The sequence below is a fragment of the Nocardiopsis eucommiae genome, assembly GCF_965344335.1.
Taxonomy (GTDB): Bacteria; Actinomycetota; Actinomycetes; order Streptosporangiales; family Streptosporangiaceae; genus Nocardiopsis; species Nocardiopsis eucommiae.
Genome location: NZ_CBDRIY010000008.1, coordinates 57,250 through 172,592, shown reverse-complemented (window position 1 = coordinate 172,592; position 115,343 = coordinate 57,250). Strand labels below are relative to the sequence as shown.

The 115,343-nt window shown below is 71.8% G+C and carries 100 protein-coding genes and 1 pseudogene (2 of these 101 only partly in view); 61 read left to right on the top strand and 40 right to left on the bottom strand.

The genetic code is table 11. The features are described from left to right. Nucleotides 1–392 carry part of the coding region annotated (locus tag ACRWK8_RS07315; RefSeq protein WP_431869107.1) for a hypothetical protein on the bottom strand (this coding region is incomplete at its 3' end). The annotated region extends 120 nt beyond the left edge of the window, so 392 of the 512 annotated nt are shown. A 300-nt stretch (nt 393–692) separates the two neighbouring features. Between ACRWK8_RS07315 and ACRWK8_RS07310 the strand changes: the two genes are divergently transcribed. Beyond that, nucleotides 693–2,069, top strand: a complete 1,377-nt coding sequence (locus ACRWK8_RS07310; protein WP_378742766.1) for an NAD(P)/FAD-dependent oxidoreductase — start codon at nt 693–695, stop codon at nt 2,067–2,069. Between the two features lie 60 nt (nt 2,070–2,129). Here the strand turns inward: ACRWK8_RS07310 and ACRWK8_RS07305 are convergent, their stop codons facing one another. Beyond that, nucleotides 2,130–2,420 carry a metal-sensitive transcriptional regulator gene (locus tag ACRWK8_RS07305; protein WP_378742764.1) on the bottom strand — a complete coding sequence of 97 codons (291 nt, stop codon included), beginning with the start codon at nt 2,418–2,420 and terminating at the stop codon, nt 2,130–2,132. A 313-nt stretch (nt 2,421–2,733) separates the two neighbouring features. Between ACRWK8_RS07305 and ACRWK8_RS07300 the strand changes: the two genes are divergently transcribed. From ACRWK8_RS07300 to ACRWK8_RS07275, 6 genes and pseudogenes are all read left to right on the top strand, one after another. Further along, the gene (locus tag ACRWK8_RS07300; protein WP_378742762.1) at nt 2,734–4,239 is read left to right on the top strand and encodes a hypothetical protein; all 1,506 of its coding nucleotides are present in this window, start codon (nt 2,734–2,736) and stop codon (nt 4,237–4,239) included. 61 nt (nt 4,240–4,300) lie between these two features. After that, on the top strand, nt 4,301–4,546 hold the full coding sequence (locus tag ACRWK8_RS07295) for a DUF2630 family protein (RefSeq protein WP_431869104.1): 246 nt from the start codon (nt 4,301–4,303) through the stop codon (nt 4,544–4,546). A gap of 115 nt (nt 4,547–4,661) precedes the next feature. Continuing rightward, nucleotides 4,662–5,327: pseudogene (locus ACRWK8_RS07290) on the top strand (DUF4126 domain-containing protein); the annotation flags it as partial. A gap of 264 nt (nt 5,328–5,591) precedes the next feature. Next, nucleotides 5,592–6,269 carry an HAD family hydrolase gene (locus ACRWK8_RS07285; protein ID WP_378742758.1) on the top strand — a complete coding sequence of 226 codons (678 nt, stop codon included), beginning with the start codon at nt 5,592–5,594 and terminating at the stop codon, nt 6,267–6,269. Between the two features lie 218 nt (nt 6,270–6,487). Next, nucleotides 6,488–8,521, top strand: a complete 2,034-nt coding sequence (locus ACRWK8_RS07280) for an acetoacetate--CoA ligase (protein WP_431869101.1) — start codon at nt 6,488–6,490, stop codon at nt 8,519–8,521. Between the two features lie 129 nt (nt 8,522–8,650). After that, nucleotides 8,651–9,925, top strand: coding sequence for a heparan-alpha-glucosaminide N-acetyltransferase domain-containing protein (locus tag ACRWK8_RS07275; protein WP_378742754.1), 1,275 nt, complete (start codon nt 8,651–8,653; stop codon nt 9,923–9,925). 32 nt (nt 9,926–9,957) lie between these two features. Here ACRWK8_RS07275 and ACRWK8_RS07270 read toward each other — a convergent pair whose 3' ends face one another. Continuing rightward, entirely contained in the window at nt 9,958–10,647 is a 690-nt protein-coding gene (locus ACRWK8_RS07270; RefSeq protein WP_378742752.1) for a hypothetical protein, read from the bottom strand. Between the two features lie 368 nt (nt 10,648–11,015). On the opposite strand from ACRWK8_RS07270, the gene deoC reads away from it, so the two are divergent. From deoC to ACRWK8_RS07235, 7 genes are all read left to right on the top strand, one after another. After that, nucleotides 11,016–11,963, top strand: coding sequence for a deoxyribose-phosphate aldolase (deoC, locus tag ACRWK8_RS07265; protein WP_378742750.1), 948 nt, complete (start codon nt 11,016–11,018; stop codon nt 11,961–11,963). Between the two features lie 3 nt (nt 11,964–11,966). Continuing rightward, nucleotides 11,967–13,397, top strand: a complete 1,431-nt coding sequence (locus tag ACRWK8_RS07260) for an aldehyde dehydrogenase family protein (protein WP_378742748.1) — start codon at nt 11,967–11,969, stop codon at nt 13,395–13,397. Further along, complete coding sequence (locus ACRWK8_RS07255) at nt 13,390–14,325, top strand: aldehyde dehydrogenase family protein (RefSeq protein WP_378742746.1); 936 nt, start codon at nt 13,390–13,392, stop codon at nt 14,323–14,325. The genes ACRWK8_RS07260 and ACRWK8_RS07255 overlap by 8 nt, the downstream gene beginning before the upstream one ends. A 67-nt stretch (nt 14,326–14,392) precedes the next feature. Further along, a complete protein-coding gene (locus tag ACRWK8_RS07250; protein WP_378742744.1) occupies nt 14,393–15,043 on the top strand; it encodes a GNAT family N-acetyltransferase in 651 nt (216 codons plus the stop codon). Further along, nucleotides 15,040–15,678, top strand: a complete 639-nt coding sequence (locus ACRWK8_RS07245; protein WP_378742742.1) for a GNAT family N-acetyltransferase — start codon at nt 15,040–15,042, stop codon at nt 15,676–15,678. Before ACRWK8_RS07250 ends, ACRWK8_RS07245 begins: the two co-directional genes overlap by 4 nt. Then, entirely contained in the window at nt 15,675–16,472 is a 798-nt protein-coding gene (locus ACRWK8_RS07240) for a purine-nucleoside phosphorylase (RefSeq protein ID WP_378742740.1), read from the top strand. Before ACRWK8_RS07245 ends, ACRWK8_RS07240 begins: the two co-directional genes overlap by 4 nt. 60 nt (nt 16,473–16,532) lie before the next feature. Further along, nucleotides 16,533–18,203: a phospho-sugar mutase gene (locus ACRWK8_RS07235; RefSeq protein WP_378742738.1), complete on the top strand. Its 1,671-nt coding sequence runs from the start codon at nt 16,533–16,535 to the stop codon at nt 18,201–18,203. Nucleotides 18,204–18,221: 18 nt separating this feature from the next. On the opposite strand, the gene ACRWK8_RS07230 is transcribed toward ACRWK8_RS07235, so the two are convergent. Continuing rightward, nucleotides 18,222–18,716, bottom strand: coding sequence for an Lrp/AsnC family transcriptional regulator (locus ACRWK8_RS07230; RefSeq protein WP_378742736.1), 495 nt, complete (start codon nt 18,714–18,716; stop codon nt 18,222–18,224). Between the two features lie 626 nt (nt 18,717–19,342). On the opposite strand from ACRWK8_RS07230, the gene ACRWK8_RS07225 reads away from it, so the two are divergent. The 10 genes from ACRWK8_RS07225 (at nt 19,343) to ACRWK8_RS07180 (ending at nt 30,405) form a co-directional block, all read left to right on the top strand. Beyond that, nucleotides 19,343–20,380 (top strand): thiamine pyrophosphate-dependent dehydrogenase E1 component subunit alpha, encoded by a 1,038-nt coding sequence (locus ACRWK8_RS07225; RefSeq protein WP_378742734.1) that lies wholly within the window; start codon nt 19,343–19,345, stop codon nt 20,378–20,380. Further along, nucleotides 20,377–21,396, top strand: a complete 1,020-nt coding sequence (locus ACRWK8_RS07220) for an alpha-ketoacid dehydrogenase subunit beta (RefSeq protein ID WP_378742732.1) — start codon at nt 20,377–20,379, stop codon at nt 21,394–21,396. Before ACRWK8_RS07225 ends, ACRWK8_RS07220 begins: the two co-directional genes overlap by 4 nt. Nucleotides 21,397–21,401: 5 nt before the next feature. After that, on the top strand, nt 21,402–21,746 hold the full coding sequence (locus tag ACRWK8_RS07215; RefSeq protein WP_378742730.1) for a biotin/lipoyl-containing protein: 345 nt from the start codon (nt 21,402–21,404) through the stop codon (nt 21,744–21,746). A 138-nt stretch (nt 21,747–21,884) separates the two neighbouring features. After that, the gene (locus tag ACRWK8_RS07210; RefSeq protein ID WP_431869095.1) at nt 21,885–22,616 is read left to right on the top strand and encodes an alpha/beta fold hydrolase; all 732 of its coding nucleotides are present in this window, start codon (nt 21,885–21,887) and stop codon (nt 22,614–22,616) included. A gap of 348 nt (nt 22,617–22,964) precedes the next feature. Then, a complete protein-coding gene (locus tag ACRWK8_RS07205; protein ID WP_378742726.1) occupies nt 22,965–24,020 on the top strand; it encodes a BMP family lipoprotein in 1,056 nt (351 codons plus the stop codon). Nucleotides 24,021–24,201: 181 nt separating this feature from the next. Then, a complete protein-coding gene (locus tag ACRWK8_RS07200; RefSeq protein ID WP_378742724.1) occupies nt 24,202–25,809 on the top strand; it encodes an ABC transporter ATP-binding protein in 1,608 nt (535 codons plus the stop codon). Then, nucleotides 25,806–27,368 (top strand): ABC transporter permease, encoded by a 1,563-nt coding sequence (locus ACRWK8_RS07195; RefSeq protein WP_431869092.1) that lies wholly within the window; start codon nt 25,806–25,808, stop codon nt 27,366–27,368. Before ACRWK8_RS07200 ends, ACRWK8_RS07195 begins: the two co-directional genes overlap by 4 nt. After that, nucleotides 27,365–28,624, top strand: coding sequence for an ABC transporter permease (locus tag ACRWK8_RS07190; protein ID WP_378742720.1), 1,260 nt, complete (start codon nt 27,365–27,367; stop codon nt 28,622–28,624). Before ACRWK8_RS07195 ends, ACRWK8_RS07190 begins: the two co-directional genes overlap by 4 nt. After that, nucleotides 28,603–29,016 (top strand): cytidine deaminase, encoded by a 414-nt coding sequence (locus tag ACRWK8_RS07185; RefSeq protein WP_378742718.1) that lies wholly within the window; start codon nt 28,603–28,605, stop codon nt 29,014–29,016. The genes ACRWK8_RS07190 and ACRWK8_RS07185 overlap by 22 nt, the downstream gene beginning before the upstream one ends. 99 nt (nt 29,017–29,115) lie before the next feature. Beyond that, on the top strand, nt 29,116–30,405 hold the full coding sequence (locus ACRWK8_RS07180) for a thymidine phosphorylase (RefSeq protein WP_378742716.1): 1,290 nt from the start codon (nt 29,116–29,118) through the stop codon (nt 30,403–30,405). Between the two features lie 3 nt (nt 30,406–30,408). On the opposite strand, the gene ACRWK8_RS07175 is transcribed toward ACRWK8_RS07180, so the two are convergent. Further along, the gene (locus ACRWK8_RS07175; RefSeq protein WP_378742714.1) at nt 30,409–30,984 is read right to left on the bottom strand and encodes a hypothetical protein; all 576 of its coding nucleotides are present in this window, start codon (nt 30,982–30,984) and stop codon (nt 30,409–30,411) included. Nucleotides 30,985–31,063: 79 nt separating this feature from the next. Continuing rightward, the gene (locus tag ACRWK8_RS07170; protein ID WP_378742712.1) at nt 31,064–31,552 is read right to left on the bottom strand and encodes a hypothetical protein; all 489 of its coding nucleotides are present in this window, start codon (nt 31,550–31,552) and stop codon (nt 31,064–31,066) included. A 152-nt stretch (nt 31,553–31,704) separates the two neighbouring features. Between ACRWK8_RS07170 and ACRWK8_RS07165 the strand changes: the two genes are divergently transcribed. The 6 genes from ACRWK8_RS07165 (at nt 31,705) to ACRWK8_RS07140 (ending at nt 39,603) form a co-directional block, all read left to right on the top strand. After that, on the top strand, nt 31,705–33,468 hold the full coding sequence (locus ACRWK8_RS07165; protein WP_378742710.1) for an acyclic terpene utilization AtuA family protein: 1,764 nt from the start codon (nt 31,705–31,707) through the stop codon (nt 33,466–33,468). Beyond that, the gene (locus tag ACRWK8_RS07160; RefSeq protein WP_378742708.1) at nt 33,465–35,063 is read left to right on the top strand and encodes an acyl-CoA carboxylase subunit beta; all 1,599 of its coding nucleotides are present in this window, start codon (nt 33,465–33,467) and stop codon (nt 35,061–35,063) included. The genes ACRWK8_RS07165 and ACRWK8_RS07160 overlap by 4 nt, the downstream gene beginning before the upstream one ends. A gap of 14 nt (nt 35,064–35,077) precedes the next feature. Next, on the top strand, nt 35,078–37,114 hold the full coding sequence (locus ACRWK8_RS07155; protein WP_431869087.1) for an acetyl/propionyl/methylcrotonyl-CoA carboxylase subunit alpha: 2,037 nt from the start codon (nt 35,078–35,080) through the stop codon (nt 37,112–37,114). Between the two features lie 8 nt (nt 37,115–37,122). Next, on the top strand, nt 37,123–38,283 hold the full coding sequence (locus tag ACRWK8_RS07150) for an acyl-CoA dehydrogenase family protein (protein ID WP_378742704.1): 1,161 nt from the start codon (nt 37,123–37,125) through the stop codon (nt 38,281–38,283). Nucleotides 38,284–38,304: 21 nt separating this feature from the next. Continuing rightward, on the top strand, nt 38,305–38,916 hold the full coding sequence (locus ACRWK8_RS07145; RefSeq protein WP_378742702.1) for a TetR/AcrR family transcriptional regulator: 612 nt from the start codon (nt 38,305–38,307) through the stop codon (nt 38,914–38,916). A gap of 165 nt (nt 38,917–39,081) precedes the next feature. After that, nucleotides 39,082–39,603: a hypothetical protein gene (locus tag ACRWK8_RS07140; protein ID WP_431869116.1), complete on the top strand. Its 522-nt coding sequence runs from the start codon at nt 39,082–39,084 to the stop codon at nt 39,601–39,603. Here the strand turns inward: ACRWK8_RS07140 and ACRWK8_RS07135 are convergent. Together ACRWK8_RS07135 and ACRWK8_RS07130 are read right to left on the bottom strand one after the other, a co-directional pair. Continuing rightward, complete coding sequence (locus ACRWK8_RS07135; protein WP_378742700.1) at nt 39,593–40,003, bottom strand: hypothetical protein; 411 nt, start codon at nt 40,001–40,003, stop codon at nt 39,593–39,595. The genes ACRWK8_RS07140 and ACRWK8_RS07135 overlap by 11 nt on opposite strands. 55 nt (nt 40,004–40,058) lie before the next feature. After that, nucleotides 40,059–41,324, bottom strand: coding sequence for an MFS transporter (locus tag ACRWK8_RS07130; RefSeq protein WP_378742698.1), 1,266 nt, complete (start codon nt 41,322–41,324; stop codon nt 40,059–40,061). A 114-nt stretch (nt 41,325–41,438) separates the two neighbouring features. Between ACRWK8_RS07130 and ACRWK8_RS07125 the strand changes: the two genes are divergently transcribed. Continuing rightward, complete coding sequence (locus ACRWK8_RS07125) at nt 41,439–42,191, top strand: DUF8817 family protein (RefSeq protein ID WP_431869083.1); 753 nt, start codon at nt 41,439–41,441, stop codon at nt 42,189–42,191. A 9-nt stretch (nt 42,192–42,200) separates the two neighbouring features. Here the strand turns inward: ACRWK8_RS07125 and ACRWK8_RS07120 are convergent, their stop codons facing one another. The 3 genes from ACRWK8_RS07120 to ACRWK8_RS07110 form a co-directional block, all read right to left on the bottom strand. Continuing rightward, a complete protein-coding gene (locus tag ACRWK8_RS07120; protein ID WP_431869081.1) occupies nt 42,201–42,806 on the bottom strand; it encodes a PadR family transcriptional regulator in 606 nt (201 codons plus the stop codon). 65 nt (nt 42,807–42,871) lie between these two features. Continuing rightward, nucleotides 42,872–44,863, bottom strand: coding sequence for an acyl-CoA dehydrogenase family protein (locus ACRWK8_RS07115; RefSeq protein ID WP_378742692.1), 1,992 nt, complete (start codon nt 44,861–44,863; stop codon nt 42,872–42,874). Nucleotides 44,864–44,999: 136 nt separating this feature from the next. Further along, on the bottom strand, nt 45,000–45,284 hold the full coding sequence (locus ACRWK8_RS07110; protein ID WP_378742690.1) for a helix-turn-helix domain-containing protein: 285 nt from the start codon (nt 45,282–45,284) through the stop codon (nt 45,000–45,002). An 80-nt stretch (nt 45,285–45,364) separates the two neighbouring features. Between ACRWK8_RS07110 and map (ACRWK8_RS07105) the strand changes: the two genes are divergently transcribed. Beyond that, nucleotides 45,365–46,132 (top strand): type I methionyl aminopeptidase, encoded by a 768-nt coding sequence (gene map / locus ACRWK8_RS07105; protein WP_378742688.1) that lies wholly within the window; start codon nt 45,365–45,367, stop codon nt 46,130–46,132. Nucleotides 46,133–46,202: 70 nt separating this feature from the next. Here the strand turns inward: map (ACRWK8_RS07105) and ACRWK8_RS07100 are convergent, their stop codons facing one another. From ACRWK8_RS07100 to map (ACRWK8_RS07080), 5 genes are all read right to left on the bottom strand, one after another. Then, entirely contained in the window at nt 46,203–47,201 is a 999-nt protein-coding gene (locus ACRWK8_RS07100; RefSeq protein WP_431869078.1) for a S66 peptidase family protein, read from the bottom strand. A 22-nt stretch (nt 47,202–47,223) separates the two neighbouring features. After that, on the bottom strand, nt 47,224–48,615 hold the full coding sequence (locus ACRWK8_RS07095) for a M20/M25/M40 family metallo-hydrolase (RefSeq protein ID WP_431869076.1): 1,392 nt from the start codon (nt 48,613–48,615) through the stop codon (nt 47,224–47,226). A 151-nt stretch (nt 48,616–48,766) separates the two neighbouring features. Next, complete coding sequence (locus ACRWK8_RS07090; protein ID WP_378742682.1) at nt 48,767–49,600, bottom strand: M55 family metallopeptidase; 834 nt, start codon at nt 49,598–49,600, stop codon at nt 48,767–48,769. A gap of 87 nt (nt 49,601–49,687) precedes the next feature. After that, entirely contained in the window at nt 49,688–50,479 is a 792-nt protein-coding gene (locus ACRWK8_RS07085; protein ID WP_431869074.1) for a HEAT repeat domain-containing protein, read from the bottom strand. 426 nt (nt 50,480–50,905) lie between these two features. Further along, nucleotides 50,906–51,757, bottom strand: a complete 852-nt coding sequence (map, locus tag ACRWK8_RS07080) for a type I methionyl aminopeptidase (protein ID WP_378742678.1) — start codon at nt 51,755–51,757, stop codon at nt 50,906–50,908. A 92-nt stretch (nt 51,758–51,849) separates the two neighbouring features. On the opposite strand from map (ACRWK8_RS07080), the gene ACRWK8_RS07075 reads away from it, so the two are divergent. Together ACRWK8_RS07075 and npdG are read left to right on the top strand one after the other, a co-directional pair. Next, a complete protein-coding gene (locus ACRWK8_RS07075; protein WP_378742676.1) occupies nt 51,850–52,041 on the top strand; it encodes a hypothetical protein in 192 nt (63 codons plus the stop codon). Between the two features lie 76 nt (nt 52,042–52,117). After that, on the top strand, nt 52,118–52,813 hold the full coding sequence (gene npdG / locus ACRWK8_RS07070) for an NADPH-dependent F420 reductase (RefSeq protein WP_431869071.1): 696 nt from the start codon (nt 52,118–52,120) through the stop codon (nt 52,811–52,813). An 11-nt stretch (nt 52,814–52,824) separates the two neighbouring features. Here the strand turns inward: npdG and ACRWK8_RS07065 are convergent, their stop codons facing one another. Further along, complete coding sequence (locus ACRWK8_RS07065; protein WP_431869069.1) at nt 52,825–53,865, bottom strand: LLM class F420-dependent oxidoreductase; 1,041 nt, start codon at nt 53,863–53,865, stop codon at nt 52,825–52,827. 166 nt (nt 53,866–54,031) lie between these two features. Here ACRWK8_RS07065 and ACRWK8_RS07060 point away from each other — a divergent pair, with 166 nt between their 5' ends. Continuing rightward, nucleotides 54,032–54,673 (top strand): helix-turn-helix domain-containing protein, encoded by a 642-nt coding sequence (locus ACRWK8_RS07060; RefSeq protein ID WP_431869067.1) that lies wholly within the window; start codon nt 54,032–54,034, stop codon nt 54,671–54,673. Between the two features lie 78 nt (nt 54,674–54,751). Beyond that, a complete protein-coding gene (locus tag ACRWK8_RS07055; protein WP_431869065.1) occupies nt 54,752–56,008 on the top strand; it encodes an MFS transporter in 1,257 nt (418 codons plus the stop codon). On the opposite strand, the gene panB is transcribed toward ACRWK8_RS07055, so the two are convergent. Further along, a complete protein-coding gene (panB, locus tag ACRWK8_RS07050; protein WP_378742669.1) occupies nt 55,996–56,850 on the bottom strand; it encodes a 3-methyl-2-oxobutanoate hydroxymethyltransferase in 855 nt (284 codons plus the stop codon). The two genes, ACRWK8_RS07055 and panB, sit on opposite strands and share 13 nt — an antisense overlap. A 374-nt stretch (nt 56,851–57,224) precedes the next feature. Between panB and ACRWK8_RS07045 the strand changes: the two genes are divergently transcribed. From ACRWK8_RS07045 to ACRWK8_RS07035, 3 genes are read left to right on the top strand one after another with little or no spacing between them, the layout of a single operon-like run. Further along, entirely contained in the window at nt 57,225–58,793 is a 1,569-nt protein-coding gene (locus tag ACRWK8_RS07045; RefSeq protein WP_378742667.1) for an MFS transporter, read from the top strand. A gap of 50 nt (nt 58,794–58,843) precedes the next feature. After that, nucleotides 58,844–61,810, top strand: a complete 2,967-nt coding sequence (locus tag ACRWK8_RS07040) for a helix-turn-helix transcriptional regulator (RefSeq protein ID WP_431869062.1) — start codon at nt 58,844–58,846, stop codon at nt 61,808–61,810. Between the two features lie 40 nt (nt 61,811–61,850). Beyond that, nucleotides 61,851–64,691: a helix-turn-helix transcriptional regulator gene (locus ACRWK8_RS07035; protein ID WP_431869060.1), complete on the top strand. Its 2,841-nt coding sequence runs from the start codon at nt 61,851–61,853 to the stop codon at nt 64,689–64,691. A gap of 63 nt (nt 64,692–64,754) precedes the next feature. On the opposite strand, the gene ACRWK8_RS07030 is transcribed toward ACRWK8_RS07035, so the two are convergent. Next, nucleotides 64,755–65,324: a Chromate resistance protein ChrB gene (locus ACRWK8_RS07030; protein WP_431869058.1), complete on the bottom strand. Its 570-nt coding sequence runs from the start codon at nt 65,322–65,324 to the stop codon at nt 64,755–64,757. 70 nt (nt 65,325–65,394) lie between these two features. Here ACRWK8_RS07030 and ACRWK8_RS07025 point away from each other — a divergent pair, with 70 nt between their 5' ends. Beyond that, a complete protein-coding gene (locus ACRWK8_RS07025) occupies nt 65,395–66,585 on the top strand; it encodes an MFS transporter (RefSeq protein WP_431869056.1) in 1,191 nt (396 codons plus the stop codon). Here the strand turns inward: ACRWK8_RS07025 and ACRWK8_RS07020 are convergent. The 4 genes from ACRWK8_RS07020 to ACRWK8_RS07005 all read right to left on the bottom strand — a co-directional run bounded on the left by ACRWK8_RS07020 (nt 66,560) and on the right by ACRWK8_RS07005 (nt 72,196). Beyond that, entirely contained in the window at nt 66,560–67,138 is a 579-nt protein-coding gene (locus tag ACRWK8_RS07020; protein ID WP_431869054.1) for a rhodanese-like domain-containing protein, read from the bottom strand. The genes ACRWK8_RS07025 and ACRWK8_RS07020 overlap by 26 nt on opposite strands. A 124-nt stretch (nt 67,139–67,262) precedes the next feature. Next, the gene (locus ACRWK8_RS07015; RefSeq protein ID WP_184365415.1) at nt 67,263–68,624 is read right to left on the bottom strand and encodes a glutamine synthetase family protein; all 1,362 of its coding nucleotides are present in this window, start codon (nt 68,622–68,624) and stop codon (nt 67,263–67,265) included. Between the two features lie 151 nt (nt 68,625–68,775). Then, a complete protein-coding gene (locus ACRWK8_RS07010) occupies nt 68,776–71,823 on the bottom strand; it encodes a helix-turn-helix transcriptional regulator (protein WP_431869051.1) in 3,048 nt (1,015 codons plus the stop codon). Between the two features lie 217 nt (nt 71,824–72,040). Beyond that, entirely contained in the window at nt 72,041–72,196 is a 156-nt protein-coding gene (locus ACRWK8_RS07005) for a hypothetical protein (protein WP_378742653.1), read from the bottom strand. A gap of 298 nt (nt 72,197–72,494) precedes the next feature. Between ACRWK8_RS07005 and ACRWK8_RS07000 the strand changes: the two genes are divergently transcribed. From ACRWK8_RS07000 to ACRWK8_RS06990, 3 genes are all read left to right on the top strand, one after another. Beyond that, entirely contained in the window at nt 72,495–73,103 is a 609-nt protein-coding gene (locus tag ACRWK8_RS07000; RefSeq protein WP_431869049.1) for a COG1361 family protein, read from the top strand. Between the two features lie 79 nt (nt 73,104–73,182). Further along, entirely contained in the window at nt 73,183–73,521 is a 339-nt protein-coding gene (locus ACRWK8_RS06995) for a hypothetical protein (RefSeq protein WP_378742649.1), read from the top strand. Between the two features lie 245 nt (nt 73,522–73,766). Further along, nucleotides 73,767–75,560, top strand: coding sequence for a carbohydrate-binding module family 20 domain-containing protein (locus tag ACRWK8_RS06990; RefSeq protein WP_431869047.1), 1,794 nt, complete (start codon nt 73,767–73,769; stop codon nt 75,558–75,560). 37 nt (nt 75,561–75,597) lie between these two features. Here ACRWK8_RS06990 and ACRWK8_RS06985 read toward each other — a convergent pair whose 3' ends face one another. Beyond that, complete coding sequence (locus ACRWK8_RS06985; RefSeq protein WP_378742645.1) at nt 75,598–76,170, bottom strand: M15 family metallopeptidase; 573 nt, start codon at nt 76,168–76,170, stop codon at nt 75,598–75,600. A 156-nt stretch (nt 76,171–76,326) separates the two neighbouring features. Here ACRWK8_RS06985 and ACRWK8_RS06980 point away from each other — a divergent pair, with 156 nt between their 5' ends. Further along, a complete protein-coding gene (locus ACRWK8_RS06980) occupies nt 76,327–77,001 on the top strand; it encodes a response regulator transcription factor (protein ID WP_431869045.1) in 675 nt (224 codons plus the stop codon). After that, nucleotides 76,998–78,125 carry a sensor histidine kinase gene (locus ACRWK8_RS06975; RefSeq protein ID WP_431869043.1) on the top strand — a complete coding sequence of 376 codons (1,128 nt, stop codon included), beginning with the start codon at nt 76,998–77,000 and terminating at the stop codon, nt 78,123–78,125. The genes ACRWK8_RS06980 and ACRWK8_RS06975 overlap by 4 nt, the downstream gene beginning before the upstream one ends. On the opposite strand, the gene ACRWK8_RS06970 is transcribed toward ACRWK8_RS06975, so the two are convergent. Beyond that, nucleotides 78,113–81,214: a bifunctional [glutamine synthetase] adenylyltransferase/[glutamine synthetase]-adenylyl-L-tyrosine phosphorylase gene (locus ACRWK8_RS06970; RefSeq protein ID WP_431869041.1), complete on the bottom strand. Its 3,102-nt coding sequence runs from the start codon at nt 81,212–81,214 to the stop codon at nt 78,113–78,115. The genes ACRWK8_RS06975 and ACRWK8_RS06970 overlap by 13 nt on opposite strands. Nucleotides 81,215–81,327: 113 nt before the next feature. After that, the gene (gene glnA, locus ACRWK8_RS06965) at nt 81,328–82,752 is read right to left on the bottom strand and encodes a type I glutamate--ammonia ligase (RefSeq protein ID WP_378742637.1); all 1,425 of its coding nucleotides are present in this window, start codon (nt 82,750–82,752) and stop codon (nt 81,328–81,330) included. Nucleotides 82,753–83,081: 329 nt separating this feature from the next. On the opposite strand from glnA, the gene ACRWK8_RS06960 reads away from it, so the two are divergent. The 3 genes from ACRWK8_RS06960 to ACRWK8_RS06950 all read left to right on the top strand — a co-directional run bounded on the left by ACRWK8_RS06960 (nt 83,082) and on the right by ACRWK8_RS06950 (nt 87,068). Beyond that, entirely contained in the window at nt 83,082–83,588 is a 507-nt protein-coding gene (locus tag ACRWK8_RS06960; protein ID WP_378742635.1) for an RDD family protein, read from the top strand. 229 nt (nt 83,589–83,817) lie between these two features. After that, nucleotides 83,818–85,239, top strand: a complete 1,422-nt coding sequence (locus ACRWK8_RS06955) for an LCP family protein (protein ID WP_431869038.1) — start codon at nt 83,818–83,820, stop codon at nt 85,237–85,239. A gap of 458 nt (nt 85,240–85,697) precedes the next feature. Beyond that, a complete protein-coding gene (locus ACRWK8_RS06950; RefSeq protein WP_431869114.1) occupies nt 85,698–87,068 on the top strand; it encodes an LCP family protein in 1,371 nt (456 codons plus the stop codon). 72 nt (nt 87,069–87,140) lie between these two features. On the opposite strand, the gene ACRWK8_RS06945 is transcribed toward ACRWK8_RS06950, so the two are convergent. The 7 genes from ACRWK8_RS06945 to ACRWK8_RS06915 form a co-directional block, all read right to left on the bottom strand. Next, nucleotides 87,141–87,857 (bottom strand): DUF4191 domain-containing protein, encoded by a 717-nt coding sequence (locus ACRWK8_RS06945; protein WP_378742632.1) that lies wholly within the window; start codon nt 87,855–87,857, stop codon nt 87,141–87,143. A gap of 215 nt (nt 87,858–88,072) precedes the next feature. After that, complete coding sequence (gene lipA / locus ACRWK8_RS06940; RefSeq protein ID WP_378742630.1) at nt 88,073–89,026, bottom strand: lipoyl synthase; 954 nt, start codon at nt 89,024–89,026, stop codon at nt 88,073–88,075. Nucleotides 89,027–89,093: 67 nt separating this feature from the next. Beyond that, a complete protein-coding gene (lipB, locus tag ACRWK8_RS06935; protein WP_378742628.1) occupies nt 89,094–89,798 on the bottom strand; it encodes a lipoyl(octanoyl) transferase LipB in 705 nt (234 codons plus the stop codon). A gap of 362 nt (nt 89,799–90,160) precedes the next feature. After that, on the bottom strand, nt 90,161–90,724 hold the full coding sequence (locus tag ACRWK8_RS06930) for an NADPH-dependent FMN reductase (RefSeq protein ID WP_431869035.1): 564 nt from the start codon (nt 90,722–90,724) through the stop codon (nt 90,161–90,163). Nucleotides 90,725–90,886: 162 nt separating this feature from the next. Next, nucleotides 90,887–92,587, bottom strand: a complete 1,701-nt coding sequence (gene sucB, locus ACRWK8_RS06925) for a 2-oxoglutarate dehydrogenase, E2 component, dihydrolipoamide succinyltransferase (protein ID WP_431869112.1) — start codon at nt 92,585–92,587, stop codon at nt 90,887–90,889. Nucleotides 92,588–92,710: 123 nt separating this feature from the next. Further along, nucleotides 92,711–94,087: a dihydrolipoyl dehydrogenase gene (gene lpdA / locus ACRWK8_RS06920; RefSeq protein WP_378742622.1), complete on the bottom strand. Its 1,377-nt coding sequence runs from the start codon at nt 94,085–94,087 to the stop codon at nt 92,711–92,713. Nucleotides 94,088–94,234: 147 nt separating this feature from the next. Continuing rightward, on the bottom strand, nt 94,235–95,755 hold the full coding sequence (locus ACRWK8_RS06915; RefSeq protein ID WP_378742620.1) for a leucyl aminopeptidase: 1,521 nt from the start codon (nt 95,753–95,755) through the stop codon (nt 94,235–94,237). A 437-nt stretch (nt 95,756–96,192) separates the two neighbouring features. Here ACRWK8_RS06915 and ACRWK8_RS06910 point away from each other — a divergent pair, with 437 nt between their 5' ends. Further along, nucleotides 96,193–97,935 (top strand): hypothetical protein, encoded by a 1,743-nt coding sequence (locus ACRWK8_RS06910; protein ID WP_431869033.1) that lies wholly within the window; start codon nt 96,193–96,195, stop codon nt 97,933–97,935. A gap of 9 nt (nt 97,936–97,944) precedes the next feature. Here the strand turns inward: ACRWK8_RS06910 and ACRWK8_RS06905 are convergent, their stop codons facing one another. Both ACRWK8_RS06905 and ACRWK8_RS06900 read right to left on the bottom strand, forming a co-directional pair. Next, a complete protein-coding gene (locus ACRWK8_RS06905) occupies nt 97,945–98,727 on the bottom strand; it encodes an adenosylcobinamide-GDP ribazoletransferase (protein WP_431869031.1) in 783 nt (260 codons plus the stop codon). Beyond that, nucleotides 98,724–99,713 (bottom strand): bifunctional adenosylcobinamide kinase/adenosylcobinamide-phosphate guanylyltransferase, encoded by a 990-nt coding sequence (locus tag ACRWK8_RS06900; RefSeq protein ID WP_431869029.1) that lies wholly within the window; start codon nt 99,711–99,713, stop codon nt 98,724–98,726. Before ACRWK8_RS06900 ends, ACRWK8_RS06905 begins: the two co-directional genes overlap by 4 nt. 206 nt (nt 99,714–99,919) lie before the next feature. Between ACRWK8_RS06900 and ACRWK8_RS06895 the strand changes: the two genes are divergently transcribed. After that, nucleotides 99,920–100,123, top strand: coding sequence for a hypothetical protein (locus ACRWK8_RS06895; RefSeq protein WP_378742612.1), 204 nt, complete (start codon nt 99,920–99,922; stop codon nt 100,121–100,123). 68 nt (nt 100,124–100,191) lie between these two features. Here ACRWK8_RS06895 and ACRWK8_RS06890 read toward each other — a convergent pair whose 3' ends face one another. Continuing rightward, on the bottom strand, nt 100,192–101,196 hold the full coding sequence (locus ACRWK8_RS06890) for an aldo/keto reductase family protein (protein ID WP_378742610.1): 1,005 nt from the start codon (nt 101,194–101,196) through the stop codon (nt 100,192–100,194). A 122-nt stretch (nt 101,197–101,318) separates the two neighbouring features. Beyond that, nucleotides 101,319–101,981 (bottom strand): DUF3043 domain-containing protein, encoded by a 663-nt coding sequence (locus ACRWK8_RS06885; RefSeq protein WP_431869026.1) that lies wholly within the window; start codon nt 101,979–101,981, stop codon nt 101,319–101,321. 96 nt (nt 101,982–102,077) lie between these two features. Here ACRWK8_RS06885 and ACRWK8_RS06880 point away from each other — a divergent pair, with 96 nt between their 5' ends. The 7 genes from ACRWK8_RS06880 to rpsD all read left to right on the top strand — a co-directional run bounded on the left by ACRWK8_RS06880 (nt 102,078) and on the right by rpsD (nt 107,545). Continuing rightward, nucleotides 102,078–102,848 carry a PspA/IM30 family protein gene (locus tag ACRWK8_RS06880; protein ID WP_378742606.1) on the top strand — a complete coding sequence of 257 codons (771 nt, stop codon included), beginning with the start codon at nt 102,078–102,080 and terminating at the stop codon, nt 102,846–102,848. Next, nucleotides 102,845–103,123, top strand: coding sequence for a PspA-associated protein PspAA (pspAA, locus tag ACRWK8_RS06875; protein WP_378742604.1), 279 nt, complete (start codon nt 102,845–102,847; stop codon nt 103,121–103,123). Before ACRWK8_RS06880 ends, pspAA begins: the two co-directional genes overlap by 4 nt. A gap of 176 nt (nt 103,124–103,299) precedes the next feature. Continuing rightward, nucleotides 103,300–104,223, top strand: a complete 924-nt coding sequence (gene htpX / locus ACRWK8_RS06870) for a zinc metalloprotease HtpX (RefSeq protein WP_378742602.1) — start codon at nt 103,300–103,302, stop codon at nt 104,221–104,223. A gap of 29 nt (nt 104,224–104,252) precedes the next feature. After that, nucleotides 104,253–104,873, top strand: coding sequence for a PspA-associated protein PspAB (gene pspAB / locus ACRWK8_RS06865; RefSeq protein ID WP_431869023.1), 621 nt, complete (start codon nt 104,253–104,255; stop codon nt 104,871–104,873). 261 nt (nt 104,874–105,134) lie between these two features. Beyond that, nucleotides 105,135–105,485, top strand: a complete 351-nt coding sequence (locus ACRWK8_RS06860) for a HesB/IscA family protein (RefSeq protein ID WP_378742598.1) — start codon at nt 105,135–105,137, stop codon at nt 105,483–105,485. A 190-nt stretch (nt 105,486–105,675) separates the two neighbouring features. Further along, nucleotides 105,676–106,647: a carbohydrate kinase family protein gene (locus ACRWK8_RS06855; RefSeq protein WP_378742596.1), complete on the top strand. Its 972-nt coding sequence runs from the start codon at nt 105,676–105,678 to the stop codon at nt 106,645–106,647. A gap of 286 nt (nt 106,648–106,933) precedes the next feature. Then, nucleotides 106,934–107,545, top strand: a complete 612-nt coding sequence (gene rpsD / locus ACRWK8_RS06850; protein WP_378742594.1) for a 30S ribosomal protein S4 — start codon at nt 106,934–106,936, stop codon at nt 107,543–107,545. Nucleotides 107,546–107,784: 239 nt separating this feature from the next. On the opposite strand, the gene ACRWK8_RS06845 is transcribed toward rpsD, so the two are convergent. Next, entirely contained in the window at nt 107,785–108,048 is a 264-nt protein-coding gene (locus tag ACRWK8_RS06845) for a sulfurtransferase TusA family protein (RefSeq protein ID WP_378742592.1), read from the bottom strand. A gap of 356 nt (nt 108,049–108,404) precedes the next feature. On the opposite strand from ACRWK8_RS06845, the gene ctaC reads away from it, so the two are divergent. The 4 genes from ctaC (at nt 108,405) to ACRWK8_RS06825 (ending at nt 113,090) form a co-directional block, all read left to right on the top strand. Further along, a complete protein-coding gene (gene ctaC, locus ACRWK8_RS06840) occupies nt 108,405–109,406 on the top strand; it encodes an aa3-type cytochrome oxidase subunit II (RefSeq protein ID WP_431869019.1) in 1,002 nt (333 codons plus the stop codon). After that, on the top strand, nt 109,407–111,080 hold the full coding sequence (gene ctaD / locus ACRWK8_RS06835) for an aa3-type cytochrome oxidase subunit I (RefSeq protein ID WP_378742588.1): 1,674 nt from the start codon (nt 109,407–109,409) through the stop codon (nt 111,078–111,080). A gap of 12 nt (nt 111,081–111,092) precedes the next feature. Then, complete coding sequence (locus tag ACRWK8_RS06830) at nt 111,093–111,518, top strand: cytochrome c oxidase subunit 4 (RefSeq protein ID WP_357768088.1); 426 nt, start codon at nt 111,093–111,095, stop codon at nt 111,516–111,518. 252 nt (nt 111,519–111,770) lie between these two features. Then, on the top strand, nt 111,771–113,090 hold the full coding sequence (locus ACRWK8_RS06825) for a L,D-transpeptidase (protein WP_378742585.1): 1,320 nt from the start codon (nt 111,771–111,773) through the stop codon (nt 113,088–113,090). 42 nt (nt 113,091–113,132) lie between these two features. Here the strand turns inward: ACRWK8_RS06825 and ACRWK8_RS06820 are convergent, their stop codons facing one another. Beyond that, nucleotides 113,133–114,281, bottom strand: coding sequence for a glycosyltransferase family 4 protein (locus ACRWK8_RS06820; RefSeq protein ID WP_431869016.1), 1,149 nt, complete (start codon nt 114,279–114,281; stop codon nt 113,133–113,135). A 95-nt stretch (nt 114,282–114,376) separates the two neighbouring features. After that, on the bottom strand, nt 114,377–115,343 hold the 3' portion of the coding sequence (locus ACRWK8_RS06815) for a C40 family peptidase (protein WP_431869014.1). Its footprint extends 77 nt past the window's final position; only the last 967 of its 1,044 coding nucleotides appear in the window; the start codon falls outside the window, past its right edge; its stop codon occupies nt 114,377–114,379.

Below are 115,343 nucleotides of genomic sequence, written 5' to 3'. Positions count from 1 at the left end.
CTGACGGGGAGGTCGTCGGTGGCGACCGGGAGGTCCAGCGCCTGCAGGGCCGCCGCCGGGTCCTCCAGCTCCATGAGCGCCTGGATCGTCTTCAGGGAGTCCTCGTCGCTGAGCAGCGCGACGGCCTGCTCGTTGGCCAGGAGCTGCTGGACCGCGGGGTCCGCGAGCAGCGCCTCGGCCTCGGGCGAGAGGGCCTTGACGCTGTCGGCGGTCTCCTCCACAGGCTGCGCGACCCCCTCCGCGGGCTGGGTGACCTCCGCGGGCTGGGCGGCGGCGCCCTCCGTGGTCTGGGCGGCCTCGTCCGCCGGGTCGGCCTGGGCCGCTCCGACGCCGACGACGGTGAGTCCCCCGGCCAGTACCGCGGCGGTGGTGATCCTGGTGAAGGCACGCATATGCGTCCTTGCCCCTCTCTGTGACACGGGTCAGCACGTTCCGTATGTGCATGACCACACATAGTCACCTAGTCTCGGGTCTGGAACGCCAAAGGTGGGTCTTGCCCCCGTGAAGTCACCGTATGCCTTTCTGGGGGAGTGCCAACGGCGGACCAAGACCCCGGAACGACTCGTGTGGGAGCGGGGGAATCGATCGCCGCGCCCGTACATTCGGCAGCGGTGAAGTGGGTACGCCCGCGATCGACGGCCCACAGACGCGCAGGCGTCCCGCCCCCGACCCGAAGAAGGAGCGGTGTACCTATGTCTCGGCCTCGAATCGTGGTGGTCGGATCGGGTTTCGGTGGTTTCCACACCATCCGTCACCTGGAGCGACGCATCCCCACGGGAGCGGCGGACATCGCCCTCGTGGCTCCGCACGACTACATGCTCTACAGCCCGCTGCTGCCGCAGGTGGCCTCCGGTCTGCTCACCCCGCAGTCGGTCGTCATGTCGGTGCACCGGCTCACCAAGCAGACCCGGCTCGTCCCCGGCCACGCCGTCGGGGTGGACACCCGCGACCGCACGGTGGTCGTGCGGCGGCCCACCGGCGAACTCGCCCCCTGCCGCTACGACCGGCTCGTGCTCGCCCCGGGGTCCATGACCAGGGAGTTCGACATTCCCGGCCTCACCGAGCACGCCTACGGCGCCAAGACCCTGGCCGAGGCGGTCCTGCTGCGCGACCACGTCCTCTCCCAGCTGGAGCTGGCCAACGACTCGCGCGACCCCGTCGAGCGGGAGGAGCGCTGCCGGTTCGTCGTGGTCGGCGGCGGTTACACCGGCGTGGAGACCGCCGCGTCGCTCATGCGGCTCTGCCAGGAGGCCGCCCAGCGCTACCCCGAGCTCCGCTCGGTGATCCGCTGGCACCTGGTCGACATCGCCCCGAAGGTGCTGCCCCAGCTGGGCGACCGGCTCGGCCGCAAGGCCGTCGACCTGCTCCGAGGCCTCGGTATCGAGGTGAAGATGAAGGTCAGCGTCCGGGAGGTGACCGCCGACAAGGTGGTGCTCACCGACGGCCGCGCCCTGCCGTGCCGCACCCTCATCTGGACGGCGGGGATCACCCCCAGCCCGCTGATGGAGACGCTCGGCAAACCGACCCAGGCCGGGCGGCTGGAGGTCGGAACCGACCTGGCCGTGCCCGGGCTGCCCGACGTGTTCGCGATCGGCGACGCCGCCGCGGTGCCCAACCTCTCGCACACGGACAGCGCCTACTGCCCGCCCACCGCCCAGTACGCGAGCAGGCAGGCCACCACGGTGGCCGAGAACGTGGTCAACTCGGTACTCGGCAGGCCACTGAAGGAGTTCCGCCATCGGGACATGGGCCTGGTCGTGGACCTGAGCGGGCGCGACGCGCTGGCCAGGATCATGCAGTTCGACCTGAGCGGGCTGCCCGCGCTGGCCGCCACGCGCGGGTACCACGTGGCCTCGGTCCCGTCCGGGACCGCGCGGGCCCGCATCGTCGCCAACTGGGGCATCCGCGCCTTCCTCGGCAGCGAGGTGTCCCGGATGGGGTTCGCGGACGACGGACGCCCGTCGTCGTTCGTGGCCAACGAGTCCGTCGACTACCTGGACGAGGGTTCCTCGCGTTCCGAGGGGGCCCGCCTGCTCGACAACGAGCGGGAGCGCTACGGCGAGGACTGATCGGCGCCGCCCCGGTCGGCGCGCAGGGTCGGCCGGGGCCGGGCGCGGTGGGGGCCCCGGTCAGGAACGCACCAGGCGGGCGATGGCCTCGGAGGCCTCGCGCACCTTCTCCTCGGCCTCGTCGCCGCCGTTGGCCACGGCGTGTGCCACGCAGTGCTTCAGGTGCTCGTCCAGCATGGACAGCGCGAAGGAGCGCAGGGCCTTGTTGACCGCGGAGGTCTGGGTGAGGATGTCGATGCAGTACTGGTCGTCCTCGACCATCCGCTGGAGGCCGCGGATCTGACCCTCGATGCGGCGGAGCCGGTTGATGTGGCTCTGCTTGTCGTTGCTGTAACCGTGGTTCGCCGCCATGCCACCGTCTCCGTGTCGTTCCTGCTCAGCTGCCATAACAATACCCCCTCAAGGTATTCAAGCGGGGAGCTTCGCGGGCTATTCCGCCCTTCCGGCCGTCGACCGGCGAGCCCATTTGTCACCAACCAGGCCGTACGAGAAGTTTCCCAGACCGCCGGGGTCGGTCGCCCCGACGGCGACGGCTCGGGGTGGTTTTGTCCTGGTTGACGCGACCTTGCCGCGAGTGGGAACGCAGCCTGCCGTCGGAGTCGAACCGCAAGCTCTATTGTCACAATGAGTAATAGGATGACGTCGAAGAGTTGCGGAGTCACAGGTGGTCACACAGACAGCGGCGACACGGGCCTCAGCCCTACGGCGGACCGGCGTGGCCATGGTCGCCTCGGTCCTGCTCGCCTCAGGGGTGGTCGCCGCCGGCGCGACCTTCAGCGCCCGGGACGCCGCCGCCCAGCCCGCCACGCCCTACGCGTCCACCGTCTGGGGACGGCTCACCCTGGACCCCGGCGTCTACGGCGGCGGGGCGGTCTCGGGGACCCTCAACGAACTGGAGGTGAGTGTCGACGGCAACCAGCAGTGGGACATCAACACCGGCCCCGGCTCCGCCATCTCCGACCACCTGACCTCCGCCACCGGCACGGCGTCGGTGAACGTGCGCAGCGAGCCCGAGACGGGCATGGCGAACACCAACGGGGCCTTCACCAACCTGGACGTCCCCCCGCCCACCACCGGCGGGGTGGCCTCGCTGGTCAACCAGGGGCCGCTCCAGCCCAGTGGCAACCACCGCCTCTTCTCCGTCTCCACCTGGAACAACCGGGTCCAGTGCGCGCCGCCCGCCGGGATCATCATCCAGGACTCGACCACCGCGCCCATGTTCCTGGGGCGGCTCGTCGACGCCCCCGCGCCCAACGCCTCCGGCACGGCCGTGACCGAACTCGACTTCCCCGGCTCCTACGGGGACGGGATCACCAACGCCCACGTCACCGTCACCATCACGCACGTGTACGAGATCGAGGACCCCTACATCGGACACGCCCGTACCGACTACACGGCGGTCGTCCAGGGGCAGGACGCCGACGGCAACCCGGTGGGCGACCAGGTGACGCTCTTCGACATGACCCTGGGTGACGTCCGGGCCGACTGCAACGCGATCGCGCCCCAGACCCCGACCGAGGAGCCCACCCCGACTCCGACGCCCACCCCCACCGAGTCCCCGAGCCCCACTCCGAGTCCGACGGAGGAGCCCAGCCCCTCACCGTCGCCGACCGAGGAGCCCAGTCCGTCTCCCACGCCGAGCCCGACCGGACCCCCGATCCCGCGCCCGACGCCCAGCCCCACGCCCAGCCCCACCGAGTCCCCGAGCCCCTCGCCGAGCCCGACGGATTTCCCGGGCCCGTTCCCCACGCCGAGCCCGACCGAGGAGCCCAGTCCGTCTCCGTCTCCGACCGGGGAGCCCACGCCGGGTCCGACGGAGGAGCCGTCTCCCACCGAGTCGCCCACTCCCACGCCCGGTCCGACCGAGGAGCCCAGTCCCTCGCCGTCGCCCGGTCCGTCCCCGTCTCCGTCTCCGATGGAGACACCGTCGCCCACGCCGACCCCCGGACCGACGGGGTCCCCGAGTCCGTCACCCTCGGAGACGCCGAGCCCGAGCGAGTCGCCCACCGATCCCGGCTACCCCGGCTACCCGGACCCGGAGCCGCCGTCGTACGAACGGCCCACGCTGCCGGTGACCGGTGCGAGCCTCGCGGCGCTCCCCCTCGGTGGCCTGGCGGCGATCGGGGCCGGGATCACCGCCCTGGTGGCCTCGCGTAAACGTTCGGTCTGACCTGCGCAATCACGGGACCGGGGCCCTTGCCCCGGTCCCGTGGTCGCGCCGACCATGAGGTATGAGCGAGAGCGCCGAGCAGGACATCATGACCACCATCCGAGGCCTGATGGACGAGGAGCACACCCTCCGCTCCGCCGAGGGCGGGCTCGAACAACAGGAGCGCCGCCGGATGAAGGAGGTCGAGGAGGCGCTCGACCAGTGCTGGGACCTCCTCCGCCAGCGCCGTGCCCGCAGCGAGCACGGCCAGGACCCGGACGAGGCCCGCGTGCGCCCGGTGTCCGAGGTCGAAAACTACCGACAGTAGTCGGGCCTGAGCGAAAACCAACCACCCCCCGAGCGCGTCTGTACAAGTGATCGGAGCCGGACCCCCTGTCCGGCCCGCCTTTCTCCCTGCCCGGCACGCGCGAAGGAACGCCCCCATGTTCGCTTCACTGACCGGCCTCGGCCTCGCCTCCGCGGCGGGTCTGAACGCCTACGTTCCCCTCCTGGTCCTCGGGTTACTGGCCCGGTACACCGAGTTCATCCCGCTGACCCCAGCCTGGGCCTGGCTGGCGCACCCCGTCACCCTGGTCATCCTCGGTGTGCTGCTCGCCGTCGAGTTCGTGGCCGACAAGGTGCCCGCCCTGGACACTGTCAACGACGTGCTCCAGACGGCGGTCCGCCCCACCTCGGGCGGGATCACCTTCGGCGCCGGGGCCTCGGCGGTGCGGCTCTCCGAGATCACCGAGATCTCCGGTGAGGCCTCGGGCATGTCCGTCGTCGCTGGCGGCGTGGGCTGGGGAGCGGTGATCGTCGGCGTGCTCGTGGCGCTGTTCTTCCACGTGGCCAAGGCCCTGGCCCGCGTGGTGGTCAACACCCTCACGTTCGGCATCGGCGCCCCGGTCGTCTCCGTCCTGGAGGACGTCACCAGCTTCCTCGCCGCGGTGCTGGCGATCCTGCTGCCCGTGCTCATCGTCGTCGTCTTCCCGCTGATGCTGGTGCTCGGCGTCTGGGCCGTACGCAAGGGCCGCCGGGTGCGGGCGGAGCGCAGGGCCGAGCGCGAGACCCGACACGGTGGCCCGGGTGCGGGGGGTCCCCCTCCCGGCTTCCACCCCGGCCCCCACGGTCCTCCTCCCGGCCCCCACCCGGGTCCCCGGCCCGGGCCCCAGCCAGGCTTCCACGGTCCGCCTCCCGCCCCCCGGCCGGGACCCCCTCCGGGCCTTCCGCCGGGTCCCTACCCCGGCCCCCAGCAGTGGACCGGACACGGCGGCCCGCCCCGGCGGTGACACCCGCCCCCGCCAGCGCGGACGGCGGCGAGGTGGCACAGAACTCCTACCGGGATCGGGTCGCGGGGTCGTACAGTGCTCCCAATGGCTGAGACGAATTCCCCGAACCCGAACACCCACCACATCGTCTGGGACTGGAACGGCACCCTCCTGGACGACAACCACGCCAACCTCGCCGCCGTGAACGCGGTGTGCGCCCAGTTCGGCCGTGAGCCGGTCGAGATGGAGCACTGGCGCACGGTCTTCCGCCGCCCCCTCATCCCCTGCTACGAGGAACTCCTCGGCCGGAGCCTCTCCGCGAGCGAGTGGGAGCGCGTCGAGAAGACCTACGACAGCAGCTACCAGGAGTACCTGCACACCTGTGAGCTGGCCGCGGGCGTCCCCGACGTCCTCCACCAGTGGGCCGGGACCGGTCGGACCCAGTCCCTGCTGTCGATGGCCACCCACGAGCACCTGGTGCCGCTGATCACCGAACGCGGCCTGAACGACCACTTCACGCGGGTCGACGGACGCAGGTTCGACACCGAGCACGACTCCAAGGCCGAACACCTGGTGCACCACCTGGAGCAGCAGGGACTGGACCCGTCGCGGGTCGTGCTCATCGGTGACATCGACGACGACGCCCGCGCGGCCCGTGAGGCCGGGGCCCGGTCCGTCCTGGTCGCCAGCGGCCTGATGGCCCGCGAGCGTCTGGAGGCCACCGGCGCGCTCGTCGTGGACACGCCCACGGACGCGGTCGCGGCCCTGCGCCAGGCGAGCTGACCCGCACCACCCCCCGGTCGCGGTCAACGTGGCCCGCCCACCCGACGAACCCGTTCCGGAGGTGGGCGGACCACATCCGTACGACCCCTCGGTGACCTGCGGAGTTCCGCGTCGGCCCCGAGCCTCCGTTAGGCCGGGCCGCCCCGTGACGTCGAAGATGGTGTGCTGTTAGATGTGTCTCACAGCAACACACAGCGACGCGATTGGGAAGGCCTGCAATGACGGAGAGCAGCGTGCCCCGTGTGCTCTGGGAGCCCGGTGAGGACCGGATCGAGTCCTCCAACATCGTCGCGTTCGCCCGGTGGGCCGAGCGCGAGCAGGGGGTCAGGGCCTTCGGTGACGGCGGCTCCACCGACGCCTCGGACTTCGACTACGACGCCCTGTGGCGCTGGTCGGTCACCGACGTCGACGGGTTCTGGGCCTCGGTCTGGGAGTACTTCGGGGTCCGCTCCGCCACCCCGTACGAGCGGGTTCTGGCCGACCGGAGCATGCCGGGCGCCCGGTGGTTCCCCGGCGCCACGCTCAACTACGCCGAGCACGTCTTCGAGGGCCGCGACCACGGTGCGACCGCCATCCGGCACGCCACCGAGCTCCGCGCGCTGGACTCCTGGTCCTGGGGCGAACTGCGCGAACGCACCGCCGCGATCGCCGCCGGGCTCCGTGAGCTCGGGGTGGGGAGGGGCGACCGGGTCGCGGCCTACCTGCCCAACCTGCCCGAGACCGCCGCCGCGTTCTACGCCGTGGCCTCCCTCGGCGCGATCTGGTCCTCCTGCTCTCCCGACTTCGGCGTGCGCAGCGTCATCGACCGCTTCGCCCAGATCGAACCCAAGGTCCTGCTCGCCGTGGACGGGTACCGCTACGGAGGCAGGGACTTCGACCGGCGCCCGGTCGTGGAGGAACTGCGCGCCGCGCTCCCGACCGTCGAGCACACCGTCCTCCTCGACTACCTCACCCCCGGGGCGACCCTCGACGGCACCCTGCCGTGGGACAGGTTCACCGAGAGTGGCGCGGGAGCCGAGCTCACCTTCACGCCGGTCCCGTTCGACCATCCCCTGTGGGTCCTGTACTCCTCGGGCACCACCGGTCTGCCCAAGGCGATCGTCCAGGGCCACGGGGGCATCCTCCTCGAACAGCTCAAGAACCTGAACCTGCACCTGGACGCCCAGGAGCACGACCGCGTCCTCTGGTTCACCACCACCGGCTGGATGATGTGGAACTTCCTGGTCAGCGTGCTGCTGACCCGGGCCTCCATCGTCCTGTACGACGGCAGCCCCGCCCACCCGACGCCCCGGGCCGGGGCCGGTACGCCCACCACTCCCGACCTGGGATCCCTGTGGGACCTGGCAGCCGAGGCCGGGGTGACGGTCTTCGGCACCAGCGCGGGCTACCTCTCCTCCTGCATGAAGGAGGGCGTGCACCCCACGCGGGGCCGGGACCTCTCCGCCCTCAAGGCGATCGGCTCCACCGGATCCCCGCTCAGCCCCGAGGCGTTCACCTGGGTGTACGAGGAGTTCGGTGACGACCTGTGGCTCTTCTCCACCAGCGGCGGCACCGACGTCTGCAGCTGCCTGGTGGGCGGGACCCCCACCCTGCCCGTGTACGAGGGCGAGATCCAGTCACGCGGGCTCGGCATGGCCGTGGCCTCCTGGGACCCGGACGGCAAGGAGCTGATCGGTGAGGTCGGTGAACTCGTGGTCACCGAGCCCGCCCCGTCCATGCCGGTGTTCCTGTGGGGCGACGCCGACGGCGAACGGCTCAGGGACAGCTACTTCTCCGTCTACCCGGGCATCTGGCGGCACGGGGACTGGATCGAGATCACCGACCGGGGCACCGCGATCATCTACGGCCGCTCGGACTCCACCATCAACCGGGGCGGCGTCCGGATGGGCACCAGCGAGATCTACCGCGCCGTCCTGGCCCTGGACGACGTGGTGGACGCTCTGGTCGTGGACGTCCCCCAGCAGGACGGATCCTCCCGCATCGAACTCTTCACGGTGCTGCGCGAGGGCGCCGACCTTGAGGGCGACCTGCCCAAGGAGATCGCCCGCCGCATCCGCACGGACTGCTCACCCCGGCACGTGCCCGACCGGGTCCGCGTGATCGGGTCGGTGCCGCGCACCCTGTCCGGCAAGGTGCTGGAGGTTCCGGTCAAGCGCATCCTCATGGGGGAGGACCCCGCGAAGGTGGCCAGCCGCGACTCGCTGGCCAACCCGGAGGCGCTGGACCACTTCAGCGAGCTGGTGGGCGACTGAGCCCGGTGGGCGGCGCCCTGCGCCGTCCAGGGGGCCGGGCCCGTGGGGACGTCCACGGGCCCGGCCCGGGCCCGTGGCCAGGAGTGGCCGTCGCTCGCCGCCGGACAGAGCCGGGCGTAGCCTGACAACGTGCCACAGAACCGATCCGACCGCTCCCCGTCCGCCAGCACGCCCTCCCCGGACCGGCGCCGCATCGACGGCATCGACGCCGCGCGGGCGCTCGCGGTCTTCGGGATGTTCGCCGTCCACCTCGGGGTCGTCTCCTTCGGCCTGCTGCCCGAGGAACAGGGGTGGGAGCTGCACAGCCTCGTGCGCGGCAACTCCTCCGCCCTCTTCGCCTTCCTCGCCGGGGTCTCGCTGGCCCTGATGACCGGGCGCACCAGACCCGTCGAGGGCGACTCCCTGCGCCAGGCGGTCGTCCGCATCCTGGCCCGCGCCCTGCTGATCGGGCTGCTCGGCTTGGTCCTGGACGCCTTCGCCGTGCCGGTGGCGATCATCCTCACCTACTACGCCGGGTTCTTCGTGCTGGCCCTGCCGCTGCTCCGGGCGCGCGCGGGCGTGCTGTGGGCGTCGGCGGGCATCCTGGCGCTGCTGGGCCCGGTCGTGTCCTTCCTGCTGCGCCAGGAGTACTTCCCGGGGGGGCCGCGCACCGGCGCGGTCACGTCGTTGACCGAGTTCCTTCTGACGGGCTACTACCCGGCGATCACCTTCATGGTCTTCGTGATCGCGGGCATGGCGGTGGGCCGCACCGACCTCACCTCCTCCGTGGTGCGGGTCCGAATGGCGGTCGGCGGCGCCGTCGCGGCGGCGTCGGGCTACCTGGGCTCCTGGTTCCTGCTGTACCCGCTGGGCGGTCTGGACCGGCTGACCGAGGCGGAGAACCCCTTCCTCGAAGGTCGCCCGCTGAGCTCACTCGACCCCGCGTACGCCGAGGACCTGCGGTACGTCACGACGGACCACGCCCACAGCATCAGCGGCCAGGTGCCCACCGACTCCTGGTGGTGGCTGGCGGTGAACACCCCGCACACCGGGACCACCTTCGAGATCCTGGAGGCGGTGGGCCAGGCCCTGGTGGTGCTGGTCGTGTGCATGCTGCTCGCGGAGCGCCTGCCCCGCCTGCTGTACCCGCTGACCTCCGTGGGCCGGATGCCCCTGACCGTCTACTCGGGGCACATCCTGGTCCTGGCGGTGATCGTGGCCCTGCACCCGGAGGGCTCCGCCGGGGGCCCCTGGTACCTGGAGCTGTTCGTCCTCGGCTCGCTGGTCTTCGCGAGCCTGTGGCGCTGGGCCGTGGGCCGGGGGCCGTTCGAGACCGGCCTGGGCGCCTTCGCGGACGCCGCGGTCGGTTTCGTGGAGGGCGGACGGTCCGACCGGGGCGACCTCGGGGGTCGGGGGGCCGGCTGAGGGACGGGGCGGCGCGAAGGCGGTCCCACCGCTCAGGCGCGGTCCTCGGGCCTGGTGATGTGCGCGGAGGTGCGGTCCCGGTGCGCGAGGGTGTCCGTGGTCGTGCGCGTGTTCTGCCGGATGAGGCGGCGGGCGTCGTCGGCGGCCGACCGCGCCACCGCGGGGCTCGCCACGGGACGCGCCGACAGCTCGGTGTCCTCGGGCAGGCCGATGTCCATGGGCAGCCCGGCCCTGCTGATCACCCGCAGCTGCGCCGACTCCTGTGACTGTGAGGGGCGGATGTCACCGTCCGGGGTCTTCCACGCGGACAACCGGTGCGCGAACCAGGGCGCGCCCCGGAAGTCCGGGCCGCTCTCCCAGGCCACCCCGTCGGGGCGGTGGGCCAGCGCGTGCTGGAGGTCGGCCAGGGTCCACCCGGCGGAGAAGAACCGGGCGCTCTCGTTCCTGAGGTCGGCGAAGTCCACGCCCCGCAGGGAGGCGTCCTCCCGACGCAGAAGCTCGCAGGCGTCGTGCACCGCGTGCGGGGTGTGCCGGGGCCGGTGCAGGGGGTCGACCTCGGGTCTGCGCAGCAGGGAGTCGTCGATGGTCACGATCACCTCGCCCCGGCGGTTGTCCCAGATGCTCACGTCCTCGCGTGCCCACCCCTGCGACTCGGCCAGCGCCGTGGCCATCCTGCGCAGGTCGACCTGCCTGTCGTCACTGCTGATCCGGAACTCCGCCATGTCTCCAGAGTAGGTGAGGAGTCGGGGCGAGCCCTCCGCGCCCGCCCCCGGTCCCGCCGTGCGGGTCCGGTCCGGAGACGGCCTGCACCGGTCTAGACCGGAGGCGGGTGCAGCGCGTCGTCCCACCCGGCCGAAACCTCGTTTTTCGGGCTTTCCCTGCCCAGGGTTGGAGGAAAGGACGACCATGGAGGCCATCCCGCCTTGGAGTCTTCTCCAACCTTCGGGGCGCGTACCCGACGGGGACTGACGCCGGACCGGCCCGGGGTTATGGTGACTGCCTGACGGCGGGGGACACCCACCCCCGTGTCGAGGACACGCCGTTCGCGCAGGCAGCAGCGGGCGGCCCCACCTGAACCGACGAGCTGTAGGTGCCCGTGCCCCACACCGCATCCGTGCCCGAGGCGACGACCGACCGAGCGCTCCGGGCCTACCTGCACGGTCTTCCGGGGGTCGACGAGGTCGGCGCCCGAGCCCGCGCCCAGGACCTGTCCACCCGGTCGATCAAGACCACCGCCAAGGCCCGGGCCATCGACCTGGCCGTCTCCATGGTGGACCTGACCACCCTGGAGGGCGCCGACACGCCCGGCAAGGTCCGGGCCCTGTGCGCCAAGGCGGCCCTGCCCGACCCGACCGACCGCACCGTGCCGCACGTGGGCGCGGTCTGCGTCTACCCCGACATGGTCGCGGTCGCCGTGGAGGCCCTGCGCGGCACCGGGATCGGTGTGGCCTCCGTGGCCACAGCCTTCCCCGCCGGACGCGCCCCCATGGAGGTCAAGCTGGCCGACACCCGGCGCGCTGTCGCGGACGGCGCCAGCGAGATCGACATGGTCATCGACCGCGGGGCCTTCCTCTCAGGCGACTACCTGAAGGTCCACGAGGAGATCGTCGCGGTCAAGGAGGCCTGCGGCGACGCCCACCTGAAGGTCATCCTGGAGACCGGGGAACTGGTCACCCTCGACAACGTCCGCCGCGCCTCCCACCTGGCCATGCGCGCGGGCGGGGACTTCGTCAAGACCTCCACCGGCAAGGTGTCCCCGGCCGCCACCCTCCCGGTCACCCTGGTCATGCTGGAGGCCGTGCGCGACCACCACGCCGCCACCGGCCGCCGCGTCGGCGTCAAGCCCGCGGGCGGCATCCGCACCACCAAGGACGCCCTCCGCAACCTGGTCCTGGTCAACGAGACCGCCGGACCGGAGTGGCTGACCCCCGACCTGTTCCGCATCGGCGCCTCCAGCCTCCTGAACGACCTGCTCATGCAGCGCACCAGGCTGTCCACCGGCACCTACCCGGGCCCCGACTACTACACGCAGGACTGAGCCGTGATCTTCGAGTACGCGCCCGCACCGGAGTCCCGCTCCGTCGTCAGCCTGCGCGAGACCTACGACCTGTTCGTCGACGGCGAGTTCACCCCGGCCCAGAGCGGTGAGTACCTCACCACGCTCAACCCGGCCGACGAGGAGGAGCTCGCCCGGGTGGCCGTGGCAGGGGAGGCCGACGTCGACCGCGCCGTCGCCGCCGCCCGCCGCGCCCACGACACCGTGTGGGGCCGCATGAGCGGCGCCGAGCGCGGCAAGTACCTGTTCCGCATCGCCCGGATCATCCAGGAGCGCTCGCGCGAACTGGCCGTCCTGGAGACGATGGACAACGGCAAGCCCATCAAGGAGACCCGCGACGTCGACCTCCCGCTGGTCGCCGCGCACTTCTTCTACTACGCGGGCTGGGCCGACAAGCTCGCCCACGCCGGTCTGGGCCCCGACCCCCGTCCCCTCGGCGTGGCCGCCCAGGTCATCCCGTGGAACTTCCCGCTGCTCATGCTGGCGTGGAAGGTCGCCCCGGCCCTGGCCACCGGCAACACCGTGGTGCTCAAACCCGCCGAGACCACCCCGCTCAGCGCGCTGGTCTTCGCGGAGATCTGCCAGGAGGCCGACCTTCCCCCCGGTGTCGTCAACATCCTGACCGGCGCCGGTGACACCGGCCGGGCCCTGGTCGAGCACCCGGGCACCGACAAGGTCGCCTTCACCGGCTCTACCGAGGTCGGTCGCCAGATCGCCCGCGCCGTGGCCGGGACCGACAAGCGCGTCACCCTGGAGCTGGGCGGCAAGGGCGCCAACATCGTCTACGACGACGCCGCCGTCGACCAGGCCGTGGAGGGCGTGGTCACCGGCATCTTCTTCAACCAGGGCCACGTGTGCTGCGCGGGTTCGCGCCTCCTCCTCCAGGAGTCCGTCGCCGAGGAGTTCCTGCCCCGGCTCAGGGAACGGATCGCCAAGCTGCGGCTGGGCGATCCGCTGGACAAGAACACCGACATCGGGGCCATCAACTCCGCCGCCCAGCTGGACCGGGTCCGCGAGCTCACCGCCACCGCCGACGAGGAGAACGTCGAGCGCTGGTCCCCCGCCTGCGACCTGCCCGAGCGCGGCTACTGGTTCGCGCCCACCGTGCTCACCGGGGTCACCCAGGCGCACCGGGTGGCCCGCGAGGAGATCTTCGGCCCGGTGCTGTCGGTCCTGACCTTCCGCACCCCGGAGGAGGCCGTGGCCAAGGCCAACAACACCCCCTACGGGCTGTCCGCCGGAGTGTGGACCGAGAAGGGCTCACGCATGCTCTGGACCGCCGAGCGCCTGCGCGCCGGCGTGATCTGGTCCAACACGTTCAACAAGTTCGACCCGACCAGCCCCTTCGGCGGCTACAAGGAGTCGGGATACGGCCGCGAGGGCGGCCGCCACGGTTTGGAGGCCTACCTTGGCTGAGCGGCGCGGCAGCAGGAAGAAGAGCAGGGGCACCGAGGCGGACACCCCCGTCCCGGCGCGGCTCGCGGTCCGCAAGACCTACAAGCTCTACCTGGGCGGGGCCTTCCCCCGCTCGGAGTCCGGCAGGAGTTACCCCGTGACCTCAGCCGACGGCACCCACCTCGCCAACGCCTCCCGGGCCTCCCGCAAGGACGCGCGCGACGCCGTCGTCGCGGCACGCAAGGCCTTCGGCGGCTGGTCCGGGCGCACCGCCTACAACCGGGGCCAGATCCTGTACCGGGTCGCTGAGGTCATGGAGGGGCGCCGCGAACAGTTCGCCGCCCGCCTCGTGGAGGCCGGGGGAGTGACACCGGCCGAGGCGGAACGCACCGTGTCCGCCGCTGTGGACCGCTGGGTGTACTACGCGGGCTGGACCGACAAGTACGTCCAGGTGCTCGGCGGGTCCAACCCCGTCGCGGGCCCCTTCCACAACCACTCGGCGCCCGAACCCACCGGCGTGGTCGCGGTGTTCGCGCCCCAGGACGCCCCGCTGCTCGGCCTGACCTCGGTGCTCGCCCCGGTGATCGCGACCGGCAACACCGCCGTGGTGGTCACCTCCGAGGCCGCGCCGCTGGCCGCGATCGAGCTGGCCGAGGTGCTGGCCACCTCCGACCTGCCCGGCGGCGTGGTCAACCTGCTCACCGGCGGCGCGGGCGAGATCGGCCCGCACCTGGCCTCGCACGCCGACGTCAACGCCCTGGACCTCACCGGGGCCGGGGAACACGCGGTGGAGTTCGAGAGGGCGGCCGCGACCACCCTCACGCGCGTGCTGCGTCCCGGCCCGGAGGCCACCGGCGGGGAGGACGCCTGGATCGGCGTCGACCCCGGGACCTCCCGGTTGACCCCCTTCCTGGAGACCAAGACGGTCTGGCATCCGGTCGGAGTGTAAGACTGACGGTCCGGCCCGCTCCCACCTTCCGGGGGCGGGCACGGTCCGACAGCCGAGTGGAGGAACGGTGTCAGCGAACACCCCCGAGCAGGCCGAGCCCCGAACCAGCGAGTCGAACACCCCCGAACCGGTGCGCGTCCCCGGGCTGCGTCTGGTGCGCCTGGACCGCACCACCCCCGAGGTGGCCCTGCTGCGCGAGGTCCTGCCCCGCCAACGGGTCGCCCCCGAACAGCGCCGGTTCATCGACGAGGCGGTGCACACCCTGCCCCGCGCCGACGACGACCCCGCACGGCACCCGTTCGCGATCGTCCTCAACGACGGTCCCCTGACCGACCGGAGCTCCGCCCAGGCCGCCTGCGTCGGCTTCGGGGTCATCGACCGGGTCGGTCGGCTCCGCGACCTGGTCGACGACCCGGAGCACGCCGTGCAGCTGCGCGCCTTCTACGTCCCGCTCGAACACCAGGGGAAGGGCATCGGCCGCGCCGCCTGCTCCGCGCCGCTGCTCGACCTCCTGGTGGCGGCGATCGCGCCCGGGGCCACCCAGATCGCGCTGTGCGTCAACGACGGCAACGACCTGGGAGAGCGGACCTACCGCTCGGCCGGGTTCCTTCCCAACGGCCGACGCCACGACGCCGGGGAGCACGGCATGCAGAGCGTGTTCACCCGACCGGTCGAGACCGGCTCCCACCCCGTGCCGCAGCTGCCGGAACACCGATGACGCGCTGGCGGGGTTCGCGCAGGAGGGCGGCGGGGCGCTGGGGCGCCGACCAGGTCCGCCTGGTGCGGCTGGACACCGGGACGGCCGAGGCCGCCCTGCTCCGGGAGGCCGCCCTCGGCCACCACCTGCCGCCCGAACAGCTGCGCTTCACCGGGCTGCCCGCGCGGACCCTGCCGGACGCCGACGGCGACCCGGAACGCTTCCCGTACGCGATCGTCGCCCTGGAGGGGCCGGTCACCGGCCCCGACCGGGCAGAGGAGGCCTGTGCGGGGTTCGGGGTCCTGGACCGGGTCCTGCGATCGGAACTGGTCGACGCGCCGGAACGCGCGGTGCTGCTGCGCGCCTACTACGTCACGCCACAATGGCAGGGCCGGGGCGTCGGCCGGGCCTCGTGCTCCGCACCCCTGCTCGACGCGCTGGCCCACGAGGTCGCTCCGCACGCGGAGGAGATCGTGCTCTGCGTCAACCGCGCCAACCAGGCGGCGCAGCGCGTCTACAAGGCCTCGGGTTTCGACTTCACCGGCACGGTCGTCCCCGGAGGCGCGGGCCCCCAGGAAGTGATGTCGCGCCCCCTGGAGACCGGAACCCACCCCGAACCGCACCAGCGGTACCGACGAACGGAGAATCCCCAGTGACTCGCACACCCCAGGCCGCCGCCGAGGAGGCCGCGACCGAGCTGCGTTCGCGCACCGGTGTGGACAACTACGACGTGGCCCTGGTGATGGGGTCGGGGTGGGCGCCCGCCGCCGACCTGCTCGGTGACTCCAAGCACGAGTTCCCCACCTCCGAACTGCCGGGCTTCCTCCCCCCGGCGGTGGAGGGCCACAGCGGGACGCTCCGCAGCATCGTGGACGGCGACCGCCACACGCTCGCCTTCCTCGGCCGCACGCATCTGTACGAGGGCCACGGCACCGACGCGGTCGTGCACAACGTCCGCACGGCGGTCGCGGCGGGCGCGAGGACCATCGTGCTGACCAACGCTGCGGGCGGCATCAACCCCGACTACGCCGTGGGTTCACCGGTGCTCATCGCGGACCACCTGAACATGACCGCGCGCTCCCCGCTGACCGGCGCGACCTTCGTCGACCTCACGGAGACCTACACCGCCGAGCTGCGCGCGGTGGCGCGCGAGGTCGACCCGGACCTGCCCGAGGGCGTGTACGCGGCCATGCCCGGGCCGCACTTCGAGACCCCCGCCGAGATCCGCATGCTCCGGGCCATGGGCGCCGACCTGGTCGGTATGTCCACGGTCCTGGAGGCCATCGCCGCCCGTGAGGCCGGGGCCCGCGTGCTGGGGATGTCCCTGGTCACCAACATCGCCGCCGGGCTGGAGGGGGCCAACCTCGACCACGAGGACGTCCTCGCCACCGGACGCGACTCCGCCGCCACCGTGGGCCGTCTGCTCGCGGACATCGTCAAGAGGTTCTAGGCCCCAGTCCCGCTCCGCCCCGGCCCCGTCGGGCGCCCATCACCCAGACAGGAGATCCCCATGACCGACTCCGCCCTCCTCGTCCAGGCCAGGGACTGGCTCGACCAGGACCCCGACCCCGAGACCCGGGGGGAACTGGGCGCGCTGCTGGCCCGGGTCGAGGTGGGTGACGGGGAGGCCCTGACCGACCTCGCCGACCGGTTCGCCGCGCGGCTGGAGTTCGGCACGGCCGGGCTGCGCGGCGCTCTGGGGGCGGGGCCCAACCGGATGAACCGTGTGGTGGTCATGCGCGCGGCGGCCGGGATCGCGGGCTGGCTCGGTGCGGAACCCCGACACGTGGTCATCGGTCACGACGCACGACACCGGTCGGCGGACTTCGCCCGGGACAGCGCCGCCGTCCTCACCGGGGCCGGGCACAGGGTCACCGTGCTGTCGGGTCCGCTGCCGACGCCCGTGCTGGCCTACACGCTGCGCCGTCTGGGCGCTGACGCGGGGATCGTGGTGACCGCCAGCCACAACCCGCCCCAGGACAACGGGTACAAGGTGTACGTCGGCGGGTCCGGCGACGACGCGGGCAGCCAGATCGTCTCCCCGGTGGACGCCGAGATCTCCGCCGCCATCGACGCGGTCGGGCCGGTCGGCGCGCTGCCGCTGGGCCGGGACTGGGAGGTGCTGGGCGACGACGCGGTGTCGGCCTACCTGGACGCGGTGACCGCACTGGTCCCGGACGGCCCCCGGGATCTCTCGGTGGTCTACACGCCCCTGCACGGCGTGGGCGGCCGGGTGCTGGTGGAGGCGGTGCGCAGGGCCGGTTTCGCGGCTCCCGAGGTGGTCGCCGAGCAGTTCGAGCCGGATCCGGACTTCCCGACGGTCGCCTTCCCCAACCCGGAGGAGCCGGGGGCGATGGACCTGGCCCTGGCGGCGGGGGAGGCGCACGGGGCGGACCTGGTGGTGGCCAACGACCCCGACGCCGACCGGCTGGCCCTCGCGGTGCCCGGTTACGGCCTCCTGACGGGGAACGAGGTCGGCGGCCTGCTCGCCGAGTACGTGCTCGACCACACCGGAGGGTCCGACCGGGTGGTGGCCACCTCGATCGTCTCCTCCAGCCTGCTCGGCGCCGTCGCCCGGGACCGGGGCGTGCACTACGAGGAGACGCTGACCGGGTTCAAGTGGCTGGCCCGCGCGGGCGCGCCCGGTCAGCGCAGGGTGTTCTCCTACGAGGAGGCCCTGGGCTACTGCGTGGGCGGGGACGACGGCCGACCGGTGGCCGACAAGGACGGTGTGAGCGCGGCGCTCGTGGCGCTCGCACTGGCGGCCGAGGCGAAGAGCCGGGGCCGTACCCTGGTGGACCTCCTCGACGACCAGGCCCGGCGGTACGGTCTGCACCTGAGCGACCAGCTGTCGGTTCGGGTACGGGACCTCTCCGAGATCACCGCGGCGATGCGGCGGTTGCGCGCCGAACCGCCCGCCGCGTTCGGCCCCCTGAAGGTGTCGGGGGTCGTGGACTTCGTCGACGGGCACGAGGGTCTGCCGCCGACGGACGCCGTGCGTTTCGAGCTCGGTGGGACGCGGGGGCGGGTGACGCTGCGTCCCTCGGGCACCGAGCCCAAACTGAAGGCCTACGCCGAGGTGGTGTCGGAGGTCGACGGCGACATCGCCGCCAGCCGCGCGCGCGGCTCGGCACTGCTGTCCGAGCTGATGGCGGCGGTCGCCGTGGTGGTCAGGGGATGATCCGGGGCCGGGGCGGGGTCACTCGCTCCCTTCGGAGGGTTCCACGACCGGCCGGTGCACGACCTCGTCGATGACGGTGAGCGTCTGGGTGGACGTCACACCGGGGAGTGACTGGAGTCGGCTCAGGATGAGGTCGCGCAGCTGGTTGGTGTTGGCGACGCGGACCAGTAGCACGATGTCCGCCGACCCCACCACGTACCAGCAGTACTCGATCTCGGGGTAGGACGAGAGGATCTCCCGGTTGGCCCGCCAGTCGGGCTGGCTGCCCGAGATGAGTACCAGCGCGGTGACGCCGAGCCCCATCTTGGAGTGGTCGGTCACCACGGAGTAGCCGCGGATGACCCCTTCGTCGGTGAGGCGCTTGATCCGGTTGTATGCCGTGGCTCGGGAGACGTTGGCCAGCGCGGCGATCTCGGTGATGCCGGTCCGGGCGTCCTTGGCGAGCGCGCTCAGAATGGTCTGGTCGGTCGTGTCCGGCCGCCGGCCGTTCCTGTGCTGTTCGCCCATGGCCATGTGCGTGCTCCTCGTGTGCTCTTGTCGCAGGGCTCTGCTCCGTGCTGTCGTCATTGACAGGAAGCCGGGAAAAGCCGGTCGGAGAGATGACGGACGCGCGTTCCGTGGTGCTCGGGTCGGGGTGGGGGGTTTCGGGGGATTCGTGCGTACGGACCTCTGGTGGGATCCGCCAAACGGGGGAGTGGCGGAGGAGTTCCGACTGTACTCATGGTTGACGCACGGAGTAGGTCGAGGGTTTCCCTGACTGAGCAGTAACTACACCCGAACCAGCAGAATCCGCCAGAAATTCTTGTCTTGACGCCCATTCTCCGCATATTTGTCGTGACTGTCCGGGCATACGACGACTCCCTGTGTGTGGCCTCCGGGGGTCCTCGGGTGGGGTGGAAGCTGGGTGGTGTTGATGGTGATTCGTGATGTTTGGCACTGCGTGTCGTTTTCCCTCGTTCGAGGGGGTGAATCCTGGACGTATACGAACCAAACCAGGTCTCACGTTCCTGATCGTATCGACTGTACGGTCGTATCTAGCGAAACTGTCCAGTTGTACGGAGAATCAAAGGCAGACCGTGACCACCCCGAGCCCGGGTCGCGCCACCACGCGAGCGGGGCCACGTTGGGAGCCGCTCGACATGCCAACCCCAGAGCCCACGGGCCAGGGCGCCACCACCGTGGAGCACCTGAGCCCCGCACTCACCCGCGAGCTGTACCGCGCGATGCGTACGGCGCGTGACCTGGACACCGAGGCCATCGCCCTCCAGCGCCAGGGCGTCTTCCCCGCCTACGTCTCCGTCCGGGGACAGGAGGCCGCCCAGGTGGGCAGCGCCAGCGCGCTCGACCCCACCCGCGACTTCGTCTTCCCCACCTACCGCGAGATGGCCTCCGCCCTCGCCTACGGGGTCGAGATGGTCGGCTACATGGCCACCCACCGCGCCCTGTGGCACGGGGGCCTCTACGACGTGATGGAGTCCCGCTTCGGCGCGATCAACGCGGTGGTCGGCGGTCCCGTGCCGCACGCCGTGGGCTGGGCGGTCGGTGAGCGGCTCCGGGGCGGTGACGGCGTCGCCATGGCCTACTTCGGTGACGGCGCCAGCTCCGAGGGCGACGTGCACGAGTCCATGAACTTCGCGGGCGTGTTCACGGCCCCCGTCGTCTTCCTCTGCCAGAACAACCAGTGGGCCCTGTCGGTGCCCAACGAACGCCAGGTGGCGGGAGGCTCCGTCGCCGCGCGTGCCGAGGGCTACGGCATGGCCGGGGTCCTCGTCGACGGAAACGACGTCGGCGCCGTGTACTCGGCCACGGCGGAGGCGGTCGAGCGTGCCCGTGCGGGCGGCGGTCCCACGGTCATCGAGGCGCTCACCTACCGCGTCGAACCCCACTCCACCTCCGACGACCCGGGCCGCTACCGGGACCAGGCGGAGGCCGAGCGCTGGCGCGGACGCGACCCCCTCGAGCTGCTGCGCGCGGCGATGATCGAGGCCGGACACGCCGACGCGACCGACCTCGCCACCGTGGACGCCGAGGCAGCGAAGCGCGCCGAGGAGATCCGCGACGGGGTCGCGGAGGCCCCCGAGCCCGACGGCTCCGCGTTGTTCACCCACGTCTTCCGGGAGACCACCGAGGAGCTGGCCCGGCAGCACCGCACCTGGCAGGAAGAGGTCGAGCTGTGACCGAGCTGATCGAACACACCGACACGCCGGTCGTGACCCGGACGGTCGAGCTGTCCATGCAGCAGGCCATCAACCGGGCCCTGCGCGTGCTGCTGGAGGAGGACCCGGAGGTCCTGGTCTTCGGTGAGGACGTCGGAGCCCTGGGCGGTGTCTTCCGTGTCACGGACGGTCTCCAGAAGGAGTTCGGTGACCAGCGCGTCTTCGACACTCCGCTGGCGGAGTCGGCCATCATGGGCATGGCGGTCGGCCTGGCGATGAACGGCTGGCGGCCGGTCCCCGAGCTCCAGTTCGACGGCTTCGCGTATCCGGCCGTCGACCAGATCGTCAACCAGGTGGCGCGCATGAACTACCGCACCCGTGGCGCCGCCCCCATGCCGATCACCCTGCGCCTGCCGTCCTTCGGCGGCATCCAGGCCCCCGAGCACCACGGCGAGAGCCTGGAGGCGCTCTTCGCGCACACCCCCGGGCTCAAGGTCGTGGCCCCCTCCGACCCGGGTGAGGCCTACAGCCTGCTGCTCCAGTCCGTGCGTTCCGACGACCCGGTCGTGTTCATGGAGCCCAAGGCCCGCTACTGGGACCGTCGTCCGGTCCGCTTGAGCGAGCCCACCGACCCCATCGGCACCAGCCGGATCGTGCGTCCCGGAACCCACGCCACCCTCGTCGCCTGGGGCGCGATGGTGCACCGCTGCCTCCAGGTGGCCGAGCTGGCCGCCGAGGACGGAGTGGACCTGGAGGTCCTGGACCTGCGCTGGCTCAAGCCCATCGACGCCGCGGGGCTGGCCGCCTCGGTGGCCCGCACCAAGCGGGCCGTGGTCGTCCACGAGGCTCCGCTCACCGCCGGTCTCGGCGCGGAGGTGGCCGCGCTCGTCACCGAGAACTGCTTCCGTGAGCTCGCCGCCCCGGTCCAGCGCGTCACCGGATTCGACGTGCCCTACCCGGCCGGGCCGTTGGAGTCCCAGTACCTGCCGACGATCGACCGCGTGCTGCTCGCGGTCCAGCGAACCCTGGAGTACTAGCCCCCATGCCCGAAGAGAACATCACCTTCACCCTCCCCGACCTGGGTGAGGGCCTGGTCGAGGCGACCGTCCTGGAGTGGCAGGTCGCGGTCGGGGACACGATCGGCCGCAACGACCCGCTGGTCGAGGTCGAGACCACCAAGTCCGCCGTCGTCATCCCCTCGCCCAAGGCGGGGCGCGTGGTGGAACTGCACGCGGAGGAGGAGCAGGTGGTCCCGGTCGGGGACGCCCTGGTGACCTTCGCGGTGGAGGTCGAGGAAAAGGCGCCGCAGGCCGGGATCGTGGGACGTGTTCCCGAGGAGGACGCCACACCGCGGCGCCGGGTCCGGCTCAGGCCACCGACGAACTGACGCCGTTCCGGCGAGGGCCCGTTCGGATGTCGACACGAACAGAGCGATGATTCCGGTCATTCTGTTTATAGGAACATCTGAATGGGCCCTCGTTCGCTTCCAGCAAATCCCAACCCGGCACGAGAACGGAAAAGATTCATGAACGCGAATCTCGTCGGAGGCGTGACAATGCGTTATGCGGATTTGCCTCCGCAGGCGCCCGGCGATCACCTCCCGGTGCTTCTGCTGCACGGTTTCGGCACCAACTTCGAGATGAATTGGAGCGCCGCCGGATGGCCGCGCGCGCTCGACGCCGAGGGTCGCCGGGTGATCGGCCCCGACCTGCGCGGTCACGGGGCCAGCGACAAGCCCACCGACAGCGGGCTCTACCTGCCCGAACACTTCGTCAACGACCTCCTGGGGCTGCTCGACGACCTGGGCGTGGAGCGCGTCGACGTCGTCGGCTACTCCATGGGCTCCCGGCTCGCCTGGGAGCTCGCGCTCACCGCCCCCGAGCGGCTGCGGAGGGCGGTCCTGGGCGGGTTCGGTCCGGGCGACGCGCTGGCGGGCGTGGACGCCGCCGACCCGGGTGCGGGGGACACCCCCTTCGACCACGTGTACCGGACCGTCGCCGCGCTTCCGGGGAACGACACCGAGGCGCTCGCGGCCTGCGTCCGGGGCCAGGTCGCCCGCCCCTTCCAGGAGGAACCCCGTCCCGTCGGGGTCCCGATGCTCCTGGTCTCCGGTGCCAGGGACACCGTCGCGGAGGGCGCCGCCGGGCTCGCGGAGCGTTGCGGCGGGTCGTTCGTGGAGATCCCCGGGCGCGACCACGCCAATGCGGTCTCCTCGCGGGTCTTCAAGCAGGCGGCGGTGGGGTTCCTGGACGACTGAGTCCGTGCGTGTCCGAGTGGGTCAGTCCGGTCTAGACCGGGTGGGGTCGCACGGGGCTCCGACGGGGCGGTGTGACCACAGGTGAAGGTCACGACACGCGCGGTCGCACCGCCGGATTCCTCGGGGGAACCGGAGGTCAAAAACGGCGATTAGGCCGGAGGTTGCCCGGATCCGGTGTGCTCTTGGTAACTTCCCGGTAAGGCCCCGTTTCACTCTGCTCTCGCCTTCATAACAACTCCGTCCGTTGGTTAGAAGTACATTCGGCCAGCGGATATCGTCCGGCTGCAGAACTCAGGTCGGTCCCGCGCGGAATGCGGTCCGCTGAGAGGGCGAAGGGGAGACTTTCTAGTGAAGCGCAGCAACGCAGCCAAGTTCGCGGCGGTCGCCGCCGCGGGCGTGCTCGCACTCACCGCGTGCGACAACGCGGCCGACAACGGTGGTGGCGACGGTGGCGGCGACGGAGAGGTCTCCTCCGACCTCAAGGTCGGCCTGGCCTACGACGTGGGTGGTCGCGGTGACCGCTCCTTCAACGACTCCGCCTACCGCGGCCTGGAGCAGGCCGCTGAGGAACTGGGCGTCGAGACCAACGACTTCGAGCCCGCCGACGGCGAGGCCGAGTCCGCCAAGGAGGAGCGCCTGGCCACCATGGCGGAGGAGGGCTACGACGTCATCATCGCCGTGGGCTTCGCCTACGACGCCTCCGTCCAGGCCGTCGCCACCGAGTACCCCGAGGTCGACTTCGCGATCGTCGACTCCGAGATCGAGGACATCGACAACGTCACCAGCCTCGTCTTCGCCGAGGAGCAGGCCTCCTTCCTCGCCGGTGCCGCCGCCGCGCTGACCACCGAAGAGGACCACGTCGGCTTCGTCGGCGGTGTCGAGACCCCGCTGATCCGCAAGTTCGAGGCGGGCTACGTCGCGGGCGTCGCGCACGTCGACGAGGACATCGAGGTGGAGATCAACTACCTCAGCCAGCCGCCGGACTTCGCCGGCTTCAACGACCCCGCCCAGGGCCGTGAGGCCGCCCAGGCCCAGTACGACCGCGGCGCGGACGTCATCTACCATGCCGCCGGCGCCTCCGGCAACGGCATCCTCCAGTCCGCCGTGGACAACGACTTCACCTTCATCGGCGTCGACAGCGACCAGTACGAGAACGCCGAGGAGGAGCAGAAGCCGTACGTCCTGACCTCCGCCATCAAGCAGGTCGACGTGTCGGTCTTCGAGTTCATCCGCTCCGCCACCGAGGGCGACGTCGAGGCCGGGATCAAGCGCTTCGACCTCAGCGAGGGCGGCGTGGACTACACGCAGACCAACGAAGAGGCGATCGCCCCCGTCCAGGACGAGCTCGACGAGCTCAAGCAGCAGATCATCGACGGTGAGATCGAGGTTCCCAGCCAGCCGTAACGGCTCCGGGACACTCCACGGAGCGGGCACCGGGCCCGCACCGTGACACGAAGGAACACGGAGCCGGAGGGGCCAGCCCCCTTCGGCTCCGCCCGGTAGCCGCACCGCGACGAAGGCGTCCCGGCCGTGGCCGATCCCAGGCCCGTCCGCGCCCCGCCGCACATTCCCACAGAGGAGTCTGATGAGCAGCACGCCATCGGGCGGCGGGTCGAACGAACCCGCCGCCGTTGAGCTGCGCGGGATCACGAAGCGTTTTCCCGGCGTCGTGGCCAACCACGACATCGACATCACCGTGGCTCCCGGTACCGTGCACGCCATCGTCGGCGAGAACGGGGCGGGCAAGTCCACGCTGATGAAGACCCTGTACGGCATGCACCGGCCGGACGAGGGCACCATCCACATCCGTGGCCAGGAGGTGCGCTTCCACTCGCCCTCCGACGCCATCAGGCACGGCATCGGCATGGTCCACCAGCACTTCATGCTGGCCGACAACCTCACCGTCCTGGAGAACGTGGTCCTGGGTGCCGAGCGCAGGCACGGCATCGGCCGGAAGGCCCGGGCCCGCATCCAGGAGCTGTCCGCCCAGTACGGGCTCGGCGTCGACCCCGACCGCCTCATGGAGGACCTGGGCGTCGGCGACCGCCAGCGCGTGGAGATCCTCAAGGTCCTCTACCGGGGCGCCCGGACCATCATCCTGGACGAGCCCACCGCCGTGCTGGTGCCGCAGGAGGTCGACGAACTCTTCGACAACCTGCGCGTGCTCAAGCGCGAGGGCCTGACGGTCATCTTCATCTCGCACAAGCTCGACGAGGTCCTGTCGGTCGCGGACGACATCACGGTGATCCGTCGCGGCACGACGGTGGCCACCGCCGACCCGCGCACGACCACGGCCCGCCAGCTCGCCACACTCATGGTCGGCGGCGAACTGCCCGTGCCCGAGCTGCGCGAGTCCACCGTCACCGACAAGGTCGTGCTCGCCCTGGCCGGGGTCACCCTGCTCTCGGCCGAGGGCCGGCCCGTCGTCGACGACGTCACCCTGGACATCCGCGAGGGCGAGATCGTCGGCATCGCCGGGGTCGAGGGCAACGGCCAGTCCGAGCTCATCGAGGCCATCATGGGGATGCGCCGGGCCAGCTCCGGCACCATCACCCTCGAAGAGCACGACATCACCCACTGGTCCACGCTGCGCATCCGCGAGGCCGGGGTCGGCTACATCCCCGAGGACCGCCACCGGCACGGTGTCCTGCTGGACTCCCCGCTCTGGGAGAACCGCGTCCTCGGCCACCAGACCCGGGCACCCAGCGTCAACGGCCCCTGGATCAACCGGCCCGGAGCCCGTGCCGACTCCGAGCGGATCGTCGCCGAGTACGACGTCCGCACCCCCAACATCGACGTCGTCGCCGACGCGCTGTCCGGGGGCAACCAGCAGAAGTTCATCATCGGCCGGGAGATGAGCGGGAACCCCCGGTTCCTGGTCGCCGCCCACCCGACCCGAGGCGTGGACGTCGGCGCGCAGTCGGCCATCTGGGAGCAGCTGCGCGAGGCCCGCGCCGCCGGGCTGGCCGTGCTGCTGATCTCCGCCGACCTCGACGAGCTCATCGGCATGTCCGACACACTCCACGTCATCCTCCGCGGCCGCCTGGTCGCGGAGGCCGACCCGACCAGCGTCACCCCCGAGCAGCTCGGCTCCGCCATGACCGGCGCCGGACTGGACGGCGCGGGCGCGCACACAGAAGGTGACAGCGGTGCTGAGGGCACCCACAGCAACGAGAGCGAGGACGGCGCATGAGTGACCCCGTACGCCGGACCGTCGCGACACCGGTCGTGATCCTCCTGGCGGTCCTCCTGGGCGGCGGGGCCACCGTCGTCCTGGACCTGTTCCTGCTGTGGTGGGCCGCGCTCATCATCGGCGTCGTCCTCGCCTTCTCCCTCGTGGCCGTCCTGGCCCCGATGACCCCCGACCGGAACCGGGTGGGCTCCGACGGGACCAAGGAGGAGGGCACACCCCTCCACCGGATCCTCGTCGTCCCGATGGCCCTGGTGCTCTCGGTCGCGGGCGGCCTGGTCGCCGCATGGATGTTCGACCTCTCGCTGATCGATTCCGTCGCCGCCGCGCTGGGCGCCGTGGTCGGCTCGCTGCTCGCGTTCGTGCTCTTCCACCGCCTCTCCGCGATGATGGCGCTGTCCTTCGCCGCCGTGCTGACGGCGGGCGTGATCGCGATCGGCGTCACCGCCGCGGTCCTGTACTTCAGCGGCATCGCGCCGCTGCCCACCTTCGAGCGGATGCTGGAGTACGGCACCCGGCCCAACAGCCTGGTGCAGATCATCAACGACAGCACCACGTACTACCTGGCCGCCGTGGCCGTGGCGATCGGCTTCAAGATGAAGCTGTTCAACATCGGCGTGGACGGCCAGTACCGGCTCGCCGCGCTGCTGGCGGCCGCTGTCGGCGGCTACCTGGTGCTGCCCCCGGTGCTCAGCCAGTTCGTCGTCATCCTCACCGCCGTCGTGGTCGGCGGCGTGTGGGCGGGCATCGCGGGCTACCTCAAGGTGGCCCGGGGCGTGTCCGAGGTGATCTCCACGATCATGCTCAACGCGATCGCCACCGGCATCACCGCCTACCTGCTGAGCGAGGGCCGCCTCGCGGTCGAGATCAGCACCAACAACATCGGCACCCCGCCGATCCCCGAGTCCGGCTGGGTCCCCGGCATCCCGGCGACCTTCCTCGGCTCGGACCGGGAGATCTACGGTCTGATCCTGCTGTCCGTCGCGGTGGGCATCGGGTACTGGATCATGCTCAACCGCACACGGTTCGGCTTCGAACTGCGGGCCACCGGCCAGTCGCAGTCGGCGGCCGAGGCCAGCGGTGTGAACGTGCGGAAGATGGTCTTCCTGTCCATGCTCTTCTCGGGCATGGTCGCCGGTCTGGTGGGTCTGCCGCAGCTGCTCGGCAACTCCCACTACTACGCCCTGGACTTCCCGACGGGGATCGGCTTCATCGGCATCGCGATCGCGCTGCTGGGACGCAACCACCCCGTGGGCATCGTCTTCGCCTCCCTGTTCTGGGCCTTCCTGACCCAGGCGGCGGGCATCCTGCCCTTCGACGGCATCCCGCAGGAGATCGCCGTCATCGCCCAGGCCACGATCGTCCTCACGGTCGTCGTGGTCTACGAGGTCGTGCACCGCTGGGGCCGCCGCTACCAGCAGCAGCAGATCGGCAGGCAGCTCGGCCGCACGACCGAGTCCACCCCGGAGCCCGCCGCCGTGTCCGACGGCGGCGCCTCCGACGGTCCCGTAACCGACGGCACCGACGGCACCGACGACAAGCGCGGCGGGGAGGCACAGTGAGCCAGGAACTCAACGTGATGGAGCCGGTGAACAGGGCGTCCCGGCCCCGGGGATGGTCGCGCTGGCGCGGCCTCACCCTGCTCATGGCGGTCTTCGTGTCGCTGGCGGGCCTGCGGGTCATCACCGGCCAGGACATGCTGACCGACGCGGGCACCGTCCGCACCACGCTGACCTTCGCGGTCCCGATCGGTCTGGCCGCCCTCGGCGGTCTGTGGGCCGAGCGCGCGGGCATCATCAACATCGGTCTCGAAGGCATGATGATCTTCGGGACGTGGTTCGGCGCCTACTTCGCGTGGAGCTTCAACGACCCGTGGATCGGCCTGCTGGCCGGAACCCTGGGCGGCATGCTCGGCGGCCTGGTCCACGCGGTGGCCACCGTGACCTTCGCGGTGGACCACATCGTGTCCGGTGTGGCGATCAACATCCTCGCCCTGGGCGCCATGCGCTACCTGTCGATCCTGGTCTACTCCGACATCCCCGGAGCCGGCGCGGCCCAGTCCCCGTCCGCCCCGTCGTTCCCGACCCTGAACCTGCCGTGGTTGCCGGAGGCGCTCGCGCCGGTCGCGCAGAGCGGCATCTTCCTGGTCAGCGACCTGGCGGCGCTGGTCATCGGCCTCACCACCCGCATGTCGGCGCTGACCCTCATCGCCATCCTGCTGGTCCCGATCAGCTACCTGGTGCTGTGGAAGACCACCTTCGGCCTGCGGCTGCGCTCGGTCGGTGAGAACCCCGACGCCGCCGAGTCCCTCGGTGTGCCGGTGTACACGCTCAAGTACGTCGCCGTGGTCATCTCCGGTGGTCTGGCCGGTATGGGCGGCGTGTTCCTCGCGATCGTCGCCTCCCAGATCTACCAGGAGGGGCAGACTGGCGGCCGGGGCTACATCGGTCTGGCCGCGATGATCTTCGGCAACTGGCGCCCCGGCGGTCTGGCCATGGGCGCCACCCTGTTCGGCTACACCGACGCGCTCCAGCTGCGCGGGGGCGGAGCGGCCATCCACGCACTGCTGCTGCTCCTGGCCGTGGTCCTGCTCGTGGTGGCCGTGTGGCAGGTGCGCAAGGACCGCAAGGGCATCGCCGTGGCGGGTGTCCTCGCCGCGATCGTCCTGCTCTTCTGGTACTTCAGCACCGACTCGCTGCCGCGTGAGCTGGCGACCTACAGCCCGCACATCGCGACGCTGCTGGTGCTCTCGCTGGCCTCGCAACGGCTGCGGGCACCCGCCGGGATCGGAAAACAGTGGAGGGCGAGCAGGTCATGACCGCACGGGAAGTGGACTGGGAGGCCCTGCGCGAGGCCGCCCGGGAGGCCATGGGCCACGCCTACGCGCCGTACTCGAAGTACCCGGTGGGCGCGGCGGCGCTGGTCGACGACGGCCGGGTGGTGAGCGGCTGCAACGTGGAGAACGCCTCCTACGGTGTGGGCCTGTGCGCCGAGTGCGGGCTCGTCAGCGCCCTGCACGCCTCCGGTGGCGGCCGACTGGTCGCCTTCGCCTGCGTGGACGGCCAGGGGCGGACCCTGATGCCGTGCGGGCGCTGTCGCCAGCTCCTGTACGAACACGGCGGGCCGGACCTGCTGGTGGACACGCCCGAGGGCATCCTGCCCATGGAACGCGTGCTGCCCCAGGCCTTCGGACCGCACAACCTCGCCTGACCGGCGGAGCACCAACGGTCGTCTCCCCGGCCGCCGACCCACGGCGGCCGGGGAGACGTCTTTGCGCACCACCTCTTCACGACACGGAAGGAACATGACATGGACGTCATCGAGATCATCCGCGCCAAACGAGACGGGGGACGCCTGACCCCGGAACAGATCGACTGGGTGATCGGGGCCTACACCGGTGGCGAGGTGGCCGAGGAGCAGATGGCGGCGCTGGCGATGGCGATCTTCCTGCGCGGCATGGACCGCGCGGAGGTGAGCCGCTGGACCGAGGCGATGCTCTCCTCGGGTGACCGCCTGGACTTCACCGACCTGGACCGGCCCACCACGGACAAGCACTCCACCGGAGGAGTGGGCGACAAAATCACCCTTCCGCTCACCCCCACCGTGGCGGCCTGCGGGGCGGCCGTCCCGCAGCTGTCCGGGCGCGGGCTCGGGCACACCGGCGGCACCCTCGACAAGCTGGAGTCCATCCCCGGGTGGCGGGCGTCGCTGTCCACCGACGAGATGCGGCGGGTCATCACCGACACCGGCGGGGTGATCTGCGCGGCCGGAAGCGGACTGGCACCCGCCGACCGCAGGCTGTACGCCCTGCGCGACGTCACCGGCACGGTGGAGTCCATCCCGCTGATCGCCGCCTCCATCATGAGCAAGAAGCTCGCGGAGGGCACGGCCGCGCTGGTGCTGGACGTCAAGGTGGGTTCGGGCGCGTTCATGAAGGACGCCGACTCCGCCCGCGAGCTGGCCCGGACGATGGTGGACATCGGCAACGACCACGGTGTCCGCACGGTCGCCCTGCTCACCGACATGGCCACGCCCCTGGGCCGCCAGGTCGGCAACGCGCTGGAGGTCGCGGAGTCGGTGGAGGTGCTCTCGGGCGGCGGCCCCGCCGACGTCGTGGAGCTCACGGTGGCGCTGGCCCGCGAGATGCTCCTCGCGGCGGGCATGACGCCCGGGGAGAACGGGGTGAAGGACCCCGCCGACGCGCTGCGCGACGGCAGCGCGCTGGAGTCCTGGAAGGCGCTGGTGCGCGCCCAGGGCGGGGACCCGGACGCGGCGCTGCCGGTGGCGGCCGAACGCCGTACGGTCCTGGCTCCGACCAGCGGTGTGGTCACGCGGCTGGACGCCTACCAGGTGGGCCTGGCCGCGTGGCGTCTGGGCGCGGGCCGGGCCCGCAAGGAGGACGCGGTCTCGTTCGGCGCGGGGGTCACCCTGCACGCCAAGCCGGGCGAGGAGGTCTCGGCGGGTGAACCGCTGTTCACCCTGCACGCGGACGAGCCCGAACGCTTCGACCGCGCCGCCCGGGCGCTGGAGGGCGCCCTCGACATCGGCGGCGCGGCCGAGCGGACGGCGAACCCCCTGGTCATCGACCGGGTCTCCTGACCCCTAGTTGGGCATCGGCGGCATCATCTGCTGCGGGGCGGCGTCCGGCACCAGCAGGAACGCGGCGGCGGCGACGAGGACGAACAGGAAACCGACCACCGTCGTCGCCGTGGCGGACCAGCGCGCCCACGGGCTGGTTCCCCGGTTGAGCAGGGCCAGGGCCAGGGTGGAGGCGAGCACGGTGAGCAGTGACACCGCGCCGCCCATCCACAGCTGGGCCTCGATGGAGCGGATCTGGCCGCCCTCGATGGGCTGGCCACCGAGCATGATCATGCTGGTGAGGAGCTCCAGCAGCTGGCTGGAGAAGATGGTGACGGCGAGCAGGGCCAGGCCCACGATGCTCAGGGTCTCGCTGGAGAAGGCGCCGCCGGGGCGGGGCTCGGTCTCGGTGACCTCGAACTCGTGGTCGTCGGCGGCCTCCTCCTCGGCGGCCTCACCCTCCGGGGCGTCGGGCTCGGCGGTGCGCGCCGTGCCGGAGGCCTCGGCGGGGTACCCCGGCTCGAACTTCGGCTGCGGCGAGCCCCCGCCGGTGCTCGTGGTGTTCTCGGGCTTGTCGTTGTCTTCCGGTGCGGTACTCACGCGGCCAACGTACCCGCGTATCGGGATAAGCGGGACCTAAGAATCACCTGCTCAGGCAAGGGATACCGCCAATTTCCGGTCAGGCGGCGGAGGTCGGTGCGGTCAGTAGCACGTACGACAGCACGGTCAGTACGACGAACAGGAGCCCGACCAGCACGGTGGCGGCGGAGAGGGCGCGCACCCACGGGCTGGTCTCCGGTCCGGAGCGGAACAGCGCGGCGGCCGAGCACAGGACGGCCAGCGCCGAGAACAGTCCGGCGCCGGTGAGCTCACCCTGGACCGCCGGGCCGAGGGTGCCCTCGGCGCCGATGAGGGTCTGCGTGTTGAAGATCCCGATCAGCTGGGTGGACAGCAGGGTGGTGGCCAGCATGAGGAGCCCGGTCACGCTGAGGGTCCCGGGACCGAACAGGGGAGCGCGGCGCGGCGCGTGCTGGCCCTCCAGGAACGCCTCGGAGGCGGGTGAGGACACCGCGGCGGCGGGGGTCTCGGGGGTGGGCTCGGACCCGGGCGTCTCGGTGGACTCGTCGGGGGAGGTGGGGGACGTGGTGTCTTCTGAGGAGGTACTCACGCGCGCCAAAATACCCCGCGTCCGTCCCGTTTCGCGGCACCGTAACCGGTTGACTGCGGCCGGTTCCGGCCATTTCGCCCGAGGTCGTCGTTCAGGGGAAAAACAATCACGGGTGCTTGTTCTTTTCTGTGTCCGGTGTCACCCTCTTTCCCATGACCGCTACAGCAGCCCCCTCCCTGTGGATCGGGAACGCCTCGGGCTTCTACGGTGACCGCCTCGCCGCCGTCCACGAGATGCTCACCGAAGGCCCCGTCGACGTGCTCACCGGCGACTACCTGGCCGAACTCACGATGGCCATCCTCGGTCGCGACCAGCTGGCCGACCCGAGCAGGGGTTACGCCCGCACCTTCCTGCGGCAGATGCGTGCGTGCCTGGCCACCGTCATGGAACGCCGGGTCCGCGTGGTCACCAACGCGGGCGGCCTCAACCCCCGGGGCCTGGCCGACCGCCTCACCGAACTGGCGGAGGGTCTCGGCTTCGAGCCCCGTATCGCCTGCGTCACCGGGGACGACCTGCTGCACCGGGCCGAGGAACTCGACCTCGGCACCCCCCTCACAGCCAACGCCTACCTGGGCGCCTTCGGGATCGCCCGGTGCCTGGACGCCGGGGCGGACATCGTCGTCACCGGCCGCGTCACCGACGCCTCCCTGGCGGTGGGCCCCGCCATCTCCCACTTCGGCTGGACCCGGGACGACCTCGACGCCCTCGCCGGAGCGACCGCCGCGGGACACGTCATCGAGTGCGGAGCCCAGGCCACGGGCGGCAACTACGCCCTGCCGCGCGAGCTCGCCGGACGCGACCTGGACCACCCCGGGTTCCCGATCGCGGAGATCTCCGCCGACGGCACCTCGGTGATCACCAAGCACCCGGGTTCCGGCGGCGCGGTCACCGTGGGCACCGTCACCGCGCAGCTCGTCTACGAGATCCGGGGCGCCCGCTACCCCGGCCCCGACGTCACCACCCGCCTGGACACCGTCCGGCTCGACCAGGAGGCCGAGGACCGGGTACGGATCAGCGGGGTCACCGGGGAGGCCCCGCCGCCCGAGCTCAGGGTCGGCCTCACCGGGATCAGCGGCTTCCGCAACGAGGTCGAGTTCCTCGTCACCGGACTGGACGCGGAGGACAAGGCCGCCCGGGCCGAGCGCCAGATGCGCGCCGCACTGGCCAGGGGCGGCCCCGCCGACCTCCGGTTCGCGTTCGTTCCGGCCCGCGATCCCCACGGTGACACCCAGGACGACGCCACCGCCCGGCTGCGCGTGGTCGCCCGCGACCACGACCCCGCCGTCATCGGGCGCCGCTTCGGTGCCGCCGCGGTGGAACTGGCGCTCGCCAGCTACGCCGGGTTCCACATCACCGCGCCGCCCCGCGACGCCCGCCCGGACGGGGTCACCGTCTCCCACGCGCTGGTCCCGGCGGCCGAGGTCGAGCACACCGTCATCACCCCGGACGGGGAGCGGGAACACGTCCCGCACCCCGAGCGCACCAGAGCACTCACGGAGGTCCCCGAACCCCCGCTCCCCGAACCCCTGCCCGAGGGGCCGACCCGCGTCGCCCCCCTGGGCCTGGTACTGGGCGCGCGCAGCGGCGACAAGGGCGCTGACGCCAACGTGGGCGTGTGGGCCACCTCCGACGAGGGCTGGCGCTGGCTGGCCCACACCCTCACCGCCGACACCCTGCGCGAGCTCCTGCCCGAGACCGCCGACCTCCGGGTCACCCGCCACCTGCTGCCCCGACTACGGGCCGCCAACTTCTGGATCGAGGGGATCCTCGCCACCGGCTCCGCCCGCCGCGAGGGACTGGACCCCCAGGCCAAGGGGCTCGGTGAGTGGCTGCGCGCCCGCCGTCTGCCCGTCCCCGCGTCCCTGCTGCCCGAGACCCCGCTGCCCCAGACCCCGCGACACGAGGAGGGCCCGTGAGCGTCCTGACCTCCGGACTCGACACCCGGAGCCCGGCCTACGCCGAGGCCAGGGAGTCCATGCTCGCCAAACTCACCGAGCTCGACACCGAACACGCCAAGGCCCTGGCCGGGGGCGGTGAACGCTACGTGGAGCGGCACCGTGCCCGGGGCGGACTGCTGGCCCGGGAACGGATCGAACTCCTCCTGGACGAGGGCAGCCCCTTCCTCGAACTGTCCCCGCTGGCCGCGTGGGGGAGCGACTTCCACGTGGGCGCCAGCGTGGTCACCGGGGTGGGCGTGGTCTCGGGCGTCGAGTGCGTGATCGTCGCCAACGACCCCACCGTGCGCGGCGGCTCCAGCAACCCCTGGTCCCTGCGCAAGTCGCAGCGGGCCGGGGAGATCGCGGAACGCAACCGGATGCCCATGATCAGCCTCGTGGAGTCCGGCGGCGCCGACCTGCCCACGCAGAAGGAGATCTTCATCCCCGGCGGCGGCACCTTCCGCCACCTCACCCAGCTGTCCGCCGCGGGGATCCCCACCATCGCCCTGGTCTTCGGCAACTCCACAGCGGGTGGGGCCTACGTCCCCGGCATGAGCGACCACGTGGTCATGGTCCGGGACCGCTCCAAGGTCTTCCTCGGCGGTCCACCGCTGGTCAAGGCGGCCACCGGCGAGGAGAGCGACGACGAGTCCCTGGGCGGCGCCCGCATGCACGCCGAGGTCTCCGGCCTCGCCGACCACCTGGCCGAGGACGAGCACGACGCGATCCGGCTCGGCCGCCGAATCGTGGCCCGCCTCAACCACGTCAAGGCCGGACCCGTCCCCGCCCGCGAGGTCCGCGAACCCCTGCTGCCCGCCGAGGAGCTCCTGGGGATCATGCCGCCCGACCTCAAGGTCCCGGTGGACCCGCGCGAGGTCATCGCGCGCGTGGTGGACGGCTCGGAGTTCGACGAGTTCAAACCGTCCTACGGCCCCGGCCTGGTCACCGGCTGGGCCACCCTGCACGGGTACCCGGTCGGCCTCCTGGCCAACGACAACGGCGTGCTGTTCAGCGCCGAGGCGCAGAAGGCCACCCAGTTCATCCAGCTCGCCAACCGCTCCCACACACCGCTGGTCTTCCTGCACAACACCACCGGCTACATGGTCGGTGCCGAGTACGAGCAGGGCGGGATCATCAAGCACGGCTCGATGATGATCAACGCCGTCTCCAACAGCACCGTCCCGCACTTCTCCGTGCTCATCGGCGCCTCCTACGGCGCCGGGCACTACGGCATGTGCGGCCGCGCCTACGACCCCCGCTTCCTCTTCTCCTGGCCCAGCGCGCGCTCCGCCGTCATGGGGCCCAAGCAGCTGGCCGAGGTCGTCTCGATCGTCTCGCGCGCCTCCGCCGCCAAGAAGGGCCAGCCCTACGACGACGACCAGGACGCCGCGATGCGGGAGCTGATCGAGCACCAGATCGAGGCCGAGTCCCTGCCGACGTTCCTGTCCGGACGGGTCTACGACGACGGCGTCATCGATCCCCGCGACACCCGCACCGTCCTCGGGCTGTGCCTGTCCTTCGCCAGCAACGCACCGGTACGCGGCACCGACCGCTTCGGTGTCTTCCGAATGTGAGAAGGGGAAGGACCATGACCCCCACCCGACCCATCAACACACTGCTCGTCGCCAACCGGGGCGAGATCGCCCGCCGGATCCTCCGCACCTGCCGCACCCTGGGCGTGGCCACCGTCGCCGTGCACGCCCCCGGCGAGGAGGACGCCCCCCACGTGCGTGAGGCCGACACCGCCGTGCGCCTGCCCGTCCCCGAGGGGCGCGGACCCGTCGACGCCTACCTCGACTCCGACGCGCTCGTGGCCGCCGCCCGCTCCGCCGGGGCCGACGCGGTCCACCCGGGCTACGGCTTCCTCTCCGAGAACGCCGCCTTCGCGCGCGCCGTCGTCGACGCCGGACTGACCTGGGTCGGGCCCGGCGCCGAGGCGGTCGAGCAGATGGGGTCCAAGACCCTCGCCAAGAAGGTCGCGCGCGACGCCGGGGTGCCGGTCGCGGACGCCCTCGACCCCGCCGACGTCCGCGCCGAACACCTCCCCGTCCTGGTCAAGGCGGTGTCCGGGGGCGGCGGACGCGGCATGCGCGTGGTCCGCGACCTCGACGCCCTCGCCTTCGAGGCCGAGACCGCCCGTGCCGAGGCCGCCTCCGCCTTCGGTGACCCCACGGTGTTCTGCGAGCCCTACGTGGAACGCGGGCGCCACGTGGAGGTGCAGATCCTCGCGGACCACCACGGCACCGTCTGGGCGCTGGGCGAGCGCGACTGCTCCGCGCAGCGCCGCCACCAGAAGGTCCTGGAGGAAGCGCCCGCGCCCGGGCTGCCCGAGGAGACCCGCCAACGCCTGCACCGCGCCGCCCGCGACCTCGCCGCCGCCATCGGCTACACGGGGGCCGGAACGGCCGAGTTCCTGGTCCCGGTCACGGACGGTGGAACGGGGGAACCGGTCTTCCTGGAGATGAACACCCGCCTCCAGGTGGAGCACCCCGTCACCGAGTGCGTCACCGGCCTCGACCTGGTGGAGTGGCAGCTGCGGATCGCCGAGGGCGAGCCCCTGCCCGACACCGGGCCGCCCGCCCCGCGCGGCCACGCCGTGGAGGCCCGCCTGTACGCCGAGGACCCGCGCGACGGCTGGCGGCCCCGCACCGGCACGCTGCACGCCTTCGACGTCCCCGCCGACGTCTCCTTCGCGCCGCTCACCGCACCCGGGGTGCGCCTGGACCACGGGGTGGAGGCGGGCGACACCGTCGGCACCGACTTCGACCCCATGCTCGCCAAGGTCATCGCCTACGGCCGCGACCGCCGCGACGCCCTGCGCCGCCTGTCCGCCGCCCTCGCCCACGCCCGCCTGCACGGGGTGGGCACCAACCGGGACCTGCTCGTGCGGGCCCTGCGCCACCCGGACCTCGCGGACGCCGAGCGGCGGCCCGAACGCCTCCACACCGGCCTCCTCACCGGCGACCGCCTCGCCGAGCTCGCCCGGCCCCTCGCGGACGACGACACCGAGGACCTCGCCGCTCTCGCCGCGTCCCTGGCCTCGGTCGAGGGCTCCCGGGGGAGCGGCGTCCTGCCTCCGGGTGTCCCGGCCGGGTGGCGGAACCTGCCCTCGGCGCCGCACCGGCGGCGCCACACCACACCCGACGGCCGCGAGACCACCTCCGCCTTCCGCTCCGTGCGCGGGACCCACCTGCCCGAGCGGGACGGGGTCCGGGTGCTCTCGGCCACGGCGGATCACGTGGTGCTGGAGGTGGACGGACTCCGGCGGGCCTTCGACGTGTACGGGCCGCGCCCCGGCGACACGGACGTCCACGTCGAATCCGCTCTGGGCGCGGTCACCCTCACCCCCGTCGACCCACTCCCCGCACCCGTGCCCACCGTCGACCCCGGCGCCCTGCCCGCGCCCCTGCCCGGCACCGTCACCGCCGTGGACGTCGCGGTGGGGGACCGGGTCCGCGAGGGGCAGACCCTGCTGCGCATGGAGGCGATGAAGATGGAGCACCGCGTCACCGCTCCCGCCGACGGAACCGTCCGGGAACTGCCCGTCGGCGCGGGGGACCGGGTCCCGGCCGGGGCCCCACTGGCCGTCCTCGACCACACCGACAACGAAGGGCCTGATCAGTGACTGGTGCCATGACCTTCAACGAACCGCCCGAGCGCGTCGAGCTCCGTGCCGCCGTCTCCGACCTCGCCGCCAAGTACGGTTCCGAGTACTACCGGGCCAGGGCCAGGGAGGGCGCCTACCTCACCGAGCTCTGGAAGGAGGCGGGCGGGCTCGGCTACCTCGGCGTGAACATCCCCGAGGAGCACGGGGGCGGGGGCGGCGGCATCGGTGACCTCGCCGCCGTCCTGGAGGAGTTCAGCGCGGCGGGCTGCCCGACCCTGATGATGGTGGTCTCCCCGGCGATCTGCGGAACCGTGCTCTCCCGCTTCGGTACCCCCGAACAGCGCGACCGGTGGTTGCCCGGGCTGGCCAGCGGTGCGTCCATCATGGCCTTCGCCATCACCGAACCCGACGCCGGGTCCAACTCCCACCGCATCACCACCACCGCGCGCCGCGAGGGCGACGGATGGGTGCTCAACGGACAGAAGACCTTCATCTCCGGGGTGGACGTCGCGGACGCCGTCCTCGTGGTCGGGCGGATCCAGGACGAGGACACCGGTCGCCTCTCGGCCGCCCTGTTCGTCGTCCCCACCGGTACCCCCGGGTTCACGGCACAGCGCATCGAGATGGACCTGGTCAGCCCCGACCACCAGTTCCAGCTGTTCCTGGACGACGTCCGGCTGCCCGCCGACGCCCTGGTCGGTGACCCCGAGGCCGGGCTCCTCCAGCTCTTCGCCGGGCTCAACCCCGAACGCATCATGGCCGCCTCCCTGGCCACGGGGAGCGCCCGCCACGCCCTCGACAAGGCCGTCGCCTACGCCAAGGAACGGACCGTGTGGCGGGACCGGCCCATCGGCTCGCACCAGGGACTGGCCCACCCGCTGGCTCAGGTGAAGATCGAGATGGAGCAGGCCCGCCTGATGACCCAGCACGCGGCGCTCCGCTACGATTCCGGCGACGACGCGGGTGCCGGGGAGGCCGCCAACATGGCCAAGTACGCCGCCGCCGAGGCCTGCGTGCGGTCCGTGGACCAGGCCGTGCAGACCCTCGGCGGCAACGGTCTGGCCAGCGGCTACGGCCTGGGGTCGGCGATCGCCGCCGCCCGGTTGGCCCGGATCGCCCCGGTGAGCCGGGAGATGGTCCTCAACTACGTGGCCCAGCAGTCCCTCGGGCTGCCCAAGTCGTACTGACACGGAGAGAAGGGGTGCGCGGTGGGCGCGGCGTCCGACCGGGAGCCGAGACAGGAACGCAGCCGGGCCACGCGGGCCCGGCTACTCGGCGCCGCCGTGGAGTGCCTGGCCGAACGCGGCGTGGCCGGGGCCACCGTGGGCGCGGTCGCCCACCGCGCGGGGGTGTCCCGGGGCGCCGCGCAGCACCACTTCCCCACCCGTGAGGACCTGCTGCTCGCCGCGTTGCGGCACATGGTGGACGTGCGCGGTGCCGAACTGCGCCGTCGCGCCGAGGCGGTCCCGGAGGGCCCGGGCCGTACCGAGGCCGTCGTGCAGATGGTGGTGGACGCCTTCAACGGGACCGGCTTCGACGCCGCCCTCCAACTGTGGGCCGGGGCCGCGAGCGACCCCGCGCTGCGCGCCCGCGTCATCCCCCTGGAGGAACAGGTGGGGCGGGAGGTGCACCGCGCGGCCGTGGAGCTGCTGGGCGCCGACGAGTCCGTGCCCGGGACCCGGGAGGCGGTGCAGGCCACCCTGGACCTCGCCCGGGGGCTGGGCCTGGCCAGCCTCCTCACCGACGACGGCCCCCGTCGACGCCGTGTCGTCCGCCAGTGGGCGGCCATGCTCGACCACGCCCTGGGAGCCGGACGGTAGTTTCGGTGGGTGACCGCCTACCGGCCCGGCGTGGTGGGCGATTATGATCGAAGTGGTCGGTCGGGGGACCGACCCGACAGTTCCTCACAACAGTTCTGCGGACAGGGCGGTGGACCGGTGGGTGCGGATGCGGTCAGGGACCTTCCCGGCCTGGCCAAACGGGCGGTGGACGCGTTCACGGAGAGCGCCGCACGGGGCAGGGACCGCGACGCCCTCATGGACACCGCGTTCGCGCGGCTCTTCGACCTCTACCAGGCCACGACCGAGGCCGAACGCGGCTCTCCGGCCGGACGAGGGTTCAACGCGGCCCTCGCCGACCTCCTGGTGAGCGGCAACAACCCGGTCCGACTCAGCCTCTACGTGGTGCGCAGCCAGACCGCCGCCGACAACGGTCGGCACGAGGGTTACCGTCCGGCCTGCTGGCGCCGCTCCATGATCCAGATCCTCGGTGACGCGTTCGTGCCGCTGGAGAGTTTCCTGCGGCCCGTCGACCTCGACGCCCTCCCGCGTATCGACGACGCCCTGGAGGCGGTGGCGGCCGACGCCAGCCCCGCCACCGTCGAGGCGGTCCCGGCCTGGGTGCCGGAGACGCACTGGTGGTGGTGGGAGCCGGCCCGTCAGCGGGGTGAGGAGACCCCCTCCCACACCCGCGCGGACAGCGGCACCCTGGACGCCGTCACCGACTGACCGGCGGTTCGCGCACGGAGTCGAACCCGCCCCGGGCCGGTACCAGGTGGACCTCTCCGTGCCGTGCGGTGTCCACCGTCTCCTGGAGGTGGAGCATCAGCAGGGCGAAGGCCTCCACCAGGCCGCCGTCGCGCCGGGTGCCGAACGCGGTCACCGCGTCCTCGACCAGGTCCCGCAGCCGTGCGGCCAGCGTGGGCGGGTCCAGGTGCAGGAGCATCGGCTCCTCCAGTTCGCGGCCCTGGAAGCAGTTGATCCGGATACCGCGCTCCCCGGGCAGGACCTCGGCCCGGGCGGCGGCGCGGTAGGTGACCGGGGCGCCGATCCCGCAGGGCCGCACGGTCGTCTCGGTGCCCTCGGTGAGCTCGCTGACCAGCCAGTCCCACGTCCTGCTCTCGTCCATGCCCCCATGGTCACCCGTGGTGGGGCGGTGGCGCCAGAGGCGGGCGGGCACTGTCTCAGCGCACCCCCCTGATCCCCCAGACGGTCGCCGCGCCCAGGAGGGAGACGAGCCCGCAGATCGTGTACAGCACCGGGTAGCCGCCCAGGTGCACGACGACGGGACCGGCGAGGGCGGGGGCGATGACCTGCGGACCCGTGCTGGCGACGTTGACGATGCCCAGATCCTTCGCGCGGCCCTCGGCCGCCGGTAGCACCTCGGTGACCAGCGCGCCGTCCACGGACAGGAAGACGCCGAACCCCACCCCCAGGACCACGGCGCAGAGGACCACCGTCGTCCAGGTGGGCGCGAGGGCCAGCCCGAAGGCGGGCAGGCCCATCAGCACCCCGGCCAGCGCCACCATGCCGCGCCGCCTCCCGATCCGGTCGGAGACCACGCCCGCGACCACGGTGGTGGCCACGACCGCCGCCGTGTAGACGAGGATCAGCGTGAGCAGCCCGTCCGAGGCGGAGGAGCCGGGGAACAGGTCCTCGTACCCGACGGCGTCGCGCAGGAAGTAGAGCAGGTAGAGGACGAACATCGCGTTGCCGGTGCCGATGAGGAACCGGGTGAGGAAGGCCCAGGCGAAGTCGGGGTGCCTCCGGGGCGACACCCACATGCTCCGGGCGAGGTCGCGCCAGGGCGGTCGGTGCTCCCGGGGCAGGGGAGGGTCGGGGGACAGGAGCGCGAAGGGCAGGGCGCAGGCGAGGGTGAGGACCCCGATGAGCGTGTACCCGGGGGCCACCTCGGTGACGACGACGGTGACCAGCACGACCGCCGCCACGACCCCGGCCGACTGCGGGACGCCGATCCACCCCGAGACGGCGCCGCGCTGGCTCCGGGGGACGTGGTCCGGGACGGCGGCGAGCAGGGTGGCGTTCAGACAGGACAGGGCGGTCTGGACGAACGCCCAGCCCAGCAGGATGCCGCCGACGCTCTCCCGGGTGCCGAGGACCACCAGCCCGACCGCGCCGAGCAGGGCCCCGGTCAGGACCCAGGGTCGGCGGCGGCCGAGGGGACCGGTGGTGCGGTCGGACAGGGCCCCGGCGAGTGGCGTGGCGACCATCGCCAGGGCCGCCCCGACCCCGGTGACCCAGGCCAGGACGGTCTCCTTGTCGGCGGGGCTGACCCGGCCGACCTGCTCGGGGAGCAGGACCTGGAGGGGGCCGAAGAAGGCCATCCACATGCCGAGGTTGGCGAGGCTGATTCCGGCCACCCACAGGGCGCGGACGTCACGGGTGGGTTCGGCGAGGGCCGGGGGCGGCTGCGCCGGGGGTGTGCGCACGGTGTGATCCACCTAACATGAGGGTGGTTCATGTTAGGCCAGGCGCGGCCCGTGGGGGAAGGGTGTGGGTCGCGCACGGGTATCTAGTCAACTTTGACTAGTAGTCTGGGGGGCATGACAGAGACGATGCGTCCCAACGAGACCACCGTGCCCGTCCTGCACACCCACGACCCCCAGGCCACCCTCGACTTCTACGAGTCACTCGGCTTCGAGGTCACCTGGAAGCAGGTCCGGCCCTACGTCTACCTGGCGTTCCGGTGGAGCGGGTTCGAGCTCCACTACGGGGCCGCGCCCCGGGGCCTCGACCCCGCCCAGGAGCACACCGGCGGCGCGCTGGTCATGGTCGACGCCGTGGCTCCCTACCACGAGGCCGTCACCGCCGCCATGCGCGCGGCCCACGGAAAGGTCCTCTCCCGCGGCCTCCCCCGCGTCACCCGCCTTCGGCCCGGCGCCAGTCGGTTCACCCTGATGGACCCCTCCGGGAACAGCCTCATCTTCATCCGCAGGGACGAGCCCGAGGGGCTGGACTACGGGGGATCGCCCGAACTGGAGGGCATCGCCAGGGCGCTCGACCAGGCACGCAACTTCCGGGAGTTCAAGAACGACGACCTCGCCGCGTACCGGCACCTCAGGTCCGCCCTGCGCAGGCACGCGGAGACCTCCTCCCCGCTGGACCGGGCCCTGGCGCACGCCACCCTGGTCGAGCTGTCCCTGGCCCTGGACGACCCGGACCAGGCCGAGGCCTGGCGGGCCGAGCTGGAGGCGGTGGAGCTCACTGAGGAGGAGCGCCAGCGGGTCGACCGGGAACTGGACCACGCGATCCGCCTGGACGAGTGGCGCGAGGGCGACGGCGGCTCCGAGGTCTGAGCGTCGGACTCAGCTCCCGGTGTCGGGGGCCAGGACACCCTCGAAGGGCGTGCCCTCCTCGTCCGCGAAGGTGTACGCGCCGCCCTCGATCCGGGAGATCAGGCCACGGGTCCAGACGGCCTCGGAGTCCGAGGTGTGCACCCACAGGTCCATGATCTCGCCGATGTGCCCCAACGGCTCCGGGCCGCGCTCGGGGTCGTAGTGCCGGACCACCTCGGACCGCCACCGCTCCAGCCCCGCCAACCGGCGCCGCAGCAGGGCGAGGGCCTCGCCCCGGGGCAGGTCCACGGCGAAGCCCAGACCGGCGGAGAGCACGTCCGGCCTGGTGTCGTGCGCCGACAGCGCCGCGCGCAGCAGGGTGAGGTACTCCTCGGTGCCGCGCCCGGTGACCTCGTACTCGACCCGGGGCGGACCACCGGCCGTGGAGGGGGCCACCTCGTGCGCCACCAGCAGGCCCTGCCGGGCCATCTGCTTGAGCGCGTGGTAGATCGACCCCGGTTTGGCGTTGGACCACTCGTGCGCGCCCCAGGACTCCAGGTCGTTGCGGACCTGGTAACCGTGCGCCCGCCCGTGGAGCCGGACCGCCCCGAGCACCAGCAAGCGGATGGCCGACATCCCCTACCCCTCACCCCGTTGGTCAACGCGGACCAGCCTACGGGGTGAGGGGCACGCGGGCCGGGTCAGGCCCGCTGGTCGGCGGCCAGCTGCTCGTCCTGGCGCCGGTGCTCGGCGCCCAGGGCGATCGGCGCGCCCAGCCACTCGTCCCGCAGGCCGAAGGCGTCCACCAGCGGAACCGCGTACGGGCGCAGACCCCGGCAGAGGTCGTTCACGGCGGACGTGACCGCCTTGGTCCGCGCGGTCGAGAGGCGTTCGTGCTCCAGGAACCAGGCCCGGTCCTCCTCGATCACGGACAGCACGTACAGGTCGCACAGACGGTTGAGCAGCTTGGCGGTGGACTGGTCGCCGCAGCGGTCGATGCCCGCCACGAACGCCTCCAGCACCACCCGGTCCATGTGCGCCCGACCGGCCGCGAGCACGTGGTCCTGGGCCTGGTTGAAGACGTCGAAGGCGTCGCTGCCGTCCTTCCTGGAGCGCCGCAGCCGTCCCGCCAGACCCTCGATGACGTGCTTCTCGCGGTCCTCCATCAGCTCCAGGTGCCAGCCCCGGTTGTACAGGCTCGCCTCGTCCCGGCCCGGCGACGCCGCGACCAGCCGGTCGATGAGCGGGATCGCGGCGGTGCGCTCGATGACGGTCTCGAACACCTTCCCCGCCATGAACCGGGCCAGCCCCAGTTGGTCGAGGTCGCCGAAGGAGTCCTTGAAGTTGGTGAGGAGGGCCTTGGTGAGCTGTTGCAGCAGGACGGTGTTGTCGCCCTCGAACGTGGTGAAGATGTCCGAGTCCGCCTTGAGCTGCGGGATGCGGTTCTCCGAGAGGTACCCGGAGCCGCCGCACGCCTCGCGGCAGGTCTGGATGGTCTCGGTGGCGTGCCACGTGGCGACCGCCTTGAGCCCGGCGGCGCGCGACTCCAGCTCCCGCTGGGCGTGCTCGTCGCGCTCACTGGAGCGGGACAGCTCGTGCAGGCGCGTGACCAGCTCCTCCTGGGCGAAGTGCAGGCCGTAGGTGCGGGCCAGCGCGGGCAGGAGCTTGCGCTGGTGGGCGAGGTAGTCCAGGACGCGCACCTCCTGCTCCGGCCGGGTGTCCGTCGCCGGTCGGGTGAACTGACGTCGCGTGTCGGCGTAGCGGATCGCGATGGCCAGTGAGGCCTTGGTGGCGGTGCCCGCGCCCCCGGCCACGCTGATGCGCCCCCGGATCAGGGTGCCCAGCATGGTGAAGAACCGGCGGTTGGGGTTCTCGATGGGGCTGGAGTAGGTGCCGTCGGCGGCCACGTCGCCGTACCGGTTGAGCAGGTTGGTGCGGGGCACCCGCACGCCGTCGAACCACAGGCGGCCGTTGTCCACCCCGTTCAGCCCGGCCTTCGGCCCGCAGTCCTCGACGGTCACGCCCGGCAGCGGAGTGCCCTCGTCGTCCCGGAGGGGGACCATCACCGCGTGCACGCCGTGTTCGATCAGACCGCCGTCGGCGTCCGGGGTGCGCAGCTGGGCGAAGACCACCGCCATGCGGCCGTCGCGGGCCGCGTTGCCGATGTAGTCCTTGCGCGCGGACTCGTCGGGAGTGTGGACGACGAACTCCCCGGTCTCCGGCTCGTAGGTGGCGGTGGTGCGCAGGCGCTGCACGTCCGAGCCGTGCCCGGTCTCGGTCATCGCGAAGCAGCCGGGCAGGGCCACCGTCATGACGTCGGGCAGGTACCTCCGGTGGTGCTCGTCGGTGCCCAGTGCCCGGATGGCCCCGCCGAACAGCCCGAACTGCACGCCCATCTTCACCATGAGGGACATGTCCGCGACGAGCATCTCGAAGGCCACCACGGAGGCGCCGATGTCGTCGGTGCCGCCCACGGACTCGGGGAAGCCGTAGGCGGGCACGCCGGTCTGCGCCAGCGCCATGAGCTGGGAGAGGGTGCGGGCGCGGTGCTCCTCCACGGACAGGCCGTACACCGGGGCGAACTCCTCGCCCCGGATCACGTCACGCGCGCGTTCGCGTACGTGGGCCCACCGCCCGTCGAGCAGGCCGCGCAGCTCGGCCTCGTCCAGCTTCAACAGCGACTGTTCGCTCATGTGCTCCCCCTGTGGTCGTCGTTGACGCGACCTTCACCTGTTACCACTCCGCGCCGGAGGGCCGCCGTGTACACGCCCGGGCCACGGCCTCGTGAGTCCCAAGGTAGAGGGTGGGGGAGCGGGGGAGGGTGCCGGGTCAGACGGCGATGCCGCGCAGGGGGACGGGTGCGGGCACCGGCTCGGGGTCGATCCGGGCGAGCAGGGTGTCCAGGGAGAGCCCCAGCGTGGCCGCGACGGCGGCGACGGTGAAGAAGGCCGGGGTGGGGACCCGGCCGCCCTCGATCTTGCGGAGGGTCTCCACGGAGATCCCCGCGCAGCGGGCGACGTCCACCGTGGTGCGGTCGGCCCGGGCCTCGCGAAGGAGGGCCCCCAGCGCGCGACCGCGTTCGATCTGGTCTTCGGTGAGCGGTTCTCGAACCATGCCGTGAGTCTAACCCGCGCCCGAGGAGCCGTATAGTAATACCGGTATTGTTATCCCAGAGTCGCCCGGGAAGGTTCCCCATGGTCGAGATCAAGACCCCCGAAGAGATCGCCCTCATGCGCGAGGCGGGGCGCGTCGTCGCCCTCGCGCTCGCCGCCGGACGCGAGGCCGCCGCGCCCGGACGCACCACCGCCGACCTCGACCGCGCCGCCGCCCGGGTCATCTCCGAGGCGGGCGCCGAACCGCTCTTCCAGGGCTACCAGCCCGCCTGGGCGCCCATGCCCTTCCCCGGGGTGGCCTGCGTGAGCGTCAACGACGAGATCGTGCACGGCGTCCCCGGCGACCGCGTCCTCGCCGACGGGGACCTGGTCAGCCTCGACTGCGGGGCGCGGCTGCGCGGCTGGTCCGCCGACTCCGCGATCAGCTTCGTGGTGGGGGAGGCCGACCCCGCCGACCTCGCCCTGATCGCCGACACCGAGGCCGCGCTGGCCCGGGGCATCGCGGCCGCGCGCCCCGGCGACCGGGTGGGCGACATCGGGCACGCCATCGCGACCGAGGCCCGCGCGGCCGGGTACGGGCTCACCGCCGACCACGGCGGCCACGGGATCGGCCGCACCATGCACGAGGCCCCCGACGTGCTCAACGACGGCCGCCCCGGCCGGGGGTTCAGGCTCGTCCCGGGTCTGGTCATCGCGATCGAGCCCATGCTGGTGCGCGGCGGCTCCGACGGCTACGCCCACGGTGACGACGGATGGACCGTCCTCAGCGACGACGGCACCCGGGCCGCCCACTGCGAGCACACGGTCGCCGTCACCGAGGACGGGCCCGTGGTGCTCACCCTGCCCTGACCGGGCACGACCTCGCCGGGGACACCGACCCGCCCGTGCGCGCACGGGCGGGCACTCGTCCCGACCCCGCCTAGGCCAGACCGGGGACGGCCAGCTCCAGGGTGCCCGCGTCGGCGTCCAGCACCGCCGGGACACCCAGCGGCACGGTGAGCTGCTCCGCGCAGTGCCCGAACTCCAGGCCCCACAGCACCGGCACCCCCAACGGCTCCAGCCGGTCCCGCATCAGCTCCGAGACCACCCCCAGGTCGGGCGGGCAGTCCGTCCAGGTGCCCAGGGCCACTCCGGCCACGCCGTCCATCCACCCCGTCCGCAGCAGGTGGGTGAGCATCCGGTCGAGACGCGCGGCGTCCTCGTTGACGTCCTCCAGGATCAGGACACCGCCCGCCGCCGACAACCGGCCGTGCGGGGTCGCCAGCCCGTCGTTGAGCAGGCTCAGGTTCCCGCCGAACGTGACCCCCGAGACCCGGCCCGGCACCAGGGCCCGTGCCCCCGGCGAGGTCAGGACCGTGCGCAGCTCGGGGGAGAACAACGTGGTGTGCAGCTCCCTCTGGGCCACGGCGTCGCCCACGAAGTAGCGGGTCCCCACCACCGGCCCGTGCACGGTCACCACGCCCAGTTCCACGGCGAACGCCTCGTGCAGCGCGGTGATGTCGCTGAAGCCGATCAGCGCCTTGGGCGCGGCCCGGCGCATCGCGTCGAAGTCCAACAGGTCCAGCATCCGGTGGGCGCCGTCACCGCCCCGCGCGCAGAACACCGCGCGCACGTCCGGGTCGCACCAGGCCTCCTGGAGGTCCCGGGCGCGGTCCCGGTCCGTCCCGGCCAGGTAGGGCAGCACCGGATGGCGGTCGCGCACGTGGGGGGCGAGCTCGACCTCCAGCCCCCACCCCCGCAGCGCCTCCGCCGCGGCGTCCAGCTGCTGCTCCGGTACGGGGCTGCACGGGGCGACCAGGCGCACCCGGTCCCCCACGCGCAGTCTCGGCGGACGGGTCAGCGCCCGCGCTCCGCGGGGGTCCGCCACGGGCTCCCCTTCACGCACTTCGGTCACCGACTCGCCCACGTTGGTCCCCATCCCTTCGTCCGTGCCCACCGCCTCAGGCGCGCAGGAAACTGTCCAGCACCCGCACGCCGAACCGGAGTCCGTCCAGCGGAACCCGCTCGTCCACCCCGTGCAGCAGCCCCGGGTAGTCGACGCCCCCCGGCAGCCGCATGGGCGAGAAGCCGTAGCAGTCGATCCCCAACCGCGCGAAGACCTTCGCGTCCGTCCCGCCGCCCAGGCACACCGGGACCACCAGGCCCTCCGGGTCGTGGGCCAGGACCGCTGAGCGCAGGGCGTCGAAGACGGGGGAGTCCACCGGGGCCTCGACCGGCGGCGACCCGTGCGCGTACTCCCACTCCACATGGTCACCGGTCAGCGCGTCCATCGTGGCCTCGAACCGTTCCCGGCTCCCGGGCAGCACGCGCCCGTCCACACCGGCGGTCGCCTCGCCCGGCACCACGTTCACCTTGTACCCGGCCGAGAGCATCGTCGGCGCGGCGCTGTTGCGGACGGTGGCGGAGACCAGGGAGGCGGCGGTGCCGAACCTCGCCACCAGGGCGTCCACGGCCTCGTTGGTGTCCGTGTCACCGGCCACGCGCTCGACCTCCAGCGCGTGGGCGATCGCGTCGATCGCGGACCGGGTGACCGGGGTCAGGTGCAGCGGCCAACGGTGCTGGTCGATCCGGGCCACCGCGGCGGCCATCGCGCCCACGGCGTTGTCCCTCGGCGGCCGGGAACCGTGCCCGGCCGTCCCGTACGCGCGCAGTGTCAGCCAGGCGCTGCCGCGCTCCGCGGCGCTGATCGGGTACAGGCGTGCGGCGGCCCCCGACGCGGTCCGGGCGTGGACGGTGTGTCCACCGCCCTCACCGATCGCCATCGTGCAGCCCTCGAACAGGTCGGCGTGGCCGCGCACCAGGTAGTCCGCCCCGTAGGCGGCGCTGTCCTCCTCGTCGGCGACGAACGCCAGCACGATGTCGCGTCGGGGGCGCAGGCCGAGCCTGGCCCAGTAGCGGACCACGGCGGTGACCATGCCCACCGTGTTCTTCATGTCCACCGCGCCGCGCCCCCACAGTGAGGGGGCCCCGGTCACGGGACAGTCGGCGATCTCCCCCGCGAACGGCGGGAACGTCCAGTCGTGGGCGTCCGCGGGCACCACGTCCAGGTGCCCGTGCACGAGCAGGGCGTCGGCGTCCGGGTCGGTCCCCGGGACGCGCACCACGACGTTCGCGCGCCGGTCGGCGGACTCCAGGACCACGGGGGAGAGCCCCGCCTCCCCGAGCGCCTCGGCGGCGAACTCGGCGGCGGCGCGTTCGTCTCCCACGCCCCTGCCCTGGTTGGTGGAGTCCCGCCGGATCAGCTCCCGCGTCAGACGGACGGCGTCCTCTCCGGCCTCGGCCAGCGCGGCACCACGCGCGCTGTCCGTCAGGGAGGTGTTGGTCTGGCCCACGGTCTCGGCCTCGCTCTCAGCAGGGTGCAGGGTTTCTTGCTCACGTCAGACACACGTTTCACACGCGTGGTTCGATGCCGTTCCCCGCCACAGTTCTATCGGTTTCCACAGGTCGTTGTCCTCGCGATGCCCCATCGCATCGCGTGCGAGGTCACCCGTAGTCCTTCTCCATGGCGTTCGAGATCAGGGTGCAGACCGCCTTGAAGGTCCTGATCATCTCGTAGGCGTCCGGCGAGGTGTAGCGGACACGGCGGGCCTCCGTACGGGTCACCCCGGGAACGATCGCCGCGGCCTGGGCCAGCTGCGCGGAGTCGACCTCGACCTCCATCGTCTTCGGGACACGCCGCACCGGGTCCACCCGCCCGGCCAGCGTCATGGCGGACTCCGCCGCCGCGCGGATGTCCGCCGCCGTCCTGGCCGGAGGTCGGCAGCGGGCCGCGTACCGGCTCACGTGGTCCTTGACCGCCACCGTGCGGGCGTGCGGAGCGTATCCCCCGGCGTCCTCGCAGGCCCGGTCGTCCCCGGTCACCAGGATCACCGGGGTTCCGTACTCCGCCACCACCGCCGCGTTGAGGTAGCCCTCGCTCGCCGTGCGGCCGTCCAGCCACACCCCGGTGATCGCGTTCGGCAGGTAGGTGTGCGCCAGCACGCCGTCCTCGCCCGCCGCGCAGTGGTATCCGAGGAAGACGATCCCGTCGACGTCGCCCGCCTGGACGCCCTCCACCATGGAGAGCTCCTTGTGGCGGCCGGTGATCATCGTGGCCCGCAGGTCCAGATCCTCCAGCAGGAGGTTGCGCATGGTCGAGTGGGCCTCGTTGACCAGCACCTCGGTGGCGCCCCCCTCGACGAGTCCGCTGATCGCGGCGTTGACGTCGCTGGTGAACATCGAACGGCAGCGCTGCCACTGCTCGGTCCCTGGCTCGCAGTCGGCGGGCCAGGTGACGCCGGTGGCGCCCTCCATGTCCGCGGAGATGAGGATCTTCATCCAGCAGACCCTAGCCCGGAGCCGGTCGGCGCGCCATGCCGTGGCGGCGGCGGACGTCGCGCGCTGGCCCGGTGGATCCCGGGGCCCTCAGTGGTGGGTGCGGGGGTACAGCGGGGCGCTCCTGGCCCGTGGCAGCGTGACCTCGTGCGCGCTTCGAGGGTCCTGGTCCCGGGGACGGGGGATCGGAGCGCTGGCGCGGGACTCCAGGGCCTCGGCGGCGGCCTCACGGACCTTGTGGTCGGGATCCCTGGTAAGCCGGGTCAGGAGGCCGGTCACACCGGGGAGGGCCCAGGCCGCGATGGTCTCCGCCAGAGTGGCGCGGACCAGGGGTTCCGGGTGACCGGACAGGGACGCCACGCGGTCCAGGGGGCCCCGGCGGCGCTGGCCGATCCTGGACAGCGCCTCCCGCAGGGCCACCGTGTCGCGGCGGTCGCAGGCGTCGGCGACGAGTTCGATCGGGATCGGGGCGCGACGGGGGTGGGGACGGGTCTCGGACAGCCGCCGGACCTCGCGGATGCGGTGCACCTCGCGGCGGGCGACCGGGCGGGGAACGAACACCTCCCAGCCACGGGGTTCACGGAGCCCGGCGACCACGCGCACGGCCTCGGCGGCGTCGACCAGCCGGGGGCCGTCGCTGTCGTCGAAGTGCCCCACGGTGACCGGTTCGTCGTCGGAGAGGGTGAGGTACACGCCTATCAGGCCTCGTGGCCCGTGATGGCCGGTCAGCTCACGCAGCCACTGGTGCGTCACCGTGTACGAGGGCAGCACGGGGAAGCAGAAGACCCCGCGCACCCCGCCGGGTCCCACAGCGGTCCCCAGACCGGACCTCCGTACTCGGGAGATGTTGGCGCGGGGGGTCAGGTGGACGAACATCGCCATGGTGTGGTTCCTGTGTGTCGATGGGTCGTGACGGTGGGTGGAGGGTCGCGGGGATCAGTCAATCCGCAACGGCACTCCTGGTGCAGGGGTTTTCCGCAACCCGTTCGGACCGGCTCCGCGGTGTCCGCACACATGAGGGCCCCGGTGCCGGTGGGCGGCCAGGGCCCTGGGGGAGGGGCGTCGAGCGGTCGACGGGGTCACTCCGGACGTGAACGCGGCCCGCTCGGGATCACCGAAGGAGGGGTACCCAGGTTCGCGGTCGTTCGAATCCCGCACAGCATAGGATGCCGCTCCGTCAGTACGCGGTTCCGCTGCGACACACCGGCACAGCGAACAGAGGGGCTCTCCGGAGTCGTGGCGTCACCAGGAGTCACTCCGGGGGGTGTGAGAGAGCCCCGGCGCCGTCGGCGGCCGGGGCTCGGGGTACTACGGCAGGGTGAGGATCTCCGCGCCGGAGTCGGTGATGACCAGGGTGTGCTCGAACTGCGCGGTCCACCGGCGGTCGGCGGTGACGGCGGTCCAGCCGTCGTCCCACATGTCGTACTCCACGGCGCCCAGGGTGATCATGGGCTCGATGGTGAAGGTCATGCCCGGTTCCATCACCGTGGTGGCGCGCGGGTCGTCGTAGTGCGGCACCACCAGGCCGGAGTGGAACTCCGGGCCCACGCCGTGGCCGGTGAAGTCACGCACCACCCCGTAGCCGAAGCGCTTGGCGTACGACTCGATGACGCGGCCGATCACGTTGATCTGGCGCCCGGGGCGGCACGCCTTGATGGCGCGCATGGTGGCCTCACGGGTGCGCTCGACGAGGAGGCGGTGCTCCTCGGAGACGTCACCGCAGAGGAAGGTGGCGTTGGTGTCGCCGTGCACGCCGTCCTTGTACGCGGTGATGTCGATGTTCACGATGTCGCCGTCGCGGACCACCGTGTCATCGGGGATGCCGTGGCAGATGACCTCGTTGAGGGAGGAGCACAGCGACTTCGGGTAGCCCTTGTAACCCAGGGTGCTCGGGTAGGCGCCGTGGTCCAGCAGGAACTCGTGGCCGATCCGGTCCAGCTCGTCCGTGGTCACCCCGGGCTGGACGTTCTTGCCCACCTCCTCGAGCGCCTGGGCCGCGATGCGCCCCGCCACACGGATCCTCTCGACGGTCTCCGGGGTCTGGACGTCGCCCAGGACACCCTCCACCGGACGCTTCTGACCCACGTACTCCGGCCGGACGATGTGCGAGGGGACCGAACGTTGGGGCGAGATGCGCCCAGGAACCAGCGGAGTAGTCATGGACACTGATTGTAGTTCGTGGGCGGCGGGTGAGGAGCGCCCGGCGGAGGGGTAGATGCCACACGAACCCGGAACGACGAGAGGTGGTCGTGGTGAACGACGCAGAGGACGACGGCTGGTGGTACTGCCTCCGTCACGGCGGGGTGGAACACGGCGCGGGCTGTCCCGACTCCCAGCGGCTCGGGCCCTACCCGGACGAGGCCACGGCCGCGCGGGCGCTGCGCATCGCGGCCGAACGCAACGAGGCCTGGGACGAGCAGGACGAGAACGAGGGCAACGGCTGACGGAGCGCGGGGCCGTGTGGGGCGCCACCGGCCCTGCGCGTTCCCCCTCCGGGCCCGTTCTGACAGGATCGGCCCCATGAGCGAACACGACGCACAGCAGGGCGCGGACATCACCGGGCTGACCATCGCGGTCCTGGGCGGGACCGGCGACCAGGGGCGGGGACTGGCCCGGCGCTTCGCCCGGTCCGGCCTCACGGTCCTCCTCGGCTCCCGCGACGCCGAGCGTGCCGCCAAGGCCGCGGACGACCTCGTGGCGGCCGAGTCCACCGCGATCGACGTGCGCGGGCTCGCCAACCCCGACGCGGCGGAGCGGGGGGACATCGTGGTCGTCGCCGTTCCGTGGGACGGCCACCGCGAGCTGCTGGTGTCGCTGGCCGACCGGCTGGCGGGCAAGATCGTGGTGGACTGCGTGAACCCGCTCGGCTTCGACAAGAAGGGCCCCTTCGCCCTGGACGTCCCGGAGGGGAGCGCCGCCCAGCAGGCCGCCGAGGTCCTGGCGGGCAGCCGGGTCACCGCCGCCTTCCACCACGTCTCCGCCGTGCTCCTCCTGGACCCCGAGGTCGACCAGATCGAGCTGGACGTCCTGGTGCTGGGGGAGGACCGCGGCGCCACGGACACCGTGCGCGCCCTGGCGGACCGGATCCCGGGGGTGCGCGGAGTGTTCGGCGGGCGTCTGCGCAACGCCCACCAGGTCGAGGCCCTCACCGCCAACCTGATCGCGGTCAACCGCCGTTACAGGACGCACGCGGGTGTCCGGATCACCGGCCTGTAGGTCCGCGCGGCCTAGGCCGCCCACTCCTTGACCTTCGCGATGAGCCGGGCGGGGTCCCCGCCGACCGGGGTCACGTTGAGCTGGGTGACCCCGGCGGCGCGAAAGGCCTCCACCCGCTCGCGGACGTAGGACTCGGGCCCGACCAGGTTGGTCAGCTCCACGAACTCGTCCGGGACCGCGGCGGCGGCCTCGTCCTTCCTCCCGGCGAGGTAGAGGTCCTGGATCTTCTCCGCTGCCTCCTCATAGCCGTACCGCTGGGCCACCGTGTTGTAGAAGTTCCTCCCCTTGGCGCCCATGCCGCCCACGTACAGGGCGATGATCGGCCGGGTGAGGTCCGCGAGGCGCGCGGTCTCCTCGTCCTCACCGATGGCGAGCAGGCCGCCCGCGGAGATCTCCAGCTCACCGAGGCCGGGGTCGCGCTTGGCCCGGCCCCTGGCCAGGGACGGGCCCCACACGCTCTCGGCCTTCTCCGGGATGAACAGGTGCGGCAACCAGCCGTCGGCGGTCTCGGCGGTCATCTCGACGTTCTTCTCCCCGAGGGAGGCCACGTGGATCGGGATCCGCGGGCGCACCGGGTGGTTGATGATCTTGAGCGGCCGGCCCAGTCCGGTGCCCTGCTCGGGCGGCAGCGGCAGCTGGAACACCTGACCGTCGTGGGTCAGGCGCTCCTCGCGCGCCCAGACCTTCCGGCAGATCTCGATGGTCTCCCGGGTGCGGCCGAGCGGCTTGGTGTAGGGGACGCCGTGGAAGCCCTCGATCACCTGCGGGCCGCTGGCCCCGAGGCCGAGGACGGCCCGCCCGTCGGAGAGGTAGTCCAGCCCGGCCGCGGTCATCGCGATGAGGGTGGGGGTACGGGTGTACATCGGCAGGATGGCGGAGCCGATCGACACGTGTTCGGTGCGGGCCGCGAGGTAGCCCATGAGGGTGGGGCTGTCGTAGCCGTAGGCCTCCGCGACCCACACGGTGTCCAGCCCGGCCTTCTCCAGTTCGACGACCTGCTCGACGGCCTCCTTGGGCTCGCCCGCGTACTGGAGCGGCATCGAGATGCGCATGTGCTGTCCTCCCGGTGGGCCGGACCCCCGGCCCGCGTCGGTGCTCGGTGTGCCGACACTGTACTACCGAGTCACGTTCGGTTTCCGTCCCGCTCTCACCCTCTTGCCCAAGACTTCTTGGCCAAGGAGTCTTGGCCAAGAACCCTTGGTCGTCTAGGGTGCCGGTATGAACCACGGCACGGAAGAGCACGACGACACACCCGAGGCCCACCACGACACCGTTCCGGACCCCTTCGCGAACGCCGCCGTCCTGGACGCCCACTCCCTGCGCGGACTGGCGCACCCGCTGCGCATGCGCGTCTACCAGCTGCTCCAGAAGACTCCCGCCACCGGCAAGATCGTCGCTGAGAGACTGGGGGTCTCCTCCGCTTCGGCCAGTTACCACCTGCGCCAGCTGGAGACCCACGGTTTCATCAGGGAGGACCCCGCGTTGGGCACCAGCCGCGAACGCTGGTGGCGTGCGGCCCACAGCGGCTTCCGCCTCCCCGAGAGTCTGGACACCGAGGCCCCCGAACTCACCACGGCGCTGCGCCACACCGTCGCCGCCGGGTGGACCGAACGCCTGGGCGCGGCGGTCAACGAGTGGTCGGCCCAGCCCGAGGGGTGGCGTGAGGCCCAGCTCATGTCGGACCGCACCCTGCGCCTGACCCTCGAACAGATGGAACGCCTGCGCGCGGAGCTGGTCGAGGTGCTCAACCGGCACACCGCCGAGGGCGGGACCGGGGAGACGGGGGAGCGCACGGTCCACGTCCAGTTGGCCGCCTTCCCCGGAGCCGACCCGGACCCGGCGGCCGAAGGGCCCCGGTGAACCCGGGACCCCCTGCCCGGCCGCACCTGGGTTCCCCACCTTCGGTCCCCGTTCCCCCACCACCCCGCAGGAGACCCGATGAGACCGGTCGTCGGCCTGGTCGCCGCCCAGGCCCTCGCCTACACGGGCACCAGGCTGGCCATGATCGCCATCCCCTGGTTCGTCCTGGAGACCACCGGCAGCCCCACCCACATGGGCCTGGTGACCCTCTTCGAACTCGGCTCCTACACCCTGGCCCGGCTGTTCGTCGGCCCTCTCCTGGACCGTGTCGGACAGCGCGCGGTGAGCATCCGGGTGGACCTGCTGGCCGCCACCGCCCTCGCGACGGTGCCGCCCCTCTTCTCCGCCGGGCTGCTGCCGTTCCCGGTGCTGCTGGTCCTGGTCACCGTGATCGGGCTGGCCACCGGCCCCTCGGAGGCGGCCAAGGTCTCGCTGTCACCTTTCGTGGCCGTGGCCGGGGGCGTCCGGCTGGAACGCGTCACCGGGCTGACCGGGACGGTCGACCGGCTCTCCATGACCGTGGGACCGATCGCCGCCGGTGCGGTGGTCGCCGCCCTGGGCGCGCTCACCGCGCTGTACGTGAACGCCGCCCTCATGGTGCTCGCCGCCCTGGTGACGGCGCTCCTCCTGCGTCGCGACGTCGAGGTGGCGGGGCGATCCGGGGCGGACCCGGAGGAGGGCGACGGCTACCTCGTGCGCCTGCACGCGGGATGGCGGGCGGTCTGGGGCGACCTGCCGTTGCGGGCGCTGGTCACGATGATCATGGTGACCAACATCGTGGACGTGGCGGTCATGAGCCTGGCTCTGCCCGTCTGGGCGGCCGAGCGGGGGTGGGGTCCGCAGGCGGTGGGGCTGGTCGCGGGGGCGCTCGGCGCCACCTCGGTGCTGGGCTCCCTGGTGGCGGTGTGGATCGGTCACCGGTTGCCGCGCCGCGCCACGTTCCTCGCCGCCATGGTGCTCTCCGGGCCGCCGCGCTTCCTGGTGCTCGCCCTCGACGTGCCCCTGTGGGTGGTCCTGGCGGTGTGGGCCGTCTCCGGGGTCGGCGGCGGACTGATCAACCCCATCCTGTCCGCGGTGATCTTCGAACGGCTGCCTCCGCGCATGGTCGGCCGGGGGATGTCCATGGTGGGTGCGCTGACCCGGATCGGAGCCCCGGTCGCGGCACCCGGGATCGGGGTGGCGATCGGACTGTTCGGGGTGTCCCCGGTCCTGGTCGCCGGGGCCGCACTGTACCTGGCGGCGGTGTGCCTGCCCGCCTTCGGCCGCACGGCCACGGAGCTGGAGCGGCCCCCGGAGGAACCGGAGACCGCCCAGCCGCCGGATCAGCTCGCGTAGGTGTGCTCCTCGGCGGGGAAGCTCCCGCCGACGACCTCGGACGCGTAGTCCGTGGCGGCCTCGCGCAGCGTCTCCGCGAGGTTGGCGTAGGTCTTGACGAACTTCGCCACCCGGGGGCTCAGCCCGGCCATGTCCTGCCACACCAGCACCTGGGCGTCGGTGGAGGGGCCGGCGCCGATGCCGATGGTCGGGACGGCGAGCTGCTCGGTCACCTCGGCCGCGAGGTCGGCCGGGACCGCCTCCAGCACGACGGAGAACGCGCCCGCGCGCTCCAGTTCCTTGGCGTCCTTGAGCAGACCTGCGGCGGCCTCGCCCCGGCCCTGCACACGGTATCCGCCCAGGGTGTTGACCGACTGCGGGGTCAGACCGATGTGGCCCATCACCGGGATGCCCGCCGAGGTCAGCAGCTCTACCTGGGGGGCGACCGCCTGGCCGCCCTCCAACTTCACCGCCTGGGCGTTGCCCTCCTTCATGAACCGGGAGGCGGCCTCCAGAGCCTGCTGGGGGGAGGCCTGGTAGGAGCCGAAGGGCAGGTCGGCCACGACCAGGGCCCGCTTGGTGGAGCGGGTGACGGCGGCGGTGAGCGGGATCAGCTCGTCCACCGTCACCGGGACGGTGGAGTCGTAGCCGTAGACCACGTTGGCGGCGGAGTCGCCGACGAGGAGGACGGGGATACCCGCCTCGTCGAAGATCCGGGAGGTGAGGGCGTCGTAGGCGGTCAGCATGGGCCACCGCTCGCCGCGCTGCTTGGCCAGGGCCAGGTCGCGGATGGTGACGCGCCGGTTGGTGACCCCGCCGTACAGGGCGTTCCCGGCGGAGGGGGTCTTGGCTGTGGTGCTCATGATGGGTTCTTCCTCCGTTGTCTCGAAGCACCCGCTGGGGTGTCCCCGGACCTGTGGACGAAAACTGTTGTCGTGCGCGCTTGCACGCGCGGTTCCCCGAAGGGAGGGGTTCCTCGGGAGGAACGGCGTGCCGGGGCGGGTTGTTCCCCGTTCCCCGCCACCAGCCTCTGTCCACCCGGCGGAGCCGGTGCGGGGAGGACGGGTGCGCGGGGGCGCACGCCAGCATCATCGCACGGGAGGGGGCGGGCCGTCCTCCCCGGGACGGTGCCTTTTTCCGGGCGCGCCCGGCAAGCCGGAGCCGTGGTCCCGGCGCTGTGAGAGGCGGCTGGTTAGCATGACAGCGGCACCGGGGTTGAGTGGCTGAAGGGACGTCCGTGGACCAGCAGACAGCACACCGGCGCAGGTGGGGCGGGTTGGCGGTGCTGATCATCTGCCTGCTGGTGATCGTGGCCGACAACACGATCCTCAACGTCGCGCTGAAGACCCTCTCCGACCCGCAGCGGGGGGTGGGCGCCAGCCAGGCCGAGCTGGCGTGGGCGATCAACGCCTACACCCTGGTCTTCGCCGGACTGCTGTTCACCTTCGGGGTGCTCGGTGACCGGTGGGGGAGACGGCGGCTGCTGGCGGCCGGACTGATCGTGTTCGGCGCCGCCTCGACACTCACCGCCTACTCACAGAGCCCGGAGCAGCTCGTCGCGGCGCGCGCGGCGATGGGATTCGGCGCCTCCATGGTGATGCCGCAGACCCTGTCGGTGATCACCAACGTGTTCCCGCCGGAGGAACGGGCCCGGGCGATCGGCCTGTGGGCGGGCGCGGTGGGTCTGGCGATGGCGATCGGGCCGTCGGCGGGAGGGCTCCTCCTGGAGAACTTCTGGTGGGGATCGATCTTCCTGGTCAACGTGCCCTTCGTGCTCCTCGGGCTGGCGCTGATGTTCTTCCTGGTCCCCGAGTCGAGGGACGAGAACGCGGGGCGCCCGGACGTCCTCGGCGTGCTGTTGTCCATCCCGGGCCTGGTCCTGATCGTCTACGGCATCATCACTGCTGGGGAGCGGTCCTCACTGGCGGACTGGGACGTGTACGGCGCTCTGGTCCTGGGCCTGGCGGTGCTGGGGATGTTCCTGGTCCACGAGTCCCGCGCCCCCAACCCCTCGCTCGACGTGCGCTTCTTCCGGGACCCCCGGTTCAGCGTCTCCGTCGCCACGGTCATGGTCCTGTTCTTCAGCATGGCGGGGATCCTCTTCTTCCTGAGCTTCTACTGGCAGAGCGTCCGCGGCTTCCCCCCGTTCGTCGCGGGCCTGCTGATGCTGCCGTCCGCGCTGGGCCAGCTGATCTTCGCTCCGTTGAGCCCAACCCTGGTGCGTTGGGTGGGTCCGCGCGTCCTCGCCGCGATCGGTGTGGGGGTGGTCTGCTGCAGCTTCGTCTTCTACACGCAGATCCGGGTGGACACCCCGCTCGCACTGATCATCGTGTTCTTCTTCCTCCAGACCTCGGCCATGGCGGTGGTGCTCACCCCGGCCACCAACGCGATCATGTCGTCGGTCCCGCCGGGCAAGGCCGGGGCCGCCTCCGCCGTGCAGAACACGGCCCGCCAGATCGCCACCGCCATGGGCGTGGCCGTCCTCGGCGCGGTGATCTCCTACCGGTACCGAGCGGGGATGGAGGGCGACCTGAACGCGGTGGCGGAACGGACCCACGACGTGACCCCGAAGGACGCTCAGACGGCGGCCGAGTCCATCGAGGCGACCATGGCGCTGGTCCAGAGACTGGGTCCGGCGGGCGACGCGCTCGTCGCCCCGGCCAAGCAGGCGTTCCTGGCGGGACTGCACATGGCGGCGCTGGTCTCGCTGTGCATCGGTCTCATCGGTCTGGTCGTGGTGCTGGTGTGGATGCCCCGTGAACCCCCGAGCCACGAGTCGAACGACCGGGCCGCGAACAGGTCCTAGCGGGCGCCGGGCCACGACCGCGCGGGGGCCCGGCGGCCATACTGGGCACCATGCTGGTCCACGAACCCTCCCCCGCCTTCGTCGGTCGCCACCACCACCTGTCCCTGCTCGCGGCGGACGCGCGCCGCACCGTTCCCGAGGGCGCCCGCACCGTCCTGGTCCTCGGCGGCGCCGGTGTAGGCAAGTCCCGCCTGCTCACCGAGCACCTGCGCCGGGTCCCCGGCACCCCCTCCGCCGTGGGCGGCTGTCTGGAACTGGGCGCCGAGGGTGTCCCCTTCGCCCCCTTCACCGCCCTCCTGCGTGAACTCGTGCGCTCCGGAGGCCCCGCCGCCGACCCCACCGGCGACCTCGGCCGTCTCCTCCCCGATCTCAAGGGTGTCTCCGGGGCGGTGGTCGAGAGCCGTGCCCGTCTGTTCGAGGCGGTCCTCACCTTCCTGGAGGAGCGCGCCGCACCGGCCGGACTCACCCTGGTGATCGAGGACCTGCACTGGGCCGACGCCTCCACCCGCGACCTGCTCGTGTTCCTGCTGCGCAACCTCGGGTCCGCCCCCGTCCACCTGCTCATCAGCGTGCGCACCGACGACCTGCACCGGACCCACCCGCTGCGCGGTCTGCTCCCCGAACTCGAACGCCTCCCCGGGGTCCGCCGCCTGGACCTGGAACTGCTCTCCAAGGACGAGGTCGGAGCCCAGGCCACCGCCCTGAGCGGTCGCGAACTCGATCCGGCCGACCTCGACCTGCTGTTCGAGCGCAGCGGCGGCAACCCGCTCTTCGTGGAGTCATTCCTGGCCACCGGGCACGACCCCGCCGGGGCGCCCCTACCGGAAGGGCTCCGGGACCTGCTGCTCTCCGCTGTCGAACCCCTGCCCGAACCCACCCGCCGCATCCTCGGCCTCGTCGCGACCGCGGGGACCCGGGTCCGGCACACACTCCTCGCCAGCGTGAACCGCCGCGCCGGGAGCTCCGACGTGGAGCTCGACGCGGCCCTGCGCCCGGCCGTCGACGCCCGCATCCTGCGTTCGACGGCGGACGGCTACGCGTTCCGGCACGCACTGCTGGCGGAGGCGGTGCACACCGACCTCATGCCGGGTGAACGCGTGCGCGCGCACCGCCGCTACGCCGAGGCGCTCCAGGCGGGTGTGGAGCGGATGCCCGAGCGCGAGCGGGCCCTCCAGCTCGCCCACCACGCGCACTGCGCCCACGACCAGCCGCTCGCCCTCTCGGCGGCCTGGCGGGCCGCCGACCACGCCGCCGCCGTGGACGCCTACCCCGAGCACCTGGGACTGATCGAACGCGTCCTGGAACTGTGGGACCAGGTGCCCGACGCGGTCGAACGCGTCGGGCTGCCCCGGGACCAGGTGCTGGTCCGGGCCGCCGAGGTGTCTCTGGTCGCGGGTTCGCCGCGACGCGCGGTCAGCTACGCCACCGAGGGACTGGACGAACTCGGGGTCACGGGATTCCGTGACCCGCACGGAGCCCGTAGGGAGAGCTTCGAACGCGCCTCCCGGCTGCGTCACGCCCGGGGCCGGGCGCTCAAGGAGATGGGTCGCGACGGTGCCCTGGAGGATCTGGCCGACGGCCTCGTGCTGCTCGCCCACGACCACCCGGACGCCACGGCGGTGGGCGCGACCATGGCCGCCACTCTCATGATGCGCGGCCACCACGACCAGGCGGCCAGGATGGCCCGCCGGGTCCTCGACAGCGCGCGTGCGCTCGGTGACCGGAGGAGCGAGGCGGACGCGCTTATCACCCTCGGCGGCCTCAGCGACCCGCTCGACACCGACGAGGGGTTGGCCCTGTTCGGTGAGGGCATCGGTCTGGCCCGCGAGGCCGGTGACGTCCCGGTCGAGATCCGGGGGCTGGTCAACCTCAGCGGCCACCTCAAGAACCTCGACCGGCTGGAGGAGAGCGCCCGGGTGTCCCTGGAGGGGATGCGGCGCTGCGGTGAGCTCGGCCTGACCCGGACCCAGGGCGGGGCGTTCGCCTGCGGGTTGGCGGTGACCCGGTTCCACCAGGGAAGGTTCGCCGAGAGCGAGGAACTGCTGTCCAGGGTCACGGAGGGCGGGGTGACGTGGGCGCGGGCCCTCACCCTGCGCATGCAACTGGACCTGTACCGCTGGCGTCCGGATGCGCTGCGCGCCACCATCGACGAGTTCCATCGCGCGCTGCCCGCACGCGTGAGCTCCCCGGTGGAGCACCTTCCGGTGCACGGGGTCCTCCAGCAGCTGGCCGTGTACGAGGGACGCCTGCTGGACGCCGGACGGATGACCCGGGACCTGCTCCACCGGACGGCGGGGGAACGCTCCAGGACTCCGCTCGCCCAGGGTCTCTACCGTTCCACCCTGGTCCGGCACACCTCGGTCGCCGCCCGCCTGGCGGAGGAACCGGGAGAGGAGGCGCGCCAGCTGGCCCGGGAGGCCCGCGAGCTCCTGGACGACATGCCCCCCGTTACGGAACACTCCGACTCCCACGCCCGGCTGGCCGCCGATGCCTGGCTGGCCCCGGACCCGGAGGAGTCCCTGGCGCTGTTCGAGGCGGCGATGGCGGCGGTCGCGCCCACCGGCCACGTGGTCCTCGGAGCCGAGTACGAGCTGGCGGCGGCGGAGGCGGCCCTGCGGGCGGGGCGCCGCGACCGCGCGGCCGCGCACGTCGACGCGGTCCACCGCCTGGCGGTCCGGCACGGCATGGCCCTGTTCGAGAGGCAGACCCGCGCGCTGCGGGCCCGCCACGCCCTGCCCGACCCGGACGGACACGCCGCCACCAGCCCCGCTCCGGAACGGGCCGCGCTCCCCGCCGGGCCCACCCCGGCGGCCGGATCGCCGCCCGCCGGGCTGACGCCGCGTGAGGTGGAGGTGCTGGTGGAGGTGGCCCGTGGGTCGAGCAACCGGGAGGTGGGGGAGGCGCTGTTCATCTCGGGCAAGACGGTGAGCGTGCACCTGAGCAACGCGATGGGCAAACTCGGGGTGCGCAACCGGACGGCCGCGGTGGCGCGGGCCCGCGAGCTCGGGCTGGTCTGACCCGGCCTCGGACCAGGGAGCCCCGGGCATACTGGGGCGTATGTCCCCCTCAACCTTCGTCGGCCGACAGCGGCAGGTCGACCACCTCCTCTCCGACGCCGCCCGGGCCCGTACCGAGGGGGCCAGGACGGTCCTGCTCCGCGGCGACGCCGGAATCGGCAAGTCACGGCTCCTGGAGGAGTACCTGGAGCACACGCCCCTGCGGAACCGGGCCCTGGGCGCCTGCCTGGAACTGGGCGCCGGGGGCCTCGCCTTCGCCCCGTTCACCGCGCTCCTGCGCCAACTGGTCAGGGAGGGCGGCCCAGTGCCGGCCGCCGGGAGCGAACTCACCCGACTCCTGCCCGGACAGGGCGAGGCTCCCTCCGCGCGGTCCGGCACCGACGACCACGACCGCGCCCGACTGTTCGAGGCGGTGCTGACCTACCTGGAGGAGCGCGCGGCCCCGGCGGGGCTCAGCCTCGTGGTCGAGGACCTGCACTGGGCCGACGCCTCCACCCGCGACCTGCTCGTCTTCCTCCTGCGCAACCTCGGTGCCGCACCGGTGCACCTGGTCGTCTCGGTCCGCTCCGACGACCTGCACCGCACCCATCCCCTGAGCCGCGCCCTGCCCGAACTCGAACGGCTGCCCCGGGTCACCCGGCTCGACCTCGCACCGCTCACCCGGGAGGCCGTCGCCGAGCAGGTCGCCGCGCTGAGCGGATCGGTGCCCGACCCCGACACCCTTGCGCTCCTGCTGGAACGCAGCGGCGGCAACCCCCTGTTCGTGGAGTCCTTCCTCGCGGCCCCCGAGGGCGGCGTCCCGGAGGGCCCGCGCGAACTCCTCATGCGCCGTGTCGAACCCCTCGCCGCCACCACCCGCAGGGTCCTCGGGCTGGCCTCGGTGGCCGGGGACCGGGTCGACCACGGGCTCCTCACAGAGGTGGCCGAGGCCTCCGGCGTGGGCGAGGACGACCTGGACGAGGCGCTGCGCGAGGCGGTCGACGCCCGGGTGCTCGGGGCCACGGACACGGGGTACGTGTTCCGGCACGCGCTGTTGGCCGAGGCGGTCAAGGGCGACCTGCTGCCGGGCCAGCGGGTGCGTGCCCACCGTCGCTACGCGGCGGCGCTCGAAGGCGGTGTCCCCGGTCTGTCACGCAGTGAGTCGGTCGCCCAACTCGCCCACCACGCGTACTCGGCCCACGACCACCCCAGGGCGTTGGGCGCCGCGTGGGAGTCGGCCGGACACGCCCGGGACGCCAGCGCCCACCCCGAGCACCTGGCCCTGCTCGAACGTGTGGTGGAGCTGTGGGAACTGGTCCCCGACGCCGCCGAGCGCCTGGGGACCACCTACGGGGAACTCCTGCTGGGGGTCTGCCTCGCCGCGCAGACGGCGGGTGACCCGCGCCGGGCGGTCGAGCACGCCAGCGAGGCACTGGCCGAGCTGGATCCGGGGAGCGAGCTCGCCGCGCGCCTCCTGGTCGCCCGGGGCCTCTCCTACAAGGAACTGGGACGGCTCGAGGCCCTGGACGACCTGCGCGCCGCCGCTCGGAACCACCCGGAACCGGCCGTGGTCAGCGCCAACACGGCCTCGGTGCTGATGATGCGGGGCAGTGACGCCGAGGCGGAGCGGGCCGCGCGCGCCGCGATCGAGGAGGCGCGTGCCTGCGGGGACCGGGCCAGCGAGGCGGACGCGCTGGTCACCCTGGGGGCCCTCCTGGACCACACGGGGGAGGAGGAGCCCCTGGAGATGCTGCGCCAGGGGATCCGCATCGCGCGCGAACTGGGTGACGTCCAGGTGGAGATGCGCGGGCTCAACAACCTCGGCAGCAACCTCGGCAGCCGGTTCGAGACACGGGAGCGGTTGGCCTGCGCCCAGGAGGCCCTGGACCGCAGCGCCGAGCTGGGAGTGGCCCGCAGCCAGGGGGCGGGCCTGGCCAACGGGCTGGCCAGCGCCCTCGTCGCGGCGGGGCGTCTGGAGGAGGCGCGGGCGAGGCTGGACGCGGCCCCCGCGGGTGAGGACCTGTCGGGGGCCAGACGCCAGGTGCTCGTCGCCCAGATGGCCGCGCTGGAGGGGGACTGGGAGACCAGCCGAGGTGCCCTGGAGGAGTTCACGCGGCTGCTGCCACGGGAGACCTCCACCCGCGTTGAGTACATGTCGCACTACTACGCGCGTCTCCTGGGGCTGCTCTTCGAGCCGGGGGAGCGGTGGACCGAGGCCGCCCGGGTGATCCTGGAGGCCGAGCAGGAGGTCCGCATGGTCTCCCACGTCCGGTTCAGCGCCAGTACCGGGTCCGCCACGGCGATGGTGGTGTGGCGACTGCGGCGCCGTGCCGAACCCGGTGACCGGGAGCTCGCCGACACACTGGCGGAGCCTCTGGTGAGCGTGCTGGAGGGGGGCGACTGGCCGGTCTCCCCGCTGGGGAGACTGAGCGGGGAGACCGCGCTGGCCTTCCTGGAGGAGGACCCGGAGCGCGCGGCGGAGTACTGGGACCGGGCCCTGCCCCTGGCCGAACGCGCCGGTGGCCTCAGCCTGGTCGAGTGTCTGTTCGGGGCCTTCTGGAACGCGCTCGGGACGGCCGACACCGGACGCGCCCGGGACCTGTTGCGACGTTGCGAGGCCGTGCTGGCCGGGTTCGACCTGTACGTGGTGCGCCAGCTCGTGGCGGAGATGCGCGCGGCCCTCGGCCCGGACTCCGCGGCGGCACCGCCCGCCGGGCTGACGCCGCGTGAGGTGGAGGTGCTGGTGGAGGTGGCCCGTGGGTCGAGTAACCGGGAGGTGGGGGAGGCGCTGTTCATCTCGGGCAAGACGGTGAGCGTGCACCTGAGCAACGCGATGGGCAAGCTGGGGGTGGCCAACCGGACGGCCGCGGTGGCGCGGGCCCGGGAGCTCGGGCTGGTCTGACCCGGCCGGAGGCGTCCCGTCCGGGTTCGACCCCGCCGTACCGGGCGGGCCGCCCCGCGCCGGTCAGTGCGCCGGAGGCTCCACCGCGCCCTGGCCGTGCATCGCCGCGTAGACCAGTTCGGAGTAGGCCTCCAGGGCGTCCGCGCACGCGGTCAGGCGCTCTGCGGCGGCCCGGGCCTCGGGCAGGGCGAGGACGTCGCGCCTCCTGAGGTCGCGGAACCAACGGCGCAACCGCTCCAGGCTCTGTTCCTCCTCCTCCAGTTCCGCGAAGGTGAACTTCTCCTTGGCGATCTCCTTCGCGATCTCGGCCTCGAACCGGCCGCAGTCGCTGGTGAACTCGCCCCACTCGTCGATCCGGGCGGCCCGGAACGCGTCCTCGACGAACGCGCGCGCGTCGGCGTCCCGGGGTTCGACGTCGTAGACGGCCACCCGGCCGCCGCCCTCCACCGCCAGCTCCGTCGCGCGCTCCACGAACGGGCGGAAGGCCTCCGCCGCGGGCAGGGCCCAGGTGCCCTGGGAGACGGGCACCGCCCCCGCGCGCCGCAGTTCCCGCCAGACCGCGACCCGGTGCCGTGAGGGCTTGGCCGGGACCTGTACCACCGCGAGGATCCATCGCACCGCTTCGTCTGTCACGAACCCGACCGTAACAGTCGGGCGGAGCAGGGGAGACTTCGGGCGAGTAGCAGGTGTTACAGTCTGGTGCGTGACACAATCTCCTCCGGTGTGGTCGGTCGCACCCCTGTACCTCGCCGGGTTCACCACGGCCTTCGGCGCCCACGGCGTCGCGGGTGTCCTGGGAACCCAGAGCGACTCCCTCGGGCTCTCCCTGCTGGGCCTCGGACTCATGCTGGCCCTGTACGACGTGGCGGAGGTGGTCCTCAAGCCGGTCTTCGGAGCGCTCAGCGACCGGATCGGCGTCCGTCCGGTGATCTTCGGCGGGCTGGTCGCGTTCTCCGTGGCGTCCCTCCTGGCCCTGCTGGCGCCCACTCCGCTCGTGCTGGGGCTCGCGCGGGTCGGGCAGGGCGCGGCGGCCTCCGCGTTCTCCCCGGCGTCGTCGGCGGCGGTCGCGCGACTGGCAGGGAGGGAACGGCTGGGGCGGTCGTTCGGCCGCTACGGGGCGTGGAAGAGCCTCGGCTACGTGCTCGGTCCGCTCAGCGGTGTGGCACTGGCCCACGTGTGGGGGATCGGGGCCCTGTACCTGACGCTCGCCGTGCTCGCGGCGGGCGCGGCGGCGTGGGTGCTGCTCGCGCTCCCGGCCCTGCCGGTGGTGCCCCGGCCGCGCTACACCGTCGCCGACCTCGTCCGGCAGACCACCGAGCGCGGGTTCCTGGTCCCCACGCTGCTGCTGGCCTCCACGACCGCGATCCTCGGCGTCGCGGTCGGGTTCCTGCCGCTGCTGGCCGTGCGGCTCGACCTGCACCCGCTCGCAGGTGCGGCGGCCGTCACCCTGCTGGCCCTGGTCTCCACCATCGTCCAGCCGATCGTCGGCCGCCGACGCGACCGGCACGGGATCTCCACGCGCGACGGCGGGGCCGTCGGCCTGGGGCTGGCGGCGGCCGCCCTGCTGGCGCTGGCCCTGGCCCCGAACGTGGTCACGCTGGTCGCCGCGTCCGTGGCGATCGGCCTCATGGTCGGCACCGTCACCCCGCTGGCCTTCGCACACCTGGCCGAGACCACGCCCGAGGAGCGGCTGGGACGCACGATGGGCAACGCCGAACTCGGTCGGGAGGTAGGGGACGCCGGAGGGCCGTTGGCGGTCGGCGCGCTGGCCGCCGCCACGAGTCTGCCCGTGGCCCTCACGGCGCTCGCGGCCGCCGGGCTCGCCTCCGGGATCCTGGGGCGGGTCGCGCTCCGGGAGGGCGGGCCGGTCAGGCCCGGGAGCCCGCCCGACTGATCCGGGCCAGGGAGGCCTCGACGTCCACCCGCTCGGTCGGCCGGTTGTGGGGGAGCTTCGAGAGCAGGTACGCCATCCCGCAGGTGTTCGTGACCGCCGCGAAGGCCAGCCCGGCGCCCACGAACGCGGCCAGGAGCACGGCGGGGGTCCACCACAGACTCGCCGCCGCCGCGACCAGCACCGTCGAACCCGCCACGAGCCGCACCTGGCGGTCCAGGGCCCACCGCTCCGGACCGTGCACGGTCGGGCCCTCGGCCTGGGCCCAGGCGTTCATGCCGCCGGTCAGCACCACGGCGTCCTCCAGCCCGGAGGAGGCCAGCCGACGCCGGGCCTGCTCGGCTCGGGACCCGCTCTGGCACACCAGGACGATCTGCTCGGTGGCGTCCCGGGCGACCCTCCCGGCGTGGTGGTCGAGCTCGTCCAGCGGGAGGTTGACCGCTCCGGGGACGTGCGCGCTCTCGAACTCGGCCGGGGTGCGCACGTCCACCAGGAGCGGGGAGGACCCGCTGTCGAGCCGGGCTCTGACGGTCGCCGCGTCGACGGACTCGCTCATGTGTGTCTGACTCCAGGGGAGAAGGGGTAGTCCACGACTTTGGTAGGGATTCTACCCCCCGGGGTATGTGACGTGCTTGTCACCGATTCCGGGAATACCCCCCCGATGCGGAGTCCTGTACTGGTCAGAGCGTCGGCAGGTACCTCTGGAGCTCGTACGGGGTCACCTGGCGGCGGTAGGAGTTCCACTCCGCCTTCTTGTTGCGCAGGAAGAAGTCGAAGACGTGCTCGCCCAGCGTCTCCGCCACCAGCTCGCTGTTCTCCATCAGGCGCAGCGCCTCGTCCAGGCTCTGGGGGAGCGGCTTGATGCCCAGCGCGCGGCGCTCGGAGTCCGTGAGGGCCCAGACGTCGTCCTCGGCGCCCGGCGGCAGCTCGTAGCCCTCCTCGATCCCCTTCAGACCTGCGGCCAGGATCACCGCGTAGGCCAGGTACGGGTTGGCGGAGCTGTCCAGCGAGCGGATCTCGATCCGGCTGGAGTTCGACTTGCCGGGCTTGTACATCGGCACGCGGACCAGTGCCGAGCGGTTGTTGTGCCCCCAGCAGATGTAGGCCGGGGCCTCGCCGCCCATCCCCGCCGAGGCGGCCGGGTCGTCCCAGATGCGCTTGTAGGAGTTCACCCACTGGTTGGTGACGGCCGCGATCTCGTCGGCGTGGCGCAGCAGCCCCGCAATGAACCCGCGCCCGACCTTGGAGAGCTGGTACTCCGCTCCGGGCTCGTAGAAGGCGTTGCGGTCACCCTCGAACAGCGACAGGTGGGTGTGCATGCCCGACCCCGGGTACTGGGTGAAGGGCTTGGGCATGAAGGTGGCGTACACGCCCTGCTCCATGGCCACCTCCTTCATCACCAAACGGAAGGTCATGATGTTGTCGGCGGTGGTGAGCGCGTCCGCGTAGCGCAGGTCGATCTCCTGCTGGCCCGGGCCGCCCTCGTGGTGGCTGAACTCCACCGAGATGCCCATGGCCTCCAGCATGTTGATGGCGTTGCGCCGGAAGTCGTGCGCGCTGTTGTGCGGCGTGTGGTCGAAGTAGCCACCCGAGTCGTTGGGCTCGGGGAACTCACCGTGCTCCGGGAACTTCTTCAGGAGGTAGAACTCGATCTCGGGGTGCGTGTAGAACGTGAACCCGAGGTCGGAGGCCTTCCCGAGCTGGCGCTTGAGAACGTGCCTGGGGTCCGCCGGGGACGGCGAGCCGTCGGGCATGAGGATGTCGCAGTACATGCGCGCGGTGCCGTGCGGCTCGTTGCGCCAGGGCAGCACCTGGAACGTGGAGGGGTCGGGCTGGGCGAGCATGTCGGCCTCGTACACCCGGGCGAAGCCCTCGATGGCCGAACCGTCGAACCCGATGCCCTCGGAGAAGGCGGCCTCCAGTTCGGCGGGCGCCACCGCCACGGACTTGAGGTACCCGAGCACGTCGGTGAACCACAGCCTCACGAACCGGATGTCGCGCTCCTCCAACGTGCGGAGCACGAATTCCTGCTGTCGATTCACGATGACCCTCCTCGATGCCGGTCGGTTCCGGCCCGGTCCGCGCACGTGAGCCGTGCCGGGAACGATCTCCCGGAGCCAGTCTGCCGTGCGGATATTTCCGGGGTATTTCCGCACACGCCAACCAGCCTGCCCGGACCTCCCCGCACAGGCATTATGACCGCTGAATCAGGAGGTTCGGGACGGCTTGGGCCAGACCGAGTTCCCGGGCGCGGGCCCCCGCCGTGGCCCGGTTGGGCACACCGAGCTTCCCCAGGATGTGGGACACGTGCACGCTCGCGGTCTTGGGGCTGATGAACAGCGCCTCCGCGATCGCCGCGTTGGTCGCGCCCGTGGCCAGCAGGCGCAGCACCTCCGTCTCGCGCGGAGTCAGCCCGGCGGGTGCCGGAGGCGGGACGGACCCGCCGGAGAGACCGGCGCCGAGGCGGCGCGCCAGGTCCTCGGCGGCGCGGGCCAAGGGTGACGCACCACACGCGTCGGCGGTCGCGAAGACCAGGCGGGTCAGCTCCACGGCACGCTCCCGCTCACCGGCGGCCACCCGGGCCTCGGCCTCGCGCAGCCGGGCCCGGGCCAGGTGCAACCGCAGGGGAGTGGACTCCCAGGCCGCCGCCGCGTTGGCCCACGACGTGGCCAGGGACGGGGGCGCGGCGCCCTCGACCTCGCTGATCTGGGCCCGTACGGTCGCCGCGTGCGCCGGCCGGACCAGGCCGTTGCACGGGAGCCTCCTCGCGACGGTGCCGACCAACCCGACCACGAGCCGGGCCGTCTCCCCGAACCCCGCCTCTCCGCGCGCCCGCTCCGCGCCCAGTCGGGCGGCCTCCGCCATCCGTTCCAGCAGCGGCCACGTGTACCCCGGGGAACGCTCCAGGGCCGCCTGCTCCAGGACGTCCCTGGAGAGGGACAGCGCCTCGGCGAGGTCACCCTCGGCCAGGGCGGCGTCCAGCAGGCCCGTGGTGCGCAGCTGCACGACGTCCATCCGGTGCGCGTCCAGCATGGAACGGTCTCCGCTGGGCCCGGCCTCGGCACGCGCCGCGACCGCGTCCCCCATCGCCGCCGCGGCACGCGCCTCGACCGCCTGGACGTAGTGCTGGTGCTTGTCGTCCCCGTGCCTCCTGGCCAGGTGGCGGCGGTGGACCTCGCGGCTCTGGCGCAGGTCTCCCGTCTCGAAGAGGATCTCGGCGCGGTTCTGGTGGTGGAAGGACCGGTGGTAGGGCGCCCAGCCCCACGCCTCGTGCCGGGCCAGGGACTCCTCCAGCACGCGCAGGCCCTCCTCGTGGTGGCCGAGCTCACGCAGGAAGTGGGCGAGGTTCCCGGCTCCGCGCGCCTCCATGTAGGGCTCGCGGAGCTCGATGGCCTCCGCCATCCCCCGTTCCACCAGCGGGCGCCCGTGTTCGACGTCACCGTCCCGCATACGGACCCCGCCCAACGTGATCCGGGCGTCGGCGGCCGCGCAGCGGTCGGACACACTGCCCGTGTCGGCCGCGTCGATCGCCAGCTCGGCCAACGTCCCGAAACCGCGGCCGGTGTCGTTCAGCTCTTGGAGGACCCTCCCCTCGGGGGTCGGGTTCCGGTCCTCGCGCAGCATGGCGCTCTCCCGGGCCAGGAGAGCCAGGAGCTGGCTGTATCCGGGCATGTGCGGCGGGTGCAGTTCCAGGGCCCGGACCAGGTCCTCGACGCCGCCGGTGCACGCGTGGGAGGAGCGGGCCTGGCCCCGCTGGCGCAGCAGGACCGCCCGCGCCGTGAGGGTCCCGTCGTCGTCGGCGTCCTCGTCCAGCGTCGCCAGGGCCTCGTCGACGAGTTCCAGCGCACGCCGGTTGCGGTTGGCCGAGATCGCCGCGCCCGCGGCCCTGCTCACCACCTCCGCCCAGCTGTTCCCCTCCACCCGGTCGCTGGGGTCGGGCACCCGGTCCCACAGCGCCAGGACGCGGTCCAGCATGCCGAGGCGTTCGTCGAAGGCGAGCGTCCTGCTGGCCTGGACGGCGGCCCGCCAGGCGGCCTCCATGGCCCGGGGCAGGTCCTGCGCGGCGTGGTAGTGGTGGGCCTGCTCGGCGGCACGGCGGTCCTCGGGGACGGCGTCCGGGTACGCGTCGATGAGCTGGGCGAAGCGCAGGTGCAGCCGGGAGTGCGGCCCGGGCAGGATCTCGTCGTGCACCGCGTCGCGCAGCAGTGCGTGCCGGAAGCGGTAACCGGTGCGTCCGGGCCGCAGCACGTTGGCGTCCACCAGGGCGTGCAGGGCGGCCTCCAGGTCACGCTCGGGCAGCCCGGCCGCGTGGTGGAGCACCTCGTGCTCGATGCCGTCGGCCACGGCCCCCACCGCCGCCGCCCGCAGGACGGAGAGCGTGGTCTCGTCGAAGCGGCGCACCGGCTCCAGGAGCAGGTCGCGGAAGTGGTCGGGCAGGTCGGGGTCGTCGTCGGAGGGGCAGGTCTCGGCGGCGGCCAGGGCCTCCACGAACAACGGGACGCCCTCGCTGCGCCGGAAGAGCGTGTCCAGGGCGTCGTGCTCCAGTTCCTCGCCTCGGATCGCCGCGGCCTGGACGCCCACCTCCTCCCGGGTGAACGGCTCCAGCACGATCCGGCGCACGCCCGGCAGGCGTTCGAGCTGGGGGAGGAGCCGCCGCAGCGGGTGCGCGCGGTGCAGGTCGTCACTGCGGTAGGTGGCGACGACCTGGGTCCCGGGGCGGGAGAGGTTGCGGGCGAGGAAGGCCAACAGGTCCCGGGTGGCGCCGTCCGCCCAGTGCAGGTCCTCCAGGACGACGGTGACCCCGTCCTCCCCGGCCACCTGCTCGCACAGGCGCAGTACCTGCTCGAAGAGGATGCCCCGGTTCTCCCGGCGGTCCGAGGCGGGCTCGCCCAGCTCGGGGAGGAGCCGGGCGAACTCGCCGACCCCGCCCGGCGCGGCCGCGTCGAACGGGGCGCGTCCGCGCTCGCGCAGGATCTGGCGGAGCACGGCGGTGAAGGGGGCGTAGGACAGGCCGTCGACGCCGAGTTGCAGGCAGGCCCCGACGAACACCGTCCCGGCGGGCCGGGTGGCGGCGAACTCGGAGACCAGGCGGCTCTTGCCGACCCCCGCGTCCCCGCCCACCAGCAGTGTCTCCGGGGGGCCGGTGCGTACGCGGTCGGCCTGGTCGGCCAGGAGCCGGAGGTGGTCCCGGCGGCCGACGAAGAGGGGACTCACTGCGGAGAACAGGGGCATACCCCCCATTATGCGCGCCGGGGTCGCGGCGGCTCCGGGGTCTTCCCGGTTCGGGTCCGCTCCTCGGCACTCAGGAGACGGGCTCGGCGGTGGAGCTCGGCCCGGCGGAGGCGCTCCTGGATGATCGCCTGGGCGGTGGCCGCCCGTAGGTCTCTGAGGGGCACGGTGGTGTCCTTTCCGTGGTGTCTGTGCGGTGCTCGGGGCGGCGTGCCTGGTGCGCGCGGGGTCAGGAGGCGCGTCGGCGGCGCTTCGCGGCCCGTTCCCGGGCTCGGGCGCGGGCCTCGGCCCTGGCCCGGCGCACCGCCGTGAGCTGCTCGCTGCGACGGGCGGCGGCCTCGGAGCGGGCGCGGTCGTCCCTGAGGACGAAGTCGGGGTGGAACACGGTGCTGCCCTTCCGCTGTGCGGCGGGACCCGTGTCCCGCCCGATGACCTCCACGATCCGGCTGAGAACGGAGTCGGCGCATCGGGAGGAATCAGTGGATCGGCCGCCAAAGCGTCGGACGGCCTCCTAAGAGGGGTGAGATCCGTCCTAAGAACCCTCGTGAGTCCCGCCGATTCGCCAAACGCCCCGGAGGTTCCTTGACTCCGGTGCCTCGGGGCGGGCAAGTGTGTGGGGGCTGGGCGTCTCCTCCCGGGGGTGCTCCGGCCAGCACTGATGGCGGATCTCAGGAGGTCGTGGGATGACTCGGGTCGCTTGCGGGACCGACCGACGGGGCGCGTTCGGGCGAAGGGCCGCAGGGGTGGTCGCCGGGCTGGCCCTCGCCGGGCTGTGCGCGGCCCCCGCCTCGGCGGACGACGGCGGGGACGCGGTGGGGCTGTCCCTGTCCGGGGTGGACCGGTCGCCGCTCCCCGGCGAGGAGGTCGTCTACCGGGCCACCGTGGTCAACGGCGGAGCCGGGGAGGTCGAGGAGGGGCTGCTCGCACAGCACGTGCCCGAACCCCTCGATGTCCGGGAGGTCGGCCAAGGCGGGATCGTCGAGGAGGGCGTCGCCAACTGGAGGGTGGACCTGCCGGAGGACGGGGAGGCCGCCTACACCGTCCGGGTCCGGGTGCCGGAGGACGCCGAGCCGGGGGAGCGGGTGGTGAGCACCGCCTGCCTGCTGTTGGACCGGGACGGCGATCCCGTGGCCTGCGCGAGCGACACCCTGCTGGTCGGGGACCGAACGGTGCTCTCGAAGATGGGGGAGATGGTGGACCGGGACGGCCTGGTCCGCGCGGTGGGCGTGGGGGTGCTGATGGTGCTGGTGTGGCTGATGTGGCGACAGTGGGGCGCCTCACGCGGCACCTGACCCGACGGGTGTCCGATTTGTTACGTCAGGGCGTCAGCAAGACGCGGGCTTCAACTACAACGCGTAGTAGTCTAAGCGTATGGACTTCCTTTACTCCGCGCTCGTGTTCCTGCACATGATCGGCCTGGCCGGGATCATCGCCGGTTTCCTCATGCAGCTGATGACCGACAACGTCAAGGCGACCAAGGTGCTGCTGCACAGCGCCCTGCTCCAGTTCGTCACGGGCCTCCTGCTGGTCGGTGTGGCCGAGATGGCCGACATCGGCGAACTCAACCACGTCAAGATCGGCGTGAAGCTCGTGATCGCCCTGAGCGTCGTGGTCGTCGGTGTGCTCAACCTGCGCAAGCCCGCGAAGAACCTGGCGATCATCGCCGGTGTCCTGGCCATCGTCAACATCGGTGTCGCGGTCTTCTGGTAGACGCCCGCCGACCCGCCCGCACGGGTCTGCCGCCGGTGGCGGTCCGGAGTGCTCCGGACCGCCACCGGCTTTTTCGTCTGGAAAATCTTGCAGGCCCTTTCGTCCAGATCAGGGCTGCATTTCCGGGTGATCCGGTGTTCACGTGGTGTTCACAGGTCGAGGTCGGTCTGTTACCTTCGTCACCTCAACGCAAACTCTTGCGCAAACTGCAAGAGCATGCGGCACCTCCCCCCCAAGGAGCGCACATGAGAACACCCCGCGTCGGCGCCCTCCTCGGAGCGGCCCTGATGGGAGCCGCCCTGTTGGCGGTACCCGGCCAGGCCGCCACCCAGGACGCCGCACCCGTCTCCGCGCAGAACGCCAACGACGACACGATCGTCCACCTCTTCCAGTGGAACTGGGACTCCGTCGCCGCCGAGTGCGCCGAATTCCTCGGCCCCGCCGGGTACGGCGGCGTCCAGGTCTCCCCGCCCCAGGAACACGTGGTCGTCCCCTTCTCCGAGGGCGGCAACCACCCCTGGTGGCAGGACTACCAGCCGGTCTCCTACCGGATCGACAACACCCGGCGCGGCACCGCCGAGGACTTCCAGGCGATGGTCTCCACGTGTGCCGACAACGGCGTCCGGATCTACGTGGACGCCGTCATCAACCACATGACCGGACCGGCCGAGGGCACCAGCACCGGCAGCGCCGGCACCGAGTGGGAGCGCTACGAGTACCCCGACCTGTTCGGGGACGGCACGGCCGCCTACTCCTACGACGACTTCGGTCCCTGCTACGACACCATCGAGAACTGGAACGACAAGGACGAGGTGCAGAACTGCCAGCTCCTCGACCTGGCCGACCTGGACACCGGCTCCCCGCACGTCCGTGACCAGATCGTCCGGTACCTCAACGGCCTGGTGGCCATGGGGGTCGGCGGCTTCCGGGTGGACGCCTCCAAGCACGTCCCCGAGGACGACATGGGCGCCATCATCGGGGCCCTGGACGACGTCCCCGGGTTCGGCGGCGCCCCCCGGGTGTTCCACGAGGTCTACGGCGACCAGACCATCCCCTACACCGCTTACACGCCCTACGGGCAGGTCACCAACTTCGACTACAAGCGCTCCGTCGCCTCCGGCTTCGCCAACGGTGACATCGCCGGGCTCACCGACATGCCCGACCACGGCGGCCTCACCTCCGACGAGGCCGTGGTCTTCGTCGACAACCACGACACCCAGCGCTACGAGCCGACCCTCACCTACGTGGACGGCGACCGCTACTACCTCGCCACCGCGTTCATGCTCGCCCACCCCTACGGCACCCCCGTGGTGATGTCCAGCTACGACTTCGAGGGCAACGTGACCGAGGGCCCGCCCAGCGCGGCCCAGGACGGCAACCCCGCCGGGTGGATCACCGAGGACAGCGACTGCTCCGGCGCCGCGTGGGTCTGCGAGCACCGGAACGAGGCCGTCAGCGGCATGGTGGCCTTCCGGTCGGCGGTGGGGGACTCCGGCCTCACCGAACGGGCCCGCGACGGATCCTCCCGTGTGGCCTTCGACCGGGGCGAGGCCGGGTTCGCCGCCTTCAACGCCTCGGGCGGAGACTGGGCCCTGACCGCCCCGACGTCGCTCCCGGACGGCGAGTACGACAACGCGTCCGGACCCGGCACCGCCACGGTCTCCTCGGGCCAGGTCAGCGCGACCGTCCCCGCCGACGGCGCCCTGGCGCTGCACGTGGGCGGCGAGTGCGAGCAGGACTGCGGCGGAGGTCCGGGCGAGCCGGGCGAGCCCGGCGACACCCTGACCGCGACGGTCGAGACCCGGCCCGGTCAGGAGGTGTTCGTCGTCGGCTCCACCCCCGAACTGGGGTCGTGGAACCCGGCGGACGGCGCCCCGCTGAGCACCGACGCGTCCACCTACCCGCAGTGGTCCGGCCGTGTCACCCTCGGCGCCGACACCGAGTGGAAGCTGGTCCGGGTGTCCCCGGACGGCGCGGACTGGGAGCCCGGCGCCAACCGCGTCGGCCCGGCCACCACCGTCACCTGGGGTCAGCGCTGAGGCCACCGGGCGTCCCCACGGGGGCGCCCGGTCCGGCTCACCCCGCCGAGGCGTCCTCCTTCGGCGCCGGGCAGGTCCCGCCCGGGTCCACCGCGAGCTCGTAGTGCCACACCTCGTTGGCGTAGGTCTGGCAGAGCCCGAACCGCGCCCCGTGCTGGGCGAACCAGTACGCGGCGTCGGTGCGGCCCACGTCCACCGCCTCCCCCGTGACGTGCGAGGAGTCCTCGGGGGAGGCCACCCACCGGGCCGCCTCCTCCTCGCTCCCGTACACCCCCACGGCCGACTCCAGCAGGAACCGCTGATAGCGCTCGCTGCGCCATCCGCTGGTCACCAGCACCTCGATGCCGTCCTCCTCCAGAGCGGCCCCGGCGGCCTCTCGGACCGCCGCCACCAGGTCCGGGTCCAGCTCGGACAGCGCGGGCACGTCCTCGTCGGGGTCCAGGCCCCCGCCCTCGGGGACGAACCCGTCGCCCTCGCCCAACGGGGTCAGCCGGGTCACCGGGAGGCCGGTCCGCGCCTTCCCCCCGTCGGCCGCCCCGGCCGAGGCGCACCCCGCCAGGGTCAGGACGGCCACGGCGACGGTGGCCAGAACGGTCGGTCGACGGCACATGGGACGTCCCTCCTCCGTGGACCGGACCCCGTGTCCGGTACCGAAGGCCCCAGGTCACCAGGGACGGTGTTGCGCGGATGTGTGCGGACGAGCCAACACTTCCGCAACACCGCCCCTGCCTAGACTGGGCCGTCGGCCGAGGGACGGGGGAAGCGCATGCGCGTGCTGGTGGTCGAGGACGAGGTCTTCATGGCGGAGGCACTCCAGGCGGGTCTGCGCCACGAGGCCATCGCCGCCGACGTCGCCCTGGACGGTGACGCGGCCCTGGAACGGATCGGGGTCAACGACTACGACGTGGTCGTTCTCGACCGGGACCTCCCCGGAACCCACGGCGACCAGGTGTGCGCGCTCATCGCCCGCGACCACCCCGGTACACGGGTGCTCATGCTCACCGCCGCCGCGCGGCTCCGTGACAAGGTGGACGGCTTCGCCCTGGGCGCCGACGACTACCTCACCAAACCCTTCGCGGTCGAGGAGCTGGTCATGCGCCTGCGCGCGCTGGCCCGGCGACCCGCCGCCACGGTCCAGCCGGTGCTGGAGCGGGGCGACCTGCGTCTGGACCCCTACCGCCGGGAGGCCCACCGTTCCGGCCGCTACCTCCGGCTGCCCCGCAAGCAGTTCGCCGTCCTCGAACTGCTCATGCGGGCGGACGGGGGAGCGGTCAGCGCGGAGACCCTCCTGGAGAAGGTCTGGGACGAGCACGCCGACCCCTTCACCAGCGCGCCCCGGGTGACGGTGTCCCAACTCCGCCGGGTGCTGGGGGAACCGGACCCCATCGTGACCGTTCCCGGCGTGGGCTACCGCCTGGTGGTCCCCGGGGAGGCCCGGTGAACGGCGTGCGGGTACGGGTCAGCGCCCGCCTGCGCCTCACCCTGGGCTACGCCGGGTTCCTGGTCGTGGCGGGCCTGGCCGTGCTGGCCGGGGTGTACGTGGTGCTGCGGTACGTGCCCGACTACCCGCTCACCGCCGCCAACCCCAGCGACCTCGGGCAGCCCATCGCGGCCCGCGCCCAGATCCTGGAGGCCGTCGTCCGCGTCTCCGGCGGCGTCCTGCTGGTGCTGGCCGTGATCGGGCTGGTCGGCGGCTGGTACCTGGCGGGGTGGGTGCTGCGGCCCCTGAACCGGATCAACGAGGCCGTGCTGGCCGCCACGACCGGGCGGCTCGGGCACCGCGTCGCGCTCTCCGGCCGCAACGACGAGTTCCGCCAGCTGGCCGACGCCTTCGACCACATGCTGGACCGCCTCCAGGACGCCTTCGAGGCGCAGGAGAGGTTCGCCGCCAACGCCTCCCACGAACTCCGCACCCCGCTGGCGGTCAACGCGACCCTCCTGGACGTGGCCCGGCGCGACCCCGAGGGCCAGGACCACCCGCGCCTGCTCGAACGCCTGGACCTCACCAACGCCCGGGCGATCGCCCTCACCGAGGCGCTGCTGCGGCTGGCCGACGCCAACGCCGTCACCGCCGTGTCCGCACCCGCGGACCTCGCCGAGATCGCGCGCGAGGTCGCGGCGGAGACCGCCGAGGAGGCGCGTCAGGCGGGGGTGCGACTGGACCACGCGCTCTCCCCGGCCCCGGTGGTCGGTGACACCGCGCTGCTCACCCAGCTCACCGAGAACCTGGTGCGCAACGCCCTGAGGCACAACCTCCAGGGCCCGGGTGGGACCGCCCACGTCACCACCGACCGCGACCCGCGCACCGGCGGCGTCGTCCTGAGGGTCGAGAACACCGGCCCCGTGTACACCCCGGAGGCCGCCGCCCGCCTGCACGAACCCTTCCTGCGCGGTGCGGGACGGGTCGGTACCGGTCAGGGACACGGGCTCGGTCTGGCTCTGGTGGCCCGGGTCGCGCAGGTCCACGGCGGCACCCTGGACCTGCGCCCACGCGGGGCCGACCAGGGAGGGGGTCTCACCGTCACGGTCACCCTCCCCGCCCGGGACACCCGTCAGTCGTCGTAGAAGGCCCGTTCCATCACCGCGCGCGCCCGCCGGGTCGTGCGCAGGTAGGACTCGGTCAGCTGCTCCGCCGGACCCTCGGGCTCGGGACCCTCCGCCGCCGCGCCGTCCTCCTCGGCACCCTCGCCGTCCGTGTCGGCCCCGTCCCCGTCGCCGTACCCCATGGCCTGGGCCAGCGCCGCGCGCACCCGCAGGTCGTGCGGGATCGAGTCGCCGCCCCGGCCGCGTACCAGCATCACCATGCCGCGCACCCGCGAGGCCAGCCGCCACGACCGTTCCAGCACCACACCGTCGTCGGCGGCCAGGAACCCGTGCGCCACCGCCACCGCCAGTGCGGGCAGCGTCTGCGGGGTACGCAGGTCCGGGAACTCGTGCGCGTGCCGCAGCTGCACCAGCTGCGCCACCCACTCCACGTCCGACAGCCCGCCCCGGCCCAGCTTCGTGTGCAGGGTCGGGTCCGCCCCGCGCGGCAGCCGCTCGGCCTCCATACGTGCCTTGAGCTTGCGGATCTCCAACACGGACGCGGGGGAGACGCCCCCCACCGGATAGCGGATCGGGTCGATCAGCGCCACGAACGCCGAACGCAGCCCCTCGTCACCGGCGATCGGCCGCGCCCGCAGCAGCGCCTGGCTCTCCCACACCTGCGACCAGCGCCCGTAGTAGGCGGCGTAGGAGTCCAGCGTGCGCACCACCGGCCCGCTGCGACCCTCCGGGCGCAGGTCCGTGTCGACCTTCAGCGCGGGCTCGGCCTGCGGCATCTCCAGCAGCCGGGCCAGTTCCCGCACGATCGCCATGGCCTGCTTGGTGGCCGCGCCCGAGTCCACGTCCGGCATGGGGTCGTGCACGTACATCACGTCGGCGTCGCTGGCGTAGGTCAGCTCACCACCGCCGAACCGGCCCATCGCCACCACGCACACCCGGGTGAGCACCTCGCCGCCGGACTCGGAGATCACCTTGGTGTAGGCCGCGCGCAGGGCGGCGTCGATGGTGACCTCCGCGATCCCGGTGAGGGCCCGGCCCACCTCCTCGACCGAGCACACGCCCAGCAGGTCGGCGGCGGCCGTGCGCAGCAGCTCCCGCCGGCGCAGCGCCCGCACCGCCGACACCGCCTCCTCCGGGGTGTCGTAGCGGCGCAGGGCCGCGTCGGCCTCGGCCATCAGCGACCTGCGCTCGCGCCGTCGGAGGTCGGCGTCGTCGCCCAGCATGGCCACCGCCTCCGGGGCCCGCAGCAGCAGTTCGGTCACGTACCGGCTGGTCCCCAGCAGCCACGCCATCCGCTCGGCCACCCGGACGTCGTCGCGCAGCAGCCGGAGGTACCAGGGCGTGGTGCCCAGCGCGTCGCTGACCTGACGGAACCCGAGCAGTCCCGCGTCCGGGTCGGGGGAGTCCGCGAACCAGCCCAGCATCACCGGCAGCAGTGTGCGCTGGATGGCCGCGCGCCGGGACAGCCCCGACGTCAGCGACTGAAGGTGGCGCAGCGCCCCGCGCGGGTCCACGAAGCCCAGCGCCCCCAGCCGCTCCACGGCCTGGTCGGCGGAGAGCCGGATCTCGTCCTCGGGCAGGGCGGCCACCGCGTTCAGCAGCGGGCGGTAGAAGAGCTTCTCGTGCAGGCGCCGCACCTCCGCAGACACCCGCTTGCGCGCATCGGTCAGCTCGCGCACCGAGTCGGCGGTGAACCCCAGGGCACGGCCCAGCTGCCGCAGCCGTGACGGACCGTCGGCGGCCTGGGGATCGGGCATCAGGTGGGTCCGGCGCAGCCGCTCCAGCTGCAGCAGGTGCTCCACCCGCCGCAGGAAGCGGTAGGCGTCGGACAGCCCCGCCGCGTCCCGCCGCCCCACGTAGCCGTACTCCGACAGCGCCGAGAGCGCCTGGAGGGTGTTGCCCGACCTCAGGCGCTCGTCCGAACGCCCGTGCACCAGCTGGAGCAGCTGCACGGAGAACTCGATGTCGCGCAGCCCCCCGGGCCCCAGCTTCAGTTCGTGCTCGGCCTGCCCGGCGGGGATGTGCGCCACCACCCGGCGGCGCATGGCCTGCACGTCCTCCACGAAGTCCTTGCGGCCGGAGGCCTCCCACACCAGCGGTGCGATGGCCTCCGCGTACCGCCGTCCCAGCTCCTCGTCACCGGCGATCGGCCGGGCCTTGAGCAACGCCTGGAACTCCCAGGTCTTGGCCCAGCGCTCGTAGTAAGCCAGGTGCCCCGCGAGCGGCCGGACCAGGGGACCGTTACGGCCCTCCGGACGCAGGGCCGGGTCCACCTCCCACAGGGTGCCCTCCGCGTCGGTCTCCGACGGGACGCGCATCATGGCGGTCGCGAGCCGGGTGGCGGCCCGCTGGGCCTCCTGGTCGTCGGCGGGCGCACCGTCGGCGCCGGTGGCGGGCTCGGCCACGAACACCACGTCCACGTCACTGACGTAGTTCAGTTCACGGCCGCCGCACTTGCCCATCCCGATCACGCTCAGACGGCACAGCGCGGCGTCCTCGGGGGACTCCGCGCGGGCCACCGCGAGCGCCGCGTCCAGGGTCGCCGCCGCCAGGTCGGCAAGCTCGGCGGCGACCTCGTCCACGGTGTTCACCCCGGTCAGGTCCCGCCCGGCCAGCCGCAGCACACGGCGCCGGTAGGCCACCCGCAGCGTGTGCCGCAGCACGGCCGAGGCCTCCCCCTCCTCGCCCTGCCCCAGAGAGAGGTCGGCCGTCGGAGCGGGCTCGTCGGGGCACGCGCCCACGGTGTGCATCAGCCCCCGGCGCAGCTCCTCGCGGTCCGGGGTGCGCGCGGCGTCGGCGCCGCGCAGCTCACGCCAGTCACCGGGGTGCCGCACCAGGTGGTCGGTGAGCGCCGTGCTGGCCCCCAGGACACGGCACAGCCGGGTGCGCAGGTCGCGTTCCTCGCGGAGGGCGACACGCACCTCCTCCGGGTCCGGCGCGACCTCCAGCAGCCGGAGGAGGCCCAGCAGCGCCTGGTCCGGGTCGGCCGCCGCTGCGAGAGCACCGATCACCTCGGTGTCGGCCAGGGCGTCCAGCCCCGCCTCCTCCACCAGCCGCAGGGCCCGGGTGCTGTCACTGAAACCGCGTCGAGCGAGCGCGCCCGCTGTCATGTTGGTTCTTCCGTCCCTTGCCACGCGTCAACGGTAGCCGTATCGGGGATCCGGACCCCGGAACCGGCTCGGGGCCGGTACCCGAACTGGATACCGGCCCCGAGGGGGTGTGACTAGATGTCGTAGTAGAGCTCGAACTCGCGCGGGTGCGGGCGCAGGCGCAGGGAGTCGATCTCCTCGGTGCGCTTGTAGTCGATGTAGGTCTCGATGAGGTCCTTGGTGAAGACCCCGCCCTCCAGCAGGAACTCGTGGTCGGCCTCCAGGGCCTCCAGAGCGGCCTCCAGGGACGCCGGGACCGTCTCGATCGCCGCGGCTTCGGCCGGGGGCAGCTCGTACAGGTCCTTGTCGACCGGCTCCGGCGGCTCGATCTTGTTCTTGATGCCGTCCAGACCCGCCATGAGCATGGCGGAGAAGGCCAGGTACGGGTTGGCCGAGGGGTCCGGCACCCGGAACTCGATGCGCTTGGCCTTCGGGTTGGAGCCGGTGAGCGGCAGGCGGATGCAGGCCGAACGGTTCCGCTGGCTGTAGACCAGGTTGATCGGGGCCTCGTAGCCCGGCACCAGGCGGTGGAAGGAGTTCACCGTCGGGTTGGTGAAGGCCAGCAGCGCCGAGGCGTGCTTGAGCAGACCACCGATGTAGTGGCGGGCCGTGTCCGAGAGCTGGCCGTAGCCGGCCTCGTCGAAGAACAGCGGCGCGCCGTCCTTCCACAGGCTCTGGTGGCAGTGCATGCCCGAACCGTTGTCACCGAAGAGCGGCTTCGGCATGAACGTGGCGGTCTTGCCCGCCTCGTTCGCCACGTTCTTCACGATGTACTTGTACAGCTGGACCTTGTCGGCCTGCTGGAGCAGCGTGCCGAACTTGATGCCGATCTCGGCCTGGCCGGCGGTGCCGACCTCGTGGTGCTGGAGCTCCACCTCGATACCGGAGTCGATCAGGGTCCGCACCATGTCCGAGCGCAGGTCGCTGTAGTGGTCGACCGGCTCGACGGGGAAGTAGCCGCCCTTGAAGCGCGGACGGTAGCCGCGGTTGCCGCCCTCGATCGCGGAGCCGGTGTTCCAGGCGCCCTCGATCGAGTCGATCTCGTAGTAGCCGGTGTTCGCGCGCGTCTCGAACTTGACGTCGTCGAAGATGTAGAACTCGGCCTCGGGGCCGAAGAAGGCGGTGTCGGCCACACCGGAGCCCGTGAGGTAGGCCTCGGCCTTGCGGGCGACGTTGCGCGGGTCGCGGCTGTACGACTCCAGCGTGAGCGGGTCGTGGACGAAGAACGTCATGTTCAGCGTCTTGTGCTTGCGGAACGGGTCCAGGACACCGGTGCTCAGGTCGGGCAGGAGCAGCATGTCGGACTCGTGGATGGCCTGGAACCCGCGGATCGAGGAACCGTCGAACATCTGACCATCGGTGAACGTGGACGCGTCCACGTTCTCGACCGGGAGGGTAACGTGGTTGACGCCCCCGAACAGGTCCGTGAACCGGACGTCGAAGAACTTGACGTCCTCATCTCGGATGTAGGCGAGCACCTCGTCGACGCTGCTGAACAAAACGGAACCTCCGTGCAGATAGCTGAGACGGCGGGTTCGCGGCCCGCGCCATCGCGGCCGTGTCGAACCACGCGCCGTCTCCCGGCCTCGTCATCGAAGCTAGGAGCGCGTGATTTCCACGCCGTGTCTCTATTGTTTCCTGCATGTTACGGAGCCGGTCGCCCGGGTTGGCCGGTGGTCCCGGAACGGTGATTCCGCCTGTTTCGGGGCGAAACCGGGGCGTCGGCGGCCTTCGGAGTGACCTGTGCCACGCGCCCTCCGTCCGCATGTCACCGGCGTCGAGCGGACCCGCGCGCGGGGGGTGACACGGGGCGGATAACGTGAAAAACATGAGCGACAAGAGCCGGAGCGGCGCCCCCACGGTCTCCGATGACGACTTCCGTTACCGCGGCAACCGGCTGGGTCTGCCCGAGAGCGGCAGCGGGTCGGTGCCCGGGGTCATGCGCCGCCTGGTCGGCCTCGCCCTCGACTGGGCCATCTCCGCGATGCTGGTGTGGGTCGCGCTCAGCTTCGGGCTCATCGGTCAGGAACTGGCCGCAGCGGCGGCGGCAGGGGGCGACCCCGAGGCCATCGCCCTCACCAACTTCACCACCCTGTCCACCTTGGTGGTGTTCGCGGCGATGAACCTCCTCCTGCTGACCATGTTCGGCACGACGATCGGACGCCGACTCGTCGGGATCGGTATCACCGCCACCGGTGAGCGCGGCTGGCCCTGGATCGCCTCCATGGCCGTGCGCACCCTGCTGTTGTGCCTGGTGATCCCGGCCGTGGTCTACGACCGTGACACCCGGGGCCTGCACGACCGCGCGGCCGGGACCGTCGCGACCCGTTACTGAGCGCACTCGCGCGGTCCCACGCTCCCCGCACGCCATGCGCACGCGCGTGCGAACCCGTACCGAGCTGCTGTTAGCATCCGTTCACGGCATTCCCGCAGGGACCCCCGCGACCTCGGGCCGTGTACCGCACGTCGACGCCCCGCCACTCCGGCGGGTGTGCCGTCCGGACGCGCCCTGGCTGCCCTGAACCCGCCCCCCTCAAGGTCTCCTCGCACCCTCGAAGGTTCGCATGGCTGGAAGACGCTCCGCCCCTCGCAACACCGGTGCCCTCAGCACCGCCCGGTTGTCCGCCGGACAGTGGGTCGCGTGCGTCGCGACCGCGCTGGCCATCATCGCCAGCCTCGGCGGTTACGGCTGGTACCAGGGTCTGATCGGCAACATCACGACCGCCCAGGTGGACACCGACGAGTGGGACCGGCCCACGAGCGTCGAGGGCGTCATGAACATCCTCATCATCGGCTCGGACGTGCGCTCGGGGGAGAACGCCGAGTACGGCGAGGTCGAGGGCGAGCGTCCGGACACGATGCTCATCGCGAGCATCAACGTGGACAACGGCGCGGCGACCCTGGTGAACCTGCCCCGCGACCTCATGGTCGACCTGCCCGGCTGCGAGGCGACGGAGGGCTACGAGGGCATGCAGGCCCAGCAGGGCATGATCAACTCCGCCATGACCTTCGGCGGGGTGGGCTGCCAGTGGCAGGCGGTCGAGCAGGTCACGGGTGTGCACCTGGACCACTTCCTGATGATGGACTTCGTCGGTTTCAAGGACATGGTGGACGCCATCGGCGGCGTCGAGATGTGCATCCCCGAACCGGTGGACGACCCCAAGGCGCACCTGGTGCTCGACGCCGGGCTCCAGACCCTGGACGGTGAGGACTCGCTCGGCTTCGTCCGCTCGCGCTACTCCCAGGGCGACGGCAGCGACCTGTCCCGGATCGACCGCCAGCAGGAGTTCATGGGCGCCATGCTCCGCGAGGTGCTCAGCAGCGACGTGATGACCAGCCCCGTCACCATCACCCGCTTCCTGGGCGCCGTCACCGACTCGATCACCACCGACGAGGAGCTGACGGTGGACACCATGGCCGACATCGCCATCTCGATGCGCGAGGTCGACCTGGACCGGGTCCAGTTCGTCACGGTTCCCAACGGCGCCCACCCGGCCGACGAGAACCGCATCATCATGAGTGACGCGGCCCCGGCCCTGTTCGAGGCGATCAACAACGGCGAGGACCTCGGCGGCGACGGCGACGGCGACGCGAAGGACGACGACCAGGCCGAGGACGTCACGGTCGAGCCCGGCGACGTCTCGGTCGAGATCGCCAACAACACCGGAATCGACGGCCTCGCCCTGGAGATCCAGGCCGTCCTGGTCCAGGAGGGCTTCGTGGTCACGGGGGTCGGCAACCCCGAGGCCCGTGTTCCCGAACTCACCACCGTCTACCACGGTCCGGGGGACGAGGCCGCGGCCAAGCTGCTCGCGGACAGCCTCACCAACGCCCAGACCGAGGAGGCCGAGGGCCTGGAACAGACCCTCGAACTCGTCGCCGGATCGGACTGGGAGGGCTTCGGCGGCTCCTCCTCCGGGAGTGACCTGTCCATCACCGACGACCTCGGCGGCGTCACCGCCGAGAAGCAGGAAAGCGCCTGCTAGGCCGTGTTTTGTGGATCATTCCGCGCTCGCGTTGCCAGGCTGCCTCTCGCCGCGCCGATGAAGCTCGGACAGCCAAACCCGGGCGGGCCCCCGCTGTGCGAAGCTGCGGAGCTCGCGTAGCAGGGCACAGTAGGGGCAGCTTCACTCATCGTCTTGCGAGAGATTGCCTGACGGCCGCTCGCATCGATGGCGGCTCCGCCGCCACCGGCGAAAGCATCCACAAAAACACGCCCTAGACCACGATCTCGCGGGGGCGCCCTGACCGGGGCGCCCCCGTTCTCGTGAGCGGGGTCTGACACAACGAGACCGTTCCGGTACCATCCGGGGGGTTACGTCCGAGTAGTCAGGGGGAGCCCCCCGTGACTGGTTTCCCTCCGGGCGCTTTCTCCTCTCATGTCCCAGATCGGATCGCAGGTGCCCTCTTGGCTCCAGGAAACGTGTCGAAGGCCGCCGCCGGGATGACCCTCGGCAAGTGGGCGGCGTGCGGGATGACCGGGGTGGTCATCGCCGGGAGTCTGGCTGGCTACGGCATCTACCAGGACGTCTTCGCCCTCGACACCGCCGAGATCGACACCGACGGCTGGGGTGACCGGCCCGCCCAGGTGGACGGGGTGCACAACATCCTGCTCCTGGGCACCGACGAGCGGGCGGGGGACGACGCTGGCTACAACGAGCTGAACGGCATCCGCCCCGACGTCCTGGTGGTCGTCAGCATCGACGTCGACGCGGGCGGGGTGACCATGGTGAACCTCCCCCGCGACACGATGGTCGAGATCCCGCCCTGCGCCGGAGGCGACGAGGGCGAGGGCTGGAACGGCGGCGTCGACCAGCTCAACCACGCGATGACCTACGGCGGCATGGACTGCCAGGGCAACACGGTGGAGACCGTCACCGGCATCCACCTCGACCACATGGTCCTGGTGGACTTCGCCGGGTTCGAGAACATCGTGGACTCGATCGGCGGCATCGAGATGTGCGTCCCCGAGCCCATCGACGACCCCAAGGCGCACCTGGTGCTGGACGCCGGACTCCAGCGGCTCGACGGGGAACAGGCCCTGGGGCTGGCGCGCTCCCGCGACAGCGCGGAGAACGGCAGCGACCTGGGTCGGATCGAGAACCAGCAGCGCATGATCGGCGCGATCCTGCGCGAGGTCACCGAGGGCGAGATCCTGTCGAGCCCCAGCACCCTCTACGGCTTCCTGGACTCCATCACCGACAGCCTGACCACCGACAGCGAGTTCGGCACCGACAAGATGACCGAGCTGGCCGTCGCCATGCGCGAGGTCGACCTGGGCCGCATGAACATGGTCACCGCCCCGGTCACGGACTACCCCGCCGACGCCAACAAGGTCGCGCTGGAGGAGACCGCCGCCCAGGAGCTGTTCACGGCGGTGGCGTCGGGTGAGATGACCGAGGGCTCCGGGGACGACGAGGCGGAGGCGGAGGACTCCGGCGGCGTCGCGCCCTCCGAGGTGTCCCTGCGGGTCCTCAACAACACCGGGATCGACGGTCTGGGCAACCAGGTCCAGGGACTCCTGGAGGCGGAGGGGTTCGTGGTCACCGAGTCCACCAACCCCGAGCTGCGCGCCCCCGACGCGACCACGGTCTACCACGGGCCCGACCGCGCCGAGCACGCCGAGGTCCTGGCCTCCGCCCTGTCCGTCGCGGAGGTGGTCGAGGAGCCCTCGCTCGGGGACGACCTGGAACTGGTCATGGGCGGCGCCGACTGGGACGGCCTGGCCGGCGGCGGGCAGCCCGGAAGTGAGGGCGGATCCGCCGACGACATCGAGACCACCTCCGCCGCCGAGGACGAGGTCAGCTGCTCCTAGGTTCTCCCACCACACGCGAACGGGGCCGTCACACCAGGTGTGACGGCCCCGTTCGCGTGTGCTCGGGCTGGATCAGCCCCCGGCCTTGTTGCCGCGCATGCCCTTGGGCAGCTTCGCGCCCTTCGGCATCGGGCCCTTCGGCATCCGCATCGCGGGCGGCAGCGCCTTGAGCCGGTAGTTCAGTTCGGCGGTGTCACCCTTGTCCAGGTTGCGCGGCAGCTTGACCAGCGCGCGCTGGAGCTTGGAGACCGGCACCTGGTCCTCGCCGTTGCCGACCTTGAAGTCGTAGATGGGCGTGTCGTGGGCGACACGGGCGACGCGCTTCTTCTCGCCGGCGATCAGGCCCTTGAGTCGACCGGGGTCGCCCTCACCGACCAGGACCACACCGGGGCGGCCCACCACGCGGTGGACGACGTCCATCTGCTTGTTCGCGGCCACGCCGGGCTCGACCGCCCAGTTGCCGCGCATGTTCTCCAGGATCGCCATCCCGGCGCCCAGTCGGCCGTCCAGCATCTGGTACTGGACCCGCTGCGCGGCGCGGGTGAACATGATGAAACCGACCAGGAAGGCGACCGGCAGACCGGTCAGCGGCCAGATGATCCAGGATCCGGTCCAGACGCCGACACCGACGAAGGCCGCGAAGATCACGACCGCGACGGCCACCGCGATCGGGATCGTCCGCGGGCTCTGCTTGTGCACGACCTTGGCGACCATGCCGATCTGCTTCAACCGGCCCGGCTGCTTCTCGCCACCCTGACCGGCGGTCGTTTTCTCGGACTTCTTCGCCATCGTGCTTTCAGGCAGCGCACACCGAACTCGTCGGTGGGGAAGGAGATCCCTGGGCTGCCTTGCCTCCTCTTCGCGGTCGACCTATGGTGCGGCGCCTTCCGGCGCCGCCAGCTGGGCGCCTTGGAACACCAGGATATGTGTCCGGCTCCCGAGATGCGGAACGGTGGCCCGCGGGCCACCGTTCCAGCTTGGTCACGACTCGGGTGTATCAGCCGTTATGCGTCGCTCGTGACCTTGGCGGCCTCGGCGTCACGCTTCTCGCGGGCCTGCTTGTACAGGGTCCCGGCGCGGTAGGACGAACGCACGAGCGGACCGGACATGACTCCGGCGTAACCGATCTCCTCGGCCTCCTTGCCCAGCTCCACGAACTCCTGCGGCTTCACCCAGCGGTCGATCGGGTGGTGCAGCTTGGAGGGGCGCAGGTACTGGGTGATGGTCAGCAGGTCGCACCCGGCCTCGTGGAGGTCGCGCATGGCCTCGCTGATCTCCTCGCGGGTCTCGCCCATGCCCAGGATCAGGTTGGACTTGGTGACCAGACCGGCGTCACGCGCCTCGGTGATGACCCTCAGCGAGCGCTCGTAGCGGAAGCCCGGGCGGATGCGCTTGAAGATGCGCGGCACGGTCTCCACGTTGTGGGCCAGGACCTCGGGACGCGAGCCGAAGACCTCGGCCAGCTGGTCGGGGTCGGCGTTGAAGTCCGGGATGAGCAGCTCGACGCCGGTGTCCGGGTTGAGCTCGTGGATCTTGCGGACCGTCTCGGCGTAGAGCCAGGCGCCGCCGTCCTCCAGGTCGTCGCGGGCCACACCGGTGACGGTCGCGTACCGCAGCTCCATCTTCCTGACGGAGGTGGCGACCTTGGTCGGCTCCATCCGGTCCAGCGCCGACGGCTTGCCGGTGGCGATCTGGCAGAAGTCGCAGCGGCGGGTGCACTGGTCACCGCCGATGAGGAACGTGGCCTCCCGGTCCTCCCAGCACTCGAAGATGTTGGGGCAGCCCGCCTCCTGGCAGACGGTGTGCAGGCCCTCGCCCTTGACCAGGGACTGGAGCTCGGTGTACTCGGGCCCCATGTGCGCCTTGATCTTGATCCACGGCGGCTTTCTCTCGATCGGGGTCTCGCTGTTGCGCGCCTCCACACGCAGCAGCTTGCGGCCCTCAGGAGCGATGGTCAACGCGAACCCGTTCCCTTCTGTACCCCTTGACGGGGACCCTCGCGCCCCTCGTGGGGGCTGTGGTCAGTCATCCGCGGGCGGTGGCGCCGGAGAGCATTCCGGAGCCGTCGGTGTGGCTGTACTCCGCCGCGCCGAGGACGTCGGCCAGGTGCCGTTCGAGGCGCGGTCGCGCGTCTGCGACGGTGACGGTGCGCCCCAGTTCGTTGGTGAGCGAGGTGACCCCCGCGTCGGAGATCCCGCAGGGGACGATCCGGTCGAACCACGACATGTCATTGTCGCAGTTCAACGCCAGACCGTGCATCCCCACCCCGCGGGCGATACGGCAGCCGATCGCGGCGATCTTGCGCTCGGTCAGTCCGCGCTCGGGATCGGCGTCCAGCCAGACCCCGGTGCGGCCCTCGACCCGTCGGCCCGTGAGGCCGTAGTCGGAGAGGGTGCGGATGATCGCCTCCTCCAGCATGCGGACGTAGGCGATCACGTCGATCGGGTCCGGCAGCTTGACGATCGGGTACACCGTCAACTGGCCGGGACCGTGCCACGTGATCTTGCCGCCCCGGTCGATGTCCACCACGGGAGCCCCGGGATCGATCATGGGACGATCCGACCTCCCGGTGCGCTTGCCCGCCGTGTAGACCGGCTCGTGTTCCAGGAAGAGGACCGTGTCGGCCACCTCATCGGCGACGCGGCTCTGGTGGAGCCGTCTCTGGAGATCCCAGCCCTGGTGGTACGGGACGGGAGTGTCGCCCAGCCATGCGTAAACGAGATCACTCACACCTCCACCTTACGCCCCGGCGGGAGGGGCGGGTCAGGGCAGGATGTCGGATAGCGCACTGCCGTGGCCGGGGTCGTCGGGGGAATAGGAGGACCCGCGAGGGCGTTGCCGTCGAACTTTTCTCGAGTTTTTCGGTGAAAGGACTGCGGGCGACGGCTGGGTCTTCTAGGTTGTGAGTGGGACATGGAACTCCGCGTCAGCGCGGAGCTACCGTGGGCGACGCACTGTCGGGCTGGCAGGCGTTCGCCGACCCGCAGACCTTTGATGATGGGGATCATCAGGGGATGGTGATTGGTGGGGTAGAAAGACGGGGCGGTGCCGTTCAGGCGCCGCCCCGTCCACCGTTCGCCGCCTGTTCTCCCTCAGCCGGGAAAGGGGCGGCGCGCGCGGGCCTCACGCAGCGACAGCGCCCACCACACGAGCTGGTCCAGCATCTCCTCCACCGCGTCCTCGGCTCCCCTCAGCTCCGCGACGGGGCCGCCCTCCGCGCCGAACATCCGCTGGGCGTTGTGCAGGCTCACGGAGGTCCGCACCGACGTGGCGTGCAGCTCGGCGAAGACCGCGCGCAGCTGTTCCACGGCGCGAAGGCCGCCGGACATGCCTCCGTAGGAGACGAACGCGACCGGTTTGGCGAACCACTCCTTGCGCGCCGAGTCGATGGCGCTCTTCAGCGGTCCGGGATAGCCGTGGTTGTACTCCGGGGTCACCACCACGAACCCGTCCGCCGCGTCGATCCGGGGCGAGAAGGCGTCCAGCGCCGTCCCGTGGCCGTCACGCAGATCGAGCTCGGCCACGTCCAGGACGTCGAGGACCACGTCCTGGTGGGAGGCGGCCCGGTCCAGGAACCATCCGGAGACCACGGTGCCGGTGCGGCCGTTGAGGTTTCCGCCCAGGATGACGGCGATCCGCAGGTCCGGCTGGTGCATGGGGGTTCCTCGTCTTCGGGTGGCCGGGGCAGGGCAGGGCTGGGAGGCCAGACAACGATAGGACCTCAAGTCCTGTTGAGGTCAAGTCGGGGTGGCGGGTGGGCGCCGCCGGCGTGAAGAAGGCCCGGGCCGGAGAGCGGCCTCCCGGAGGGGAGGAGGGGCTCAGGACAGACCGAGGTCGCCCTCGAAGGCGCCCTCTTCCAGGCGCACCTTCACGGTCTGGAGGAAGCGGCCGGCGTCGGCGCTGTCGATCAGACGGTGGTCGTGGGCCATCGACAGGTAGACCATCGAGCGGACCGCGATGACCTCGCCGCCCATGGCCTCGTCCTCGACGACCACGGGACGCTTGACGACCGCGCCGGTCTCCAGGATCGCCACCTGCGGCTGGTTGATGATCGGCGTGCCGAAGAGCGCGCCGGTGTGGCCCGTCTCGGAGATCGAGAACGTGCCGCCGCCCAACTCGTCCGGGCCGAGCTTGCCGGTGTGGGCGCGCTCGGTCAGGTCGGTGAGGCCGCGGGCCAGACCACCGAGGTTCAGCGAACCGGCGTCCTTGACCACGGGGGCGAGCAGACCGCGCTCGGTGTCCACCGAGACGGCCAGGTTCTCGACGTCGTGGTAGGTCACCGTCTGCTCGGCGGCGTTGATCACCGCATTGACCTTCGGGTGGGCCTTGAGGGCCTCCACGGCGGCCTGGGCGAAGAACGGGAAGAAGCCCAGCTCCACACCCTCACGCTTGGCGAAGTCGTCGGCGGCCTGGTCGCGCAGGCGCGCGATCTTGCTGACGTCGACCTCGATGACCTGGGTCGTCGTGGCGGAGACGCGCAGCGACTCGACCATGCGGTCGGCGATGGACTTGCGCAGACGGCTCAGCTTCTCGGTGCGACCCCGCACCGAGGTGTCCGAGGTGACCTGGCGCGCGGCGGGCGCCGCGGGAGCGGCGGCGGCCGAACGCTGGGCCTCGGCGGCCTTGAGGACGTCCTGCTTGCGGATGCGACCGCCCACGCCGGTGCCGGTGACCCGGGCGAGGTCGACGCGGTGCTCGCTGGCGAGCTTGCGGACCAGCGGGGTCACGTACCCCTCGGCCACGGCGTCGGTGCCGGAGGCCTGACCCGTGCCACTGAGGGTCTCGATGTCCACCGACGGGCTGTCGGAGTCCTGCTCACGTGCGGCGGGAGCAGGCGCGGACGGGGCGGGGGCGGGCTCGCTCTTGGGCGCGGGGGCGGGCTGGGCCGGTGCCGCCGGGGCGGGGGCGGAACCGGAGGCGCCGCCGATGATCGCGATCTCCGTGCCGATCTCGACCGTCTCGTCCTCGTTGACGAGGATCTTGGTGAGCACTCCGGCCACCGGGGACGGGATCTCGGTGTCCACCTTGTCGGTGGAGACCTCGAGGAGCGGCTCGTCCTCCTCGACGGTGTCACCGACGTTCTTCAGCCACTGGGTGATGGTGCCCTCGGTGACGCTCTCACCCAGGGCGGGGATGGTCACGGGGGTGCCGGGGCCGTCGGACCCGGCGGCCGGGGCGGCGGGCTCGGGCTCGGCCGCGGGTGCCGGGGCGGGCTCCTCAGCGGCGGGCTCCGGCTCGGGCTCGGCGGCCTCGGGCTGTACGGCCTCGGGCGCGGGTGCCGCGTCGTCGGCGCCGTCACCGTCGCCGCCGATGATCGCGATCTCCGCGCCGATCTCCACGGTCTCGTCCTCGTCGACGAGGATCTTGGTGAGCACTCCGGCCACCGGGGACGGGATCTCGGTGTCCACCTTGTCGGTGGAGACCTCGAGGAGCGGCTCGTCTACCTCGACGGTGTCGCCCACGTTCTTCAGCCACTGGGTGACGGTGCCCTCGGTGACGCTCTCACCCAGGGCGGGCATGGAAACGGAAGTCGGCATGGATTCCTCGTTGGATCTGGACGCGGTACCTGCCCAGGCCTTGATGGGCAGCGCGGATGTGTGCGGGGGCGGGCCGGTCAGGGCCCGCCCCCGGGGGTGAAGCGGTCAGTCGTGGACGTGCAGCGGCTTGCCCGCCAGCGCGAGGTGAGCCTCGCCCAGCGCCTCCGACTGGCTCGGGTGCGGGTGGATCAGCTGGGCCACCTCGGAGGGCAGGGCCTCCCAGTTGTAGATCAGCTGGCCCTCGGCGATGAGCTCGCCGACGCGGCTGCCGACCATGTGGACGCCCAGCACGGGGCCGTCCTTCTCGGCGATGACCTTGACCGCGCCCTGGGTCTGGAGGATCTGGCTCTTGCCGTTGCCCGCCAGGTTGTAGTTCATCTCGACGACCTCGTGACCGCGCTCCTTGGCCACCTTGGTGGTGAGACCGACGGAGGCGACCTCAGGCTCACAGTACGTGACCCGGGGAACACCGTCGTAGTCGATCGCGGGCGGGTTCTGCCCGGCGATGTGCTCGGCCACGAAGATGCCCTCGGCGAAGCCGACGTGCGCGAGCTGGAGGGTCGGGATGAGGTCACCGACCGCGTAGACGTTGCCCACGCCGGTGTGCAGGTTCTCGTCGACCTTGACGAAGCCGCGGTCCAGGGTGACGCCCTGCTCCTCGTAGCCCAGGCCCTCGGAGACGGGGCCGCGACCGATGGCGACCAGCAGGACCTCGGCCTCCAGGGTCTTGCCGCCCTGGAGGGTGACGACCACGCCGGAGTCGGTGGTCTTGACCGACTCGAACGGGGTTCCCAGCTCGGCCTTGATCTTCCGCTTGCGGAAGGCGCGCTCCAGCAGCTTGGAGCTGGACTCCTCCTCGACGGGGACCAGGTGCTTGAGGGCCTCGACGATGGTGACGTCGGCGCCGTAGGAACGCCACACGCTGGCGAACTCCACGCCGATCACGCCGCCGCCCAGGACGATGACGGACTCGGGGACGCGGTTCAGGCCCAGGGCCTGGTCGCTGGTCATGACCTTGTCGCCGTCGATCTCCAGGCCCAGGGTCTTGGGCTTGGAGCCGGTCGCCAGGAGGATGTTGCGCCCCTTGTAGACCTTGCCGTCGACCGTGACCTCGTCCTTGGCGGTGAGCTTGCCCTCACCCTCGACGACGGTGATCTTGCGGGACTTGATCAGCCCGCTCAGGCCCTTGTGCAGGCCGTTGATCACCTTGTCCTTGTACTGGTGCACCGCGTCGATGTCGATGCCCTCGAACGTGGCCCGGACACCGAAGTTCTCGCTCTCCTTGGCGGTGTCGGCCACCTCGGCCGAGTGCAGGAGGGCCTTGGTGGGGATGCAGCCGCGGTGCAGGCAGGTGCCGCCGAGCTTGTCCTTCTCGATCAGGACGACGCTCATGTCCAGCTCGGCTGCGCGCAGGGCCGCCGCGTAGCCGCCGCTGCCGCCGCCAAGGACGACGAGGTCGAAGGTGCCGCCGCTCTCACTCACGGGAACGAACTCCTAGTTGTGGTGGCTGGTGATGGGTGGTGGAAGACCGTGGCCCGCCGTCGCCGGTGGCGGTGTGTCATCGGGGACCCCGGCTGCCGGGGGCGGGGCGGCGCTGCCGGCTCGGGAGCGCCGCCCCGCCCTTCCGGACTACTGCTTGCGGGCGTAGTCCTCGGCGATCCGGACGAGGGTGCGGGTACCCGCACCCGTGCCGCCCTTGGGGGTGTATCCGTGCGGGCCGCCCTGGTTGAAGGAGGGCCCGGCGATGTCGAGGTGGGCCCACTTGGTGCCCTCCTCGATGAACTCCTGGAGGAAGACGCCCGCCGAGAGCATGCCGCCCCAGCGCTCGCCCGCCACGTTGGCGATGTCCGCGACCGAGGAGTCGAGACCGGCGCGCAGCTCGCCCGGGAGCGGCATCGGCCAGGAGGCCTCGCCCTCGGCGGTGGCGGCGGCGACGACCTCGTCGCGCACGGTGTCGTCGTTGGACATGACCGCGAACACGCGGGTGCCGAGCGCGACCAGCTGGGCGCCGGTCAGCGTGGCGATGTCCACGATCAGGTCGGGCTGGTCCTCGTGGGCGCGGACCAGGCCGTCGGCCATGACCAGGCGGCCCTCGGCGTCGGTGTTGAGGACCTCGACGGTCTTGCCGCCGTAGATGCTCAGGACGTCGGAGGGGCGCTGGGCCGTGCCGCTGGGCATGTTCTCGGCCACCGTCAGGTAGCCGACCGCGTTGACCTTGAGGCCCAGGGTGGAGATGGCGCGCATGGCGGCGAGCACGGAGGCGGCGCCGCTCATGTCGGACTTCATCGAGTCCATCCCGCCCGCGGGCTTGAGGGAGAGGCCGCCGGAGTCGAACGTGATGCCCTTGCCGACGAAGGCGACCGTCCTGGTGGCCTCGGGGTGGGTGTACGCGAGCCGCACCAGGCGGGGCGGGTTGGCCGAACCCTGACCGACGCCGGTCAGGCCGCCGTAGCCGCCCTCGGACAGGGCACGCTCGTCCAGGACCTCGATCTCCAGCTCGGCCTGCTGGGCGATCTCCTGGGCCGCCGAGGCCAGGTCCTCGGGGACCAGGTCGGCGGGGGCGGTGTTGACGAGGTCACGGGTGAAGGACACGGCCTCGGCCAGAACGGCGGCGCGCTCCACAGCGTCGGCGGCGCCGTCGGCCCCGCTGACCACGGTGAGCGTGGCGGAGGGGCGGGCGGCCTTCTTCTCGGCCTTCTCCCCGGTGCGGTAGCGGTCGAAGCTGTAGGTGCCGAGCTCGGCGCCGAGCGCGACGGCGCCCGCCTGGTCGGCGGTGGTCGCGGGCAGGGCCAGGGCGACGCGGCCCGCGCCCTCGGGGCGGGAGCTCAGCGCGCGCAGTGCGGCGCCGGCCGCACGGGACAGGACGTCGGGGTCGACGGCACCGTCGGTGGGCGCCGGGCCGAGACCGACGGCGACGACGATCGGGGCCGTGACGGCTCCGAGGGAGGCGATGGTGTGCACCTCCTCGGGGGCGCCGCTCGCTCCCAGGAGCGACAGGGTCGAGCCGAGGCCGCCGGTGAAGGCGGCGTCGACGCTATGAGCGCCCGATGCGGGCTCCGGGGCGTCGCCTCCGGAGTGGTAACCGACGACAACCGCGTCGGCGTCGAGCGAACTGGGGGACTCCGTGTTTACTGACAACGTCGTGCTCACGTCCTCGATGCTAGTCCTCCCGCGCCCCCGGCGGTGACGCCGCGCGCCGCGCCCCCGGGGGCCCTGACGCGGCGCTCCCCGCCGTCGCGCGGCGAACGGGTGACCCCGGGTGGGTCCGCCTCCGGCCGCGCCTCGTGGGGCCTCTGGTCCCTCGTGGGAGGTGTCGCACGCGGTCGGCGGCGCCCGGACACCCTCTCCCCGGGTCCGTCCGCGTGAAACTGAGTGTGAAAAAATGTGATGATGGCGACATCCGGCCGCCGCGGAAAACTATCAGACCGCGTGAATCGGCAGGTGAAGCAGGCCCCGGTCGTTCACAGCGGGGTCGACCCCGCCCCCTCCGCGCCCTCCCGGACACCCTGGACGCCACCCCCGACCCGCCCCATCCTAGGATCATTCGGGCGAGCCCTCCCTCGCCTCTGACCTGCACGGGAGAACAGATGCCGGATCCCGCGACCCCCGCCTCCCCGACCCTCCGGGCCTTCCGCTCGGCCACCGTCGCGCTGGCCCTGCTCGCCCTGTGCGTCGCGGTCCCCGGCCCGGCCCGGGCGGAGTCACAGCTCGCGGAGGCGGCCCGGGACCTCTCCTCCGGGGAACACGTCCACGTCGCGGAGGGCGGCCCCGAGGTCTCCGAGCAGACCCTCGCCCTGGCCCGCGCCCGGCTCTCCGAGGCGCGGACGCCGATCCGCGGCGCCCTCCTCGAAGGCGTGGACCCCGCACGGGCCGTCCACACCCTCGCCGAGGAGGTCGGCGAACCGGGACTGTACGTGGTGGCCACGGAGGAACGCGCCGCGACCGGGGGAGTCACGACCAGCCTGTCCTGGACCGCCGTGGGGATCGACACCGGCGGCGCCGACCTGGAGGACCACTTCGTGTTCTCCCGAGGCGGCCCGGTGGAGCAGATGGTCAGCGCCGTGGACCTGCTCGACGGTGACCTGCTTCCGGAGGTCGCGTCGGCGGCCCGGGAGGAGACGGTCCACGTCCACCCCGCCGTCGAGGCGGCCCTGCCCGACCTCGACACCGAGGCCCTCCGGGAACGGTTCGACGGTCTGGACGACACCCGGGTCGCGGTCGTGCCCCCACCGGGACGGGACACCCCCGGGTACGAGGAGGCGTACGCCGACGCCCTGCTCGCACCACTCGGTGACGATGGCACCGCCCTGCTCGCCGTCTGGACCCACGACGACTTCGACCTCACGCCCGCCTCCGCCCCGGAGGGTCCCGCGCCCGAGGACCTCGCGTGGCTGCTGCCACTCGGCCCCGGCCCGGACGGCCTGGCGCCCGCGCTCCACCTCTTCGCCGGAGCGGTGGACGGGAACGTGGTGGCCGACACCCGGGTCGCCCTGACCGAGGACCACCTCTTCGTGCACCCCCGGGCGGGCGCCGACATCACCGAGTCCGAGCGCGTCGAACTCGACGCCGCCCTGGCCGCGAGGGACGAACCGGTCCGCGTCGCGGTCCTGCCCTCCGGGGCACGGTTGGAGGCCGATCCGGACGGCGGCGCCGAGCCGCTGGCCGACGCGGTGGCCAGCGGCTCGGACGACCCGGTCGTCGTCTACACGCTGGACGGCTCCGGCGGGGTGGAGCACTACCCGGTGCGCGGAGACGTCTCCGGAGGCGGGTACGACCTCGACACCGCCGTCTTCTTCGGACTCGACCACGCCAGCGCCCGGAACTCGGTGGACGGTCTCCTGTCGGAGCTCGGTGACGCATCGGTGCTCTCCGCGGACGAACCCGCCAGCGGAGAGGGAACCCCGACGCTGCCCTGGCCCGCCGTGGTCGGCCTGCTGCTCTCGGTCGTCCTGACCACGGTCGGGCTGGTCGGCGTGCTCGGACGGCGTCGGACGCAGGCCGTACGGGAGCGGGAACAGGAGCGTCTGGCGGCCGAGCGTGAGGACGCCGAGACCATGGAGGAACTGCGCGCCGAGGAGGCGGCCCGGGTCGCCGCCATCCAGGGCGAGAACGACCTGGGCATCACCGACCTGGGTGAGGCGCTCGCCCGGGCCGAGGCGCCCGCCACCGACTCCGTGGAGGAGTTCGAGACCCACCTGAGGGAGTACGAACAGCTCAAGGGGGACAACGAACGCGCGAACGACATCGACCGCGTCCTCGCCGTCCGCCGCCGCACGGAACAGGCGCGCGAACGCCTGGAGCGGTGGAACCGCCGCCAGCGCGACCGCTGACCGGGGCACTCAGCCCCGTGTGGCCGCCGCCGTCACCAGCAGGACCACCGTCACGGCCGTCTCCACCAGGGCGCCCAGGACGTCGCCGGTCACGCCGCCCAGCCTGCGCACCGCCCGGTACAGCAGGACCCCGGCCGCGGCCAGCCCGGCCACCGCGCCCACCGCGCAGGCCACGGCGAACCCGGGGGAGTACGCCAGACCGAGCAGGGCGGCGGCCAGCACCCCCGCCGCGCACACGGCCGCCGCCAGGGGCCGCACCGTCCCCGCCACGAACGAGCCGAGCCCGTCGGGGCGGGCCGAGGGCGCGCCCGCGCACGCCAGGGTCACCGCGAGCCGCCCGGTCGCGCCCGCGACCACGGCACCGGCGACGGCGGCCCAGAGGGAGGCCTCGACCAGCCCGGCCAACGCCAGGACCTGGGCCCCGACCGTCACCACCAGGGTGAGCACACCGAACGGTCCGATGTCGGAGCGACGCATCACCTCCAGCGCGCCCTCCGCCGGGCGACCGCTGCCGAGGCCGTCGGCGAGGTCGGCCAGCCCGTCCAGGTGCAGTCCCCTGGTGAGCAACGCCCCCAGTCCCACCGCGAGCAGCGCCGCCAGCGGGTCGGACCACCACCACGCCCCGACGACCGCGACGATCCCGGTCACCGCGCCGAGCAGCCCGCCCACGACCGGGGCCCAGCACATCGCCCACCCCGCCACGGCGCGGTCCACCCGCTCCACCCGCACCGGCCAGACCGTGAAGGTGCCCACGGCCATGCGGGCCCCGGCCAGGGCGTCGGCGCCGCTCACCCGAGCTCCACCACGCGCCCGGCCGTCGCCAGCACCACGACCTCGGACTCGGCGCCCACCCACTGGTTCAGCAGTCCCAGCCGGTCACGGAAGATCCGGCCCGAGCGGGTGGGCGGAACCACACCCGACCCCACCTCGTTGGTGACCGCCACCACGTAGGCCTGGGTCGACCGCCAGGCCTCCAACAGCTCGTGGACGGCGGTCTCCAACCGCTCCTCGGCGTCCTCGGGCGGTTCGTCCTCCCAGAGCCCGCACTCGCCCATCACCCCCGTGAGCCAGGTGCCCAGACAGTCGACCAGGACCGCGCCGCGCGCCTGTCTCAGCAGGACCGCGAGGCCGCTGGTCTCCTCGGTCCGCCACCACCAGGGGCGCCGCCGGGCGTGGTGCTCGACTCGCTCCGCCCACTCCGGGTCGGTGCCGTCGGGGACCGGGCCGGTGGCCGCGTAGACCACCCGTGGCTCGGTCAGCAGACGCAGTTCAGCCTCGGTGGACTTGCCGGAGCGCGCCCCGCCCGTGATCAGGGTCCGGTACGGCCCGTGCGGGCGGGACTCCGGCCACACCGTGGGCGGGCACGACATGACGGTGCCGTCACCCGGGACCAGGGCGCCCCACAGCCGGGCCCGCCGGGCGAACTCCTCGGGAGACCGGATCCGGTGGTCGCCGCCGACCGCCACGACGGCGGTGGTCACCCCGATCACCCCGGACCGGCGCAGCTCTCCGACCACCTCCGGGCGCTGCGCGGCGTCCACGATCACCATGTCCACCTGCTGGGCGGGCGCGGACGAGTACGCGGACGCCCCCGAGGGCCGACCGTCGGCGGGCGGTCCCCCGGGCAGTGGCCCCGGACCGGAGCGCGCGAACAGCAGACGTCCCCCGTCCGCGCTCTCGATCAGGGCGCCGTCCGGCGTGGACGTCACCGTGTAGCCGGGCGGGACCGGTCCGACGGCACCGGCCTCACGCAGGCGGAAGCGGTCGTCGACGGTCACCCGCAGCGGCAGGCGGCGATCCGCATGGGCCTTGTTACAGGACGAGCAGGTGCACTGTGGGGCTGGCCAGCCCGTGTGTCCCGCTGTCCCGAGAAATCGGATACGCACCCGGAAGAGTAAACAGCATCGTGCGCCAAGCCTTGGTTAAGCTCGGCACAGGATCGCGGTGCATCCACCGTGGAACCGGCGACGAAGGGCGGTCGAGGATGGCGTGGACGTGGCGGTACATCGGCACCGACGGTGACCGGACGGGGGCGGAGGAACTGCCGGCCGAGTCGTTCACGTCGCGCGGTGACGCCGAGAGCTGGCTGGGCGAGAACTGGGCCGAGCTGGCTGAGGGCGGTGTGGCCAGCGTCGCGCTCCTGGAGGACGACCGGGAGCTCTACACGATGCCCCTCGGAACCGAGTGAACGCACGGGGCCCGGCGGTCCGTACGACCGCCGGGCCCCGCGCTCCGGAACGCGTCCGGGGAGACTTCCTAGCCGCGGATGTTCTCCGGGCTCTTGGTGAGTTCCGGGTCGCGCTCCACGCTGTCGGCCAGGATCTCGTCGATCCGGGTCATCAGCTCGGCGTCGAGCGTGACCCCGGCGGCCTTCACGTTGCTCTCGACCTGGTCGGGGCGGGAGGCCCCGATGATCGCGGCGGAGACGTTCGGGTTCTGGAGGACCCAGGCCACGGACAACTGCGACAGGGTGAGTCCGGCCTCGGCCGCCAGCGGCTCCAGCCGCTGCACCCGCTCCAGCAGGGTCTGGTCCGCGACCTTGTCCGCCAGGAAGCGCTCGCTCTTGGGGTCGCTCGCCCGCGAACCGGCCGGGAGGTCCTGGCCCGGCTTGTACTTGCCCGTGAGGACGCCGCCCGCGATGGGGGACCAGACCAGCTGGCCGATGCCCTCGCGCTCGGAGAGCGGGACGACCTCGGACTCGATGACCCGCCAGATCATGTTGTACTGCGGCTGGCTGGAGACGATCCGGTCGAAGCCCATCTCGTCGGCGATCCTCAGCGCCCGCGCGATCTCGTCGGCGCGCCACTCGGAGACACCGATGTACAGGGCCTTGCCCTGGCGGACCAGGTCCTCGAAGGCCCGCATGGTCTCCTCCAGCGGGGTGGAGTAGTCGAACCGGTGCGCCTGGTACAGGTCCAGGTAGTCGGTGCCCAGACGGCGCAGGGAGTCCTCGCAGCCGCGGATGACGTGCTTGCGGTTCAGGCCCCGGTCGTTGCGGCCCTCGCCCACCGGCCAGAAGACCTTCGAGAAGATCTCCAGACCGTCGCGGCGCTGCCCCTTGAGCGCGCGGCCCAGCACCTCCTCCGCCCTGCCCTGGGCGTAGGCGTCCGCGGTGTCGAAGGTGGTGATGCCCGCGTCGAGCGCCGCACGGACGCAGGAGGCCGCGGTGTCCTCCTCGACCTGGGAGCCGTGGGTGATCCAGTTCCCGTACGCGATCTCGCTGATGATCAGACCGCTGTTGCCAAGATGCCGAAATTCCATGCCGAGCACTCTAGTTGGCGCGCCCCCGGCGGACTCCGCGGGGACCGTGGAGAGGTGAAGGGCCGGTGCGGTCACCGGCCCCGCTCACGTCGTCGGGGATGGGGAGGTGGGACGGCGGTGGATCAGCGGGCGCTGTTCGGGGTGGGGTCGTCTCCGACCTTCACCCGGGGCTTGGGCAGACGCAGGCGCCGGAACTGGAGCTGGCGCATGGCGGCGTACATGCCGATGCCCTTGATCGCCGGGTCGTCCGGGAAGTACTCGGTGGCGCGGCGCTTGACCGTGCGGCCGATCATGACGCCCTCGGCGATGATCGTCACCATCATCAGCGGCCACAGGACGTAGGCGACGCCCACCTGGAAGACCGGGCTGTTGACGAACAACAGGGCGATGATGAGGATCGAGAACGGCAGGAAGAACTCGCTCGCGCTGCGGCGCGAGTCGATGAAGTCCCGGGCGTAGGCGCGGGCCTTGCCGAGGTCCTGCTGCCGGAAGTACCTCTCGTCTCCCTTGGGCGCGCCGGAACGCCGGGCGGTCGTGCCGCGTTGACGTTCGAGACGGTCCCGGTAGGCGCGGTAGGCCTCCTTACGGGTCTCAGGGGCCTTCACCGGTCGGCGCGGGATGCCTTCGGATTCCCTGCGCTTAGGGGTGGGCACACCCTTCTTGGGGGTATATCCCTTAGGTTGGGTGGCCTCAGTGGCCTCAGGGCTGGCGGATTCGGCCGTGGTCGAATCCGGGGCTGCGGAAGCGGAGCGACGTCGGAACACACCCTCAGGGTAGCCGGTCATAGCTTTATGGCGACCGCGGGCCAGACCGCGTAGGGTTGGGCAAAGCGCCCGCTGGGAACAGCCGATGTACGCACCGAGAAGGGGACGGCCACGCCAATGAGCGTGTTTCAGCGACTTTCGATGATCTTCAAGTCCAAGGCCAACAAGGCCCTGGACTCGGTCGAGGACCCCAGGGAAACCCTCGACTACTCGTACCAGAAACAGCTCGAACTGCTCCAGAAGGTCCGTCGTGGCGTCGCCGACGTCGCGACCTCCCGCAAGCGGGTCGAGCTCCAGATCCAGCAGCTGGAGCAGCAGTCCGGCAAGCTGGAGAACCAGAGCCGCGCCGCCCTCACCCAGGGCCGTGAGGACCTCGCCCGCGAGGCGCTCACCCGCCGCTCCGGCCTCACCAGCCAGATGGAGGGGCTGCGCGAGCAGCACGCCAACCTCCAGAACGAGGAGCAGAAGCTCACGATGGCCGCCCAGCGCCTGCAGGCGAAGGTGGACGCCTTCCGCACGCGCAAGGAGACCATCAAGGCGACCTACACCGCCGCCCAGGCGCAGACGCAGATCAGCGAGGCCTTCTCCGGCATCTCCGAGGAGATGGGCGACGTCGGCATGGCCGTGCAGCGGGCGGAGGACAAGACCGCCGAGATGCAGGCCCGCGCGGGCGCGGTGGACGAGCTCCTCGCCTCCGGCGCGCTGGACGACGTCACGGGCACCGGCCCCAAGGACGACATCCAGTACGAGCTCGACCAGATGGCGAGCACGACCGGTGTCGAGGCCGAGCTGGAGCGCATGAAGCTCGAACTCGGCGGCGGCAGCGGTGGTGGCGCCACCCCGCAGATCGAGGGTGGCAACGGTGCCGGGAACCGGGAGGGCTCGTGATCGTCCGCATCATGGGTGAGGGTCAGGTCGACCTCACCGACGCAGACCTGGACGTGCTCAACGACTTCGACGCCGCCCTGGAGGCCGCGATCGAGTCGGGCGACGAGTCCACGTTCCGCAAGGCCCTCCACGACCTCCTGGAGAAGGTCCGGCAGGACAGCAAGCCCCTGCCGCCCGACTCCCTGGAGCCCTCGCAGTTCATCCTCCCGCCCGCCGACGCCAGCATGGACGAGGTTCGGGAGATGCTCCAGGACGACGGGCTCATCCCGGGCTAGGGACCCCCGTACTCGGTGCTCGCGTACGCTCTTCCACCCCGGCCGCCGTGATCCGTCACGGCGGCCGGGGTGTGTCCGGGGTCATGCGCGCGGGGGGACACGCGGTGTCCCGCTTTAACCCGATTCTCACCTGCCGGAACTACACTCCGACACATCCGTAGGGGGAGGGAGTCGGCGTGGCTGGTTCGAAGTTCCGTCCAGACCGGGGGCTGACGGCCCGGATGGTGATGACCATGGTCCTGCTGTTCCTGGTCTACGTCGCCTTCGTCGTGGGACTGGTCCTGGCCGGGCTCAACGTGGTCCTGGTCCTGGTCCTCGTCGTGGCGTTCGCCCTGTTCTCCTACTTCTCCTCCGACAAGATCGCCATGTTCGCGATGGGCGCCAAGGAGGTCACCCCGGAGCAGGCGCCCGACCTGCACGCCATGGTCGACCGCCTGTGCGCCATGGCGGACATGTCCAAGCCGCGTGTGGGCATCGCCGACACCGACGTGCCCAACGCCTTCGCGACCGGGCACAACGAGAAGTCCGCGGTCATCTGCGTCACCACCGGGCTCACGCGTCGCCTGGACGGCCCCGAGCTGGAGGCGGTCGTCGCCCACGAGCTCTCGCACATCGCCCACCGCGACGTGATGGTGATGACCATCGCCGGGTTCCTCGGCATCGTCGCCGGGTTCCTCACCCAGGCCGGACTGCGCTTCGCGATGTTCGCCGGAGCGGGCGGTCGCGGCAACAACAACGGCCCCGCCCCGGCCGTCGTCGCGCTCCTGGTCGTCGTGGTCAGCGCGGTCGCCTGGATCCTGAGCTTCCTGCTCACCCGCGCCCTGTCCCGCTACCGCGAGCTCGCCGCGGACCGCGCCGCCGCGTACCTGACCGGGCGCCCGTCCATGCTGGGCAGCGCTCTGTCCAAGATCACCGGCGACATGGCCCGCATCCCCACCCGGGACCTGCGCCAGGCGGAGCCGTTCAACGCGTTCTTCTTCGCCCCGGCCTTCGCGAAGAAGGGGTTCAGCATGAACCAGCTCATCGCCACCCACCCGCCGGTCGAGCAGCGCCTGGCCCAGCTCTCCGACATCTCCCGCCAGCTCGGTCGCGGAGCCTGACCCCAGACACCCACGAGGGGACCCACCACATGAGTTTCTGGCGCACCCTGCTCGGCCGCTCCGAGCCGGTCAAGCCCGACCTCGACGCGCTCTTCGGCCTGCCCTCGGCCGCGCTCACCCTGCGGGCGGGCGTGGGCCTGACGCCCACCGGATCGGGGTCGGTGGCCTTCCGCGCCGCCGAGGGCGCCGCCTTCGCGGACGTCGAACGCGACGTGACCGCCCTGCTCAACGCGGGGGAGGGGCCGTCGGTCGAACAGACCACGGACGACTACGGCTACACCTGGCTCGTGCTGCGCCCGGGTGCCGCCGAGGCCGCGGCCGACGGCGGCGGACCCTCGGGCGGCGAGCTCGTGGACACCGACATCACCGGCCTGGTCACCGACCTGCACGCGGTCAACTCGACCCTGGAGGTCAACGGCTACGGGCCCTCGCTGCTGTGCTCCCTGGTGGGCTTCACCGACTCCCGGGGCCGCTCCGTGGGCCTGGTCTACCTGTACAAGCGCGGCACCTTCTACCCGTTCGCGCCCCAGGGTACCCAGCGGCGCGACAACGCGCTGGAACTCCAGGTGGAGGCCGCGGTGGGGGACGACCTGCCGATGGAGAAGGACCGTTCCCGCTGGTTCCCGGTCTACGGCGCTCCGGGACTCTGAGGTGGGTGCGTCCGGAGATGGCATCCGGGGCCAGGACAAATTACCCTTGGAGGTACGAGCACACCCGTGCGTCACCGAGGTCACACCCGTACCGGGCGACCGAGGTGACAGGGCGAACACAGCGGCCACACGACGGAATGCCACGCCGGCCTCCGACGTTGGGACCCGTTGAAGAGGACTGGACCCGCCGACGCGGGCCGATCCGGTAAGCGACCGGGGTCGCCAGACGGCCGCAACCCCTTTCCAGAGGAGCTTTACAACATGACGGTTCAGAGCGAGGCCACCGCGCAGGGAGTCATCCTCACCGATGGTGCGGCCGACAAGGTTCGGACGCTCCTTGACCAGGAGGGCCGGGACGACCTGCGCCTGCGCGTGGGCGTCCAGCCCGGTGGTTGCTCGGGGCTGCGTTACCAGCTCTACTTCGACGAGCGCGACCTCGACGGCGACGTCATCGCCGACTTCGACGGTGTCGAGGTCGTCACCGACCGCCGCAGCGCCGCCTACCTCATCGGCGCGACCATCGACTTCGTGGACACCATCGAGAAGCAGGGGTTCACCATCGACAACCCCAACGCGACCGGCTCCTGCGCCTGCGGTGACTCCTTCAACTAGGTGTCCCGGGCTCCCCAGCGGAGCGTTCAGGTTCTCGGAACCACAGGGGGAGGGCGGACGCGGACGAGCGTTCGCCCTCCCCCTCTGGGTACCCTTGGCTGGTCCGAACGGGCACGTCCCCGGCATGCCCTGAACAGCTCGCCGGATCGTCCACGAGCGATCCACCTCGCCAGCAAGGAGCCCACGTCCCGTGCGTATCGCGGTTGCCGGATCCATCGCCACCGACCACCTGATGACCTTCCAGGGTCGGTTCGCAGAGCAGATCATCCCTGAGCAGATCCAGCAGTTGTCCCTCTCCTTCCTCATCGACGAGCTGGACGTTCGCCGCGGCGGCGTCGCGGCCAACATCTGTTTCGGCATGGGCGGGTTCGGTCTGAGCCCGGTCCTGGTCGGTGCCGCCGGCGCCGACTTCGAGGAGTACCGCTCGTGGCTCGACCGCCACGGTGTCGACACCTCGGCGGTGCACATCTCCGAGCTGCGGCACACCGCCCGGTTCGTCTGCACCACGGACCTGGACCAGAACCAGATCGCCTCCTTCTACACGGGCGCGATGGCCGAGGCCCGCAACATCGAGCTCCAGCCGATCTCCGACCGCGTCGGCGGCCTCGACCTGGTTCTGATCGGCGCCGACGACCCGGCCGCGATGGTCCGCCACAGCGAGGAGTGCCGGACCCGCTCCATCCCCTTCGCGGCCGACCCCTCCCAGCAGCTGGCCCGCATGGAGGGCCCGGAGGTGCGCACGCTCATCGAGGGCGCCACCTTCCTGTTCACCAACGAGTACGAGAAGGCCCTGGCCGAGCAGAAGACCGGCTGGTCCGACGCCGAGATCCTGTCCCTGGTGGGCACGCGCGTGACCACCCTCGGGGCCAAGGGCGCCCGCATCGACCGTGAGGGCGAGCCGAGCGTCCACGTGCCCTCGGCGACCGTGGACGAGCTCGTCGACCCCACCGGCATGGGAGACGCCTTCCGCGCCGGTTTCCTGTCCGCCCACTCCTGGGGCCTGTCCCTGGAACGGGCGGCCCAGGTCGGCAACGCCACCGCCGTGCACTGCCTGGAGGCCGACGGACCGCAGGAGTACACGCTGACCGGTGACTCGCTGCTGGAGCGCCTGGAGCGCTCCTACGGCGCCGAGGCCGCCGCGGAGGTCCGCCCCTTCGTGTGACCCGGGTCCTCCCCGGCCGGAAAAGGACGCACTCTGGTCGGGGTGGTGCCCCGGAGCCCGTAAAGTGGATGGCTGTGACCCGCACGGGGATTCCCCGTGCCCGCCCGGTGCGCTGAAACGCGTGCCGGGTCATTCGCCCGAACCGCTCGCGCCGGGTCACGCGCGGCGGTGGGGAACCCGCTTCCGACCCGCACCGCGGGACACCGGGGCTCGGGCGCCCTGAGCGCCTCCCAGATCTAGGCCAGCCTTACCTGGGATTCCCTGATTCACCCTGAAAGGACTTCGCATGCGCTACACCGGACCGAAGGTGCGGTTGTCCCGGCGCGCCGGCACCCCGCTGACCCGTAAGGCGGTCAGCTACTTCGAGAAGCGTCCGTACCCGCCCGGCGAGCACGGTCGTCGCGTCCGACGCAACAGCAGCGACTACGCCGTTCGTATGGCGGAGAAGCAGAAGGTGCGCTGGTACTACGACCTGACCGAGAAGCAGCTGGTCAGGATCTACGAGAACGCCAAGAAGCGTCCCGGCCGTACCGGTGAGGAGATGCTCGGCGAGCTCGAGCTGCGTCTGGCCACGGTCGTGCTGCGCGCCGGTCTGGCCGCCTCGATCTACGCCGCGCGTCAGTTCATCAACCACGGTCACATCACCGTGGACGGCAAGAAGGTCGACATCCCGTCGTACCAGGTCAAGCCGGGCCAGATCATCAGCGTTCGGGAGAAGTCCCGCACGATGGTCCCGTTCGTCGAGGCCGCCGAGGGCATCCACGCCGACGACAAGATCGCCGGTTACCTCGCCGTGAGCCACAAGGACCTGCGCATCGCGGTCGTCGACCGCCCCAAGCGTGAGCAGATCCCCGTGCCCTTCGACGAGCAGCTCGTCGTCGAGTACTACGCTCGCTAGACGGTTCCCGCGGTCGCGGTTCCCTTCCTCGGGGGCGGAACCGCAGTGTGGGAGAGGCCGCGTGGACCCCGTGTCCGCGCGGCCTTCGCCTTGTCCGGTACCCCTTTCCTCCGGTCCCCGACGGGGACCGAAGGAGGGGGATCGGGTACGTCGCGCCGCCCCCGGAAACCGGGCGGTGCGAATCGTTATCGCAACGGGACCGAAAGTCCGGCCCGGTGTTCCGGTGACGTCGTCGGGGGTCAGTACATCCGTCGGATGTGAAAAGCGCTACCCCGCGCCAGCGGCCGCTCGACGACGAACTCGTGCATCTTCATCCGGCACCAGGACGGTATGTCCGCGCTCGCCGCGGGATCGTCCGCGGTGACCGCGATGACCGCCCCGATAGGCACTTCGTGCAGTCGGGCGGCCAGCATGATGATCGGGATCGGGCACTTGAGCCCCACCGCCTCCACGGTGACCAGAGGCTGCTGCGCAGTCGGTCGCTCGGGCACGTCCACCCCCATTCGGTTGTCGTCCTGTGGCCCAATCTTGATCCGGCGCGCGCCCAAAGGCGCACCCGGTTAAGGGTGTCGTAAACCCAGCGATACGCTCGCCTTGGCCTCGTCCGCGATCGCGCGCACCACCGCCCGAACGGAGATGCGCACGGGAGCGAACGAGGGCCCGGGGGATCGCCGGGCCGCGCCTCGTAGCCAGCCGGGAGGACTTCCCTCGGGGGCGACCTGGCCCGGCTCCGTGGGGCCGCCGAACGTTTCGAGAGGGCGCGTCTGGCAACACGCTGACCAGGCAAGCCCATGAACGGCACGCTGGGCGGTTCGCGATAATGTTTCCCCCTGACAAGCTTTGGATACTTAGGCCGCTCGTGGAGAATCCACGGGCTTCACCGCTGGGAAGGCAATCCGTGAGTCCGACCCGCCAAAAAAATCGGCGCTCAACACTGCGCCGATGGGCACCACGCGGCGCCGCGCTCGCCGTGCTGGGGCTGGCCGCGACCGGCTGCGCGTCGAACGATCTCACTCGTTTGGGCATGCCGGAGCCGATCACCGACCAGGCCGAGCGTGTTCTCTCGCTCTGGCAGGGCTCGTGGGTGGCGGCGTTCGCGGTCGGCGTCCTTGTGTGGGGACTGTTCATCTGGACAATCCTCTTCCACCGCAAGCGCTCTGAGCAGTTGCCGCCGCAGGTGCGGTACAACATGCCCATCGAAGCGCTGTACACCGTTCTGCCGATCGTCGTCATCTCGGTGCTCTTCTTCTTCACCGCGCGAGACCAGGCCTACCTGCTCGACACCGAAGAGCCCGCCGACGTCCACGTAGAGGTCGTGGCCTTCCAATGGGCCTGGCAGTTCAACTACATGGACGACACCAAGGAGAACGGTGGCGACGTGCTCTTCTCCGAGGTTGGCATCCCCAACCCGGACGGCACCGCCAACCGTGACACCCAGACGACCCTCGTCCTCCCCGAGGGCGCGGTCGTCCACTTCGACCTCCACTCTCCCGACGTCATCCACTCGTTCTGGATCCCGTCCTTCGGCTTCAAGATGGACGTCGTCCCGGGCCGTGACAACGCCTTCCAGGTCAACCTGAAGGAGGGCTCCGAGGGCGAGTACGTGGGACGTTGCGCCGAGCTGTGCGGTGTGGACCACACCCGCATGCTCTTCAACGTCGAGGTCCTCCCGCAGGACGAGTACGACGCCTGGGCCGCCGAGCAGGAGGCCGAGGCCGCCGCGACCGCCGAGGCCACCGAGGCCGCTGCCGCCGAGTCCGAGGCCGCCGCGACCAACGACGCCGAGGGCACGGGTGCCGACGGCACCAACGCTGAGGGCACGGGAGCCGAGGCGACCGAGTCCGAGGAGAATGACGAGTAAATGACCACGACGGCAACCGAACCCCGCACTGACGGTCAGGCACCGTCACGCAAAGGGTCGATCATCGTCAACTGGCTGACGTCGACCGACCACAAGGTCATCGGGTACATGTACCTGATCACCTCCTTCGCGTTCTTCCTCTTCGGAGGCGTGCTGGCGCTGCTGATGCGCCTGGAGCTGTTCACCCCGGGCATGCAGTACATGTCCAACGAGCAGTTCAACCAGCTCTTCACGATGCACGGCACCATCATGCTGCTGATGTTCGCGACCCCGCTGTTCGTCGGGTTCTCGAACATCCTCATGCCGTTGCAGATCGGCGCCCCCGATGTGGCCTTCCCCAGGATCAACCTGTTCGGCTACTACCTGTTCCTGTTCGGCAGCCTGATCGCGATCAGCGGCTTCCTGACCCCCGGCGGCGCCGCCAGCTTCGGCTGGTTCGCCTACACCCCGCTCTCCGACGCGGTCCGCTCGCCGGGCCTCGGCGGTGACCTGTGGATCCTGGGTCTGGCCGTCTCCGGTCTGGGCACGATCCTCGGTGCGGTCAACTTCATCACCACCGGCCTGTGCATGCGCGCGCCCGGTATGACGATGTTCCGCATGCCGATCTTCACCTGGAACACCCTGCTCACCAGTGTCCTGGTGCTCATCGCGTTCCCGGTCCTGACCGCCGCGCTGATCGCCCTGGGCGCCGACCGCATGGTCGGAACGCAGGTCTTCAACGCCGAGCACGGTGGCGCCATCCTGTGGCAGCACCTGTTCTGGTTCTTCGGCCACCCCGAGGTGTACATCATCGCGCTGCCGTTCTTCGGCATCGCGACGGAGATCCTCCCGGTCTTCAGCCGCAAGCCGATCTTCGGCTACAAGAGCCTGGTGGCGGCGACCATCGCCATCGCCGGCCTGTCCGTGACCGTGTGGGCCCACCACATGTTCCCGACCGGCGCCGTGCTCCTGCCGTTCTTCTCGTTCATGACGTTCCTCATCGCGGTTCCGACCGGTGTGAAGTTCTTCAACTGGATCGGGACGATGTGGCGTGGGCAGCTCACCTTCGAGACGCCGATGCTGTTCACGATCGGCTTCCTGGTCACCTTCCTCTTCGGTGGACTGACCGGTGTGCTCCTGGCCTCGCCGCCCATCGACTTCCACGTCACCGACTCCTACTTCGTGGTGGCGCACTTCCACTACGTCGTGTTCGGCACCGTGGTGTTCGCCATGTTCGCGGGCTTCTACTTCTGGTGGCCCAAGTTCACCGGGCGGATGCTCAACGAGAAGCTGGGCAAGTTCCACTTCTGGCTGCTCTTCCTGGGCTTCCACGGCACGTTCCTGGTGCAGCACTGGCTGGGCGCGATGGGCTTCCCGCGTCGTTACGCGGACTACCTGGCCACGGACGGCTTCACCGAGCTGAACCAGATCTCCTCGGTCTCCTCGTTCGTGCTGGCCGCCTCGACGCTGATCTTCTTCTGGAACATCTACGTCACCGCGAAGAAGGCGCCGCTGGTCACCGTGGACGACCCGTGGGGCTACGGCTGCTCGCTGGAGTGGGCGACCTCGTGCCCGCCGCCGCGACACAACTTCACGTCGCTGCCCCGCATCCGGTCCGAGCGTCCGGCCTTCGACCTCAACCACCCGCACGCGGCCGCACCCGGTGCCGTCGCCGCCGGTGCCGAGAAGAAGTAGGGGGTAGAGCACATGAAGATGCAGGCCTACCTGTTCATGGGTATCTCGACCTTCTTCGGTCTGGCCGCCGCGCTGTACATCTACTGGTCCCTCCTGGAGACCGGCGAGATCGAGTGGGCGGGTACCACCGCCCTCGTGGTCTCCATCGGCTTCGGCTGGATGATCGGTTTCTGGCTCTGGCAGTCGGCTCGCCACAGTGAGCACCACCACGGCCTTCCGGCCGAGGAGCGACTCGACGGCGAGATCGCCGAGAACGCCGGTGAGTACGGGTTCTTCAGCCCGCACAGCTGGTGGCCGATGTTCGTCGCGATGGCCGTCGCCTTCACGGCGGTCGGCGTGGCGATCGGCTGGTGGATGGTCTTCATCGGCTTCTTCGCCGTCATCCTCACCTCGCTGGGCTGGGTCTTCGAGTACTACCGCAAGGAGTTCCAGCACTGACGTGCGCGTCCCGCGCGGTCATCACTCTTCGAGAGGTGACCGCTACGCGGGGTAGGATGTGAGTGTCACCGCCCCGGTGGCCGGACCGGTCGTCCCCGACGACCTCCGGGCACCGGGGTACTCTTTTTCGGTGGCCCCCACGTGACGACTGCCCATGCAGGTCACGCCGCATCCAGGCCTCGCAGGCGGCACGCTGGTGCGCACGCTCCGCACCCACGCCCGGGCCCCGTACGGACGCTGGAGGTCCTTGGCGTGAAGCGACGAACCGCCCCATCCCGAACGGCCGCGGCCGTGGCAGCCCTCGTGCTCCTCGCGTCGGCGTGCACCTCGGAGGACGGGGACGACCCCGGGGGCGCCGCGGCCCCCGAGGAGGTCGAACGAGGGCCGGAGGTGGAGATCACCCCCGCTCCGGGCGCCACCGGGGTCCCGCCGAACACCCCGGTCCGGGTCGAGGCCGTGGACGGCACCCTCACCGACGTCCGGGTCGAGCAGAGCACCGAGGACGGGGTCAGCGCCGGGGACGTCGCCGAGGAGGGTGGCCAGGGCCAGGAGCCCGAGGACCCCTTCCCGGTGACGGGCACCCTCAACGAGACCGGCGACGCCTGGGTCAGCGACTGGAACCTGCGCCCCGGGGCCTCCGTCCGCGTGGTGGTGACCGCCGCCGACGAGGAGGGCGAGGAGTCCGAGGTGGTCTCGGAGTTCACCACCCTGGAGTCGGAGCCCGGTCACCGCCTGGAACTCGCCTCCAACTTCCCGAGCAGCGGGGACGTGGTCGGGGTCGGCATGCCCGTCATCGTCAACTTCGACCTGCCCGTCACCCACAAGGCCCAGGTGGAGAACTCCATCCAGGTGACGGCCGAGGAGGAGACCGAGGGCGCCTGGAACTGGGTCACCGACGAGATGGCGGTCTTCCGGCCCAAGGAGTACTGGGACCCTTACCAGGAGGTCACCGTGGACCTCAGGCTCGCGGGGGTGGAGTCCTCCGAGGGCGTCTACGGAGTGGAGAACCACCGCATCGAGTTCGAGGTGGGCCGTGAGCTGGTCTCCACGATGCACGTCCCCGACCACGAGATGAGCGTGTCGATCGACGGCGAGACCGTCCGCACCATCCCGGTCAGCAACGGCTCCGCCGACGAGCGCTTCAACACCACCACCTCCGGCGCCCACCTGACCATGGAGAAGTACCAGGAACTGGTCATGGACTCCGCCACGGTGGGCATCCCGGAGGGTTCGCCCGGCTACTACCGACTCGACGTGGACTGGGCGGTCCGCACCTCCAACAGCGGGGAGTTCACCCACGCGGCTCCCTGGAACGCCGGGAACCTGGGCAGCGCCAACACCTCCAACGGCTGCACGAACATGTCGGTGGAGGACGCCCGCTGGTTCCACAACCAGGCGCTCATGGGTGACCCCCTGCTGACCACCGGTACCGACCGCGAGCTGGAGTGGGACAACGGATGGGGCTTCTACCAGCGCTCCTGGGAGGAGTGGCTCTCCCACAGCGTCACCGGCGAGCCCCAGCGCACGGACGGCTCCGACACCCCCGGGTCCGTCCACGGTGAGGGCCTCTAGGGACGGCCAGGGGTGGCGTCGCCTCGGCGCGGAGCGACCGGGTCAGCCCCGGACCGGCTCAGCGCCGCTGAGAAGGCCGTCCAGGCGTTCGAGGGTGCGGTCCCAGGACCACTCGGCCGCCACCCACTCCCGGCCGCGTGCGCCCATCTGGGCGGCGCGGTCGGGGTCCCTCAGGAGGCGGATGAGGGCCCGGGCCGTCGGACCGGGCATCGTCCCGTCGACCACGTGCCCGGTCTCGTCCTCCAGGACAGCGTCGGGAGCGCCGCCGGAGGCACCGGCGACCACCGGCAGCCCGGTGGCGGACGCCTCCAGGTAGACCATCCCGAGGCCCTCCACGTCCAGACCGCCCCGCCGGGTGCGGCAGGGCATGGCGAAGACGTCACCGGCGTCGTAGTGGGCGGGGAGCCGGTCGGCCGGGACGGGGCCGGTGAAGCGCACCGAGTCCGTGCCCGCGGCGGCCGAGCGCAACCGGGGTGCGAGGGGACCGTCCCCGACGAACAGCAGGACCGCGTCGGGCACGTCCGCCAGCACACGGGGCCACGCCCGCAGCAGGGTGTCCTGCCCCTTGCGCGGCACCATCCGGGACACGCACACGACCACGGGACGTGAACCCAGGCCCAGTTCCCGCCGGACCTCCTCGCCGCCGGAGCCGGGACGGAAGCGCTCGGTGTCGACCCCGGGGGCGAGGCGTCGCATCCGGGCGGCGGCGGAGGGGGAGAGGGAACGGGACAGCCGCCTCCGGGTGTACTCGCCCAGGTAGGTGACGGTGTCGACGCTGTCTCCGATCCGCCGCAGCGCCGCACTCGCCCCGGGGACCACCGTCCAGCCGGTCTCGTGTCCGTGGGTGAGCGCCACCTGGCGCCGGACCCGGGAGCGCAGCCCGGCGGCGATCAGTCCCAGGGGGGCGGCGGCCCCGTAGAGCACGGAGTCGCACTCCTCCATCTCCGCGATGACCCGGGCCCGCCGGGCCACTCCCGGGGTGGGGAGCAGGACCGGCGCCGCGTCGCGCACGATGGGGAACGGCTGGTGGAGATCGAAGTACGGGTCCGCGCGCAGGTCCTCGGCGGCGGGGGAGGAGCAGTAGACCAGCACCGACCCCGGGGGACGGCGCCGGGCCAGCTCGTGCACGAAGGACTCGATCCCGCCCGAGCGCGGTGGGAAGTCGTTGGTGATGATCAGGGTTCGCGACACCTGAGCGAGTCTAGGTGCCCGGACACGGGAAAGGCCCCTGGGAAACGGTGGTTTCCCAGGGACCCCGTGATCCATGCCCCGGTCGCGGGCGAGCCCTAGGGACGGACCGCCGCGACGAAGTTGGACCGGTAGTAGTCGCTCAGCTGGACCGTGCCGATGGGGCGGGCGGACGTGGAGGCGTGGACCATCACGCCGTCACCCGCGTACAGACCCACGTGGCTCGGGTTGGGGCCGTAGAAGAAGATCAGGTCACCGGGTTGCATGTTCTCCCAGGAGACCCGCTGACCGGCGTTGATCTGGTCGTAGGTGGTGCGCGGCAGGTTCACGCCAGCCTGGGCCCAGGCGGCCTGGGTCAGGCCGGAGCAGTCGTAGCCGTTGGGCCCGGTCCCGCCCCAGACGTAGGGCTTGCCGACCTGCTGGTAGGCGAAGTCCAGCACGGTCTGGGCGTTACCGGTGGCCGGGCCGGTGTAGCTGGCGCCGCCGCCACCTCCGCCGCCGCTGCCGCCGCCTCCACCGCCGCCGGTCTCGGTACTGACGTTCTCGGTGGCGGCGGCCTGCTCCTCGGCGGTCAGCTCGGAGAGGATCTCCTCCTGCTCGCTGATCGCCTCCTCGGCCGCCTCCGTGGCCTCCTCGGCCTCCTCGAGGGCGTCGGCCGCGGCCTCCTCGGTGGACTCGGCCTCGCCGCGCAGGCCCTCCAGGTGTTCGAGCTCCTCCAGGTACTGGGCGAGGCTCTCCTGGTGCTGCTCGGACAGGTAGGTGAGGTCGGCCTGGTGCTCCAGGGCCTCCTCGGGGCCGGTGGCGCCGATCAGCTGGGCGGGAGAGGTCAGGTCCACGCCCGTGTAGGTGGTGTTGGCCAGGGCGCGGACGCCGCCGCTGAGGGAGTCGACCTTCTTCTCGGCGGTCTCGATGTCGGAGAGGATGCCGTCGAGCTTCTCCTCGGCCGCCTCGTGCGTCTCCTTGGCCTCGTTGTAGGTCGCGTTGAGCTCGATGAACTCCTCTTCGAGGCGTTCGATCTCCTCCTGGACCTCCTCGGAGGTGGGCTCGGCGTGGGCCACGGCCGCG

Bases quoted from the DNA above. Each gene is read 5' to 3' on its own strand.
- ACRWK8_RS07235 (WP_378742738.1), top strand. From the start codon at position 16,533: ATGACCGACTCCGCCCTCCTCGTCCAGGCCAGGGACTGGCTCGACCAG.
- ACRWK8_RS06890 (WP_378742610.1), bottom strand. From the start codon at position 101,196: ATGGAATTTCGGCATCTTGGCAACAGCGGTCTGATCATCAGCGAGATC.
- ACRWK8_RS07285 (WP_378742758.1), top strand. From the start codon at position 5,592: ATGGCTGAGACGAATTCCCCGAACCCGAACACCCACCACATCGTCTGG.
- ACRWK8_RS06930 (WP_431869035.1), bottom strand. From the start codon at position 90,724: ATGCACCAGCCGGACCTGCGGATCGCCGTCATCCTGGGCGGAAACCTC.
- ACRWK8_RS07200 (WP_378742724.1), top strand. From the start codon at position 24,202: ATGAGCAGCACGCCATCGGGCGGCGGGTCGAACGAACCCGCCGCCGTT.
- ACRWK8_RS07305 (WP_378742764.1), bottom strand. From the start codon at position 2,420: ATGGCGGCGAACCACGGTTACAGCAACGACAAGCAGAGCCACATCAAC.
- ACRWK8_RS06945 (WP_378742632.1), bottom strand. From the start codon at position 87,857: ATGGCGAAGAAGTCCGAGAAAACGACCGCCGGTCAGGGTGGCGAGAAG.
- ACRWK8_RS07280 (WP_431869101.1), top strand. From the start codon at position 6,488: ATGACGGAGAGCAGCGTGCCCCGTGTGCTCTGGGAGCCCGGTGAGGAC.
- ACRWK8_RS07040 (WP_431869062.1), top strand. From the start codon at position 58,844: ATGCTGGTCCACGAACCCTCCCCCGCCTTCGTCGGTCGCCACCACCAC.
- ACRWK8_RS06950 (WP_431869114.1), top strand. From the start codon at position 85,698: ATGACCCTCGGCAAGTGGGCGGCGTGCGGGATGACCGGGGTGGTCATC.
- ACRWK8_RS07245 (WP_378742742.1), top strand. From the start codon at position 15,040: ATGACGCGCTGGCGGGGTTCGCGCAGGAGGGCGGCGGGGCGCTGGGGC.
- ACRWK8_RS06895 (WP_378742612.1), top strand. From the start codon at position 99,920: ATGGCGTGGACGTGGCGGTACATCGGCACCGACGGTGACCGGACGGGG.
- ACRWK8_RS06990 (WP_431869047.1), top strand. From the start codon at position 73,767: ATGAGAACACCCCGCGTCGGCGCCCTCCTCGGAGCGGCCCTGATGGGA.
- ACRWK8_RS07125 (WP_431869083.1), top strand. From the start codon at position 41,439: ATGACAGAGACGATGCGTCCCAACGAGACCACCGTGCCCGTCCTGCAC.
- ACRWK8_RS07020 (WP_431869054.1), bottom strand. From the start codon at position 67,138: ATGAGCGAGTCCGTCGACGCGGCGACCGTCAGAGCCCGGCTCGACAGC.
- panB (WP_378742669.1), bottom strand. From the start codon at position 56,850: ATGAGCACCACAGCCAAGACCCCCTCCGCCGGGAACGCCCTGTACGGC.
- ACRWK8_RS06910 (WP_431869033.1), top strand. From the start codon at position 96,193: ATGCCGGATCCCGCGACCCCCGCCTCCCCGACCCTCCGGGCCTTCCGC.
- ACRWK8_RS07035 (WP_431869060.1), top strand. From the start codon at position 61,851: ATGTCCCCCTCAACCTTCGTCGGCCGACAGCGGCAGGTCGACCACCTC.
- rpsD (WP_378742594.1), top strand. From the start codon at position 106,934: ATGCGCTACACCGGACCGAAGGTGCGGTTGTCCCGGCGCGCCGGCACC.
- ACRWK8_RS07310 (WP_378742766.1), top strand. From the start codon at position 693: ATGTCTCGGCCTCGAATCGTGGTGGTCGGATCGGGTTTCGGTGGTTTC.
- ACRWK8_RS06860 (WP_378742598.1), top strand. From the start codon at position 105,135: ATGACGGTTCAGAGCGAGGCCACCGCGCAGGGAGTCATCCTCACCGAT.
- ACRWK8_RS07230 (WP_378742736.1), bottom strand. From the start codon at position 18,716: ATGGCCATGGGCGAACAGCACAGGAACGGCCGGCGGCCGGACACGACC.
- ACRWK8_RS07115 (WP_378742692.1), bottom strand. From the start codon at position 44,863: ATGAGCGAACAGTCGCTGTTGAAGCTGGACGAGGCCGAGCTGCGCGGC.
- npdG (WP_431869071.1), top strand. From the start codon at position 52,118: ATGAGCGAACACGACGCACAGCAGGGCGCGGACATCACCGGGCTGACC.
- ACRWK8_RS07165 (WP_378742710.1), top strand. From the start codon at position 31,705: ATGACCGCTACAGCAGCCCCCTCCCTGTGGATCGGGAACGCCTCGGGC.
- ACRWK8_RS07195 (WP_431869092.1), top strand. From the start codon at position 25,806: ATGAGTGACCCCGTACGCCGGACCGTCGCGACACCGGTCGTGATCCTC.
- ACRWK8_RS06830 (WP_357768088.1), top strand. From the start codon at position 111,093: ATGAAGATGCAGGCCTACCTGTTCATGGGTATCTCGACCTTCTTCGGT.
- ACRWK8_RS07060 (WP_431869067.1), top strand. From the start codon at position 54,032: ATGAACCACGGCACGGAAGAGCACGACGACACACCCGAGGCCCACCAC.
- ACRWK8_RS07155 (WP_431869087.1), top strand. From the start codon at position 35,078: ATGACCCCCACCCGACCCATCAACACACTGCTCGTCGCCAACCGGGGC.
- ACRWK8_RS07225 (WP_378742734.1), top strand. From the start codon at position 19,343: ATGCCAACCCCAGAGCCCACGGGCCAGGGCGCCACCACCGTGGAGCAC.
- ACRWK8_RS06970 (WP_431869041.1), bottom strand. From the start codon at position 81,214: ATGACAGCGGGCGCGCTCGCTCGACGCGGTTTCAGTGACAGCACCCGG.
- ACRWK8_RS07215 (WP_378742730.1), top strand. From the start codon at position 21,402: ATGCCCGAAGAGAACATCACCTTCACCCTCCCCGACCTGGGTGAGGGC.
- ACRWK8_RS07010 (WP_431869051.1), bottom strand. From the start codon at position 71,823: ATGGGGGGTATGCCCCTGTTCTCCGCAGTGAGTCCCCTCTTCGTCGGC.
- ACRWK8_RS06955 (WP_431869038.1), top strand. From the start codon at position 83,818: ATGGCTGGAAGACGCTCCGCCCCTCGCAACACCGGTGCCCTCAGCACC.
- ACRWK8_RS07150 (WP_378742704.1), top strand. From the start codon at position 37,123: ATGACCTTCAACGAACCGCCCGAGCGCGTCGAGCTCCGTGCCGCCGTC.
- ACRWK8_RS07210 (WP_431869095.1), top strand. From the start codon at position 21,885: ATGAACGCGAATCTCGTCGGAGGCGTGACAATGCGTTATGCGGATTTG.
- ACRWK8_RS07085 (WP_431869074.1), bottom strand. From the start codon at position 50,479: ATGGCGATGTTCGTCCACCTGACCCCCCGCGCCAACATCTCCCGAGTA.
- ACRWK8_RS07000 (WP_431869049.1), top strand. From the start codon at position 72,495: ATGACTCGGGTCGCTTGCGGGACCGACCGACGGGGCGCGTTCGGGCGA.
- ACRWK8_RS07120 (WP_431869081.1), bottom strand. From the start codon at position 42,806: ATGTCGGCCATCCGCTTGCTGGTGCTCGGGGCGGTCCGGCTCCACGGG.
- ACRWK8_RS07270 (WP_378742752.1), bottom strand. From the start codon at position 10,647: ATGGCGGAGTTCCGGATCAGCAGTGACGACAGGCAGGTCGACCTGCGC.
- ctaD (WP_378742588.1), top strand. From the start codon at position 109,407: ATGACCACGACGGCAACCGAACCCCGCACTGACGGTCAGGCACCGTCA.
- ACRWK8_RS07100 (WP_431869078.1), bottom strand. From the start codon at position 47,201: ATGGGGACCAACGTGGGCGAGTCGGTGACCGAAGTGCGTGAAGGGGAG.
- ACRWK8_RS06960 (WP_378742635.1), top strand. From the start codon at position 83,082: ATGAGCGACAAGAGCCGGAGCGGCGCCCCCACGGTCTCCGATGACGAC.
- ACRWK8_RS06985 (WP_378742645.1), bottom strand. From the start codon at position 76,170: ATGTGCCGTCGACCGACCGTTCTGGCCACCGTCGCCGTGGCCGTCCTG.
- ACRWK8_RS07295 (WP_431869104.1), top strand. From the start codon at position 4,301: ATGAGCGAGAGCGCCGAGCAGGACATCATGACCACCATCCGAGGCCTG.
- ACRWK8_RS06995 (WP_378742649.1), top strand. From the start codon at position 73,183: ATGGACTTCCTTTACTCCGCGCTCGTGTTCCTGCACATGATCGGCCTG.
- sucB (WP_431869112.1), bottom strand. From the start codon at position 92,587: ATGCCCGCCCTGGGTGAGAGCGTCACCGAGGGCACCGTCACCCAGTGG.
- ACRWK8_RS07090 (WP_378742682.1), bottom strand. From the start codon at position 49,600: ATGAAGATCCTCATCTCCGCGGACATGGAGGGCGCCACCGGCGTCACC.
- map (WP_378742678.1), bottom strand. From the start codon at position 51,757: ATGACTACTCCGCTGGTTCCTGGGCGCATCTCGCCCCAACGTTCGGTC.
- ACRWK8_RS07180 (WP_378742716.1), top strand. From the start codon at position 29,116: ATGGACGTCATCGAGATCATCCGCGCCAAACGAGACGGGGGACGCCTG.
- ACRWK8_RS06980 (WP_431869045.1), top strand. From the start codon at position 76,327: ATGCGCGTGCTGGTGGTCGAGGACGAGGTCTTCATGGCGGAGGCACTC.
- pspAB (WP_431869023.1), top strand. From the start codon at position 104,253: ATGAGTTTCTGGCGCACCCTGCTCGGCCGCTCCGAGCCGGTCAAGCCC.
- ACRWK8_RS06880 (WP_378742606.1), top strand. From the start codon at position 102,078: ATGAGCGTGTTTCAGCGACTTTCGATGATCTTCAAGTCCAAGGCCAAC.
- ACRWK8_RS07065 (WP_431869069.1), bottom strand. From the start codon at position 53,865: ATGCGCATCTCGATGCCGCTCCAGTACGCGGGCGAGCCCAAGGAGGCC.
- ACRWK8_RS07110 (WP_378742690.1), bottom strand. From the start codon at position 45,284: ATGGTTCGAGAACCGCTCACCGAAGACCAGATCGAACGCGGTCGCGCG.
- ACRWK8_RS06845 (WP_378742592.1), bottom strand. From the start codon at position 108,048: ATGGGGGTGGACGTGCCCGAGCGACCGACTGCGCAGCAGCCTCTGGTC.
- ACRWK8_RS06885 (WP_431869026.1), bottom strand. From the start codon at position 101,981: ATGACCGGCTACCCTGAGGGTGTGTTCCGACGTCGCTCCGCTTCCGCA.
- ACRWK8_RS07135 (WP_378742700.1), bottom strand. From the start codon at position 40,003: ATGGACGAGAGCAGGACGTGGGACTGGCTGGTCAGCGAGCTCACCGAG.
- ACRWK8_RS07055 (WP_431869065.1), top strand. From the start codon at position 54,752: ATGAGACCGGTCGTCGGCCTGGTCGCCGCCCAGGCCCTCGCCTACACG.
- map (WP_378742688.1), top strand. From the start codon at position 45,365: ATGGTCGAGATCAAGACCCCCGAAGAGATCGCCCTCATGCGCGAGGCG.